The organism is Sphaerisporangium aureirubrum (genome assembly GCF_042658925.1).
GTDB classification, from domain to species: domain Bacteria; phylum Actinomycetota; class Actinomycetes; order Streptosporangiales; family Streptosporangiaceae; genus Sphaerisporangium; species Sphaerisporangium aureirubrum.
The window spans coordinates 1-92,080 of the sequence record NZ_JBHSRF010000030.1 but is presented as its reverse complement, the minus strand read 5'-3'; the positions used below and the strand labels follow the sequence as shown (position 1 = coordinate 92,080).

73 protein-coding genes and 2 pseudogenes are annotated in these 92,080 nt (G+C 71.0%); 44 read left to right on the top strand and 31 right to left on the bottom strand.

All coding sequences use genetic code 11. The features are described from left to right. Positions 1–447, bottom strand: a pseudogene (locus tag ACFP1K_RS20825) (IS5 family transposase); the annotation flags it as partial. A 762-nt stretch (positions 448–1,209) separates the two neighbouring features. After that, on the bottom strand, positions 1,210–1,731 hold the full coding sequence (locus ACFP1K_RS20820) for a hypothetical protein (RefSeq protein ID WP_380755785.1): 522 nt from the start codon (positions 1,729–1,731) through the stop codon (positions 1,210–1,212). A gap of 276 nt (positions 1,732–2,007) precedes the next feature. On the opposite strand from ACFP1K_RS20820, the gene ACFP1K_RS20815 reads away from it, so the two are divergent. Continuing rightward, on the top strand, positions 2,008–6,099 hold the full coding sequence (locus tag ACFP1K_RS20815; RefSeq protein ID WP_380755798.1) for an nSTAND1 domain-containing NTPase: 4,092 nt from the start codon (positions 2,008–2,010) through the stop codon (positions 6,097–6,099). A gap of 445 nt (positions 6,100–6,544) precedes the next feature. On the opposite strand, the gene ACFP1K_RS20810 is transcribed toward ACFP1K_RS20815, so the two are convergent. Next, positions 6,545–6,889: a hypothetical protein gene (locus ACFP1K_RS20810; protein WP_380755783.1), complete on the bottom strand. Its 345-nt coding sequence runs from the start codon at positions 6,887–6,889 to the stop codon at positions 6,545–6,547. 347 nt (positions 6,890–7,236) lie between these two features. On the opposite strand from ACFP1K_RS20810, the gene ACFP1K_RS20805 reads away from it, so the two are divergent. The 9 genes from ACFP1K_RS20805 (at position 7,237) to ACFP1K_RS20765 (ending at position 17,764) form a co-directional block, all read left to right on the top strand. After that, positions 7,237–10,527, top strand: coding sequence for an AAA family ATPase (locus ACFP1K_RS20805; protein WP_380755781.1), 3,291 nt, complete (start codon positions 7,237–7,239; stop codon positions 10,525–10,527). 121 nt (positions 10,528–10,648) lie between these two features. Next, positions 10,649–11,143 carry a SigE family RNA polymerase sigma factor gene (locus tag ACFP1K_RS20800; protein ID WP_380755779.1) on the top strand — a complete coding sequence of 165 codons (495 nt, stop codon included), beginning with the start codon at positions 10,649–10,651 and terminating at the stop codon, positions 11,141–11,143. Further along, entirely contained in the window at positions 11,140–12,231 is a 1,092-nt protein-coding gene (locus ACFP1K_RS20795; protein ID WP_380755777.1) for a hypothetical protein, read from the top strand. Before ACFP1K_RS20800 ends, ACFP1K_RS20795 begins: the two co-directional genes overlap by 4 nt. Positions 12,232–12,690: 459 nt before the next feature. After that, complete coding sequence (locus ACFP1K_RS20790; protein ID WP_380755775.1) at positions 12,691–13,800, top strand: glycosyltransferase; 1,110 nt, start codon at positions 12,691–12,693, stop codon at positions 13,798–13,800. Next, positions 13,797–15,116: an aromatic ring-hydroxylating oxygenase subunit alpha gene (locus ACFP1K_RS20785; RefSeq protein ID WP_380755773.1), complete on the top strand. Its 1,320-nt coding sequence runs from the start codon at positions 13,797–13,799 to the stop codon at positions 15,114–15,116. Before ACFP1K_RS20790 ends, ACFP1K_RS20785 begins: the two co-directional genes overlap by 4 nt. Then, positions 15,113–15,625, top strand: a complete 513-nt coding sequence (locus tag ACFP1K_RS20780; RefSeq protein ID WP_380755771.1) for an aromatic-ring-hydroxylating dioxygenase subunit beta — start codon at positions 15,113–15,115, stop codon at positions 15,623–15,625. Before ACFP1K_RS20785 ends, ACFP1K_RS20780 begins: the two co-directional genes overlap by 4 nt. Positions 15,626–15,632: 7 nt before the next feature. Next, on the top strand, positions 15,633–16,841 hold the full coding sequence (locus ACFP1K_RS20775; protein ID WP_380755769.1) for an MFS transporter: 1,209 nt from the start codon (positions 15,633–15,635) through the stop codon (positions 16,839–16,841). A gap of 4 nt (positions 16,842–16,845) precedes the next feature. Beyond that, the gene (locus tag ACFP1K_RS20770; protein ID WP_380755767.1) at positions 16,846–17,238 is read left to right on the top strand and encodes a carboxymuconolactone decarboxylase family protein; all 393 of its coding nucleotides are present in this window, start codon (positions 16,846–16,848) and stop codon (positions 17,236–17,238) included. Further along, on the top strand, positions 17,228–17,764 hold the full coding sequence (locus ACFP1K_RS20765; protein ID WP_380755765.1) for a hypothetical protein: 537 nt from the start codon (positions 17,228–17,230) through the stop codon (positions 17,762–17,764). The genes ACFP1K_RS20770 and ACFP1K_RS20765 overlap by 11 nt, the downstream gene beginning before the upstream one ends. Here ACFP1K_RS20765 and ACFP1K_RS20760 read toward each other — a convergent pair. From ACFP1K_RS20760 to ACFP1K_RS20750, 3 genes are all read right to left on the bottom strand, one after another. Next, positions 17,707–18,363 (bottom strand): flavodoxin family protein, encoded by a 657-nt coding sequence (locus tag ACFP1K_RS20760; protein ID WP_380755763.1) that lies wholly within the window; start codon positions 18,361–18,363, stop codon positions 17,707–17,709. The two genes, ACFP1K_RS20765 and ACFP1K_RS20760, sit on opposite strands and share 58 nt — an antisense overlap. A 153-nt stretch (positions 18,364–18,516) precedes the next feature. Next, on the bottom strand, positions 18,517–19,182 hold the full coding sequence (locus tag ACFP1K_RS20755) for a response regulator (protein WP_380755761.1): 666 nt from the start codon (positions 19,180–19,182) through the stop codon (positions 18,517–18,519). Further along, on the bottom strand, positions 19,179–19,985 hold the full coding sequence (locus tag ACFP1K_RS20750) for a sensor histidine kinase (protein WP_380755759.1): 807 nt from the start codon (positions 19,983–19,985) through the stop codon (positions 19,179–19,181). Before ACFP1K_RS20750 ends, ACFP1K_RS20755 begins: the two co-directional genes overlap by 4 nt. Positions 19,986–20,098: 113 nt before the next feature. Between ACFP1K_RS20750 and ACFP1K_RS20745 the strand changes: the two genes are divergently transcribed. Both ACFP1K_RS20745 and ACFP1K_RS20740 read left to right on the top strand, forming a co-directional pair. Continuing rightward, positions 20,099–20,794, top strand: a complete 696-nt coding sequence (locus ACFP1K_RS20745) for an ABC transporter ATP-binding protein (RefSeq protein ID WP_380755757.1) — start codon at positions 20,099–20,101, stop codon at positions 20,792–20,794. Then, entirely contained in the window at positions 20,791–23,073 is a 2,283-nt protein-coding gene (locus ACFP1K_RS20740; protein ID WP_380755755.1) for an FtsX-like permease family protein, read from the top strand. Before ACFP1K_RS20745 ends, ACFP1K_RS20740 begins: the two co-directional genes overlap by 4 nt. A 103-nt stretch (positions 23,074–23,176) precedes the next feature. On the opposite strand, the gene ACFP1K_RS20735 is transcribed toward ACFP1K_RS20740, so the two are convergent. The 4 genes from ACFP1K_RS20735 to ACFP1K_RS20720 form a co-directional block, all read right to left on the bottom strand. After that, positions 23,177–24,559, bottom strand: a complete 1,383-nt coding sequence (locus ACFP1K_RS20735) for a ricin-type beta-trefoil lectin domain protein (protein ID WP_380755753.1) — start codon at positions 24,557–24,559, stop codon at positions 23,177–23,179. A gap of 512 nt (positions 24,560–25,071) precedes the next feature. Then, entirely contained in the window at positions 25,072–27,096 is a 2,025-nt protein-coding gene (locus ACFP1K_RS20730) for an acyltransferase family protein (RefSeq protein WP_380755751.1), read from the bottom strand. Between the two features lie 235 nt (positions 27,097–27,331). After that, the gene (locus ACFP1K_RS20725; protein ID WP_380755749.1) at positions 27,332–28,315 is read right to left on the bottom strand and encodes an endonuclease/exonuclease/phosphatase family protein; all 984 of its coding nucleotides are present in this window, start codon (positions 28,313–28,315) and stop codon (positions 27,332–27,334) included. Beyond that, entirely contained in the window at positions 28,312–29,007 is a 696-nt protein-coding gene (locus ACFP1K_RS20720; protein WP_380755747.1) for a M15 family metallopeptidase, read from the bottom strand. The genes ACFP1K_RS20725 and ACFP1K_RS20720 overlap by 4 nt, the downstream gene beginning before the upstream one ends. A gap of 87 nt (positions 29,008–29,094) precedes the next feature. On the opposite strand from ACFP1K_RS20720, the gene ACFP1K_RS20715 reads away from it, so the two are divergent. The 4 genes from ACFP1K_RS20715 to ACFP1K_RS20700 all read left to right on the top strand — a co-directional run bounded on the left by ACFP1K_RS20715 (position 29,095) and on the right by ACFP1K_RS20700 (position 39,739). Beyond that, a complete protein-coding gene (locus ACFP1K_RS20715) occupies positions 29,095–29,790 on the top strand; it encodes a response regulator transcription factor (protein ID WP_380755745.1) in 696 nt (231 codons plus the stop codon). Beyond that, on the top strand, positions 29,783–30,871 hold the full coding sequence (locus tag ACFP1K_RS20710; protein WP_380755743.1) for a sensor histidine kinase: 1,089 nt from the start codon (positions 29,783–29,785) through the stop codon (positions 30,869–30,871). Before ACFP1K_RS20715 ends, ACFP1K_RS20710 begins: the two co-directional genes overlap by 8 nt. Positions 30,872–31,218: 347 nt before the next feature. Continuing rightward, a complete protein-coding gene (locus tag ACFP1K_RS20705; RefSeq protein WP_380755741.1) occupies positions 31,219–38,562 on the top strand; it encodes a LamG-like jellyroll fold domain-containing protein in 7,344 nt (2,447 codons plus the stop codon). Positions 38,563–38,614: 52 nt separating this feature from the next. Then, entirely contained in the window at positions 38,615–39,739 is a 1,125-nt protein-coding gene (locus tag ACFP1K_RS20700) for a serine hydrolase domain-containing protein (protein WP_380755739.1), read from the top strand. A gap of 92 nt (positions 39,740–39,831) precedes the next feature. Here ACFP1K_RS20700 and ACFP1K_RS20695 read toward each other — a convergent pair whose 3' ends face one another. Beyond that, a complete protein-coding gene (locus ACFP1K_RS20695; protein WP_380755737.1) occupies positions 39,832–40,476 on the bottom strand; it encodes a TetR/AcrR family transcriptional regulator in 645 nt (214 codons plus the stop codon). A 121-nt stretch (positions 40,477–40,597) separates the two neighbouring features. Between ACFP1K_RS20695 and ACFP1K_RS20690 the strand changes: the two genes are divergently transcribed. After that, positions 40,598–41,614 (top strand): hypothetical protein, encoded by a 1,017-nt coding sequence (locus ACFP1K_RS20690; RefSeq protein WP_380755795.1) that lies wholly within the window; start codon positions 40,598–40,600, stop codon positions 41,612–41,614. A 38-nt stretch (positions 41,615–41,652) separates the two neighbouring features. Here ACFP1K_RS20690 and ACFP1K_RS20685 read toward each other — a convergent pair whose 3' ends face one another. Together ACFP1K_RS20685 and ACFP1K_RS20680 are read right to left on the bottom strand one after the other, a co-directional pair. Then, positions 41,653–44,328 carry an HAD-IC family P-type ATPase gene (locus ACFP1K_RS20685; RefSeq protein WP_380755735.1) on the bottom strand — a complete coding sequence of 892 codons (2,676 nt, stop codon included), beginning with the start codon at positions 44,326–44,328 and terminating at the stop codon, positions 41,653–41,655. 36 nt (positions 44,329–44,364) lie between these two features. Continuing rightward, the gene (locus tag ACFP1K_RS20680; RefSeq protein ID WP_380755733.1) at positions 44,365–44,781 is read right to left on the bottom strand and encodes an STAS domain-containing protein; all 417 of its coding nucleotides are present in this window, start codon (positions 44,779–44,781) and stop codon (positions 44,365–44,367) included. 413 nt (positions 44,782–45,194) lie between these two features. Here ACFP1K_RS20680 and ACFP1K_RS20675 point away from each other — a divergent pair, with 413 nt between their 5' ends. Next, positions 45,195–45,968: a SigB/SigF/SigG family RNA polymerase sigma factor gene (locus ACFP1K_RS20675; RefSeq protein ID WP_380755731.1), complete on the top strand. Its 774-nt coding sequence runs from the start codon at positions 45,195–45,197 to the stop codon at positions 45,966–45,968. Positions 45,969–45,994: 26 nt separating this feature from the next. Here ACFP1K_RS20675 and ACFP1K_RS20670 read toward each other — a convergent pair whose 3' ends face one another. Together ACFP1K_RS20670 and ACFP1K_RS20665 are read right to left on the bottom strand one after the other, a co-directional pair. Then, the gene (locus tag ACFP1K_RS20670) at positions 45,995–46,354 is read right to left on the bottom strand and encodes a MerR family transcriptional regulator (RefSeq protein ID WP_380755729.1); all 360 of its coding nucleotides are present in this window, start codon (positions 46,352–46,354) and stop codon (positions 45,995–45,997) included. An 11-nt stretch (positions 46,355–46,365) separates the two neighbouring features. Then, complete coding sequence (locus tag ACFP1K_RS20665) at positions 46,366–47,304, bottom strand: zinc-binding dehydrogenase (RefSeq protein WP_380755727.1); 939 nt, start codon at positions 47,302–47,304, stop codon at positions 46,366–46,368. 159 nt (positions 47,305–47,463) lie between these two features. Here ACFP1K_RS20665 and ACFP1K_RS20660 point away from each other — a divergent pair, with 159 nt between their 5' ends. Then, positions 47,464–48,390, top strand: coding sequence for an NADP-dependent oxidoreductase (locus ACFP1K_RS20660; protein ID WP_380755724.1), 927 nt, complete (start codon positions 47,464–47,466; stop codon positions 48,388–48,390). A gap of 32 nt (positions 48,391–48,422) precedes the next feature. Here ACFP1K_RS20660 and ACFP1K_RS20655 read toward each other — a convergent pair whose 3' ends face one another. Genes ACFP1K_RS20655 through ACFP1K_RS20635 form a run of 5 tightly spaced genes read right to left on the bottom strand, consistent with a single transcriptional unit; the run spans position 48,423 to position 54,648 of the window. Then, positions 48,423–49,343 (bottom strand): glutathione S-transferase C-terminal domain-containing protein, encoded by a 921-nt coding sequence (locus ACFP1K_RS20655; RefSeq protein ID WP_380755720.1) that lies wholly within the window; start codon positions 49,341–49,343, stop codon positions 48,423–48,425. 26 nt (positions 49,344–49,369) lie between these two features. Further along, the gene (locus ACFP1K_RS20650) at positions 49,370–51,118 is read right to left on the bottom strand and encodes a dipeptide ABC transporter ATP-binding protein (protein ID WP_380755716.1); all 1,749 of its coding nucleotides are present in this window, start codon (positions 51,116–51,118) and stop codon (positions 49,370–49,372) included. After that, positions 51,115–52,035: an ABC transporter permease gene (locus tag ACFP1K_RS20645; protein WP_380755712.1), complete on the bottom strand. Its 921-nt coding sequence runs from the start codon at positions 52,033–52,035 to the stop codon at positions 51,115–51,117. Before ACFP1K_RS20645 ends, ACFP1K_RS20650 begins: the two co-directional genes overlap by 4 nt. After that, entirely contained in the window at positions 52,032–52,985 is a 954-nt protein-coding gene (locus tag ACFP1K_RS20640) for an ABC transporter permease (RefSeq protein WP_380755710.1), read from the bottom strand. The genes ACFP1K_RS20645 and ACFP1K_RS20640 overlap by 4 nt, the downstream gene beginning before the upstream one ends. A gap of 28 nt (positions 52,986–53,013) precedes the next feature. Continuing rightward, entirely contained in the window at positions 53,014–54,648 is a 1,635-nt protein-coding gene (locus tag ACFP1K_RS20635) for an ABC transporter substrate-binding protein (RefSeq protein ID WP_380755708.1), read from the bottom strand. A gap of 500 nt (positions 54,649–55,148) precedes the next feature. Here ACFP1K_RS20635 and ACFP1K_RS20630 point away from each other — a divergent pair, with 500 nt between their 5' ends. Next, positions 55,149–55,382 carry a glycosyltransferase gene (locus ACFP1K_RS20630; RefSeq protein ID WP_380755706.1) on the top strand — a complete coding sequence of 78 codons (234 nt, stop codon included), beginning with the start codon at positions 55,149–55,151 and terminating at the stop codon, positions 55,380–55,382. Positions 55,383–55,429: 47 nt separating this feature from the next. Continuing rightward, positions 55,430–57,574 carry an RNA polymerase recycling motor ATPase HelR gene (gene helR, locus ACFP1K_RS20625; RefSeq protein ID WP_380755793.1) on the top strand — a complete coding sequence of 715 codons (2,145 nt, stop codon included), beginning with the start codon at positions 55,430–55,432 and terminating at the stop codon, positions 57,572–57,574. 34 nt (positions 57,575–57,608) lie between these two features. Here the strand turns inward: helR and ACFP1K_RS20620 are convergent, their stop codons facing one another. After that, positions 57,609–58,622: a hypothetical protein gene (locus ACFP1K_RS20620; RefSeq protein ID WP_380755704.1), complete on the bottom strand. Its 1,014-nt coding sequence runs from the start codon at positions 58,620–58,622 to the stop codon at positions 57,609–57,611. 99 nt (positions 58,623–58,721) lie between these two features. Here ACFP1K_RS20620 and ACFP1K_RS20615 point away from each other — a divergent pair, with 99 nt between their 5' ends. Further along, positions 58,722–59,339 (top strand): bifunctional 4-hydroxy-2-oxoglutarate aldolase/2-dehydro-3-deoxy-phosphogluconate aldolase, encoded by a 618-nt coding sequence (locus ACFP1K_RS20615; RefSeq protein ID WP_380755702.1) that lies wholly within the window; start codon positions 58,722–58,724, stop codon positions 59,337–59,339. 73 nt (positions 59,340–59,412) lie between these two features. On the opposite strand, the gene ACFP1K_RS20610 is transcribed toward ACFP1K_RS20615, so the two are convergent. After that, positions 59,413–60,432, bottom strand: a complete 1,020-nt coding sequence (locus ACFP1K_RS20610; protein WP_380755700.1) for an aldo/keto reductase — start codon at positions 60,430–60,432, stop codon at positions 59,413–59,415. Positions 60,433–60,561: 129 nt separating this feature from the next. Here ACFP1K_RS20610 and ACFP1K_RS20605 point away from each other — a divergent pair, with 129 nt between their 5' ends. Continuing rightward, positions 60,562–61,149 carry a TetR/AcrR family transcriptional regulator gene (locus tag ACFP1K_RS20605; RefSeq protein ID WP_380755697.1) on the top strand — a complete coding sequence of 196 codons (588 nt, stop codon included), beginning with the start codon at positions 60,562–60,564 and terminating at the stop codon, positions 61,147–61,149. A gap of 29 nt (positions 61,150–61,178) precedes the next feature. Here ACFP1K_RS20605 and ACFP1K_RS20600 read toward each other — a convergent pair whose 3' ends face one another. Continuing rightward, the gene (locus ACFP1K_RS20600; protein ID WP_380755695.1) at positions 61,179–62,000 is read right to left on the bottom strand and encodes an SDR family NAD(P)-dependent oxidoreductase; all 822 of its coding nucleotides are present in this window, start codon (positions 61,998–62,000) and stop codon (positions 61,179–61,181) included. Positions 62,001–62,183: 183 nt separating this feature from the next. Between ACFP1K_RS20600 and ACFP1K_RS20595 the strand changes: the two genes are divergently transcribed. The 9 genes from ACFP1K_RS20595 to ACFP1K_RS20555 all read left to right on the top strand — a co-directional run bounded on the left by ACFP1K_RS20595 (position 62,184) and on the right by ACFP1K_RS20555 (position 71,857). Further along, entirely contained in the window at positions 62,184–63,671 is a 1,488-nt protein-coding gene (locus ACFP1K_RS20595; protein WP_380755693.1) for a xylulokinase, read from the top strand. Between the two features lie 118 nt (positions 63,672–63,789). Continuing rightward, complete coding sequence (locus ACFP1K_RS20590; protein ID WP_380755691.1) at positions 63,790–65,133, top strand: ABC transporter substrate-binding protein; 1,344 nt, start codon at positions 63,790–63,792, stop codon at positions 65,131–65,133. Then, entirely contained in the window at positions 65,130–66,098 is a 969-nt protein-coding gene (locus tag ACFP1K_RS20585; protein WP_380755689.1) for a carbohydrate ABC transporter permease, read from the top strand. The genes ACFP1K_RS20590 and ACFP1K_RS20585 overlap by 4 nt, the downstream gene beginning before the upstream one ends. After that, positions 66,098–66,985: a carbohydrate ABC transporter permease gene (locus tag ACFP1K_RS20580; protein ID WP_380755687.1), complete on the top strand. Its 888-nt coding sequence runs from the start codon at positions 66,098–66,100 to the stop codon at positions 66,983–66,985. Before ACFP1K_RS20585 ends, ACFP1K_RS20580 begins: the two co-directional genes overlap by 1 nt. Positions 66,986–67,019: 34 nt before the next feature. After that, entirely contained in the window at positions 67,020–67,859 is an 840-nt protein-coding gene (locus ACFP1K_RS20575; RefSeq protein WP_380755684.1) for an MBL fold metallo-hydrolase, read from the top strand. Next, complete coding sequence (locus ACFP1K_RS20570; protein ID WP_380755681.1) at positions 67,849–69,093, top strand: MFS transporter; 1,245 nt, start codon at positions 67,849–67,851, stop codon at positions 69,091–69,093. Before ACFP1K_RS20575 ends, ACFP1K_RS20570 begins: the two co-directional genes overlap by 11 nt. A gap of 93 nt (positions 69,094–69,186) precedes the next feature. After that, positions 69,187–70,173: an NAD(P)-dependent oxidoreductase gene (locus ACFP1K_RS20565; protein WP_380755791.1), complete on the top strand. Its 987-nt coding sequence runs from the start codon at positions 69,187–69,189 to the stop codon at positions 70,171–70,173. 62 nt (positions 70,174–70,235) lie between these two features. Continuing rightward, on the top strand, positions 70,236–71,057 hold the full coding sequence (locus tag ACFP1K_RS20560; protein ID WP_380755676.1) for an SDR family NAD(P)-dependent oxidoreductase: 822 nt from the start codon (positions 70,236–70,238) through the stop codon (positions 71,055–71,057). Positions 71,058–71,107: 50 nt separating this feature from the next. Beyond that, positions 71,108–71,857: a GntR family transcriptional regulator gene (locus tag ACFP1K_RS20555; protein WP_380755673.1), complete on the top strand. Its 750-nt coding sequence runs from the start codon at positions 71,108–71,110 to the stop codon at positions 71,855–71,857. A gap of 9 nt (positions 71,858–71,866) precedes the next feature. Here the strand turns inward: ACFP1K_RS20555 and ACFP1K_RS20550 are convergent, their stop codons facing one another. Both ACFP1K_RS20550 and ACFP1K_RS20545 read right to left on the bottom strand, forming a co-directional pair. Beyond that, entirely contained in the window at positions 71,867–72,601 is a 735-nt protein-coding gene (locus ACFP1K_RS20550; protein WP_380755671.1) for an SDR family NAD(P)-dependent oxidoreductase, read from the bottom strand. Positions 72,602–72,690: 89 nt separating this feature from the next. Further along, complete coding sequence (locus tag ACFP1K_RS20545) at positions 72,691–73,455, bottom strand: FadR/GntR family transcriptional regulator (RefSeq protein ID WP_380755669.1); 765 nt, start codon at positions 73,453–73,455, stop codon at positions 72,691–72,693. 298 nt (positions 73,456–73,753) lie between these two features. Here ACFP1K_RS20545 and ACFP1K_RS20540 point away from each other — a divergent pair. Then, a pseudogene (locus ACFP1K_RS20540) lies at positions 73,754–73,879 on the top strand (biotin/lipoyl-containing protein); the annotation flags it as partial. A 20-nt stretch (positions 73,880–73,899) separates the two neighbouring features. Here the strand turns inward: ACFP1K_RS20540 and ACFP1K_RS20535 are convergent. After that, positions 73,900–74,382: a hypothetical protein gene (locus tag ACFP1K_RS20535; RefSeq protein WP_380755800.1), complete on the bottom strand. Its 483-nt coding sequence runs from the start codon at positions 74,380–74,382 to the stop codon at positions 73,900–73,902. 304 nt (positions 74,383–74,686) lie between these two features. On the opposite strand from ACFP1K_RS20535, the gene ACFP1K_RS20530 reads away from it, so the two are divergent. From ACFP1K_RS20530 to ACFP1K_RS20505, 6 genes are read left to right on the top strand one after another with little or no spacing between them, the layout of a single operon-like run. Further along, on the top strand, positions 74,687–75,373 hold the full coding sequence (locus ACFP1K_RS20530) for a 2-oxo acid dehydrogenase subunit E2 (RefSeq protein WP_380755789.1): 687 nt from the start codon (positions 74,687–74,689) through the stop codon (positions 75,371–75,373). Continuing rightward, complete coding sequence (locus tag ACFP1K_RS20525; protein ID WP_380755667.1) at positions 75,370–76,380, top strand: thiamine pyrophosphate-dependent dehydrogenase E1 component subunit alpha; 1,011 nt, start codon at positions 75,370–75,372, stop codon at positions 76,378–76,380. The genes ACFP1K_RS20530 and ACFP1K_RS20525 overlap by 4 nt, the downstream gene beginning before the upstream one ends. Further along, positions 76,320–77,366, top strand: coding sequence for an alpha-ketoacid dehydrogenase subunit beta (locus ACFP1K_RS20520; protein ID WP_380755665.1), 1,047 nt, complete (start codon positions 76,320–76,322; stop codon positions 77,364–77,366). Before ACFP1K_RS20525 ends, ACFP1K_RS20520 begins: the two co-directional genes overlap by 61 nt. Next, positions 77,363–78,226: a fumarylacetoacetate hydrolase family protein gene (locus ACFP1K_RS20515; RefSeq protein WP_380755663.1), complete on the top strand. Its 864-nt coding sequence runs from the start codon at positions 77,363–77,365 to the stop codon at positions 78,224–78,226. Before ACFP1K_RS20520 ends, ACFP1K_RS20515 begins: the two co-directional genes overlap by 4 nt. Continuing rightward, positions 78,223–79,083, top strand: coding sequence for an SDR family NAD(P)-dependent oxidoreductase (locus ACFP1K_RS20510; RefSeq protein ID WP_380755661.1), 861 nt, complete (start codon positions 78,223–78,225; stop codon positions 79,081–79,083). Before ACFP1K_RS20515 ends, ACFP1K_RS20510 begins: the two co-directional genes overlap by 4 nt. Next, the gene (locus ACFP1K_RS20505) at positions 79,080–80,159 is read left to right on the top strand and encodes an Ldh family oxidoreductase (protein ID WP_380755659.1); all 1,080 of its coding nucleotides are present in this window, start codon (positions 79,080–79,082) and stop codon (positions 80,157–80,159) included. Before ACFP1K_RS20510 ends, ACFP1K_RS20505 begins: the two co-directional genes overlap by 4 nt. Here the strand turns inward: ACFP1K_RS20505 and ACFP1K_RS20500 are convergent. Next, a complete protein-coding gene (locus ACFP1K_RS20500) occupies positions 80,156–80,863 on the bottom strand; it encodes a DUF4386 family protein (protein ID WP_380755657.1) in 708 nt (235 codons plus the stop codon). The two genes, ACFP1K_RS20505 and ACFP1K_RS20500, sit on opposite strands and share 4 nt — an antisense overlap. Then, positions 80,860–81,201, bottom strand: coding sequence for a hypothetical protein (locus ACFP1K_RS20495; RefSeq protein ID WP_380755655.1), 342 nt, complete (start codon positions 81,199–81,201; stop codon positions 80,860–80,862). The genes ACFP1K_RS20500 and ACFP1K_RS20495 overlap by 4 nt, the downstream gene beginning before the upstream one ends. A gap of 84 nt (positions 81,202–81,285) precedes the next feature. Here ACFP1K_RS20495 and ACFP1K_RS20490 point away from each other — a divergent pair, with 84 nt between their 5' ends. After that, positions 81,286–84,330: a BTAD domain-containing putative transcriptional regulator gene (locus ACFP1K_RS20490; protein WP_380755787.1), complete on the top strand. Its 3,045-nt coding sequence runs from the start codon at positions 81,286–81,288 to the stop codon at positions 84,328–84,330. 45 nt (positions 84,331–84,375) lie between these two features. Here ACFP1K_RS20490 and ACFP1K_RS20485 read toward each other — a convergent pair whose 3' ends face one another. Continuing rightward, the gene (locus ACFP1K_RS20485; RefSeq protein WP_380755653.1) at positions 84,376–85,113 is read right to left on the bottom strand and encodes an SDR family oxidoreductase; all 738 of its coding nucleotides are present in this window, start codon (positions 85,111–85,113) and stop codon (positions 84,376–84,378) included. A 240-nt stretch (positions 85,114–85,353) separates the two neighbouring features. On the opposite strand from ACFP1K_RS20485, the gene ACFP1K_RS20480 reads away from it, so the two are divergent. From ACFP1K_RS20480 to ACFP1K_RS20470, 3 genes are all read left to right on the top strand, one after another. Then, on the top strand, positions 85,354–86,835 hold the full coding sequence (locus ACFP1K_RS20480; protein ID WP_380755651.1) for a S1 family peptidase: 1,482 nt from the start codon (positions 85,354–85,356) through the stop codon (positions 86,833–86,835). Between the two features lie 771 nt (positions 86,836–87,606). Then, positions 87,607–88,752, top strand: coding sequence for a hypothetical protein (locus ACFP1K_RS20475; protein ID WP_380755649.1), 1,146 nt, complete (start codon positions 87,607–87,609; stop codon positions 88,750–88,752). Positions 88,753–89,155: 403 nt separating this feature from the next. Next, positions 89,156–89,719, top strand: coding sequence for a hypothetical protein (locus ACFP1K_RS20470; RefSeq protein WP_380755647.1), 564 nt, complete (start codon positions 89,156–89,158; stop codon positions 89,717–89,719). 147 nt (positions 89,720–89,866) lie between these two features. Here the strand turns inward: ACFP1K_RS20470 and ACFP1K_RS20465 are convergent, their stop codons facing one another. Further along, positions 89,867–90,232 carry a hypothetical protein gene (locus ACFP1K_RS20465; RefSeq protein ID WP_380755645.1) on the bottom strand — a complete coding sequence of 122 codons (366 nt, stop codon included), beginning with the start codon at positions 90,230–90,232 and terminating at the stop codon, positions 89,867–89,869. A 670-nt stretch (positions 90,233–90,902) separates the two neighbouring features. Between ACFP1K_RS20465 and ACFP1K_RS20460 the strand changes: the two genes are divergently transcribed. Next, positions 90,903–91,385, top strand: coding sequence for an RrF2 family transcriptional regulator (locus ACFP1K_RS20460; protein WP_380755643.1), 483 nt, complete (start codon positions 90,903–90,905; stop codon positions 91,383–91,385). A gap of 269 nt (positions 91,386–91,654) precedes the next feature. Here the strand turns inward: ACFP1K_RS20460 and ACFP1K_RS20455 are convergent. Then, positions 91,655–92,080 (bottom strand): hypothetical protein (locus ACFP1K_RS20455; RefSeq protein WP_380755640.1); only part of this gene is annotated, 426 nt, incomplete at its 5' end.

The following is a 92,080-nucleotide window of genomic DNA, read 5'->3' as shown; positions in this document are numbered from 1 at the left end:
TGATCGCGACAGAGATCGGCAGACCGGTCCGTTCGGTGATGAGGTGGATTTTCGACCCGTTCTTGCCGCGATCGACAGGATTCGGGCCTGTCAGGTCCCCCCTTTGACCGCTCGCACGCTGACCGAGTCGATCGCCCATCGCGACCAGTCCAGCTCACCACGGGCACCGAGCTCGTCCAGCAGGATCCGGTACAGCTTGGCCCACACCCGGGCGGCGCTCCACTCGGTGAAGCGACGATGCACCGTCTGCCAGGAGGCACCGAAGACCGGCGGCAACTGCCGCCACACACACCCGGTGGTGGCCACGTACACGATCGCCGCCAGTATCGTCCGGTCGTCCACCCGCCGCCGCCCACCACCTTGCGGCCGCGTCGGTGCCGGTGGGACCACCCCCTGGAACAACTCCCACAACTCATCGGGGACCAGCCGTTGAAGAAACGCATCCACGACCGATCTAACGATCAATCCCCAAATGAGTCACGGTCTTACTAGGGCGAACAGGTGCAAACCAAACGCCCTCTCAGTGAGCCCCTGGCCTTGCAGCAGGCGAGGCCCGGCCAAGTAGGAGGCCCCGGACATGGCCGGGGCCTCACGCGGACGATTCAGATCGTGTTCTCATGGCTTTAACGATCTGCCGCGATCCGGTTGTTCTTCAACCACACGTCGCACAGATATACCAATATACAGAACCTATTTCCCGCGCATTCTCTTTGTGTATCACGCGTGGGCTCGCCATCAGTACTCGCAGTCAGGCGAGTCCATTATGCGGATTCTGTCCACCACCCAGCCGTCACCGTCGGCGTCCGTGACGGAAGAACTCGGCCTCAAGCAGATGGTGGTGCCATGGGTGTAATGCAATCGAGCGCCGTCGTCGTTATTACGGGAGTTGTATACGGCGTAAGCACCCCTGGCTCTGGTACTGAGATTCTGCCAACCGCTAGTGATGTCCTGGTACGCCGCGGTCGGCCTGTTTGCCGCCCAGTCCGCTTTGGTCTTGTAGAAGCAGACCCGCGGCCAGATGCACCCATGGGCGCTCCCAAGCGTCCCCGGGGGCTCGAGACCGATCGTGCGGGCGTCGGCGGGAGGCCCGCCTAGAATGCAAATGGTGAGAGCTGCCAAAACAGCCGCAACACCATTGATCACGAGTTGCTTGAGTCTCATTGATACTCTCTCCTGGATGTAAGGCCGCTACCTCGAGTGGTCAGCCTGTTATGGGCAGGAGCCGTATCTCTGCGCCTTGACTGTGGCCAAGCCCCAGTCTTCGACCTTGACGTAGACCGGAGTGCTCATCCCCGAGCGGTTGTACGTCATGGTCCATGCCTTACCGGGTACTTCGAGGAGTACCCGGTAGCAGTAGCCGGCGTCCACACGGAAGGCATCCCAATCCTGGCCGGCGGGAGTAGTGCGGTTGGTGGCGAGCCACATCGTCTGAGACGTCGAAACGCAGCCGGTTCTCGCTGTACCGGTGGTGCCGTCCTGGCACGTCCAGTTGCGAAAGGCCATTACGCCCAAGCTGCTCTGGTTCGTCGTCGTCGAGCAGAGGACCGAGCAGTTGCCTCCGGCCGCCGGGGACATCGTCACCAAGGCAGCGCCGGCCTGGGCCACAGGTGCGGTGAGGGTGACCAGCGGCAGAGCAGCGCAGACGGTTGCCAGCGTCAAAGAAGTGATTCGTTGGCGAGCGATCATGTCTGTCCCTATCTCGTGTCGATCGGATTTTCCGAGAATCATCATTTGGCCGAAGATTTTGCCGCGTGAGGCTTACAGCAGATCAATCACCTCTAGGAGGACGATCGACATGGGTGTCCCACGGGGATGGCCCGCGGGGGCCAGATGTGGCGCGGGTGTCACTTGATTGATGCATTCGTACTGTGCGGGTGTGTAGGGGGCAGGCCGTTGCTGGAGTATCATCGCTGGTGAGGGGTTCACAATGACTTTTCGGTCCGGTTCGGTCCGAATACTTTGGGCTTGATGCGCAGATGTAAATACTCCAGCCTGATATACGTGAACATGGTGAACGAGAAAGAGTTGTCGGCGCGGCGGTTGTTCGCCGTACGGCTGAACGAGCTGCTGGACCTGACCGCTGATCTGCCGATCAAGAGGGTGGTGGCTGAGGTCAACCGGCGCCGACCTGCCGGGCTGGGGCGCCCGGTGAGCGGGCCACGGGTCAGTGACTGGAGACGCGGCCGGCATCTACCGGAGTCGGAAACGTCGTTCTTGGTGATGGTCCGGGTGCTGCTGGAGCACTGCCGTCGGCGGGGGGTGCTGCCGGAGCAGGTGAGTGACGGGTTGTTGGACGAGGAGCAATGGCGGCGGTGGTTACGCGATGCTCGCGCTTCTCCGCCTGATCCGGTAACCATCGGCCCGGTCCAGATCGGTGAGAACGCGGCGATCGATGGCCGTGCCGATCGGTGGGCCGGGCGGTGTCCCTATCGGGGGTTGGCAGCGTTCGACGAGCGGCAGGCGGAGGTGTTCTATGGTCGGGAGGAGTTGACCGCTCAGTTGGTGGACACCCTGGCCCAGCGGCTGGATCGCCCGGGGATCTTGGTGGTGGCCGGGGCGTCGGGGGCGGGTAAGTCTTCGCTGGTGCGCGCGGGATTATTGCCAGCGCTGGCGAGTGGAGGGTTGAGCGCGGAGTCGGCCACCTGGCCGGTGTCGGTGGTGTATCCGACCGCAGCCCCGCGTGATGAGCTGGCGCGGACGTTGGCTTCATTCGCCGGCGTTGCCCCCGGCCCGATTCGCACTTTGCTGGAGACCGAGCCGCGGCAGGCGCACACCGTGGTTCGTGATGCGGTGGTCGCCAACGCCCGCACCACGGGCGGTGGACCGGTCACCAGTAGCGGCGATCGTCTTGTGCTGGTTGTGGATCAGTTCGAGCGGATCTTCACTCTGCCCGAGGACACCGATCCCGGCGCCGCGGGATCGGCCGAGGCGCAGCGGGCGGACTTCATCGCCGCGCTGCACGCGGCGGCGACTCGGCCCTGCGGCCCAGATGACGAGCCGACAGCGTTGGTGATCGTGGTCATCCGTAGCGATTTCCTAGCCGACTGCGCGAGCTACCCGCAGCTGGCCGGCGCGGTGAAGGACGGGTTGTTCCTGGTCGGGCCAATGAGCGAATTGGAACTGCGGCTGGCCATCACCGGTCCCGCCGGACGAGCTGGTTTGCAGATCTCATCGGCGCTGGTAGAGAGCATCCTCGGTGAAATGCCCTCCACCACTGGTGAGGGTCGCTACGAGGTAGGGGCGCTGCCGTTGCTGTCAGAAGCAATGCGACTCACCTGGGAACATCGCGAAGGTGCTCATCTGACCAGCCGCAGCTACGCGCGGTCCGGTGGAGTCGCCCACGCTATCCAGACCAGCGCCGAAGCGGTTTACATAGCCCTGCCTGCCCACAAGCAGGCCGTCACCCGGCAAGTGTTCCATCGGCTGACCAAGCTCACCGGTGATGGGCGGGCAGTTCGCCGACCCATGCCTTACCAGCGGCAACCGACCCACCAGTCCACGAGCCTGCCACCGCCGGGCACGGCCGACTTGCCGGTCGGGCACTCAGCCGACGTCGGGGAAGTGGTGGAGGCGTTCGCCGAACAACGACTCATCGTGGTGGGCGAACAGACCGCGGAGATCACGCATGACGCCCTGCTGCACGCCTGGCCACGGCTTCGTGGGTGGCTGGAGGAAGATCCTGCCGACCGGGCGCTGTACAGCCGACTACATGACGACGCCGAAGACTGGGCGCGCAATCAGCATCACGGATCGTTTCTCTATCGTGGTGAACGCCTGACCTCGGCCCTGCACGCCCAGCCTCGCTGGCAGACCGACATTGACCGCTATCCTGCCCTGTCAGGCACCGCACGCCGGTTCCTGGAGGCCGGCAGGAACGCTCAGGCACGCGCCACCGTGCTGCGCCGTGCATTGGTCACCGTCTTGACCACTCTGCTGATTGCCGCCATGATCGCGGCAGCCGCGGCCATGAACACTCAGCAGAACAGCGGTCGCCAGCGCGATGTCGCCGTCTCCCGCCGACTGGCCGCGCAAAGCAGGCTACTCACCGGCGACCCCGCCCTGGCCGCGCTGCTGGCAGTAGCGGCCTGGCGGATCAGCCCCACTCCCGAAGCCCGCGCCAGCATGCTCACCGCCCTCAATAACCCGCAACGCGCCGTCCTCACCAATCCCACTCGCTCGATCACCGCAGTGGCCGTCAGCCCGGACGGGCAGACGCTGGCCACAGGCAGCCACGACGGCACGGTACAGCTGTGGGAGATCAATACCGGTAAACCCATCGGTGCCCTACTCACCGGACACGCTCAGGGGCTTATCTCTATGGCTTTCAGTCCTGATGGGCAGATGCTGGCCACCGGCGGCTTCGACGGCAAGTTCCCTGTTTTCGACGGCATGGTGCGGCTGTGGGAGGTCAAAACCCGCAAATTTGTCGGTGACCTGCGCGCCTTCCCCCCTGATGGAATTTCCGCAGTGGCTTTCAGCCCGGACGGGCAGATGCTGGCCACCGGCAGCACCGGCACCGCGCAGCTGTGGAACGTCAAGACCCGCACACTCATCGGCGTCCCGCTCACCGGCCACGCCGGCCAGGTCTCCCTAGTGGCCTTCAGCCCGGACGGGCAGGCGCTGGCCACCGTCGACAACGGCCCCCTTGGCGACGGCATGGTGCGACTGTGGGAGGTCAAGACCCGCACACCCATCGATGCTCCCTTCGTCGGCCGCACCGGGGTTTCCACGGTGGCTTTCAGTCGGGACGGACGGACGCTGGCCACCGGTAGCCGTGACGGCACCGCGCAACTCTGGAACGCAAAAACCCGCGCACCCCTCGGCGCTCCGCTCCTCGGCCGCATCGACGCAGTTGATTCGGTGGCGTTCACACCCGATGACCAGACGCTGGCCGTCGGCAGCCGCGACGGCGCGGTGCAGTTGTGGAACGTCAAAACTGCCACCCCGACCACCACTTTGATCGCCGGCCACACCGGCCCCGTTTCCTCGGTCGCGTTCAGCCCGGACGGCCAAACGCTGGCCACCGGCAGCCGCGACGGCACGGCACGGCTGTGGAAGGTCAAGACCCGCATGCCGATCGCCATCCTGCTTTCAGGCGTCACTCGTAACTCGCCGCTTAGGCCTGCCTCTGTGGCAGTCAGCCCGGATGGCCGGACACTGGCCGCCACCAGCGTCGGCGGCATGGTGCAGTTGTGGGAGGTCAAGACCCGCACAACCATCGGTGCCCCATTCGCCGTCCACCCTGGCGAGGTGAACTCGGTAGCCTTCAGCCCCGACGGACAGACACTAGCCACCAGCGGCTTCGACGGTTTCAACGGCACCGCACGCCTCTGGAACGTCAAGACCCGCACCCCCATTGGCGCCCCGTTCGCAGGCCACACCGGCGGAATCTACTCGGTGGCCTTCAGCCCGGACGGGCAGACACTGGCCACCGGTGGCGGAGACGGCACCGCGCAGCTCTGGAACGTCAAGACCCATACGCCCATTGGTGCCCCGCTGACCGGCCACACCGGCGAACTGTCCCTTGTGGTTTTCAGCCCGGACGGACAGACGCTGGCTACCGGTAGCCTCGACGGCACCGCGCGGTTGTTCAACGTCAAAACCCGCACACCCATCGGCGCCCCGCTCAGCGACCACACCGGGGCGATTTACTCGGTGGCTTTCAGCCCGGACGGACAGACCCTGGCCACCGGCGGCCTCGACGGCACCGCGCGGTTGTGGAACGTACAAACCCGCACACTCATCGGTGCTCCGCTCCTCGGTCACACCGGTACCGTTAGCTCTGCGGCCTTCAGCCCAGACGGACAGACGCTGGCCACCGGCAGCCTCGACGGCACCGCGCAGCGGTGGGACATCGCCTCTCGCACACCCATCGGTGCCCCGCTCAGCAGCCACACCGGCGTCAGGTCGGTGGTCTTCAGCCCAGACGGTCAGACACTGGCCACCGGCAGCCTCTACGACGGCATCGTGCGATTGTGGGAGGTGGGGATCCCCAGGGATCTGCTTGGAGCCGTGTGCGCGATCCCCGCGCGCTCTCTCACTCGTGTCGAGTGGGCACAATATGTCCCCGAAGTTGACTTTCGTACCGTGTGTCCTTGAACCAGATCTGCCACCGGTTCGCGAGCAGGTACGCATGCGACGGATCTCCGACCTTCCCTCGCGTACCCACCGCTGTCGCTGCTCCACCAGCCGGCAATCTTCGTGCTCAGCTGCAAGAGCCTCACGCCCGTGCGCGCATCGCCGCTACTCGCTGCGACATCCGAATGGGTGTGGGCTCGGATTGTGCTGCTCCCTGGCTTTGCCAGCGGTGCGCAGTGGCCACGGCAATACCGGCGACCAGGCCGAGTGGCCGGCCGACCTCGTCCGGCGTGGGATGGTCGTGGGTCGGCAGACCGCGGCGCATCTACGCACCGACCCGGCCTGGGAGCCCTGCGCGCTGTATTGGCAGCTCCAGCGCGTTGTGGCTTAACGGAATCTGGTGGCCAAGGCGTGGTTCGGCATGCACCCGCCGGGCCCCGTAGGTGCTGCGCGAGTACCGGAGGATTCAACCTCTGTCGCACGTTCTCTGGCCGGACCTGAATCCCGCGGTAAAGCCTATGTCGTATGCCTCGTCGTCGGAGATTCTCCCGTGCTGGGGAATCTTGCCGCACTTGGTTCCGGCCTCGAAGCCCTCGGAGTAGCCGTTCGAACAGACTTTTCTCTGCTTCTTCTTGAGGCCGCTGCAAACGGGCGGCGCGGCCTTCGAGATCGCCGTGACGTGACTGCCGCCGGCGCTGGCGGACGTCGGAACGACTGAGGCTTGAGTCCCGATCGGTCCGAACACCAGGGCGGCGATCAGGGGACTGGCGAAGAGCAGACGTTTTTCGTGCATCCTCGTCTCCTTCCTCATGAAGGCACTCGTTCCTCGACGGGCTTCATGAAGACGAACCTTGGAAGTTCCCGCTTCAACACCCTCTCGAATGAGGGTCTCTCGGCTGTGGCCCTGATTTCCTCCGACCGATGGCGATGTCGTCCCGACATCGCAGGCCACCGTGGGCTGCGCGTTCTACCATCGTGCGGTCCGATTTATCGGCGCGTCCAGACGGTTGACTCCAATGTGAGCACGGTTTTGCCTGTTGACGAGCCCGGCGTGTCGCAGGCCATGGGTGCTCAGGGGCCGCGTACCCGCCAGCACGTAGCATTTCCCTCGATACCCACGCATTCTCCTCAAATCTACCCATGCTGAGGAAGGGCTCGATGGCCGACGCCTCCCCCTCCCGACGAAGCGTCGGGACCGAACCGGGGCTCGTCGTACCCGCTGCCGCCGCACCCGTGGGCGGTCCGGGGAGTGGTGCCGCTTCGCTGACCGTTCAGGTTCTCGGTCCCTTGCGGGTGTGGCGTGACGGGGTCGAGGTCGACACCGGGCCTCGACAGCAGGCCTACCTGCTGGGCCTGTTGCTGATGCGTGCGGGTCGACCGGTCAGCACTTCTGAGCTCATCGACCTCGTCTGGGACGACGGCATGCCGACGTCGGCGGTGAACATCGTCCACAAATATGTCGGGACGTTGCGACGGCTGCTCGAACCGAACCTGCCCGCGCGGGCGCCGGGCTCCTACCTCCACCGGCGCAGCAGCGGCTACCAGTTCGACGACAGCCGCGTGGCACTCGACCTGGCTGAATTCCGCCGGCTCCTCGGCCTCGCCCGTGCCGCACTGGGCGCTCACCGGTTCGATGAGGGGGCCAACGCCTACGAAGAGGCTTTGTCGCTGTGGCGAGGGTCCGCGGGCGACGGGCTGGCCCTCAGCGCCGCCGCCGGCCCGCTGTTCGCCTCCGTCAACCGCGAGCTGCTCGACGCCTGCGTCGAGGCCGCTCGCGCCATCGTGCCTCGCGGTCATGGCAAACGCATCCTGCAACCGCTGCGCCTCGCCGCATGGATCGCGCCCATCGACGAGACCATCCAGGCGACGCTCATGACCACCCTGGCGGCGTCGGGACAGCAGGCGGAGGCCCTGTCCGTGTTCGACACGGTGCGAGCGCGGCTGGCCGACGATCTGGGCATCGACCCCGGTCCAGTGCTTCGCGAGGCGCACCGGCAAGTTCTTCAACAAGCCGGGGCTGTCTTCACACCACGCGTCGCCGGCTCTCCCCCGAAAGGCGCACCCAGATCCAAGTCCGGCGCGAACTCCACGAGCGGGGCGCGAAAACCTCCCGGCAGCCGGTCCGATCGTCTCGTGGGCCGGCAAGAAGAACTGGCCCTTCTCCGCAATGCCGTCGACTCGGCCACCTTCGGCCGAGCGCAGATCGTGCTCGTCGAGGGTCCACCAGGAGTGGGCAAGAGCCGGTTGCTTGCCGAGGTCACCGACCAGGCCGCCGCGAACGGTGCCTCTACCTTCTGGGGCCGATGCCACGAGGGAGAAGGCGCCCCGTCGATGTGGCCCTGGGTGCAGATCGTCGAGGCCCTGATCGCGGCACTGCCGGAGGACGAACGGGCGCGTTGGACCACCGAACTCGGCGACTTGCTGCGGCACTCCGCTCACGATGCCGAAGTCATGGCGCGGCCGGATGCCAGAGCGCAGTTCCGTCTGTACGGCAACGTCGTCGCACTGTTCGGCGCGGCCGCCGCGCGCCGGCCCTTGGTCGTGGTCGTGGACGACCTCCACTGGGCAGACCAGGCCTCGCTACAGCTGTTCGCACGCTTGGCCGAGTCGCTCCCGGACAGGAGCGTGTTGCTGGGTACCTTCCGCGGCCACGCGCCGACGCCCAGCCCGCACGTGCGGCGCATGCTGGCGGCGGTCGCGCGCCAGGACCGCCACCGGCGCATCGCTCTTGGTCCCCTCGGCCCGTCTGACGTCGCCGAGTTGGTCCACCGAGAGACCGGGCGGTCTCCGAGTCCCGGCGTCGCGCGAAACATACAGGCCCGCACCGAAGGCAACCCCCTGTTCGTGCGCGAGCTCGCGAGATTCCTGGCCGAAGAGGACCATCTGTCCGACCAAGCGGCAGCCCAGGCCGCCGTCCCGTCCACGGTGCGCGACATCGTCCGCGACCGGATGAGCAAGCTCGACGACGGGGACCGTCGCCTCATCGAGATCGCGGCCCTGATGGGCCGCGACATCGACGCCCGCCTGTTGGCGAAGGCATCCGGCCTCGACGCGTTGCGGTGCCTCACTCGCCTGGAGGCCCTTGAGGCGCTCGGCCTGGTCGAGGTGACCTCCGGCTCCTTGAGTGACTGGCGGTTCGTGCACGACCTCGTCCGCGAGTCGGTGGCCCGCTCGACGCCCCGATCGAACGCGAGCCACTTCCATCTGCACATCGCGGCCGCGCTCGCGCAGACCCAGGAACCGGCCGAGCGCCATGGTGAGGCACTCGCCCACCACCTGTGCTCGGCGGGCCCGCTCGCCGAGCCGGAGCGGACGGCGCGAGCACTCATCGTCGCGGCCCGCATCGCCGCACGGCGATCCGCCTACGAGACCGCGGAGAAGCACCTGGGCACCGCGAGCCGAATCGCCCGCGGCGCCGGACTCCCCGGCCTTGAGCTGACCGCGCTCACCGAGCTGACCGCCGTCGCGGGTATCCACTCCGGCTTCGTCGGAGCCACCATGGACCATCTGGACCGCGCCGAGGAGGTCGCGCGGTCGCTCGGCAAGGAACGGGAGGCCACAGGCTTCCTGTTCTCCCAGTTCCTGGCGCACGCCCAGGGCATCCAGCTTGAGGCCGCCGGGCGTCTCGCGCGCCGGCTGCTCCATCATGGTCAGCGCTCCTCAGACCCTGTCGTTCAGGCATCCGGCCATCATGCGTGGGGGGTCTACCAGTGGAGTTCAGGCAACATCGGTGAGGCCTACCGGAACCTGAGCCACTCCGATTCGCTCATCCGTGCCCAGCCGGAGGCCGAGCCGCTGCGCCACCGGCTGCAGATGATGACGCCGGTCATGCTGGCGCTGAACACCACGCTGTACGGTGATGTGGTCGCCGCGCGCCAGCTTTTCGACGTGGTGGAGTTCGAGGCCGGCGACGACCCTTACGCCATCAGCATCTGGGGCTCGTTCGCGGTGACCGCGGCGGCCGCCGCGGGAGACTTCGCCTGGGCGCTGCGGGCGGCCGAGACGGCGATCAACGCCGATCCGGACTTCTCCTTCACCTTTTCCGGCAGCTATCCGCGGCTCGCGTGGCACTGGGCGAAGGCCATGTCCGGCGGTGACCCGGTCGCCTCGGCCACGGAGATGGAGCGCATCATCGAGAGCGCACTGGTCGACCCACCTCGATCGAACCTGGCCACCTGGTACGCGCTTCTCGCCGAGATCCAGTTGTACGCAGGCGATGTCTCCGCCGCCATGACCGCGCTGGACCTGGCCGACAGGTTCATCGACACCTACGGCGAACGGTACGCGGAGGGCCTGGTGCTCCTCATCCGCGCGAAGGCACTCCGAGCCGGCGGCGACGTCCGGTCCGCCGTGCGCACCACCCATCGAGCGCTCGTCCTTTCCCGGGAGCGCGGAGCCCGCCTCTTCGCGGCGCGCGCCAACGACTTGCTCGCCGAGCTCCCCGTGTAGCGGCACGATGACGTTTCGCGGCTACGGGCGGCGCGATCAGTCGTGGGTCGACGTCGTCGCGTTATGCGACCGATACGCTGACGTTCCAACCTGGAAGCCCTCGGCAGAGTTGTTCTGATACATGGACCGTTTCGAGGGGTTCCATGAGTTCGTACGCGCTCGCCAGCAATCGCTGATGCGGACCGCGTACCTGCTCACCGGGGACGCCCATCTCGCCGAGGATCTGCTGCAGACGGTTCTCACCCGTGTCGCCGCGCACTGGGCCAAGCTCGCCGACGGCGGCAACCCCGAGGCGTACGCCCGCAGAGCCCTCGTGAACCAGACCATCTCGTGGCGCCGGCGCAAGCGGGTCGAGCTGCCTGGAGCCGAACTGCCCGAGCGGGCCGAGTCCGGGCAGTCGCATGACGAGGCGACCGTGCGCCGCATCGCCCTTCATCACGCGCTGGCCCAGCTCACGCCGAAACAGCGAGCCGTGATCGTGCTGCGTTTCTACGAGGACCGCACCGAGCACGAGACCGCGCAGCTCATGGGCGTCTCGATCGGCACCGTCAAGAGCCAGACCCACTACGCGCTGTCGAAACTACGGGCGCTCGCCCCTCAGGAGGTGTATCGATGAAAACGCTGCGTGAGGATCTGCAGGCACTGGCCGAGCAGGCGCCCACCGTCGATCTTGCGGCTCGGGCGGTTCGCGGCGCTCGCAGAAGGCGAGTGAACCGCCTGGTCATGGCCACGGCCGCCGTGCTGTGCGTGGTCTCCGGTGGCGGCTTCACGCTGCTTCAGCAGGCATCCCCTGCACCTCAGATCCTGTTCACGCCACCGGAGACCACGGTGCTCCCACTGCCGGAGAAGGGAGTCGGACCGGCGGAGCAGGCGTACCGGCCCAAGTGCCGGCGCGACGGCAAGCCGTGCGCCGAGGACGCCTGGCGGATCGTGACGCGTGAAGGCGACACCTACGAGCTGGCCGGGGCGGTGACAGGGCCGCTGGCGGTCACGGCGGACGGCCGCCGGATCGCGTACTACAACTCGAAGCAGCGCGGGATCGTGGTACGCGACCTGGCGAGCGGCAGGACGTGGAAGGCGCCGCTGAAGCAGCCCGAGGAGGACTTCGCGGTCGAGTTCACGCTGCGACTGTCGCCCAGCGGGCTGCGGTTCGTCGTGTCGGGGTGGGGCGGGCGCCGAGAACCGAACAAGCTGGTGGACGTGGAGCGCAAGACCGTGACCGACCTCGCCCGCGGGTGGTGGCCGGTGAGCGTGTCGGACAAGTCCGGACCCGTCGTGCTGGCCAAGCCGTTCAACATGACCAGCCAGGTGTGGGTGCTCGGCCACGATCCGATCACCATTCAGGATTTCACGTACGACTACAGCGCCCTCGCACCGGACGGGCGGAGACTCGTCCGGCTGGGGCAGACCGTCGACCCGAATCGAAGGCCGATGGTGCGGCGGGACGGCTCGATCGTCATCTTCGACGCGATCAGTGGCGGCGGGGAGACTCGTGTACCCATATCCGGACTTCCGGAAGGGCTCGCTCCTTCGCGGCTCGGGAGCTGGCTGAACGACACGGAACTGACCGTGCTCGCCGAACCTCAGAAGCCCGACGGGCCGACGTCGGCGGTGTACGCGGTGGACGTGCGAACGGGCGAGAGCAGGGAGCTGTTCGCGCTGCGCGACGACGGCCCGTCCGTCGTACCGGGACTCGTCCGCTGACCGCGGCCGGGTCGGCGCCGTCGGGACCACACGCTGGAACAACTCCCACAGCTCATCAGGTACCGGTCGCTGGAGAAACGCATCCACGGACGATCCGACGATTGACCCCAACTTAGGCCAGGGCATGGGTGGCGGGCTTCCTGTCCCTTGTGTGATCCGTTACTAATTGGAGGAGCCCTATAACGACTATTGGTATCTCGTTGCCGACCGCAATGGCCGCATTCGTTGGCGTTGATTGCACATCTCGGCGGGCTTTGCGAAACTGCCTGGGTGACAAGTGGTGAATCCGGTTGTTTCGGGATTGTTTCGAGTAGCGTCGATCGATCTGTCCCCTCAGCGACGGGGAATGCGTAGAGCCTCGTAGCAGGCTTAGTCGTCTTCTTTCGATGGATCGGAGATCTGATGCGCGTCGCCCTCCTCACCACGACTCAGCATGGCCACCTGAATCCGTATATTCCGGTGGTCAATGCGCTCCAAGCCGCCGAGAGTGAGGTCGCGCTGCTGCTGTTGTCCGCGGACGGTGGCGTGCTCGACGAGCAGCGTCGCCAGGCCTTGGGCAAGGCGGAGGTGCACGCGATCGGGCAGGTCGAGATGGCGCCGTGGAGTGGTGACCCGGCGAAGATCGGCCCGATGCTCCGGTCGTCGCCGGTGGCGGACCAGACGGCTGACGCGCTCAAGGCGACGGCGCCTGACTTCGTGCTCGTCGATTCGCTGCCGGTCACGGCGTCGGCCATGGCCGGCGCACAGGCGTCCGGGGTGCCGTACGGGATGATCTGGGCCAACCTGGGGGGAGTATGCCCGCGCGAGCATCGACGAGGCCGCTGGGCGTACGACGAGCAGGTCGGCGACTATCTGACCAGGCACGGGGTGTTGTGGTCGGCCCGGACTCATTCGGCGCGTTCGCCGATTCTCAATCTGATGCCGACGATTCCTGCTCTCGTCGGGGACGACGCGGTCACCGACGACGGTGTGCGGCTGGTGGGGTTGCCGGGTGCGGCGGGGACCCGCGGCGACGAGGTCGCCTTCTCGGGCCTGGATCGGGTCGACCCCGGCCGCCCGGTGGTGTACGTCTCCTTCGGCACGATCTTCCACCGGCGGCCGGACCTGCTGCGCACGGTGATCACCGGCGCGGCGGCGACCGGTGCGCAGGTGATCGCCTCGGTAGGAGATCTCGCCGAGGAGCTCGCGCTGCCCGGCGACGTGCTCACCGCCCCGTACCTGCCGCAACGTGAGGTGCTCGAACGCGCCGACGTGTTCATCACCCATGGCGGATACAACTCCGTGGCGGAGTCGATCAGGGCGGCGACACCGATGCTGGTGATCCCGCTGGCCGTGGATCAGCCCGTCCAGGCGTACTTCGTGGGCAGGGCGGGCTTCGGGACGGCGTTGGAGCCGGCCGGAGTCACCGAGCAGGCGGTCGCCGGCGCCGTCACCGATCTGCTCGATCCCGCCCGGGACTACCGGGCCCGGCTGCGCGCCGCGCGGCCGCAGTGCGGCGACTCCGCCGTGCGCACGGCCGAGCTGGTCATCGGCACGGTCGAGACGCTACAGCGACAGGGGGAGCGGTGACGATCGAACTGCGGCGGCCGGTGGGCGACCCGATCGTGATCGATGATCTTGAGCGCCTCTCGTTCCGGGTGGATCGCCGCGCCTACACCGACGACGACCTGGCCGCGCGGGAGATGACCAGCATCTTCGATCGCTGCTGGTTGTACGTCGGGCACGAATCGGAGGTCCCCGGCCCGGACTCCTACGTGGCACGCGACGTCGGCGGGCGCCCGGTGGTCATGGCACGCGGGTCCGACGGCGTGATCCGGGTGTTCGCGAACAGCTGCACTCACCGCGGGGCTCTCATCTGCTCGCAGCCGGCCGGGCAGGCCAGGTCGTTCCGGTGCCCGTATCACGACTGGACGTTCTCCAACCAGGGCGACCTGGTCGGCGTCCCGATCCCGGACGGGTACGGGCCGGGCTTCCGGAAGGCGGACTTCGGCCTGGCGCGGCACCGTAGCGACGGTTACCGCGGTTTCGTGTTCGTCACCTTCGATCCGGAGCAGCCGCGCACCCTGACCGAGTACCTGGCGGGTGCGACGGAGTACCTCGATCTGATCGACGACCAGTCGGAGGTCGGGATGGAGGTGATCCAAGGCGCGCAACTCCACGGGGCGCGGGCCAACTGGAAGCTCATGATGGAGAACAGTGTCGACATCTACCACTTCCGGGCCCTGCACAAGCGTTACGTCGGCTACATGGAGTCGCTGGGGTCGGTGCCACCCCGACGACGAGGCGGCTTCGGCCGCGCCCTCGGACTGGGGCACGGAGCCAACGAGCTGCCCCCGGCGGCGGCCCGCCCGCTCGCCTACTGGACGCCGATGTTCGGCGCCGAGGTCCGGCCGCGGATCGAGGCGACGGCCGCACGGTTCGTCGACCGGTTCGGCGCCGAGCGCGCCGAGCGGATCACCGGCACCAATCGCGCGGTGCTGATCTTCCCCAACTTGATGATCATCGACGCGATCGCGATCACGATCCGCAAGATCGACCCGATCGGCGCCGGCCAGATGGCCATCACCTCGGTCGCCCTGGCCCCCAAGGACGAGGATCCGGACATCCGGGAACTCCGCAAGAGTCACTACCTGACGTTCCTCGGCCCCGCCGGCTTCGCCACTCCCGACGACGTCGAGATCGTCGAGTCGTGCCAGCGGGGCTATCTCAACCGCGCGGTCCGCTACTCGGATCTGTCGCGCGGCATGAACAAGGAGGTCCCGGAGACGACCGACGAGCTTCCCGCCCGCGAGTTCTGGCGGCAGTGGGACCGGCTGATGCACGGCGACGACGGTCACGTCGAGGTCGCTCACCGGGCCGGGACGCGAGGGGCGGAGTTACGATGACCACCGAGCTGACGGTCGGCGAAGCGGCCCAGGTGCGGTTGTGGCACCGGGTGAGCCAGTTCCTATTCCGTGAGGCACGGCTGCTCGACGAGTGGCGCCTGCTCGAGTGGTACGACGAGATGCTGACCGGCGACATCCGCTACACGGTGCCGGCCACCGACGTCCGCGGCGAGACGGCCGACGCGCTCGGGCTCATCGACGACGACGCCGCCCGGCTACGCCAGCGGATCGAGCAACTCCTCAACGGTGAGGTGTGGTGCGAGAACCCTCGGTCGCGGACGAATCGGATGATCGGCAACGTGGAGATCCTGGCCGATCGGGGCACGCACCTCGACGTGGCGGCGAATGTCGTCGTGTACCGGTTCGGGCACGGCCGCTCTGACGCCTACGTCGGAAAATGCCGGTTCGAGCTCGTCGTCGAGGGCGAGTCGTTCCGGGTCCGGAGACGGGTCGTGGTGCTCGACCACGAGACGTTGTACGAGCACGGAAAGCTCAGCATCATCCTGTGACCGGACAGTGACGGCGGCCGGCCCCGGCAGCGTCCCGCCCGTTGCCGCCGCCCACCCGAGCCTCCCTCGCGAGGTCTACGTCCTCAGTGTCGTCGGTGGCTGCGTCATGCTGGGCCTCGGACTGGTGCTCCCGGTGCTCCCGGTGTACGCGGCGGCGTTCGGGGCCGGGCCCACCCAGATCGGAGCGCTCGTCGCCCTGTTCGCCTTCCTGCGGCTGGCCACCAGTCCTTTCTGCGGCCGGCTCGGAGTTCGTTTCGGGGAGCGGCGCGTCCTGGTCGCCGGCCTGTTGTTATGCGCGGTCTCCTCGGCCCTGACGGCGTTCGCCGGGTCCTACGGGCAGCTGCTCGTGTTCCGCGGCCTCGGCGGCGTCGGCTCGGTGCTGTTCTCGGTGTCCGCGCTGGCGGCACTCCTGGCGATCGCGCCGGCCGGGCAGCGGGGCCGGGCCAGTGCCGTGTTCGAGGCGGGCTTCCTGCTCGGCGGGATCTGCGGACCGGCACTGGGCGGGCTGCTCGCTCTCATCGCCCTGTCCGCGCCGTTCGTGGCGTACGCCGTGCTGTTGCTGGCCGCCGCGGTACTGACACTGGCGGTGCTCCGCACCGGCCGGACCGCCGGCGCGGAGCCCGGCCGTGACGTGGTCCGGCTACCGGTCCTGCTGCGGGATCGACGCTATTTGGTGGCCTGCCTCGCGGCGCTGGCGCAGGGATGGGTCCTGTTCGGGCTGCGCAGCGCGCTGGTCCCCATGGTGGTCGTGGCGTGGCGGCATGACGTGACGTGGGTCGGGTGGGCGTTCACGATATCCGCCGTCGTCCAGACGCTGCTGATCATGCCGGCGGGCCGGGTCGTCGATCGGGCCGGCCGCCGGCCCGCCATGATCGCCGGCACCGGCGTGGCCGCGGCGGCGATCACAGCGTTGGTGTTCGTGGACGGGTACGCCTGGCTCGTCGTCCTGCTCAGTGTGTACGCGGCGGGATCGGCGCTGCTCAACGCCGCACCGGCCGCGCTGATCGGTGACGTCGTCGCCGGCCGGGCCGGCAGCGGCGTCGCCGTCTTCTCCATGTGCACCGATGCCGGCGCCGTGGTCGGTCCGGTCGTCGTCGGGCTGATCGCCGAGCGGGTGAGTGTGCCGGCCGCATTCGGCAGCGGCGCCGCGCTGCTGGTCGCCGCCTTCATGGCGTCGTGGACGTTGACAACTGTTCGGCCAACACGAAGGAGTTGATCCGATGAATCAGCCGTCTGCCCGGCATGAGCGGGGCGAGGCCATGTTCCAGCAGGTCTTCGGCCGCGAACCGCGCCCGGGTTCCTACCCGGAGTTCCTGCGGATCACCGTCGACCACTTGTTCGGTGAGATCTGGACCCGCCCGCACCTGAGCGTCGAGGAGCGCGAACTGGTCGCGCTGACCGCGGTCACGCTGGCGCGGACCGATTGGGAGTTACGCGGCCACATCGGCGCCGCCCTGCACCTCGGGATGTCGCGAGAGAAGATCGTCGAAGTCATCATCCAGCTCGCGTACTACGGTGGCTGGCCGGTCGCCAACAACGGGCTGCGCGTGGCCCAGGAGGTCTTCGCCGAGTTGGACGGCGCCGCAGGGAGGGACGCGGACCATGACCGGTGAACCGTCTCCCCTCGACCCGGCCGAGAAGGTCGACCTGTGGCGCCAGCGGTTCTTCGAGGCCCAGGCGGCCGCGGAGGAGTTCATCCTGGGACAGCACGGCGAAGAAGGCCTGGCCGCGTGGATCCAGGCGAACTCCCGCATCACCGCGAAGCTGCTGCGAGCGCAACGGCCCGCCGGGGTCTCCGCCACCGATCACTTCATGACCCGGCTCCAGCGTCAGCTGTTGCTGTACGACTCGGCGGTGACCAGTGAGCCCCAGCCGTCGGGCACCGTCCTGCGCAACGCCGACTGCGGGATCCTCCGGTACCGCAAACGGGCCGCCCGTGCCGGCGTCGTGCTGACGTTCTCGTCACCGTGCCCGTACTGCCAGGAACTCAACACCGCCATCGCCGCCCGCTACGTGGAACCGGACGTCACGGTGTCGTGCGAACAGGCGGGTGACGGGTGCACCTGGCGCGCGGAGTCTCCTCACGCGGAAGGAGGGGACGCGGCCGGGTCACCGCACCGCGGACGAGCCGGTGATTGAACCAGCGGCAGTGCCACGCGGTCTCTGGCCGGCGACCGGCTGCCGTCGAGCGTCATGCCGAGTTGCCGGCCCACGGCCACACACATGTCGGGCGCCGCGGTGCGGGTCAGGTCCTGATGATCGTTCTGGGTGAAGCACGCCGACGCCACGTTCTTGTTCTTCAGGCGTAGGTACCACGGGAACAACGATCCCAGGGCCGGCTCGGTCAGCATCGTGCGCGAATGCACGATCGTCCCCACCAGCAGGTTGCCGAACGGACGTTGCCCGGCGTTCATGAAGCTCTTCAGGCGTTCCTGGAAGATCTTCAGCACCGCGGGGACGTTCCCCGCGTACACCGGCATGGCGAGCAGCATCGCCTGCGCGCCCTCGGCCAGCTCGACGACATGCTCGAAGTCGTCGTCGAGCGTGCACCGGCCCACCTCAGGATCAAGGCAGGTGTCCTCGCCCTCGCACATCGCGATGCGATGGTCGATCAGCCGGATCCGCTGGATCTCCGCGTCACCGACCTCCCGGACGACGCCGGTGATCGCCGCTTCGAGCAGCGCGTCGGTCAGCGACGGGAGACGTTTCTGCGTGCAGGACAACGCGACGATCTTCATCCGAAGGGTCTCCCCTTTGTCCGCTCGGCGCCACCCGACACAGCTCCGTGGCCGCACACCGGGGCAGCCTCAACCTACCCACAATCGAATACCACCGAACGGGTGTCGGAAACCACGAGCAGGCACCCTCACCGCGGCGGCCGGGGAGACGAGTCACGGGCCCGGGGAGATCAGCCCTGTCTCGTACGCCACCACGACCGCCTGGGCGCGGTCCCGCAGGTTCAGCTTCATGAAGATGCGGGCGGCGTGGGTCTTCACGGTGGCTTCGCTGAGGGTGAGTTCCCGGGCGAGTTCCGCGTTGGAGAGGCCGCGGCCCATCAGGGTGAGGACCTCCAGCTCGCGGGGCGTCAGCGCGGAGAGTTCCGGGTGTGCCGACGGCGGCACCGGGGAGCCGGGGGCGAAGCGTTCGACCAGCCGCCGGGTGATGGACGGGGCCAGGAGGGCGTCACCCGTGTTGACCAGGCGCACGGCGGCGGCGAGGTGTTCCGGGGTGACGTCCTTGAGGAGGAAGCCACTCGCGCCGAGGCGCAGCGCCGTGTAGACGTACCGATCGAGGTCGAAGGTGGTCAGCATGATGACGCGGCAGCCGGGGACGTGCTCGAGAGTCAGCCGCGCCGCCTCCAGGCCGTCCATGGTGGGCATGCGGATGTCCATGAGGACCACGTCGGGCTCCAGGCGGCGGGCCGCCGCCACCGCCTCGGCGCCGTCGGCGGCCTCGCCGGCGACCTCGATGCCGCGCACGGTCAGGATCAGGCGGAAGCCCGCGCGGACCAGGGCCTGGTCGTCGGCGATGAGGACGCGCGGTTCGGCGGCGGTCATGACGGCTGGAGGGGGATGCGGGCGCGTACCCGGTAGCCCCCGCCGAGGCGCCGGCGGGCGTCCAGGTGGCCGCCGTACACGGCGACGCGTTCGCGGAGCCCGAGCAGGCCTCGGCCCGTGCCGTCGCCCTGTCCGGTGGAGGGCGGCGGCGGGTCGCCGGAGAGGACGCTCGGGCCGCCGTTGAGCACCTCCACCCGCAGCGAGCGCTCCGCGTACCGGATGGAGACCTCGGCCCGGTCGCGGTCGCCGTGCTTGAGGGCGTTGGTGAGGGCCTCCTGCACGATGCGGTACGCGGTGGCGTCGATGCCGGGTGGCAGCGGGCGCTGCTCACCCGAGATGCGTACCTCGACGGGCAGGCCGGCGAAGGAGATCCGGTCGATCAGCGTGCTGAGCCTGCTCAGGCCGGGCTGCGGATCGAGCTCGTCACCGCCGGCCGACGGGGCGAGCAGGCCGAGCAGGTGCCGCAGCTCGGTCATCGTGTCCCGGCCCGCGTTCTCGATGGCCAGCAGCGCCTTGGCGGACTCGTCGGGCATCGTGGCGAGCACGTCGCGGGCGGCGCCGGCCTGCACCACCATGAGGCTGACGTTGTGGCTGACGATGTCGTGCAGCTCGTGCGCGATGCGCGCCCGTTCTACGTGCACGGCGCTGCGGGCGGCGCTCTGGCGTTCCCGTTCGAGCAGCCAGCTGCGCTCCTCGATGGCCGCGCGGTGCAGCCGCCGCGACCGGGACAACGCCACGCCGAGCCCTCCGGCGGCGACGCAGGCCACGGCCAGGCTCAGCACCAGCCAGGCGGTACCGGACATCCACACCATGTCAGCTTCGCAGAATTCGGTACGGCGAGCGTCATCCCGCGGGTCCATCGACTTACATCTGTGGGCCGATGTACGGCGGCCGCGGTCCCTGCAGACTCTCCGGCATGACCGAGGACAAGAACGTCGTGCGCCTTGTGGACGTGCGCAAGGAATACGGCGACACGACCGCGCTGGACGGCGTGAACCTGGAGATCCGCGCCGGGGAGGCGGTCGCCGTGATGGGCCCGTCCGGGTGCGGGAAGTCGACCCTGCTCAACATGGTCGCGGGGCTGGACCGCCCCACGTCCGGAACCGTCGTCGTGCAGGGCGAGGACCTGGGGAAGCTGAACGAGACGCGGCGCGCGCTGTTCCGCCGCCACCGCATCGGCATGGTGTTCCAGTTCTTCAACCTGCTCGACGACCTGCCCGCGCTCGACAACATCGCACTCGCCGCGCAGCTGGTCGGCACCCCGGCCAAGCAGGCGCGTGCCCGGGCGCTGGAGCTGCTCGACGAGCTCGGCGTGGCCGATCGCCGCGACCTCTACCCGGCCGCGCTCAGCGGCGGTGAACGGCAACGGGTCGCGGTGGCCCGCGCGCTGATGAACCGGCCGGCCCTGCTGCTCGCCGACGAGCCGACCGGTGCGCTCGACAGCCGCTCCGGCGAGCAGGTCATGGATCTGCTGCTCGACCTCAACCAGATCGGTCAGACCCTGCTGATCGTGACGCATGATCAGCGGCTCGCGACCCGCTGCGCGAGCCGCGTCGTCGAGCTCGCGGACGGCCGGGTGACCCGCGAACGCGACCTGGAGCGTACGGCGTGAGCGCGGTGTGGCGCGCGGCGCGCGCGGCGGTACGGCGACGACGGCTGCAGACCACCGTCATCGGGATCGTCGTCGGCCTGTCCTCCGTGCTGATCGTGGTGGGGCTCGCGCTGATGGCTGCCACCTTCGGCCCGTTCGACCAGGCGTACACCCAGCAGCAGGGTGCCCACCTCGTCGCCTCCTTCGACAGCGGCAAGGCCACGGACGCCGCGCTCGCCGGCTCGGCCCACCGGTCAGGGGTGTCGGCCGCCGCCGGTCCGTTCGGTCAAGCCGCCGTCGAGGTGACGATGGACCCCGATCAGCCCCCGATCGTCATGACCGTCGTGGGCCGCGACAAGCCCGACACCGCGGTGGACAAGCTTTATGTCTGGCGGGGCCGCTGGGTCACCGGACCCGGCGAGATCGTCATCAACGCGGAGCCCGACGCTGACGTGCCTTCGAGGCTCGACACGGTGACGCTCGACAACGGCCGTACGGTGAAGGTCGTCGGTTTCGCCTACTCGGTGAGCCGGTCGGCGCAGGCCTGGGTCGCTTCCGAGGAGATGGAGGCCCTGCACCCGACCGCCGAACAGATGCTCTACCGGTTCACCGCCGCGGCCACCGGCGCGGAGATCGGTGCCGGCCAGGCGGCCGTGACGGCCGGGATGCCGGCGGGGGCTCTGCTCGGCACCCAGTCGTATCTCACACTTCGGGCGAACGCCGAACTGAGCGCGGGAATCTTCGTCCCGTTCCTGATGATCTTCGGCTGTTTCGGGCTCGTCGTCGCCGTCCTCATCGTCGCGAACGTGATCAGCGGGGCGGTCGTGGCCGGGCTGCGGCACATCGGCGTGCTGAAGGCCCTCGGTTTCACGCCGAACCAGGTGATGGCCGTCTACCTGACCATGGTGCTGCTGCCCACGGTCGCCGCCGCCGTCCTCGGCACGTTCCTCGGCAACCTTCTGGCCATGACCGTGCTGTCCAGCGCCTTCTTCGAAAGCTACGGCGCCGGCGCGTTCCACGTGGCGCCCTGGATCACCATCACGGCCCTGCTCGGGGTGCCGGTCCTCGTCGGTCTGACCGCTCTGCTCTCCAGCGTCCGCGCGAGGCGCCTGTCGGCGGTCGAGGCGATCAGCGCGGGAAGCGCACCGCGGCGCGGCCGGGGGCTCCGCGTCCAGCGCCGGCTCGGCGGTACCCGCCTGCCCCGGGCGGTCAGCCTCGGCGCCGGCCTTCCGCTGGCCCGGCCGGCCCGCAGCGCGCTCACCGCGGCCGCCGTCCTGCTCGGCGTGGCCGGTGTGACCGTCGCGATCGGGCTGTCCGGCTCGGTGACCGCCTACGTCGACGCGGACTCCCGCGCGGACGCCGTACAGGTCGAGGTGCGCCCGGCAAGAGGAGGGCCGGCACTGGGCGACCAGGCCGATGAATCGATGCTTCGCGCCCTCCCCGGTGCCGAGCGCGTGGTGGCGAGGAAAGAGCTGATCATGCGGCGGATCGGCGGTACGGAGCCGACCCGGGTACGGTTCTACCGCGGTTCCGACGCCGGCTTCGAGATGCTGAGAGGGCGCTGGCCGGCCGCTGCGGGCGAGGTGGCGGTCTCCCGGCGCTTCCTCACGCAGAGCGGGCTCGCACTCGGCGACACCTTCACGCTCGATAGGGATGGCAAGCGGCTGTCCGCGCGCGTCGTCGGCGAGGTCCTGATGGGCGCCGTCGACCCGGTGCTGTCCAACTGGGCCACGCTGACCCAGATGGCCCCTGGCAGCCGAGCCGACGGGTACGAGGTGAAGCTCGCCACCGGAGCCGACGACGCCGCGTACGCGGCCGCTGTGAAGGCCGCGGACCCCGGTCTCGACGCCAGGCCGAAGCGCGTACCGGGCTCGGTCCTCGTCGCCATCTATTCCACCATCACGCTGCTCACCCTGCTGCTGGGTGCGGTCGCGGCCCTCGGCGTGTTCAACACGGTCGTCCTCAACGTCCGGGAACGCCGGAGGGAGCTGGGAACGCTCAAGTCGATCGGCATGACACCCCGCCAGGTGGTCCTCATGATGGTCACCTCGATGGCCGCACTGGGCTTGGCGGGTGGCCTCGCCGGCGTCCCGATCGGCGTCGTGTTCCAGCGGTACGCGATGTACGCCATAGCGCGCGCAGCTCAGATCGTCATCCCGGAGCACATGCTCGACCTCTACTCCGTGCCGGTCGTGGTCCTGCTCGTCCTGGCGGGCGCCGTGATCGCGGCGGCGGGTGCCTTCCTTCCGTCCCGCTCGGCGGCCCGTCTCACCATCGCGGACGCCCTCCGCACCGAGTGATCGACCAGGCGATCCGACCCTGGTTTCGAGCGGCACACGAAGAAGCGCGCCGGGCCCAGGCGAAGTCGCCTGGACCCGGCGTCTGCCGTCGGCTAGTGGGTGGTCAGGCCCTGGTCCATCTCTGGGTGGCCTGGCCGTTGCACGTGGCGACGGTCACGGTGGAGCTGTTGCCTGTGCCGGTGGCGTTGAGGCAGAGGTTGCCGGCGCCGCTGGTCACGGTGCCGTTGGAGTTGAAGGTCCACTGCTGGTTGCTGTTGGTGTGGCAGTCCCACAGCTGCACGCGGGTGCCGGAGCCGGCGTTCGTGGGGGAGTCCAGGCACTTGCCGAGGGTCTGGAGTCTGCCGGAGGCGTAGCTGAAGAGCTGGTTGGGGTTGGTGTGGCAGTCGTAGATCTGCAACAGGGTGCCGTTGGCGCTGGCGCTGTTGGGGGAGTCGACGCAGCGCCCGGCGCCCTCGTTGCGCAGGCGGAAGCTGGTCGTGGAGGTCGGCGTGACCGTCGGGGTCACGGTCGGGGTGACCGTGGGGGTCACCGTGGGGGTGACCGTGGGGCTGGGGGTCGTGGTGCTCCCGAACTGGGAGATGAACTTCCACACCTCGGCCTTGGTCCAGGTGTTGGCGCCGTTCTCGGTGTAGGTGCCGTCCACCGGGGCGGGGGTGTGGCCGTTGTCGAACGCGGCCCAGACGACGGGGTAGCCGGCGCGGCATCCGGAGTAGGCGGTGACGATGTGGGCCCGGCTGCCGGAGCCCGGCTCGGGCGGGTTCTGCGCGGTGCAGCCGTTGTTACGCACGAACGTGTCCCGCAGTGTGCGTCCTTGCGAGATGTTGAGGACGCTGTCGGTGATGCCGTGCAGTCCCATGTAGGCGATGGGCTGGGTGCCGCCGCTGCATCCGCTGAGCTGCGCGCCGGAGAAGACGGCGACCGCGCGGAAGACGGTGGCGCGGCTGCACGCCAGGGAGAAGCTCATGCCGCCGCCGTAGCTGAATCCCATGGCGAAGCGCAGTGAGGTGTCGACGCAGAGGTCGGCCTCGACCTGGCGCATGATGTCGTCGATGAAGACGACGTCCTCGCCGCCGGAGTTGGCCCAGCCGTTGTTGAAGCCCTGCGGCGAGACGAAGATCGCGGTGTTGTTGGACAGCTGCCGCTGGCCGTAGTAGGCCCAGGAGGCGCCGCTGCTCCCGCCTGTGTCGACGTCGTTCATGTTGCCGTTCAGCCAGTGGAGGCCGAAGATGAGGCGGTAGGGGTTGTTGTTGTTGTAGTTGGCGGGAATCCGCAGGATGTAGGTGCGGTTCTTGCCGCTGGTGGTGATGTTCCGCGTTCCGCTGGTCAGCGTCGGGGTCTTTCCGCATCCCGCGGTTCCCGCGAGCATGGCGGCGGAGCCTGAGGTTCCCGCGCTGCTGCTGCCGCTGCTCATCGCCGCGTGGCCTGTCACCAGGACGACGGCCGCCGCGAGCGCCACGGCCGCGAAAACGGACCTATGCTTCAACATTTGTGATTCCCTTTGGCCGTGCGGACCGGGCCGGTGATAAAGACATGTTCTGCGTCCTCTCCATCGGCGGCATCGAATGCCCGGGCTGGGAAACCGGAATTGATGTGTGAGCGCTAACAGTCACCAGGGCTTATCGGTATGCCACTTGCGCGCTGTATGGGGGGTGGTGCAAGGGAGCAAATACGACCCCCCTGGGAATGTCAAGCAGCTTGATAAATGCCCCCGGGCGCGGGGCCCGCGGGGCGTGCCCGTCGGCGTGCTGGCCAGGGAAGGTAGGTGCCCGGTCCCGATGCACAGCGATGAAACTTTCGTTGTGAACAGGTCGGCCGCGTGCCGGGTGGCGGGCGGCGGCCTCCCGGTTATGATCATGGAACGCGGCTGTGACGTGCTATCGCGTCCCGTCCTAAATTTTTTGCGGAATTCCGATAATTTTCAGCCGGGCCCGGTCATTCCGGGGTCGCGTGGGTGGGGGATCGCCGGGCTCACACCCTGGACCGCGGGCAGCCCTGCGGTCACCGCGGCAGAGGTGCTCGGAGGGGCGGGAGGAGGGTGGCCAGGATGGGGGCGAGGATTTCGGCGTACTGCTCGGTCATGTGGCTGTCGTCGCGGTAGATGAGGGTGTCCCTGACGACCGGCGGGCAGAGTCCCGTCGCGGAGCACAGCCAGTGCGTCGGGTCGATCGGTGTCGCGCCCGTGTCCCCGGCGGCCTCGGCGACCGCGTCCCGGCGGCTCTGGTCTTCGATGGCGCCGGGCAGGTGGTTGGCGCAGCGAGCGAGCCGCGACGGGTTGGCGGCCACGCACTCCGGCGCGTCCCCCTTGGGCCAGGGCGTGTCCATCACCACGACCGGCCTCGCCCCGCTGGCGGCGACCGCGCGGAAGGTCTCACGGAAGCCCGTGACCCACGCCTTGTGCGGGTCCTTGGTCTTCACCGCGAGCGTTCCGTCGTCCGACGACGACATGACCACCATCGCCGGACGCAGCTCGGCGATCCGCGTGAGCGCCTTCTTCCGCCACCGGTCGCACGAGGTGTAGGGGCGGCTGCTCCTGATGGTCGTGACCGCGGCGACCTTGCACCAGGCCTTGGTCAGTGAGACGAGCCTCCAGTGCCTCTGCAGGGCGAGCTTCTCCAGGGCCGGGAACCACTGAGCGGCGTGGGAGTCGCCGAACAGCACCACGGAGGTGCGTGAGCGGAGATCTCCGTACACGCAGGGAGGACTCCAGTCGCTGTCGTAGCCCAGGTGGCACCCGTCCCGGTACACCGGGGACTCGGTGGACCGCACCTCGGCGAGCGCCGGTTTCAGGTTGGCGGGCAGCTCCGACGGGGGCTCGGCCAGAGCGGCCTGGAGGTCGGCCGCCGGGTCGGTGGAGACGGACAGGCGGGCGCCGAGGTCGGGTGCGGGCCGTCCGGCGGCGATCTGCTGGGGGACGGCGATCGCGAGCAGGCAGAGCACGACCGTCCCCCCGGACAGCGCGGCGCCCAGGCCGACCCCCCGGCCGGGACGGCCACGCAACCCTCGGTGGAACCGCAGCGGATTCTCGACGGCGAGCAGAGTGGCCGCCGCGACCACCAGGCTGAGGCCGCTCAGCGCGAGGTGGAGCGGCACGGACGGCGCGAGGCCCAGGGCCTTCGGGCCGATCACGATGAAGGGCCAGTGCCACAGGTACCAGGCGTAGGAGAGGCCACCGGCCCAGACCAGCGGCGCGCGGCCCAGCACCAGCCCGGCGTTCCACCGGCTCGCCACGGCCCCGCCCGCGATGACCGTCATGGAGCCCAGCACCGGCAGCAGCGCGAGGTGGCCGGGGTAGGCCGTGGTCGTGTCGAACAGCAGGGCCGGCAGCACGACGCCGGCGAGACCCGTCCAGCTCATCGGCACGGCGAGCCGGGCCGGGATCCGGCGTATCGGGACCAGCGCGAGGAGCGCTCCGCAGCCCAGCTCCCAGGCCCGCGTGTGGGAGCCGAAGTAGGCCCAGGGCGCGGACCTCCCGGTTTCGGTGACGCTCAGGGCGAACGACGCTCCGCACAGCACCAGCGACAGGCCCACCAGGTACGCGCGGCTCCGGGCCGCCCGCCACGTGATCAGGATCAGCAGGGGCCACAGCAGGTAGAACTGCTCCTCCACCGCCAGCGACCAGAAATGCTGGAACGGCGACGGCGGGCCGGCCTGCGCCAGATAGTCGGTGCCGGTGATCGCCAGCCGGAGGTTGACCGCGTAGAACGCGCTGCTCAGCCCGTCCCAGGCGTACTCGGGGAACCGCACGGGCGACAGCCACACCCGGGACGCGAGGAGGGTGGTGAGAAGTACGAGGGTGGACGCCGGCAGCAGCCGCAGCGCGCGCCGGGCGTAGAACCCGCCGATCGAGATCCGGCCGGTCCTCGTCAGCTCCCTGGACAGCAGGGAAGTGATCAGGAACCCGGAGATCACGAAGAAGACGTCGACACCGACGTATCCACCCGCCAGCAGCGGGACACCGCAGTGACTCAGCACCACCAGGCCGACCGCGACGGCCCGCAGGCCCTCGATGTCGGCACGCTTCACGTTCACCTCCGCCGCGGAGGCCTCATCGACTCGTACCAAGGCGTGGCGGGGGGGCATCTGGGAGGTACCTCTCCAGGTCGGTCAGCGGCGCGAGCCTTCCACGGACCCGATCCGTGTCGTTGCCAGGAGTAGGGGGACTGCCCGTGCCGAACGTCCGGCCAGGTGCGCGCAGGTGAACGTTGGCTGAACGCACTCCAGCAAGCCGGCCCGGACCCCGCGGGACAGAGGCCGGTGTTCACCAGCTGATTCCGGCCGCCACCGGAAGGTGGTCGCTGCCGGTGGCCGGCAGTACCCACGAGCTCTCCAGCTTCACGCCGCGGACCAGGATCTCGTCGGCCCGCACCACGGGGAAGGACGCCGGCCAGGTGAAGCCGAAACCGTTTCCGGCCGTCTCCTGGGCCGGGCGCATCCGCGAGGTGATGCCGGCGAACGCGCGGTCGTTCATGGTGCCGTTCAGGTCGCCGAGCAACACCACCCGCTTGTTCTTCTCGGCGGCGATGGCCGTGCCGAGCGCCTGCACGCCTATGTTCCGCGAGGCCGTCCAGAAGCCCGCCGCGGGATTCACCCGTACCGACCCCAGGTGGGCCACATAGGCCGCCAGTGGCCCGTGGTCCGTGGCCACCGTGGTGCGCAGCGCCCGGTTCGGGGCCAGCTTCTTGTCCGCCGGTATGGTCTCCGCCAGTGACCCGGCGTTCATGATGTCGATCGGCCGGGTGTCCGCCAGCGGCAGCTTGCTCCACAGCCCGACCGTGCCCACCTTCGTGTGGTACGGGTAGGTCTTCGCCAGTTCCCTCTCGTACGTGCCCGTGCTCTGCGGGGTCAGCTCCTCCAGCGCCAGCACGTCCGCCCCGGAGGCGGCCAGGTCGCGGGCGGTGCCGGCGGGGTCGGCGTTGGCGGCGCCGACGTTGTGGCCGGCCACGGTGAGGTCGGCACCCGGGTGGGACTTGTCGATGAGCTGCCCGCCGAAGAGGTACACCCATGCCACGACCGGCAGCAGCAGCGCGGCCACCGCGGAGGCGGAGCGGCGCCACAGCGCCCCGGCCAGCAGCACCGGAACGCCCAGGCCGGTCCACGGCAGGAAGGTCTCCACCAGGCTGCCGAGGTTCCCGGGCCGGTTCGGGATCTTCGAGTGCAGCAGCATGAGCAGGCTTAGCAGCAGGGCCTGCACCGCGAGCACCAGGCCACGCCTTGGCGCATGTCCCCGCGTACCGCCCGTCACTTCCGCATCCTAGGGTCCTCGGTGGGGTCGGCGTACATGCGCGGGCAGCCGTGATCGATCGCTTCGGGGCGCAGTTCGTAGTGCCAGGTTTCGTTCAGGTAGATCTGGCACAGCCCGTACTCGGCCCCGTGTCCCGACAGCCACACCGTGGCAGCGGAATGCCCGATGTCGACCGCCTCTCCTTTCACGTGAAGCGAGGTCGCCGCGGTCGCCACCCATCGGGCGGCCTCTTTCTCGGAGCCGTACTTGGAGACCGCTTCGCGAAGAAGCTGATTCTGGTACGCCGGGGAACGCCAGCCGCTGTTGACGTAGAAATCGATGCCTTCATTCGCGGCGTCCGTCGCGGCCCGGCGGAGCGCTTCGCGGAGGTCGGGATCGAGGTTGGCCACGGCCGGAATCGCGTCGTCGAAAACCGTGACACCGCCGGGGACGACACCGTCGGCCTCGCCGGGCGGACCACGGTGTTCACGGCGAGGGATTTTCGCACCGGGCGAACCACGTCGCGCGATGCGAGGAACATCCGAGGGCGATACGCTGGGGAAAGACCACGACGGGGCCGATGAGGGCGAGGAATTCCGCGACCGGCAGCAAATGACCACGCTGATCATCGCGATGACGAATATCAGGCCGACGCCGAGAATCCAGTAAATCTTGTGGGACGCTTTTCGCGTCGCGGCCGGTATGTGCGACATACCGCAAGTGAAGGCGGCGTGAGGTTGCCGGCCCGTATGGAATTTTCAATACGCCGACGATACGCGCCGCCCCGTAGCATCGTTCGTATGCGTGTGTTGATCGTCGAGGACGAACCCTTTCTCGCGGATGCCATCCGCTCCGGCCTGCGCCTGGAGGCGATCGCGTCCGACATCGCGGGCGACGGTGACACCGCTCTGGAATTACTGAGCGTCAACGCCTACGACATCGCCGTCCTCGACCGCGACATCCCCGGGCCGTCCGGTGACGAGATCGCCGAACGCGTCGTCGCCTCCGGCAGTGGCATGCCGATCCTCATGCTCACCGCTGCCGACCGGCTCGACGACAAGGCCTCCGGGTTCGAGCTCGGCGCCGACGACTACCTCACCAAGCCTTTCGAGCTCCGGGAGCTCGTCCTCAGGCTCCGAGCACTCGACCGCAGACGTGCCCACAACAGGCCGCCCGTGCGAGAGATCGCCGGTCTGCGGCTGGACCCGTTCCGCAGAGAGGTCTACCGGGACGGCCGCTATGTCGCGCTGACCAGGAAGCAGTTCGCCGTGCTCGAAGTCCTCGTCGCCGCCGAAGGCGGTGTCGTCAGCGCCGAAGAACTCCTGGAGCGGGCGTGGGACGAGAACGCCGACCCGTTCACCAACGCCGTGCGCATCACGGTCTCGGCACTGCGCAAGCGTCTCGGCGAGCCCTGGATCATCGCCACCGTCCCCGGCGCCGGCTACCGCATCGACACGCGACCAGAGGCCGGGCACGAGGGAGGAGACCGTGAATAGGGCGCCCGGGCCGAGCGTCCGCCTCAGGCTCACCGCCAGCTACGCCGGGTTCCTCATGCTCGCCGGTGCCCTGCTGCTCGCGGCGGTGTGGATCTTCATCCTGCGCCACCTGCCCCCCTACACGAGTGTCAGCGGGGGAGTGCTGGTCCGCTCGACCCTCCTGCACGACTTCGCGTCGGCCGCCGGCGCGGTGCTGTTCTTCCTGCTGATGTTCGGCCTCGTCGGAGGGTGGATCCTCGCCGGCCGGATGCTCGCCCCGCTGACCCGCATCACCGACGCCACCCGCATGGCCACCAACGGGTCGTTCTCCCACCGGATCCGGCTACCGGGCCGCAGGGACGAGTTCCGCGACCTCGCCGACGACTTCGACGGCATGCTGGAACGGCTCGAAGCGCACGTCGCCGAACAGCGGAGATTCGCGGCCAACGCCTCGCACGAGCTGCGCACCCCGCTGGCGATCTCCAAGGCACTGCTCGACGTGGCCCGCACCGATCCGGACCGCGACACCGGAGAAGTCATCGACCGCCTCCACGCCGTCAACACCCGGGCGATCGACCTCACCGAAGCACTGCTCCTGCTCAGCCGCGCCGACCAGCGGTCCTTCACCCGGGAACACGTCGACCTGTCCCTCCTGGCGGAAGAGGCCGCAGAAACCCTCCTCCCGCTGGCGGAGAAGCGCGGCGTCACCATCGAGACCTCCGGTGACATCACCCCCGCCATCGGATCGCCACCGCTCCTGCTGCAGCTCACCATGAACCTCGTGCAGAACGCGATCGTCCACAACCTGCCTGAACGGGGCACCGTGTGGGTGAACACCGGCGTCTGCCCCAAGACCGTCGTGCTCACCGTCGAGAACACCGGCGACAAGCTCACCCCACAGCTGATGTCGACGCTCACCGAACCATTCCAGCGCGGCACCGAGCGCATACACACCGACCACGCAGGCGTCGGCCTCGGCCTGGCGATCGTCAAAACCATCACCCAGGCACACCACGGCACACTCACCCTCACCCCGCGCTCCGCCGGCGGGATCCGCGTCACCGTGGAACTACCCGCACCGGTCCCGCGCACCGGCAGGTGAGGAATCAGGTCAGCTCGATGTGCCCCGGATCCCGTGCGGCACCTCGGTTCACTCCTCCCACCGCGACTCGCCACACGTGCGCGCATCATCAAACGCCAGGCGCGCACAGGCAAAGACATAATCCCGAAATCTCCTGATGCTGGAGGCAACGCTCGCGAGGACTGGCTCGGGGGAGCGGTCGTAGCGGGCGACCCACCGCGCCGGACATGACTTCGAATCATCGAGGCTCACGCGGTAGACCAGACGGGGGAGTTTCGATGCCAAGGCTTCTGTTTCGCGTGTTCCCCATCCGCCTCGGCCGACGATCGCGGTGGACTCGCGTCGTCTGTTCGGCCATGGCGGTGGTCATGGCCCTCACTCTGGCCGCGGTCCCGTGGCCCCCGGCGCAGGCGGCGGCCGCCGCGTCGCCGCGGGCGGCCCAGGGGCGGGACGCGCAGGGACAGGCGGCCCGGAAGCCGGGCGAGTGCCCATCCGAGCGGGCCGACGCGGTTTCGGCCGCCGTGGCGGCGCGGCTGTGCGGCGGCCGGGTGGAGATCGCCGACCGGCGCACCGAGACCACCCAGGTGTTCGCCAACCCGGACGGCACCGTGACCCAGGAGCAGTCGCTGGCGCCGGTGCGGGTGAAGCGCGGTGACGCGTGGGTTCCCGTCGACCTCACCTTGCAGCGCCAGGCCGACGGGACGGTGGCACCGAAGGCGCACCCGCGGGGCCTGCGCCTCTCCGGGGGGACGATCGGCCCCGGCGAGCACGAGGTGGTCTGGCTCGGCGAGGGCGACACGCGTACCAGCGTCTCGTGGACCGGCCCGCTTCCCGACCCGGTGCTGTCGGGGCGGGTCGCCACCTACCCCGACGTGATGCCCGGCGTGGACCTGGTGCTGGAGGCCCATGCCACTGGTTACCAGCAGTACTTCGTGGCGAAAGACAGGGCCGCCCTGTCCCGGGTGCGCGAGCTCTCGCTGCCGATCCGGACCGGCCGGCTGACCGCGGCCCCGGACGGCATGGGCGGAATGGTCTTCAAGGACAAGTCGGGGGAGACGGTGTCCCGCGCGCAGACACCGGCGATGTGGGACGCCGAGGTCTCACCGCAGACGCTGGAACACCGCAACCGGGGCCAGGTCGGCCTGACCACCGTGCCGCGGGGAGCCGGGCGGGCGACGATGACGCTGACCCCGGACGCCGCCTTCCTGGACCGTGCGGACCTGCGGTACCCCGTCACCATCGACCCGCCGTCGTCGGTTCCGGTGGCGTTCGACACCTTCGTGCAGACCGGATACACCTCCGACCAGTCGGGGACGGGCGACCTGAAGCTCGGCTACTCCGATGACGGCGGGACGTTCGTGGCGCGGTCCTACCTGCGGTTCGACACCACAGGCGTCTGGAACACGCAGATCATCGGAGCCCAGTTACGCCTGTGGAACTACCACTCGTGGTCCTGCGTCGCCACGAGCTGGGAGGCGTGGCGCACGGATCGGGTCGACGCCTCGGTCCGGATCGGCAGCCAGCCGGTGGCCAGGGAGAAGATCGGTACGTCGACGCAGACGAAGGGGTACAGCTCCACCTGCAACGACGGCTGGGTGCTCATCGACGTGGGCAAGGCGCTGCAAAGCGCGGCGAGCTCGCGCTGGAACGACGTGAGCGTGATGCTGCGTGGCACCAGCGAGACGAACCACCTGTCCTGGAAGCGGTTCCACTCCGCCGAAGGCGCCAACCCGCCGTCGGTGTCCATCACCTACAACGCCGCGCCCGCCGCGCCGTCGGCGATCTCGGTGGCGCCGTGCTACGCCGCCTGCGAGGCGGACGCGTTGACCTCGGCGACCCGGCCGACGCTGTCGGCCAAGCTGATCGACGGCAACGCGGGCCAGGCCCTGCAGGCCGAGTTCGAGGTGCGCGACAAGGCCACCGGCACCGCGGTCGCCGCTTCCGGCCTGCGGTCCGGCAGCCCGGCATGGTCCAACGGTGCGACCGCGTCGTGGCAGCTGACCACCGATCTGAGCAACGCGGCCACGTACCAGTGGCGGGTCAGGGCGAAGGACCCGCACAGCTACGGCCCGTGGACCGGGTGGGCGGACCTGACCGTCGACACCGGGCAGCCAGGCGTGCCGTTCGTGTCCGCGCCCATCTACAAGGACGACGGCCAGCCGCATGGCGGCGCCGGCCAAGCGGACACGTTCACCTTCACCGCCGCCTCGGGCACGACCGACCTGGCCGGGTTCATCTACAAGCTCGACACCGACAGCGACACGACGACGGTGGCCGCGACCGGAACCGCCGCCGTGACGCTCCGGCCTCGGGACGGGCAGCGCACCCTGACCGTGCAGGCGAAGGACCGCGCGGGCAACCTGTCGGAGCCGAACCTCTACATCTTCTCGGCGGGCAACGCGGCGCTCGCCCAGCCACTGCCGGGCGCGAACGTGGTCAAACGCGCCAAGCTGCAGATCACCACGCCGGTGACCGGCTACACCCGGGCGTACTTCGAATATCGTCGCGGCCCGGGTGCCCCCGCACGGCCGGTTCCCTCCGCGAACCTCACCTCGGCCGGTGGCGCGCCGATCACCGCCACGGCCGCGAGCCCGGTGCCGTTCACCACGCTCGGCGGGCACGCCGTCTGGAACGCCGCCGACACCCTCGGGCAGGTCGGCGGTGTGGTCGAGGTGCGCGCGCGGATCTACACCGCGTCCTCGGCCACGCCGGTCTACGACACGCCGTGGGTGCGGATCACCGTGGACACCGGCGGTGACCGCGGCGCCGACGAGGAGATCGGCCCCGGGATGGTCAACCTGCTCACCGGCGATCACGGCCTGTCCGCGACCGATGTGGACGAGATGGGGTTGTCGGTGACCCGGACGGCCTCCTCCCGCGGCACGTCCGCCGGCTACCTGCCGATGCCGGAGCGGCTGACCGCCAACCAGCAGCAGGTCTCCACCGACCTCACCGGGTTCACCGTGGCGTCGTCGTCCTCGGCCGCGCGCTCCACGGCGTACGGCCAGGGCGAGGAGACCCCGGTCGACTCGCTGGAGATCACGCCGGTGACCACGACCAGCAACGACACCTACGTCGCGGTGGGTGGCGACAGCGGCGCGCTGCGGCTCGGCATGCAGGCCGGCCGCACGTACCGGATGACCGGCTGGATCTACGTGCCGGCGGGCACCGGGCTGGCGCCGGCGTATGCCGCGCGCGGTCTGCGCGTCGTCGGCTTCTACCGGGTGGGCGGCACCTACCACGAGGTGGCGTCGCCGATGGCCGGGTTCACCGAGGGCTGGCAGGAGTTGTCGGCCGACATGACCGTGCCGGCGGGCGCGACCGAGGCCTTCTTCCGCCTCTACAACGGCGCGCAGGGCGGCTCGGGGAAGAAGGTCTACTGGGACAACCTGTCGTTCACCGAGATGGTCGCGCCCTTCGGCCCGGTCTGGTCCACCGGGATCGCCGGGGGACCGGCCTCGGCCACCTACACGACGCTGACCTTCCCGGAGCCGTCGGTCGCGCAGGTGAACACCATCGACGGCGGCTGGATCACCTTCTCCCGCAACGCGGACGGCTCGACGTTCACCCCGGAACCGGGGGTGGAGGAGCTGACGCTCACGCGGACCGGCACCGGCACGTATCGGCTGACCGACACCGACGGGACGGTGTCGGAGTTCACGCAGCAGGGCGGCGTGTGGGCGGTCGCCTCCACCTGGGCGGCGACCGGGGACTCCACCACGCGCTACGCCTACGACACCTCGGGCGGGCGGATGCTGCTCAAGCGGGTGGTCAACCCGGCCCAGCCGGGTGTGGACGACGCCGGCAGGTGCTCGGGGACCACGCTGCCGCGCGGCTGCCAGGTGCTGGAGTACGTCTACGCGCCGTCCACCGCGCCGGGCCTGAGTGACACCACGTTCGGCGACTACGCGGACCGGGTCGTCGCGGTGAAGTTGTGGACCTGGGACCCCGCGGCGTCCGCCACCACCGCCGTGGAGGTGGCCCGGTACGCGTACGACCACCTGGGCAGGCTGCGCGAGGTCTGGGATCCGCGCGTCAGCCCGGTCCTGAAGACGGGCTACGAGTACGACGCCGCCGGACGGGTCGGCAAGCTGACCCCGGCGGGTGAGCTCCCGTGGATGTTCGACCACGGCAACCCGGACGTCGACTCGGCCGCGCTGCGCTGGGACCTGGACGCCGGCTCCGGCACCTCGGCCGCGGACTCGTCCGGCGGCGGCCGGGCCGGCACCATCGCCTCGGGTGTGGGCTGGGGCCAGGGCAACGACCCGGACCGGGCCGACGACCGGGCGCTCACCTTCGGCGCCGCGTCCGGGGCCGAGGTCCGGGTGGCCGGCACGCCGCTGTCCAACACCGCGGCCTACACCGTCTCCGCCTGGGCCCGGTTGACGGACAAGTCGGTCAACCGGACGATCGTCTCCAAGGACGGCTCGTCCACCAGCGGGTTCTTCCTCAACTACGTGGCCGCGACCGACCGGTGGTCGTTCTCCCGGGTCACCGCGGACAGCGAGAGCTCGACCGCGGTGCGGGCCACCTCGAACGTCGCGCCCACGCTCGGCCAGTGGACCCACATCGCCGGCGTCCACGACCCGGCCACCGGCAAGATGACCCTCTACGTCAACGGGGTGGCGCAGTCCACCACCGCGGCCACCGGCGGCTGGAACGCGTCCGGCAATTACGTCATCGGCCGGGCGAAGTGGGCGGGTGCCGCCGCGAACCTCTGGCACGGCGGCATCGACGACGTCCGGATCTACGGGCGGGCGCTCACCGCGGACCAGATCGCCGACCTGGCAGGCGACGAGCACCCCGGCAAGCTCCTGCGGATCCGCCGCGCCGCGCTGCAGCCCGGCTCGAAGACCGTCACCAGCGGGGAGGTCGCCACCAATCTGGTCTACAACACGCCTCTGACCAGGGCGGCGGGCGGGCCGTACGACCTGAACGCCACCGCCGCGGCCGCCTGGGGCCAGTCCGACGTGCCGACCGAAGCCGTCGCCGTCTTCGGGCCGGAGGACACCCCCGGACGCAACAGCGCGACCGGCTCGGTACCCGGCACCGCCGGGTACCGGTACGCGACCGTCTACTACCTGAACCCGCACGGTCAGGCGGTCAACGTGGCAAGCCCGGGCGGATACATCGACACCCAGGAGTACGACAGGTTCGGCAACGTGGTCCGGACCCTGGAGGCCACCGACCGGTCACTGGCGCTCGGCCTGCTGCCCTCCGCGAGCACCTACCTCGCCGAGCTCGGCCTGCTGGACTCGGACACCGCCAGCCGCGCGTACGCGCTGTCGACGGCGAACACCTACAGCAGCGACGGCGTGGACCTGCTGGAGGCGGTCGGCCCGACGGTGACGATGGTGATGGAACGCGCGGTCCCGGATCCCGACGGCGCCGGGCGGCTGATTGGCGTCGCGGCCGGATCCACCGTGATCGGACGGCCGAGCATGGCCATGACCTACGACGAGGACAAACCCGATGGAGCCCGGTACCACCTGGTCACGAAACAGACCCAGGGGGCCCGGATCGACGGCTACCCGGCGGTGGACCTGCGGGTCGTCGCGACGGGGTACGCCGCCGAGCACGGCGGGGTGTCGGGCTGGGTGCTGCGGAGACCGACCAAGACCGTCAACGACGCCGGCGGAGAGAACCACACCTCCTACCGGGTCTACGACGACGCCGGCCGGGTGGTGAGGACTCTGGGCATCGGCGCCGACGGCGCGGACGCCCGTACCCTCGTGGTCGCCTACTACACGGCCGGATCCAACTCCGCGGACACCGCCTGCGGCAACCGGCCCGAGTGGGCCGGGCAGGTCTGCTCGACCAGGGCCGCGGGAGAGGTCACCGGCCACGATCCGGCACGGATGACCGATGACCTCCCGGTGCGCCGGGTCACCGCCTACAACCGCTACCTGGACGAGGCGGAGGTCACCGAGACCGCCGCCGGCAAGACCAGGACCACGACAACGACGTACGACGCGGCCGCGCGGGTCACCGGCAGGGCCGTCACCTCGGATCTCGGGACGGCCGTCCCCGCGACGACCGCGACCTACGACGCCGCCAACGGCCGGGTCGCCCGCAGCGCCGCGGACGGCGCCGCCGTCATCCGGGAGTACGACTCCCTGGGCCGGCTGGTGAGCTACACCGACGCCGACGGCGCCGCCACGGTGACCGAGTTCGACCGGTTCGGCAAGAAGATCAAGGTGACCGACCCGACCGGTTCCGGCACCTTCGCCTACGACCGTGCGGCCGAGCCGCGCGGGATGGTGACCGGCTACACCGACAGCGTCGCGGGCACGTTCACCGCCGCGTACTCACCGGACGGGCAACTGGTCAAGCTCACCTACCCGGGTGGCCTGACCCGCACCGACCAGCTCGACGCCAACCTCCAGCCGGTGTCGCGCACGTACACCCGGGACAGCGACGGAGCGGTCGTCTTCGCCGAGTCGGTGGTCAAGAACAGCGCCGGCCAGTGGATCTCCCACGAGTACACCGGTGGCAGCAAGCGCTACTCCTACGATCGCGTCGGCAGGCTGACCGCCGTGGCGGCCGACAGCGCCATCACCGCCGGCTGCGTCACCCGGACGTACGCCTATGACGCGCGATCCAACCGGACCGCCAGGTCGCTCTTCCAGCCGGCCGCGGACGGCTCCTGTGACACGGAGGACGCCGACGCGTCGGAAACCTATGCCTACGACTCCGCCGACCGGCTGACCAGGGACGGATACGTCTACAACGCGTTCGGCCGGACGACTCAGACGCCGGACGGCCAGTCCAACGGCTACTTCGCCAACGACCTCGTCCAGAGTCAGGAATCCGGCGACGCGCGGCAGACCTGGACGCTGGACCCGCTGCACCGGCTCCGGTCGTCGCAGGTGCGGACTCAGGTGGACGGCGCCTGGACGGACTCGTCGGTGAAGGTCAACCACTACGGTGACGACACCGACGCGCCGAACTGGATCAGCGAGGACGGCTCCGGCGCCCGCACCCGCATCGTCACCGGACCGGACGACGATCTGGTGGCGGTCGCGTCCGCCGACGGTGGTGTGCGGCTGCAGCTGACGAACCTGCACGGCGACGTGGCCGCGACCATCGACGGTGGACTGAGCGAGCCGGAACTCTACGACTACGAGGAGTTCGGCGAGCCGGCCGGCGGGCAGTCCGGCCAGCGGTACGGCTGGCTCGGCGGCAAGCAGCGATCGGGCGAGGCGATGGGCGGCCACATCCTGATGGGTGTCCGCCTGTACTCGCCGGACCTCGGGCGGTTCCTGCAGTCCGACCCGATGGTGGACGGCAGCTGCAACGCGTACGAGTACACCTGCGCCGACCCGGTCAACAAGATCGACCTCGACGGCAGGGCGATACCGGCGATCATCCTGGCGATCGTGGCCGCGGCCCGGCTGGCCTGGACGGCATGCCGCGTCAGCAAGAAGTGGTGCCTGCGCGCGCTGAAATGGGTCGGGCAGAAGGTCGTCAAGTACATCGGGCGAGCCATCGCGTGGATCATCGGTGTGGTGTCCCGCTTGGCCCGGTACTCCCGGATCAAGAACGGCCTCAACTGTGGCGAGGCTTTCGGCACGATGTTCTCCAACGCCCTGGGGCAATGGTCGAGCGCCAAGGGTTATCCAGGCGGGGCCAGGATCCTCGGCTGGATAGGTGGTTTCATCTACGGCTATGCGCGTAACGTCCGATGCTCCGCCAAGACCAAGTACTCGTGACGCGGAACGTGCGGCCCGGCCGGCCGCGCGGCGGATCACCTGGGTGGTGCTGGTGCTGTCGCTTCTGGCACTGCCCGGGTGCGCCGAGCCGGCATCCCCGAAGCCGCCGGCGACGGCGGCGGCCAGGACGGTGACCGTCGACTGCGATCGGATCGCAGGGAACGGCCGGACGTTCTACGAGAGCAATCCGACGTACACGGATCCCCGGGACCAGGCCGCGGACTGGTCACCGGCCGCGCCGGAGGAGCAGGGGATGGATTCCACCATGGTGCGTACGGGGCTGGCCGAGCTCGGGAGCAACGCGTCGTTGCTCAGCGTGCTGGTCATCCGGCACGACCGCCTCGTGGCCGAGCGGTATTACCACGGTAGTGGCGCACAGCAGAGCAACAACGTCCACTCGGCGTCGAAGAGTATCTTGCAGGCGCTGGTCCACATCGCCGTCGAGAAGGGCTACATCGGAAGCCTGGACGACCCGGTGGCCGACCATCTGCCGGAGTACTTCGGCGCCGCGTCGCCGGACAAGAAAAAGATCACTATCCGACACATGCTGACCATGACGTCGGGCCTCGACTGGGCGGAGGATTCGACCGAAAGACAGGTCGAGAAGTCGTCGAACTGGGTCCAGGCGATCGTCGCCCGTCCACTGGTGTCCGTCCCCGGCACGACGCACAACTACAGCACCGGCAACACCCACGTCGTCTCGGCCGTACTGCAGAAGGCCACCGGCATGAGCACCTGCCGGTTCGCCCACCGGTACCTGTTCGCCCCGATGGGCATCACGGCCGAGCACTGGGGCCGTGACCCGCAAGGCGTCTTCTCCGGCGGCCACAGCCTCTACCTGACCCCACGAGAGATGGCCAAGTTCGGCCTGCTCTACCTGCACGACGGCAACTGGGCCGGCCGCCCGCTGGTGCCCCACAGCGCGGTGCGCGCGGCCCAGGCCAAGACCACACAGGTCGGCAGATTCGCCTACACCGAGGGCTGGTGGGCGCACACCGTCTCCGGCCGCCCGATGTACTTGGCCTGGGGATACGGCGGGCAGTTCGTCTACGTAATCCCCAGCGCGGACATCGTGCTCGTGACCAGCGAGAACACCAGCAACAACCACCTCAACAAGGAGATCGACCCAGGGGCTTTCATTCGCGACCACCTGCTGCCCTCAATAACCGGCCCCTGATCTCGTTGCCTCCGCGCGTGGCCGAGACGGGAAGGGCACCTACTCCGGTGTCGTGTCCCGCAGAGTTCGGATCGCGTCTCGCAGGACGGAGATCAAGTCGCGCGTCGCGAGCGTGTCGCGGCCGCGTCGAGTGCCGGTACGAGCGGCGTCAACGCGGCCCGGAGGAGGTCCGGCAGCGACCCGGACGGTACGACGAAACCGGGTAGCGACGGCATCGCGGTCGTGGATCGCAGCCACTGCCGGAGCGCCACCTTGGCGGCGGCGCCGACGCAGGCGGACAGCACCTGGGCGGTCAGGTGCTCGATGCCCGGGCAGCGGTCGGTGATGGCCTCGGTGAGCGGGGTCTCGATCGTGGTGACGGTGTCGACGTAGCAGGCGCGCAGAGCGGAGCTGGAGGCGATCATCAGTAGCGCGTCGCGCGGGTGGTCGCCCGGATCGGTGTACAGCCCCACGACGGCGTCGATGACGGCGTCGCCGAGGCCGACCTCGGCCGGGCGGGCGGCCACGGCCGCCGCGACGTGCGCCGCACGGTCCGCGGCGATGGCGGCGACGATCGCCTGTTCACGGCTGGAGAAGTAGTTGTTGTAGGTCCTCGGCGAGACTCCGGCCGCCTCGGCGATGTCCTCGACGCGGACGTTCCCGGGGCCGCGCTCCAGCGCGAGACGCAGCGCCGCCGCCTGCAGTGCCTCTCTGGTGGCCTGCTTTTTCCGTTCACGAAGGCTCGATGGGCCGGTCACGGTTCCCACCCTGCCACAGGGATGCGTGGACGCAAAATTGCGTGCACGCAATATTCTGGCTACTGTCGCCGCGTACCCGCTCGATCACGTGACCGGAAGGACTGACATGCGAGCCAAGGGCATGGCCTACGACACCGGCTTCGTCAGTGATGGCGTCAACTCGCTGGAACACTTCGACCACGCGGTGGTCCGGCGCGAGCTGACCATCATCCGAGACGACCTGCACTGCAACGCCGTCCACGTCGTCGGTGGCGACCCGCGGCGCCTGGAGTTCGCCGCCCGCGCCGCCACCGAGCTCGGACTGGAGGTGTGGTTCTCGCCGTACCCGCTGGACCTGGAGCCCGGCCAGATCCTCGCCCTGCTCCTGGACTGCGCCGAACGGGCCGAGCGGCTGCGTGCGGCGGGAGCCGAGGTCGTGTTCGTCGCCGGCGTCGAAATGAGCGTCATGAACCGGGGATTCGTCGACGGCGACCGTATAGACGAACGCCTCGGCCGCCTGCTGGCCGGCCCGGACGGCCGCGCCGGGCGAATCGCCGAGGTCCGCTCCCGCCTCGACCGATTCCTGCGCACCGCCGTGGCGGCGATCCGCGAACGCTTCCACGGAAAGGTCACCTACGCCGCGATCCCGTTCGAAGGCGTCGACTGGGACCTGTTCGACTTCGTCACCCTCGAACTCATCCGATCCGCCGAGGTCGCCGAGCAGTTCCGCGACGGCGTACGCACTCTCGTCGCTCAACCAAAGCCGGTCGCCGTCACCGGCTTCGGCACCGCGACCTGGCGCGGTGCCGGCGACGTCGCACCGCGCAGCATGGAGATCCTCGAATACGATCCCGCCACCCGCGCACCGCTGCGCCTTAACGGACTGTACGAGCGCGACGAGGCAGGCCAGGCGGCGTACCTCCGCGAGCTGCTCGACATCTTCGACAGCGAAGGCGTGGACAGCGCCTTCGTGTACCTCTTCGCGCTCTACGGCTTCCCCCACCGCCCCGACGGCGACCCCCGCGACGACCTCGACCTCGCCAGCCTCGGAATCGTCAAGGTCCTCGACGGCCGCACCGGCGACACCTACCCCGACATGCCCTGGGAGCCGAAGGCCGCCTTCACCACGATCGCCGAGCACTACGCCCGCCAGGCATAGCCCAGCACCGGCAGGTCCCGGCGAGCCGGTCGGCCGGATCACTCCTTGTCGCCGCCGCGGGCGGCCCTGCTCCTGGTGAGGTGTGCCCACTTGGTGAACTCGACGATCGCATACGAGATCACGGCCACCGCGCAGACGCGGATCCAGGCGGTGGCGTCCAGGGGAGCGGATCGGAACAGGGCGTTCATGAAGGGGGCGTAGGTGTACAGGAGCTGGAGGGCGATCATCGCGACGGCGCCGGCGGCCACCCACGGGTTGCGGCGGATGCCGGTCCACAGCAGGGGGCGGTCCAGTGACAGGCAGTTGAACAGGTAGGTCAGCAGGGTCAGCGCGAAGACGTTGACGACGACGGTGCGGGCGACGGCCACGGAGGCGCCGTTCGCCTGTTCCCAGTGGAAGAGGCCGAACGCGGCACCGAGCAGGACGGCCGACACCAGCAGCACGCGTCCGGTGAGGGCGCGTGACAGCAGGGGAGCGGAAGGCGCGCGCGGCGGGCGGCGCATGATGCCCGGTTCCGCGGGCTCGACCGCGAACGGCAGGCCGAGGACCAGGACGGCGGTCATGTTCAGCCAGAGCACCTGGACGGGCAGGATCGGCAGTTCCCCGCCACCGGCGATGGCCGCCATGAGCAGCAGGCCGAGGCCGAGGTTGGCCGGCAGGGCCCAGAGGATGAACTTCACCAGGTTGTCGAAGACGCCTCGCCCCTCCCTGACGGCGGCCTCGATGGAGGTGAAGCGGTCGTCGGTGAGGACCATGTCGGAGGATTCCTTGGCCACCTCGGTGCCCTTTCCCATGGCCACACCGATGTCGGCCTGTTTGAGCGCGGGCGCGTCGTTGACGCCGTCGCCGGTCATGGCGATGACGTGGTCCCGGCTCTGCAGGGCCCGGATCAGGCGCAGCTTCTGCTCGGGGGAGACGCGGGCGAACACGGTGGTGCGCTCGGCGACGTCGGGGAGCTCCTCGTCGGGGCGCTCGTCCAGCTCGGCACCGGTCATGGCCGGCCCGTCCAGGCCGAGCCGCGCGCCGATGGCCCGCGCGGTCGTGGCGTGGTCACCGGTGATCATTTTGACCTGGATGCCGGCGGTGTGGCAGGCGGCGACCGCGCGGGCGGCGTCGCCACGCGGAGGGTCGTGCATCGCCTGCAGGCCGAGGAAGGTCATCCGGGGAAGCTCGGTGATCGTCTGGAGGCCGGGGCCGACCTCCGCGCGGGCGAACGCCAGGACACGCAACGCCCGCGAGCCGAGGTCCAGCGCCGCGGCGGTCGCCTCCCGGCGGTCGAGCGGTTCGACGGCGCCGCCGGGTCCCACCTGCTCGTCGCACATGCCGAGGACCTGTTCGATCGAGCCTTTGACGTAGAGGACGCCTCCCGGGTGCAGGGTGGCCATGTATCGCAGCTCGGAGGAGAACGGAACCGTGTCGATCCGGGCGGGGACGTCCAGCCCGGCCTTGCCGCCGGCGGCCAGCAGCGCGCCTTCGGTGGGGTCGCCCGCCACGTCCCACCGCCCGCCGGCCGAGGTCAGGCGCGCGTCGTTGCAGGCGATCCCGCAGAGCAGGCACTCACGCAGCGCCGGATGCTCCGACGGACGGACGGGGACGCCGCCCGCCAGGAACTCGCCGGTCGGCGCGTAGCCGGTGCCGCGCACCTCGTACTCCCGGCCGCCCGCGGTGACGGCGGTGACGGTCATCTGGTTCTCGGTGAGTGTGCCGGTCTTGTCGGTGCAGATGATGGTGGTGCTGCCGAGGGTCTCCACCGCGGGAAGGCGCCGGACGATGGCACCGCGGCGGGCCATCCGGCTCACGCCGAACGCCAGCGTGATCGTGACGACGGCGGGCAGCCCCTCGGGGATGGCGCCGACGGCCAGTGCCACGGCGGCGGTCACCATGGCGGCCACGGGCTGGCCGCGCAGCACACCGATGAGGAAGGTGAGCGCCGCCAGGACGAGGACGATCACGGTGATCAGGTGGCTGAAGCGCGTCATCTTGCGGGTCAGCGGGGTCGCCACCGCCGTGGTCCGGCCGACCAGCCGGTGGATCAGCCCGATCTCGGTGGCCGCGCCGGTGGCGGTGACCACGGTCCGTCCGGTCCCGTACGTCACCAGTGTGCCGGAGTAGGCCATGCCAGTGCGGTCGGCGAGCGCGGCGTCGGGGCGGGCGCCGGTCTCCTTGGACACCGCCAGGGACTCGCCGGTGAGCGCGGACTCGTCGACCCGCAGGTCCGCGGTCTCGATCAGGCGCAGGTCGGCCGGGATCTTGTCTCCGGCCTCCAGCAGCACCAGGTCGCCGGGTACCAGTTCGGTGGAGGGGACCCGGCGGCGTGAGCCGTCGCGCACCATGGTGGCGAAGGTACGGGTCATCGCGGCCAGCGCGGCGAGGGCGTTCTCGGCCCGGGACTCCTGAGCGAAGCCCACGACGGCGTTGACGACGACCACGCCGAGGATGACCGCGGCGTCCACGTGCCCGCCGAGCAGCGCCGTGATCAGCGCCGCGGCCAGCAGCACGTAGATCAGCGGGTTGTGGAACTGGAGCAGGAACCGGACGATCGGCCCTTGTCCCTTGCCCACGGGGAGCGTGTTGGGGCCGTGCCGGGCCAGCCGTCCGGCCGCTTCGGCCGAGGTCAGTCCCGTTTCGGCGTCGCCGCCCAGGCCGTCGACGACCTCGGCGGCGGGCCGGGCGTGCGGGGCGTCCAGGCCCGGCGTACCGGTGTCCGTTTCCATGGTCACTCTTCCTTCGCCGGTCACCGCCGTACGCGGCTAGAAGTGGTCCCAGGGCGGATCAGGCCAGGGGGACGGCGGTGCGTGCAGGCGAAGCCCGGGCGTCCTGTGCCAGCCGGTGAAGTAGAGCAGGCGTCGTACGTGCCAGGGCGCCGACCGCAACGTCAGGACGCGGCCGTCGGGCAGGCCGGCGGTGGTGACCAGGGCACGCAGGCCGCCGACGTCGGTGAACGTCAGGCCGCTCAGGTCGACGCTGAAATCGCCGCCGCCGATCGAGGCCAGCGCCCGGGTCAGGACGGGCAGGGTGGCACAGTCGAGCTCACCCTCGATCCGCAGGCCCGCACGATCAGGGAGCGGTGTGACAAGCAGGGGGCAGCGGGCTGCTGTGCGGGGGATCAGCGCGATGACAGGTGCGAGGACGGGACCAGGGATCCCAGGTGTGCCGGTGGTGTTCATGCCTGCTCCTCCGGGGGTGCGGGACACGATGGCCGCAGGGCCGGCGGCGGGAACGCGGTGGGATGGTGGCCGGCGTGAGTGGTGCGGTGCGGTGACCCGATCATCCAGCGGATCCGGCGGAGTGGAAAGCGCCAATCCCGACCGGGCTTATCACCGCAGGTGATCACCGGATGGATCAGTCCGCCGCCCGCGTCCCGTGATGCGGACGCGGCGCGCTGATCGGTTCTACAGATGGATCCTTCCTCGATCGCTTCTTTCCGCCTCCGTACGCACGAGTGTTCACTTGGTGGCGAAAGAGTTCGAGCGCCGGCGCCGGCGATCGTTTCGACCGGTCCGGAAGACCGGTCCCGCGCAGACATCGATGCTCGGCGGCTTCGTGGCCACCGAGGTGCCCACGTCTCGCTAGGAAACAGATGGCCGTCCTGGACACTTCCCTGGAACAGATGACCGCCGAAGAGCTCCTGATCGAAATGGCCCGGCCGCAGACCTCGCAACCGCACAAGGTCCTGCTGCGCGAGCGGCTGGTGGAGATCCACGCCTGGATGGCCGACTCCCTCGCGCGCCGGTACCGCAACCGGGGCGAACCGATTGAAGACCTTATGCAGGCCGCCTATGTCGGCATGGTCAAGGCCATCAATGGCTTCGACGCCGGCCGCGGGCACGAGTTCCGCCGCTACGCGTCCGTCACCATGGTGGGCGAGATCAAACGGCATTTCCGGGACCGCACGTGGGCCATCAAGGTTCCCCGCGTGCACCAGGAACGCCGGTCGCAGCTGTCCCTGGTGTCCGCCGACCTCAGCCAGAGCCTTGGCCGCTCGCCGACCGTCGCCGAACTGGCGGCCGAGATGGGCCTGTCGCAGGAAGATGTCCTGCTGACGATGGACGCGTCGGCCGCCTACAGCGCCTTGTCGCTGGACGCCCCCATCGACATCCGCGACGGCCACCGCGCCAGCCTGGCCGACGTCCTGCCCTGCGACGACGAGTCAATGGAGACCGTCCTCGGCAGGCAGTCCGTCAAGCCGCTCATCGAGGCCCTGCCGGCGCGCGACAAGCAGATCCTGCTGCTGCGCTTCTACGGCAACCAGACCCAGGCGGAGATCGCCGCCGAGATCGGACTCTCCCAGACGCAGGTCTCCCGCATCCTGCGCAACGTCCTCGGGCAGCTACGCAGGGCACTGGAGGACTGACCGCGCCGTCCCGGACCATCCGGGCCCTATCGCGCCAGGCGTTCCGCGAGCCGGGCACGGATCTTCGTGGCGGCGGCGATGCGTTCGTCGAGGGCGGCCAGCCGCGCGCGGGCCTTCTCCAGCGCGAGGTGGCACATCGGGCCGCCGGGCCGGGTGAAGTCGGCGGGCACCTCACTGTCCAGCAGGTCGACGAAGGCTTGCACGTCGGTGAGGGTGAAGCCGAGGTCGAGCAGCTCCCGGATGTGGCGCACGCGCCGCACGGCGCGCTCGTCGTAGTCGCGGTATCCGGCCGGGGAGCGCCGGGGCTCCAGCAGGCCGTGCTGTTGGTACCAGCGCAGCGCCCGCGGGGTGGTGCCCGCGGCACGCGCGGCTTCTGCGATCCGCATGTCCACCATGGTCACACGCGGACGACCAGGCCGCCGACGTAGCGTCCGGCCAGCAGGTCGATCAGTGCCCGGGGCGCGTCGTCCAGGCCGTCGATCTCCGTGTACGGCTCGCGCAGCCCCAGCTTGTACCACTCCTCGTGCAGGTCGGGATGGTCGGCGGCGGTGAAGCCGCGCAGGGTGACGCGCTTGCCGATCAGTGTCATCAGGTCGAGTTCCACGGCGGCCGGGTCACCGCCGAGCTGGTGGGCCAGCGCTCCGCACAGCGCGATCCGGGCCCCCGGCCTGGCCAGCTCGACGGCCTCGCGCAGCTGGTGGCCGCCGACGGTGTCGAGCACCGCGTCCACTCCGTCCGGCGCCACGTCGGCCGGGCCGCCGGTGTGCCGATCGTAGAGGGCGTCGTAGCCGAGGTGGCCGGCGCGGCCGGGGGAGCCGGTACCACCCACCACCCGGGCCGCGCCGAGCAGCCGCGCGATGGGGGCGGCGATGCCACCCACCGCGCCTGCCGCGCCCGTCACCAGGACCGTGTCGCCGTGCCGTACCTCCGCCGCGGCACGCAGGCCGACATACGTGGTCAGGCCCTGCCCCAGGTGGCGCATCGCCTCCTCGGCGCAGGAGACCGGATCGATCCTGCGGTAGGCGTCGACGGCGGCGTGTTCCCGCCAGCCCAGGCCGTGCCGCACCCAGTCGCCGGGGGCCAGATCGGGATCGGTCGAGGCGACCACCTCGCCCACCGCGGGCCCGTACATGACCTCGCCCACCTGGTAAGGCGGCATGGGCCCGGCGGAACCGCTGATGAGCGTGCGCATGGCGGCGGTGACGGCCATCCACCGGTTGCGCACCACCACCGGGCCGCTGACCGGGGACCGGGTCAGCCGGAACACGCCGGGCGTGACCGGCAGGCCGGTGGGAACGTGAGCGGCGAGGCGGACCTCGCGCGAGTCGAAAGCCATGCGCCGATCGTCGACCTTGACGCGGACGTCAAGGTCAAGCCCAGTGTGACCCCGATGCCGCTTCAGGTTAGCGGGACGGCCTGACGTCCACTCCGTGACCGGCTCTCAATACAGTGATCGAGAATGTGAAATGCCTTTTCGAGCTGATTGAGGACGACGATGCCGAAGGCGTATGTGTTCGGGGCCAACGGCGGCCCTGAGGTGGAGGAGTTCGTCGAGTTGCCGCGGCCGGTGGCCTTGGCCGGGCAGGTGCTGATCGCGGTGCGGGCGGCGGGGGTGAACCCGGTCGACTGGAAACGGCGGGTGGGGCATCGTCCGCCGGGGACGCCGCCGCCCCCGTTGCCCGCGGTCTTCGGCAACGAGGCGGCCGGGGTGGTCGTCGAGGTGGGTCCCGGAGTGACGGAGTTCCAGGCCGGGGACGAGGTCTTCGGCAACCCTCTGACCGGCGGGTACGCCGAGTACACGCTCCTGCCGGAGGAGGTCACCGCGCACAAGCCGCCGCGGTTGTCGTTCGTGGACGCGGCGACCCTGCCGGTGGCGGCGGCCACCGCGTACGACGGCGTGCACCAGCTCGCGCTCCCGGCGGGGGCGACGTTGCTCATCACGGGCGCGGGCGGCGGCGTGGGGGTCGCCGCCGCCCAGATCGCCCGGCACGCGGGCCTGAACGTCATCGGCACGGCGTCCCCCGCCAAACGCGAGTTCGTCGAGTCGCTCGGGGTCGTCCACGTTCCGTACGGGCCGGGGGCTCGGGAGCGGATCAGGGAGATCGCGCCGGACGGCGTGGACGCGGTGTTCGACCTGGTCGGCGGCGACGCGCTGACGCAGGCCGCCGAGGTGGTCAAGGACCGGCGCAAGCTGATCACCGCCGCCGACCGTGCCGCGGTGGCGCTCCTCGGCGGGGAGCCCGTGGCGCGCAAACGCGACCGCGACGTGCTGGACGCCGTCGCGTCGCTGACCGTGCGGGGTGTCCTGCGGCCGTTCGTGACCGCCACCTACCCGCTGGAGGAGGCGCCCGCCGCGCTCCGCGCCGTCGAGGAAGGGCACGCCCGCGGCAAGATCGTGATCGAGGTGACCCCCGGCGGGTGACCGCGGCCGGCGCGCCTCCGGGCCGCGGCGGGTCAGGCCGGCGGCCGGGTGGACGGCGCGTGCCAGTCGGGTACTTCGGCACCGGGCACCGTGAAGGACGCGAAGTCGGTGGTGTCCCGGAAGGCCGGCACGGTGTAGAGGTCCCGGGCGTACGCCCACAGGTGCGGGTACTCGTGCAGGCCCGGGTTGAGGGTGCGGTGGGCGTTGGGTCCGGCGTCGTAGCGGACCAGGGTCACCCAGAGCCGGATGTCGGCCTCGGTCAGGGTGGAGCCGACCAGGTACCGGCGGGTGGCCAGCCGCTCGTCGAGCTTGGCGAACGCGTCCAGCAGCGCGACGCGGGCGAGCGGGCCGTCCGGGCCGGACCGGGCGGCCCTGGCGGCGCCGTGGCCGACCGCGGGGCCGAGCCAGGCGTCGAGCTCCTCGATCTCGTCGCGGTGCCGCTCGGGGTAGGTGTCCACGAGCGGCTCGGCGAGGGGCCGGAAACGGGTGCCGAGGTCGATCCCGATGCCCTTGTAGTCGTTGCTGACCAGGGTCGCGGTGTCCCGGTCCCACAGCGCCGGCACCGAGACGTGGCCGTCGAAGCCCTCCTCCGTCGCCTCGTAGGCCTCGCGCAGCAGGGTGAAGCCGTTGACCGGGTCCGGCCCGTACCGTTCGCGGAACGCCCAGCCCCGGCCGTCCCGCGCGTTGTCCACGTACGAGACGCCGACGACGTCGCCGAGGCCTGCGAGGGCCCGCGCGATCGTCACCCGCTGCGACCACGGGCAGAACCAGCCCGCGTACAGGTGGTACCGGCCGGCGCGCGGCGTGAAGCCGCTGCTCCCATCCTCGGTGATCCGGCCGGTGAACCGGTAGAGCGGACGGGGGTCGTCGGCCCGGCGGGTGATGCGGTACTCCCCGTGGGTCGCGGTGTCGACGGGGCCGGCCAGCCGGGTGAACTGAGATGATCTTGACATGGGGATACCTCCGGGAAAAGGCGCGGTCAGGCGTACCGCCCGCCGGGGATGGCGGTGAGCAGGTCGCGGGTGTAGGCGTGCTCCGGGCGGTCGAAGAGTTCGCCGGTCGTGCCGGTCTCGACGATCCGGCCGGCCCGCATGACGGCCACCCGATGGGCGATCTGCCGCACCACGGCGAGGTCGTGGGAGATGAAGAGGTACGCGACGCCGAGGGACTCCTGTAGTTCGGCGAGCAAGTCGAGGACCTGGGCCTGCACCGAGACGTCCAGCGCGGAGACCGGCTCGTCGCAGACCACCAGGTCGGGGGAGAGCGCCAGGGCCCGCGCGATGGCGACCCGCTGGCGTTGCCCGCCGGACAGTTCGGCGGGCCTGTGGGAAAGGATCGAGGCGGGCAGCGCGACCCGGTCGGCGAGCTCGCGGGCGCGCGCCCGCCGGGAGGCCCGGTCGCCGACGCGGAACACGCGCAACGGCTCGGTGATCACCTCGCCGATCGAGAAGCGCGGGTCGAGCGACGCGTACGGATTCTGGTAGACGAGCTGGGCGCGCCGGCGCAACCGGCGCAACGCCTCCCCCCGGGCCCGGGTGATCTCCTCGCCGTCGAAGACGATCCGCCCGGCGCTCGGCTCCGCCAGGCGCAGGACGAGGCGGGCTGTCGTCGACTTGCCGGAGCCGGACTCCCCGACGAGCGCGAGGGTCTCGCCCCGGTCGATCGAGAAACTCACGTCGTGCACCGCGCGCACCGACCGCGCGCCGCCGCCGGCCACCCGGGGGAGCGGGAACTCCTTGGCCAGGTTCTCGGCCGTCACCAGGGGCCCGTCGGCCGCCGCCCGCCCCGGCGCGGGCCGCGGCGGCGCGGCCGGGCGGGTGGCCGCCAGGCCGGGGGCGGGCCGCGATGGTGCGGACCGGCGGGTGGCCACCAGGCCCGGGGCGGGCCGCGGCGGCGCGGACCGGCGGGTGGCCACCAGGCTCGGGGCGCTGCGCAGCAGCCGCCGGGTGTACGGGTGGCTCGGCTGATCGAGGATCTGCCGGGTCGGCCCGGCCTCGACCACCCGGCCGCGCGACATCACCACGATCCGGCGCGCCCGGTCGGCGGCGACGCCGAGGTCGTGGGTCACCAGCAGGACGGCCGTGCCGAGCTCCTCGGTCAGGCTCTGGATGTGGTCGAGGATCCGCCGCTGGACGGTGACGTCGAGCGCGCTGGTCGGCTCGTCGGCGATGATCAGTTTCGGCTCGGCGGCGATCGCCACGGCGATCAGGACCCGCTGCCGCATCCCGCCGGAGAGCTCGTGCGGGTACTGCCGGGCCCGGACGGCCGGGTCGGGCAGACCTGCCCGCTCCAGCAGGCCGACGGCGCGCGGCGGCGCGGAGCGGCGGTCCGCCAGGCCGTGCACCCGCAGCACCTCCGCCACCTGGTCGCCGACGCGCTGCACCGGATTGAGCGACACGGTCGGGTCCTGCGGGATGAGCCCGATCTGCGCCCCCCGGACCAGCCGGAGCTCCCGCTCCGACAGTCCGGTGAGTTCGCGCCCGCCGAACCGGACGCGGCCGGCGTCGATCCGGCCGGTGCCGGGCAGCAGGCCGACGACCGCGTGTGCCGTCGTGCTCTTGCCGGAGCCCGACTCGCCGACGACCGCGACGATCTCACCGGCGCGGACCGTCAGGTCCACGCCGTCGACGGCGCGCACCACCCCCGACCGCGAACGGTAGGAGACCGCGAGGTCGCTGACCTCAAGGAGGTTCTCCGGCACGGCGGCCGGACCGATCGGCGTGCTCATCGCTGGGTCGTCAACTCTCCGTCGAGGGCGCGGGCGATCCGGTTGGTGGCGAGGACGGTCGCCGCGACCGTCAGGCCGGGCAGCGTCGAGAGCCACCACGCGTTCGCCAGGTAGTTGCGGCCGCTGGAGATCAGTGTCCCCCACTCCGGCGCGGGCGGCGGGGCGCCGTACCCGAGGAAGCTCAGCGACGAGACGGCAAGGACCGCGATGCCGAACTCAAGGGTGGCCAGGACGAGCACCGGCCCCATCGCGTTCGGCAGCACGTGCCGGAACAGGACCGAGTACCAGCGGGCCCCGGTGGCGCGGGCGGCCTCGACGTAGACGGCCTGGCGTACCCGTAGCACCTCCGCGCGCATCACCCGGGCGAAGCTCGCGACGCCGGCGAGCCCGACCGCGACGGCGACCTTGACGGTGCCGAAGCCGAACGCGGTGACGAGGGCGAGGGAGAGGAACAACGCGGGTATGGCCAGCAGCACGTCGACGACCCGCATCAGCACGTCCTCCCCCCACCGGCCGGCGAAGCCGGCGACCAGGCCGATCGTGCCGCCGGCGACGAAGGCGACCCCGACCGCGATCAGCGTGGCCCTGAGGGAGAGCGCCGCGCCGTGCACGACGCGCGCGTAGAGGTCCCGGCCGAGTTCGTCGGTGCCGAACCAATGCCCGGCGCCGGGGCCCTGGAACCGGTCGGCGGGTACCCCGAGCAGGGGGTCGCGCGAGGTGAACAGGGCCGGCCAGAAGGCCGCGAGCACGACGAGGACCACTACCAGGACGGAGAGCACCAGCCCGGGACGCCGCAGCAGGAACCGGACCATCCGCCGCGCCTCGGCGCCGCGGACGACGCGCGGCCCGGCCGCCTCCAGGCGGTCCGGGTCCGGTCCGGTCCCCGGCACCACCTCGCCGATCAGCGATTGACTCATCCGGTACTCCTTGGCCGGGCGACGACGATCCGCGGATCGAGGAGCGGGTAGATCAGGTCGACGGCGAGGTTGGCGAGCACGAAGGTCAGCGCGCCGAAGACCACGACGCCCTGGACCACCGGGATGTCCTGCACCGTCACGGCGGCGACGGTCTCCCGGCCGACGCCGTTGCGGGCGAAGACCGTCTCGACGACGACCGCGCCCGCCATCAGATTGCCGACCAGGATGCCGGCCATGGTGAGCGCCGGAAGGGCGGCGTTCCGCGACGCGTGCCGCAGGTGCACCCGGATCCGGCCGGCGCCCTTGGCCCGGGCGGTCTGCACGTACGGATCGGCCAGCGTGGTCAGCAGGCTCTTGGCGAGCACCTGCGCGAACATCGCGCCGGTCGGCACGGCGAGGGTGACCGCCGGCAGGATCAGGCTGGCCGCGCCCTCGTCGCCGAACGCGGGCAGCAGGTGGAGCCGGAACGACACGAGCTGGACGAGCATCAGGCCGGTCCAGAAGGTGGGCAGCGACACGCCGAGCGCCGGCAGCGACAGCAGCAGCTGACGGAGCCAGCGGCGGCCGGTGTAGGTCGCGTACAGGGCCAGCGCGCCGCCGAGGAGGACGGCCAGCGCCAGCGCGGCGGCCGTCAGTTGCAGCGTGTACGGCAGCGCGTCCGCCAGCGTCGAGGTCACCGGCCGCCCGGTCGCCACCGAGTTGCCGAAGTCGCCGCGTACCGCCCGGCCAAGGTAGTTCAGGTACTGGACGAGGATCGGCTGGTCGAAGCCGTACTCCCGGCGCAGCGCCTCCAGCTGCGCCGGGTCGGCGGCGGCCTGGTCGAGCCCGCCGGCGGCCATCGCCGAGACCGGGTCACCGGGCAGGAAGTCGAGCACCAGGAAGGAGACCGTGTAGGCGGCCCACAGCACCACCACCGCCTGCCCGAGGCGACCGGCTAGGTAGCGGCGCATGTTCGCGTGTTCCTCCCGCCCGGCATTCCTAGCTCTTCCAGGTGTCGTGCAGCTGGATCCGGCTGGACGCCTCGAAGTCCAGGTCGTGGACCCGCTTGGCGACCCCGAGCTCGGTGGTCAGCTCCACCACCGGGACGACGTACGCGTTCTCGACGATCAGCCGCTGGGCCTCGGCGACCAGGGCCTGGCGCTTGGTGGCGTCGGTGGTGGCCGCCTGCTCGTTCAGCACTGTTTCCAGCTTGCCGGGCTTGATGCGGTACGCATTGGCCAGCGCCGTCGAGTAGCTGCTGCGCAGGATGTCCGGGTCGGCCCGCGTGATATTCCCCCACAGCGCGTCGAAGTCGCCGGACTGCTGCACACCGACGATCTGGGTGACCGGTATCTCCCGCAGCTGGATCTCGACGCCGGCCGCCTTGAGCTGCTGCTGGATCAGCTCCAGGGTCGGCTGGATGGTGGCGGCGACGGGGAACCAGACGACGGTCAGGCTCAGCCGGGTGCCGTCCTTGGCCCGGATGCCGTCGGCGCCGGGCCGCCAGCCGGCCGCGTCGAGCAGCGACGTGGCCTTGCCGGGATCGAACGCGAGCCGCGCGCCGAGGTCGGTGTAGAACGGCGTGGTGTGGGCCAGTACGCTGGTCGCGGGCTTGCTGCCGGTCGGGTAGATCGCCTTGACGATCTCCTGCCGGTTGATCGCCGCCTGGATCGCCTGGCGCACCGCCGGCTCGCGCAACAGCGGCCGGGAGTTGTTGAGCCCCAGGTTGAACACCACGCCAGGGTTGGCCCGCGCCCGCAGGTCGACCGCGCCTCCGCTCCGCAACGCGCTCTCGTCGGCGAGGCCGACGCTGCCGATGGCGTCGACCTGTCCCGACTGGAGGCTGCCGGTGCGGACCCCGGCCTCCGGGACGATGGTGAACACCACCTTGTCCAGGTAGGCCTCGCCGGGCTTGCGCCACAGGGACGACCCCCAGTTGTAGCCGCCGCGCCTGGCCAGGGTGATCGATTGGTTCGCCTTGTATCCCTCCAGCGTGAACGGGCCCGATCCGGCGATCCCCTCGGTGCAGCGCTGATCCGCCGTCTTCCTGGCGCTCGCCGGCGAGACCAGGCCGAGCGAGAAGGTCGACGTCGCCTGCAGGAACTGGGCGTTGGGCTGTTTGAACGAGACCGCCGCGGTGAGCTTGTCGACGACCTTGGTGCCGGTGTACCCGCTGAGGTAGCCGATGGCGAGGCTGGCCTTGGCGCCGAGCTTGGGCGCGGCGTCGAAGGTGTCCTTGACGGCCTGCGCGTCGACGGGTGTCCCGTCGCTGAACGTGGCTCCCGGACGGAGGTGGAAGGTGAAGGTCCGCGCGTCCTGGCTCACCTCCCAGCGCTCCGCGAGCCAGGGAACGATCTTGCCGGTGGCCGGGTCCTGGTCGGTCAGCGAGTCGACGATCTGGCGCAGGGCGTAGATGGTGTCGTTGCTCCCGACCTGCTGCGGGTCGACGCACCCGGCGTACGACCCGACCGCGAAGGTCAGCGTCCCGCCCGCCTTGGGAGTGCTTCCGCCGGAGCTGCCGGCGGTTCCGACGCCGCCGGGCCCGCAGGCGGCGGTCAGCAGGATCGACCCGGTCACGGCGAGCGTCGTGACCAGCCGCCGGCGGACCACGGTGGACTGGGGGTTTTGGTGCACGCGTACTCCACTTGAATCGAGAGCGCTGAGGGTCGTCCCCGTGCCGCGCGGGAGGGGAGTGGACCGGTCGGGGGAGGTCGATGCCGGAAGGTGGTGGGGGCCGTCGGCTGGCGTCGGCGCACCAGATCAGGCCGCCGGTGCGGGCCCGGCCGGACCCGGACGTCTCGCCGCGCTCATGGTAGGCAGCCGGTGAAATTCAAGTCAATACCTACAGGGATAGTAGGGAATTGCTGACGGGCCGCCCGCGCCGTCACAGGAAGTACGGTTGCAGGAAAGAGGGTGGAGAACTTCTCGTATCGCGTTGGCCTATGGGGATTCACCTGGGGCCGCGGCGTCACTACGCGAGGGGGTCGTCCGGCCACGGCGGGCGATCGTGAAAGGGGAGCACCCACCCTTTCCACTCTCAACGTATAGCGCACCGGGGGGCTTGCGGCAAGACCCGGGTCATGCCGCAGAATCAGCGGCCGAGGCCAGTAGCCTGCGGAAACGGGGACAGCGAAGTGCGTGTGTTGTTGGCGACGTATGGGTCGCGGGGGGACGTCGAGCCGCTGGTGGGGCTGGCGGTGCGGCTGCGGGAGCTCGGGGCGGAGGTGCGGGTGTGCGCGCCGCCGGATCGGGAGTTCGCGGAGCTGCTGAGCGGGGCCGGCGTGCCGATGGCGCCGGTCGGGGCGGCGGTGGCCGCGACGCTGCTGCTCGACGTGATCAGCCGGGAGAGGCAGAAGGTGCGCGCATGAACCACGGAACGCCGAGCCGCGAAAATGTCCCCCTCAGATCGGAGCTGATGACCCTGACCACCAGTGCGTTCGACCTTCCCGGCCACCTCGCCCCGAAGGCCGACCCGGCGCTGATCGCCGGCGACGAGCACCACTTCGCGGCCATCGCGGAGAGCCTCGAGCAGTCGATCGCCGACCTGTCCGCCCGCCTCGACGCCGCGCGCAGGTCGCCCGGCGGCCTCGGCCGGCAGGCGCTGGACCGGGACCTGGAGGTCCACCGGCTGAGCACCCGCCTGCGCGCGCTGCGCCGCTTCGGCCTGGACCTGTGCCTCGGGCACATCGTCGGCGCGGACGACCCCGAGCCCGTGTACGTCGGACGGCTCGGCCTCACGGACCGCGCGGGGCGCCGGCTGCTGCTCGACTGGCGCTCCCCGGCGGCCGAGCCGTTCTTCGGCGCCACCCACGCCAACCCCATGGGCTTGGCGAGCCGCCGCAGGTACCGCTGGACCCGCGGCCGGATCAGCGACTACTGGGACGAGGTGTTCACCCCGGACGGGCTCGTCGGGCACGCCGCGCTCGACGACCAGTCCGCCTTCATCGCCAGCCTGGGCGGCAACCGGTCGGCCCGGATGCGGGACGTGCTCGGCACCATCCAGGCCGACCAGGACGCCATCATCCGCGCCGGATCCCGCGGCGCCCTCGTCGTCGACGGCGGCCCCGGTACGGGCAAGACCGTCGTCGCCCTGCACCGCTCCGCCTACCTCCTCTACTCCGACCCCCGCCTTGGGCACCACCGGGGCGGCGTGCTGTTCGTCGGCCCGCACCAGCCCTACCTGGCCTACGTCGCCGACGTCCTCCCGAGCCTCGGCGAGGAGGGCGTGCAGACCTGCACCCTGCGGGACCTCGTCGCCGAGGGCGCCGCGGCGGCGGTCGAGACCGACCCGGACGTGGCCCGGCTGAAGTCGTCCGCGAACCTGGTGAAGGCGATCGAGAAGGCCGTCAGGTTCTACGAGAACCCTCCCACCCAGGGGATGACCGTCCAGACCCACTGGTCCGGCATCTGGCTGGGCGTCGACGACTGGGCCGAGGCGTTCGAGGCGGCGGAACCCGGTATCCCGCACAACGACGCGCGCGACCTGATCTGGGAGGAACTCCTCAGGATCCTGATGGAGAAGCACGAGGGCGAGGCCTCGGCCGACCTGCTGCGCAAGTCGCTGCTCCAGAACAGGGAGCTGCTCACGACCTTCAACCGCGCCTGGCCGCTGCTCGAGGCCGCCGACCTCGTCGGAGACCTGTGGACGGTACCCGCCTACCTGCGGCTGTGCGCCCCCTGGCTCAGCCCCGGCGAGATCCGCCGGTTGCAGCGCGCCGACCCCCAGGCCTGGACGGTCTCCGACCTGCCCCTCCTGGACGCGGCACGGCAGCGGCTCGGCGACCCGGAGGCGTCCCGGCGCAAGCGCCGGGAGAAGGCCGCCGTCGCCGCCGAACGCGAGCACAGGGCCAAGGTCACCGCCGCCATGCTGGAGGCCGACGACGACGGCGAGGGCGCGGTGACGATGCTGCACGGACAGGACCTGCAGGAGGCCCTGGTCGACGAGACCGTACTGGAGAGCGCCGACCCGGACGTGCTCGCCGGCCCGTTCGCGCACGTCGTCGTGGACGAGGCCCAGGAACTGACCGACGCCGAATGGCAGATGCTGCTCCTGCGCTGCCCGTCCCGGAGCTTCACCGTCGTCGGCGACCGCGCCCAGGCCAGGCACGGCTTCACCGAGTCCTGGCAGGAACGACTCGGACGCATCGGCCTCGACCGCGTCACCCTGGCCACCCTGAGCGTCAACTACCGGACCCCGGAACAGGTGATGGCCGAAGCCGAGCCGGTGATCCGCGCCGCCCTCCCCGACGCCAACGTCCCGACCTCCATCCGCACCGGCGGCGCCCCCGTCCTGCACGCGTCCACTTCGGACCTGGACTCGATCCTCGCCACCTGGCTCGGCACGCACCCCGAAGGCATCGCCTGCGTGATCGGCGACCCCACCTTCAAGGCGACCCCCCGCGTCCGATCCCTGCCCCCGGAACTGTCGAAGGGCCTCGAATTCGACCTGGTCATCTTGATCGACCCGGAAACCTTCGGCGACGGCATCGAAGGAGCGGTGGACCGCTATGTCGCGATGACCCGGGCCACCCAGCAACTCGTCATCCTCACAAGCTCCTGAGCCTGAATCACATGGAGGATGCCCGGAGGTTTTCTCACAGCCGGAGGCGGCCGGCGGCGTGGAGTACCGCGAGGGCGTCCGCGGTGACCCAGGGGTTGGTGCGGCGGGTGCTCGTGCCGCCCCAGTCGACGGAGTCGTGGTGCAGGGCGATGCTGTCGGACACCTTGTAGTAGCGGGCGTGGGCGGGCCAGCCGTCGGGGAGGCGGAGGGACTCCAGGAGGTCCAGGGCGCCGGTGCAGCGGTCGTCCCCCAGGAGGCCCAGGGCGGCCATGGCTTTCAGGCCGCCGAGGATGTCGTAGTGCCAGTACAGCGGGTAGTGGAGCTTGGCGAACTCGGGGTGGATCAGGGTGCCTGTGCTGACGCGGTAGGCGAGGCGGCGGGTCAGGAGGACCTCGGCGGCTCGGCGGGCGGCCGAGGCGGCGGGGGCGGAGTCCGTCGCCGCGTATGCCGCCAGGCCTCTCATGGGGGGCAGTGTCTCGTAGAACGACGAGGTGTCGGCGGCTGGGTTCTTGTCGCAGTTCCAGCCGCCGTCCGGCCACTGCCAGTGCAGCAGGCGCTCCACCAGTGCGTCGCAGCGGTCGTCGGCCAGGCCGAGGGTGGTCAGGGACCAGAGGGCGTTTCCCTGCTGGGAGGCGCAGCGGCGGTGGCGGGCCCGCATCACCGGGACGCCGCGCCCTCGGTAGGCGGCGGACTTCGTGGCCGCCTCGAACTCCAGGTAGTACGACTCGTCGAGCCATGTGGTGAGGATCTGGTCGCGTAGCGGGTGGAGTGTCTTGTCGCCGGGTGGATGGCCCAGGTCCGCGAGGGCCGTCAGGGTCCAGTGCGGGCCCTGCCACTTGGCGTAGACGGGTGGGGGGTCCGCCGAGAGGCACGGGGCCAGTAGTCGCCGTACCCGGACGGAGTTCTGGATCTCGGTGCGGAGCTCGGTGATCTCGGGGGAGCCGGGGGCTTCGCCCAGTACCTGGGTGCGGACCTTCCAGCGGATGGAGGGCTCGGCGGATGCCAGGAGCGTGTCGACGATCGATCCGTGCCGGTCGCTGGCCGTCATCCGCTGATCGTACCGAGGCGTGCGGGGGGTGCCGGTGGAGCTGGTCGATAGTTTATTGTTGACAATCACTCCTTCTTAGATAGGTGAACGCTCATGCCCATGTCCCTGCCTCGTGGTGTCGTCGCGGTCGTGCGTACCGGTAGTGCCGAGCACGCGCTCACCATCGGGCGTGCGCTCTCGGGTACGCGGGTGGCCGCCGTCGAGGTGACGTTCACGGTTCCGGACGCGGTGGGGGTCATCGCGCGGCTGGTGGGGGAGGGGGCCGGGAACGTGGGGGCGGGGACGGTGCGGACGGTGGGACAGGTGCGGGAATGCGCGCAGGCGGGGGGTGGGTTCGTGGTGTCGCCGCACACCGATGCCGCGGTCGTGCGGGAGGCGGTGGACCTCGGGCTGGTGGCGGTGCCGGGGGCGCTGACGCCGAGCGAGATGGTCGCGGCGATCGGGCTCGGGGCCCACGCGGCCAAGGTGTTCCCGGTGGGGGCCGTGGGCGGGGTCGAGTACGTGCGGTCGGTGCGGGAGCCGTTGCCCGACGTGCCGCTGGTCGTGTCCGGGGGGATCACGCCCGAGCAGGTGCCGGCGTACCTGGCGGCGGGGGCGGTGGCGGTCTGCCTCGGCAAGGTGCTCTGGCGGGAGGAGGACGTGGCGGCGGGCGACGTCGAAGCCGTCCGGCGGTACGCGTCCGCGGTACTCGACGTCGCCGACCCCGCGGGGCGGTGACCGGCCGCCGCGGCCGGGCCGGGCGGTCGGCGGCGGCGTGGCGACGGACCGGTCGCCGTGGCGGGCCGGGCGGTCAGCGGCGGCGTAGCGACGGGTCGAGCAGTGCGGGCGGGGTGTCGAACTTCTCGTGCGCGGCGAGGTCGACGCCCGGGGCGACGATCGAGTCGACGGCGTCGAGGACGTCGGCGGAGAGCACCGTGTCGGCGGCGGCGAGCTGCGAGCGCAGGTGGTCCGGTGTGCGGGGGCCGATGATCGCGCTGGTCACGGCCGGGTGCGCGGTGACGAAGCCGAGCGCGAGCTGGATCAGCGTCAGACCGGCCTCGTCGGCGACCTTCGCCAGCTGCTCGACCGCGTCGAGCCTGGCGCGGTTGGACGGGACGGAGGTGTCGAAGCGCTCCGGCAGGACCGCCGAGCGGTGGGTGGCGATCTCCCGGCCCTCGCGGACCGCACCCGACAGCCAGCCCGAGGCCAGCGGGCTCCACACCAGCACGCCGAGCCCGTACTGCTCGGTCACGGGCAGTACGTGGGTCTCGGCCCCGCGCTGGAGGATCGAGTAGCTGGGCTGCTCGGTGACGTAACGGCTCAGGTGATGGTCCCGGGCCGCCCACTGGGCCTGCACGATGCGGTACGCCGGGAAGGTCGAGGAGCCGAAGTAGCGGATCTTCCCGGCGCGCTGCAGGTCGGTCAGGGCCGACAGCGTCTCCTCGTCGCCGGTCGCCGGGTCCCACCGGTGGATCTGGTAGAGATCGACGTGGTCGACGCCGAGGCGGCGCAGGCTGTCGTCCAGCGCGGTGACCAGCCAGCGGCGCGAGCTGCCCCGGTGGTTGCGCTCGTCGTCCATCGGCATGTTCGCCTTGGTGGCCAGCACGATGTCGTCGCGGCGGCCGGCGATGGCCTTGCCGACCATCTCCTCCGACTCCCCGCCGCTGTACCTGTCGGCGGTGTCGATGAGGTTGATCCCGGCCTCCAGGGCGGCGTCGACGATTGCGGTGGCCTCGTCCTGGGTGGTGCGTCCGATGGCGCCGAAGTTCATCGCGCCGAGCACGAGGGAGCTGACCTGCACGCCGGTGCGGCCCAAGGTGCGGTACTGCATGATCTCCTCCACTGAGGGTTGGCAGGGAAGGCCCGTGCTCTGGCATCATGAGCAAACGGAACCGTGTTCCGAAAACAATACGGAACACGGTTCCGTTTGGCAAGCCCGGCAGCGGAGGGAACGCGCGTGGTGAACGACGGCAAGGGGGACGCGGCCCCGCGCAAGCGGGCCGACGCCCGGCGCAACGAGAGGACGCTGCTCGACGCCGCCGCGGCGGTCTTCGTGACCTCGGGCGTCGAGGCGCCGGTGCGCGACATCGCGGCCAGGGCGGGAGTCGGGGTGGCCACGATCTACCGCCACTTCCCGACGCGGGCCGATCTCATCATCGCCGTCTACCGGCACCAGGTGGAGGCCTGCGCGGAGGCCGGCCCGGTCCTGCTGGCGAGCGCCGCGACCCCGCACGCCGCGCTGGCGCGGTGGATCAACCTGTTCGTCGACTTCCTGGTCACCAAGCACGGGCTCGCCGCCGTGCTGCGGTCCGGCGACGCCGGTTTCGACGCGCTGCACGCCTACTTCCTCGACCGGCTCGTGCCCGTGTGCGCCGGGCTGCTCGACGCCGCGGCCGCCGCAGGGGAGATCCGTTCCGACATCGAAGCCCACGAACTCATGCACGGCGTCGGGAACCTCTGCATCGGCGCGGAGAACGACCCCCGCTACGACGCGCGCCGGCTGGTCGAGCTCCTCATCGCGGGACTGCGCCTACCGCACCAGCCGTAAACGGAACACCGTTCCGGGTAGGGTGCGCCTCAGCTCGCCGGGAGCGGGCGGGCGTCGGCGAAGCCGGTGGGCGGGCCGACGGAGGCGGTCCAGCCGCCGTCGGCCACGAGGCAGTCGCCGTTGACGAAGCTCGCGGTGTCCGACAGCAGGAACAGCACGGGGCCCGTCATCTCCTCGGGCTCGGCCCGGCGGGCCAGGGGCGTGCGCCGTTCGATGTCGTCGAGGTTCAGCACGCCGCGGCTGATCGCGCGGTCGGTCATGGGGGTCCGGACGAAGCCGGGGGCGACCGCGTTGACCCGCACGCCGGTGGCGCCCCACTCGGCGGCGAGCGTGCGGGTGAGCCCGATGACGCCGTGCTTGGAGACCCCGTACGCGGTGCGGCCGGCGAAGCCGCCGAGGCTGGTCAGCGAGCCGATGTGCACGATGCTGCCGCGCCCGGCGGGGAGCATGACCCGGCCCGCGGCCCGGGAGACCCGGAACGCGCCCACCAGGTTGACGTCGATCACGTGCAGGAAGTCCTCGTCCGTCACGTCCTCGCTGGGGCCGAACCGCGCCACCCCCGCGGCGTTCACCACGCCGTCCAGCCCGCCCTGACGGGCGGCCACCGACGCGACCAGGTCGTCCACCGACGCCGAGTCGGTGACGTCGGCGACCTCGGCGTGGACGTCGAGCCCGTCGGCCGCCGCGCACCGGGCGGTGTCGTCCAGCACGTCGCGGCGCCGGCCGCTGATCGTGACCCGCGCGCCGTGCCGGGCCGCGGCCAGGGCGACGGCGCGGCCGATGCCGGTGCCGCCGCCGGTGACGAGCAGCGACGAACCGGTGATCCCGGCGACCACGGCTGAGGAGTCCATGAGTGAGCCTTTCGTACGCCGCCGGAGGAGTTCCGTAGATTGTTGACAATAGGCTGCTAACTGGTGACCATGCTGTCAAGGGGGGCGCGGCGGAAGCCGTGTCCCCGGCGCGTGGGCCGGGCTGGGGAACCAGGCCGCCCCTGATCAGGCTCGACCGGCCGTGACATGGCACGGAGTGTGGGTGTGTGGCTTGGACTGGACGTCGGCACCTCGTCGGTGAAGGCGGTCCTCCTCGACGACGGCGGCGCGGTGGCCGGCCGCGGCAGCGGACCGGTGCGCACCGTGCGGGCCGGCCCGGACCACGCCGAGCAGGCGCCTGAGGACTACGTCCGCGCCGCCGCCGCGGCGACCGCGGACGCCTGCCGGGCGGTCCCCGGCGTCCGCCTGCGCGGCATCGGGCTGTCCGGCCAGACCCCGACGCTGGTCGTCGTCGACGACGAGGGTGAGCCCGTACGGCCCGCCCTCGGCTGGCAGGACACCCGTGCCCGGCGGCAGGCCAGGGAACTGGAACGCGAACTCGGCGACCCGTACCCGCTGATCGGCACGTCGCTGCCGTGGTCGGCGTCGGCCTGCCCCGCCAAGCTGCGCTGGCTCGCCGAGCACGAGCCGCACACCGTCCGCAGGGCGCGCTGGCTGCTCCAGCCCAAGGACTACCTCGGCCTGGTGCTCACCGGCTCGCCGCTGTCGGACCCCTGGTCGAGCAAGGGACTGTGCCACGTGCTGACCTCGGCACCCGCCGCGGCCGTCGTCGAGGCGGCCGGCTGGCCGGTGTCCGCCGTGCCGCCGCTGGCGCCGGGCTGGACGGCCAGGGGCACGCTCACCGCGGCGGGCGCGAAGGCGCTCGGGCTCCGGGCGGCGCCGGTGCCGGTCAGTGTGGGCTGTTCCGACGCCATGTCCGGCATGCTGGCGCTCGGGGCCCTGACCGCGCCGACGTCGTTCGTGCTGACCGGCACCTCCTCGATGAGCGGGACGAGCGTGCGCGCGGGCCCCGAACAGGCGCACCCCTTGTACGTCATCCCGCCCGCCTGCTCGCCGATGACCGTGGTCTACGGGCCGACCCAGTCCAGCGGCGCCTCGGTCGAGTGGGCCGGGCGGATGCTCGGCCGCACCCCGGACGAGATCGTCGATCTCGCCGCGACGGCGCGCGCCGGCCCCCGTCCGGCGTTCGTGCCGTACCTGTCGGGGGAGCGGGCGCCGATCTGGCGCGACGACGTGCGGGCCGTGCTCGCCGGGCTCGGCGCGGACGACGGCCCGGCCGAGTTCGCCGCGGCCGTGCTCGCCGGCGTCTCCCTCGCCGACCGCCACGTGCTGGAGACCGCCGCCGGGCTGATCGGCGCCGGGGAAGGCCTGGGGGGCGTGGTGCGCCTCGGCGGCCACGCCGGACGCGATCGCCGCTGGTGGGAGATACGCGGCCGGACGCTCGGCGTGGACCTGGAGGCCGTGGACGACGCGGATCCGCCCTCGCGCGGCGCGGCGATGCTGGCGATGGCCGCGAGCGGGGCCGCCCTCACGACGGCGGTGGAGCGGCTCGCCGCGCCCGTGCACCGGGTGGCGGCGACGGCGGAGTCCCGGCGGGAGGCGGCGCACGCGTACGCCGTCTACCTGCGCTGGGCCGCCAAAGTTCTGGACTTGATGGCTGAAACAGGGGCAAGTCAGGCAACATTGCCGTAACGCACAGGACTCGGACTATTGACATGCGACAGGCCACCCCCGACCCTGATGGAACCCGCTGATTGTCAACAATCAGCAAGTTCCCGGTCGGTCTCGGACCGTTCCCAGGAGGTACTTAATGGACGACACCCCCAGGTCGGAGACTGTTCAGATATCACCGGACGCGGGACGGCGCGGTTTCCTCAAAGGGCTCGGTCTCCTCGGCGTCGCCGCCGCGGGTGCGCCGCTGCTCGCCGCGTGCGGCGGCTCGTCGTCGCCGTCCGCCAAGACCAGTGGAGGCAAGACACCACTCAAGATCGTCTCCTGGATGGGGTTCGAGCCCGGTCGCAAGGAGGCGTGGAAGGCGGTCTGCGACGCCTTCAACGCGCAGAGCAAGACCATCGAGGTCAGCATGACCGGCTGGCCGTTCGCCCAGTACTCCAACAACGTCCTCACCCAGATCCAGTCCGGCGCGCTGGCGGGTGACCTGATCACTGCCCCGCCGGACCTCGCCGCGCGGCTGCTCTCGCTCGGCCAGTTCCTGCCGGCGACCGAGGCCATCAGCGCCGCCAAGGTCACCCCCGACGCCAAGCTGCACGCGTTCATGCAGAAGGACGGCGCGCTGTACGGCGTCAGCACGGTGACCGTCGGCTTCGGCCTGCTCTACAACGAGGCGATGCTCACCGAGGCGGGCCTGCAGCCGGCGACGACCCCCGAGGAGTGGATCGAGCAGGGCAAGAAGCTGACCCACCGCCCCGACAAGTTCGGCATCATCCAGGCGAACACCCTCGCCGAAGAGGGCAGCTTCTGGTTCAACCTGCAGAACACCGTCAACGCCTACGACGGCGTCTGGGCCCAGGGCCGCCAACCGCTCGTCACGAGCGAGCCGGTGGTGAAGTCCCTTGAGCTCTTCAAGTCCATCTACGACACCAGCGTGCCCAAGGGCCTCAACGACGCGCAGATGATGAGCCTCATGGGCGACGGCCGCGCCGCCATGGGCGTCGTCGTCTCCGCCACCGTGAACGTCCTCAAGTCGAACAGCCCCAAGATCTACGGCCAGCTGCGCAGCGCCGCGTCGCCGTGGCAGGGCAAGCGGGGCACCTCCCGGGTGCACCCGATCGGGATCTTCAAGGGCACCGAGCACAAGGCGGAGGCCACCGAGTTCCTCACCTGGCTGCTCAAACCGGAGAACATGGCGCTGCTCACGATGAAGTCGCTCGACGCGATCCCGCCCTACCCGGAGCTCGACAGCGTTCCGGAGTTCGCCACCTACCTCAAGGATCTGCCGTGGCTGAGCGGGTACCAGGACGTCAACCCGGTGACCCCGATGGACCTCATGGGCGACTTCATCACGGCCAACGATGAGTTCGGCAACATCGTCCTGAAGAACTTCCAGGAGTCGCTCACCAAGGGCGTACCGGTCGCCGAGAGCATGGGCAAGGCGCAGGCCCAGCTGGAAGCCCTGGCGTCCCGGCTCAAATGACGACCTCGACAGCGCCGACAGGCGCCGATGTGGCGGAGGCCGGCCCCGCGGGCCCGGCCTCCGCGCCGCGCCGCGCACGCAGGCGCGGCAGCAGGACACACGTCCTCGCGTACATGCTCGCCGGGCCGATCCTCCTCTACGAGGCAGTGTTCGTGCTCTACCCGATCTTCCAGAGCGTGCGGCTGAGCCTGACCGACACCTCGCTCGGGGCCACCGACTCGTCCTTCGTCGGGCTGCGCAACTACGACCGCCTGTTCCACGACCCCGACTTCTACGGCAGCCTGTGGAACACGCTGACGTACGCGCTCCTGGTCGTCGTGATCGCGGTGGGGTCCGGGCTGGCGACGGCGCTGCTGGTGAACCGCCGGATGCGCGGGCGCAGCCTGATCCGCGGCGTGATGATGACGCCGTGGGCGTTCCCCGAGATCGCCACGGTCCTGATCTTCATCTGGATCATGAACCCGACGTTCGGCGTGATCAACCTCGTCTCCGACCACATCCCCGGGCTCGACGCGTCAGGAGGGTGGCTGACCTCCAGCCCGCTGGCCCTGGTGTCGATCGTGCTCATCTCGACGTGGAAGACGTTCCCCTTCTACAGCATCGTCATCCTCGCCTCGCTGCAGACCGTGCCCGAATCGCTGGAGGAGGCCGCCCGGGTGGACGGCGCCAACGTGTGGCAGCGGTTCCGGCACGTGACGCTCCCCTCGATCCGGCCGACCCTCATCCTGCTCTCGCTGCTCGCGTTCATCTTCGCGTTCCGGCAGTTCAGCCTCATCTGGCTGACCACCGGCGGCGGCCCGGGGCGGGACACCGAGACGCTGGTCCTCGGGATCTACAACAGCGCCTTCAAGTTCTACGACTATTCGTACGGCACCACCATCGGCGTCGCGAGCCTCGTGGTCACGCTCCTGGTGACCGTCGTGATCGTGGGCATCCAGCGCCGGTACGGGGAGGACTCAGACTGATGGCCACGACGACCCCCGTACCGGCCCCGGTCGCGCCGAGGACGGACTCCTCCTGGCAGCGCGTGCGGCGGCTGCGCGTCGCGGGACGGTACCTGTTCATCGGCACGGTGTGCCTGATCGTGCTGTTCCCGATCTACTGGATGGTGCTGACCGCGATCCAGCCGACGGCGAACACGCTGCACTACCCGCCGAGCCTGTGGCCGAGCACGCTGGACCTGTCCGGGTTCGCGAAGGTCTTCCAGGACCTGCCGATCGGCGGCTGGCTGGTCAACTCGACGCTGCTGGCGACCGCGGCGACGATCGTCACCACCTTCCTCGCGACCATCGGCGCGTACGCGCTGGCGACGCTGCGCTGGCACGGCCGCATGCTGTTCGGGCTGCTGCTCATGACCACGCAGATGATGCCGGAAGCGATCGTCATCATCCCCATCTACCAGCTGTACAGCCGGGCCGACATCGTGAACAACCTGTTCGCGCTGGCCCTGCTGCACGCGGCGTTCGTGCTGCCCATCGGCGTGTGGATCCTGCGCTCGGCGATGGCCGGCGTGCCCCGCGAGATCCGCGAGGCGGCGCTCATCGACGGGTGCAGCCACCTCGGCGTGCTGCGCCGCATCATGGTGCCGCTCACCTCGCCGGCCATTGTCGCCGTCGCGGTGGTGGCCTTCTTCGCCAGCTGGGGCGAGTACCTCTTCGCCACCACCATGATCACGAGTCCGGAGCAGTACCCGGCCGCGGTCGGCCTGGCCACCCTGATCGGCCAGCTCGACACACAGGTCGACGTGCTGCTCGCCGGCGGCCTGGTCTACGCCATCCCGCCGGTCGTGCTCTACATGCTGATCCAGCGCTACATCATCTCCGGCCTCACCGCGGGTGGGGTCAAGGGCTGACCGACCGCCCGCACCCCCCGACGAAGGAGTAACTGTGACAGGCCAGGAACCCGTGCTCACCGCACCCCCGCCCGGGGAGTCCCTGTGGCCCGGCATCCGGGACGCGGCGGTGCCGGAGGGCAGCGTCGGCATCTGGTGGCTCTACCAGGCCGGTTTCGTCATCAAGAGTCCCGGCGGGACGATGATCGCCATCGACCCCTACCTGTCGGAGTCGGTGGTGGCGTCGTACGGCATCTCCCGCGGCGTCCCCGCGCCGCTCACGGCGGAGGAGTCCGAGTTCGACGCGGTGCTCGCCACCCACCCGCACGACGACCACCTCGATCCCGACTGCGTCACGGCGTTCGCGGCGCACCCCGGGACCGCGTTCGTCGGCCCGCCGTCCGCCGCGAAGATCGCCCGTGGCGGCGGCTTCCCGCACGACAGGACGCACGGGCTGCGGCGCGGCGACATCGTGGAGATCGGCGACGTGACCATCGAGGCGGTCACGGCCAGGCACATGTTCGAGCAGGAGCCCACACCGGACGCCGTCGGTTACATCGTGACCGCCGGCGGGTGGCGGATCTACCACTCCGGCGACACCGAGTACGACGCGCGGATCGTCGACGACACCGAGGACCGGGTCGACATCTCGCTCATCTGCATGAACGGCACCGCCGGCAACATGGACGTCGACGAGGCCGCGATGCTCGCCTGGCGGCAGCGCCCCCGGCTCGCGGTGCCGATGCACTTCGGGTTGTGGCACGACGAGGACTACGGGCCGGGCGCGACCCTGGACCCGGAGCGGTTCGTCGAGATCTACCACCGGCTGGCTCCCGGTGCCGACGTGGTCGTCCCGCGTATCGGCGAACCCATCCTCTTCCCCCGTGGCCAGTGACCGAGGGCGTTTCACCGCGTACCTGGCCACGGCCGCGCTCGGCCGCACCGGCGTCGAGGCGGTGACCCCAGCGCTGCTGCTCGCGGCGCTCACCCTTGGCCGTCCGCCCCTGGACGGCGTGATGCTCGTGGCGGGGGCCACCGCCTCGGCGGCCCTCGGCGGGCCGTTCGCGGGGGCCGTCCTCGACCAGGTGCGGCGACCGGCGCTGGCGTACGCGGGGGTGCTCTGCCTGACGTGCTGCGGCCTCGCCGTCCTCGGCCACCTGCTGGCGTGGGCGCCGCTGGTGCCGCTCATGGCGGTCGCGGCCCTCATCGGCATCGGGCACCCCATGCTCAGCGGCGCGCTCACCGCGCAGCTCGCCCGCATCCTCCCCCCGGAGCGCCTGCCGCGTGCGCTCTCCCTCGACGTGGCCGTGTTCAGCGTCGCGGGCATGGCGGGGCCCGCGCTCGCCGGCCTCGGCGTCGCCTTCACCGCGGAGGGGCAGCTGCTCCTCGCCGGCGCGCCGTTCGCCCTCGCGCTGCTGCCCCTCGGCGGCATCCGGCTGCCGCGGCGGCCCAAGGGAAGCGTCGCCGGGTGGCCCGCGATCGGCTCCGGCCTGCGCGCCATGGTCGCGGACGGCGTGCTGCGCGAGGTGACGCTGGTGACGTCGTTCACCGCGGTGGCCCAGGCCGGGGTCATCGTCGCGGCGCCGCTGATCTCCGCAGGGCTCACCGGCGGGCTCGGCTGGGTGGGCGTGCTGCTGACGACGCTCGCCGCGGGCAACCTGCTGGTGTCGGTCGTGTGCGCGCGCTGGCCGCTGCGGGGACGGCCGGAGGTCGTGGTGCGCGTGTCGGCGGTGGCCTACGCCGTGCTGCTGTGCCTGCTCGCCCTCGTGTCCGGCCCGCCGCTGACGCTGGCGGTGACGTTCCTCGCGGGCGCGGTCACCGCGCCGCTGTTCATGGGACTGTTCCGCACCCGGTTCGAACGGTCGCCGCCGCGGGTGCAGTCCGGGGTGTTCGGCACCGGCGCCGGTCTGCGCAGCTTCTCCTTCGCCTGCGGGGCCGCGGCGCTGGGGGTGGTCGCGCAGTACGGCGTGCGCTGGTGCCTGCTCGCGGCCGGGACGGCACAGCTGATCGGCCTGGCGTTAGGCATCCTGGCCCGTGCCCCGTGGCGGCCCGCCCCCGGCGATCCCGGCCCTCCTCGCGTGGTCCCCGAAGGAAAGGTGCCCGTCTCCGGCCCCGCCGGGTGCGGGTGACGGAGTCGCGGGCGGAACCGCGGGGGACACCCCGGTGTGATCTTTGTTAACAATAAATCATCTACAAGAAACATTGGAGGACCGAGCGTGACAATGAAGATCTCGGTGGCGCAGGGAGCGATCGCCGTACTCGACCAGTTCGCGGTCCGGTTGCGGGGCGAGGCCGACTTCGTCACCGGGCCCGTCGACACCCCGGCGCAGGTCGCGGAGCTGACGGCCGGGGCGGACGCGCTGGTGGTCACCCTGCACCGGCTCGACGAGCCGCACTTCGCCGCGATGGCGGACTCGGTGCGGGTCATCGGCCGGGCCGGGGTCGGCCTGGACACGATCGACCTCGACGCCGCCGCCCGGCACGGCGTGGCCGTCGTGCACCAGCCGGCCTACGCGACCGGCGAGGTGGCCACCCACGCGATGGCGATGCTGCTGTCGCTGCAGCGCAGGCTGAGCCAGTCGGACGCCCTCGTGCGGCGGGACGGTTGGGGCGGCGCCGCCGACATCGGCCCCATCTTCTCGCTGGACGACGCCGCCGTCGCGGTGCTCGGCTGCGGCAGGATCGGCCGCGCCGTCGTGGACCGGCTGGTGCCGTTCGTCCGCGAGGTCCGGGTCTTCGATCCGCTGGTGACCGAGCCGGTGCCCGGCGCCCGCATGGTGGCGGACCTCGGCGAGCTGCTCGACGACGCCGAGGCGCTCTCCCTGCACGTCCCGCTCACCCCGGAGACCCGGCACGTGATCGGCCGGCGGGAGATCCGGCGGATGCGTCCCGGGGCACTGATCGTCAACGTGTCGCGCGGCGGCCTCGTCGACGAGGAGGAGCTGGCGCTCGCCCTCGCCGACGGCCACCTCGCCGGCGCCGGGCTGGACGTGTTCGAGACCGAGCCGCTGCCCGGCTCGTCCCCGTTGCGTACCGCGCCCAACCTGCTGTTCTCCCCGCACAACGCGTGGAACTCCGGCACCGCCGCGCGACGGCTGGCCGAGTGGACCATCGCCGACGTCATCTCCTACGCGACCCGCCGGGAGGCGGCCCACGGGCGGATGGCCGTCGAGCCCGCCGTGCCGAGGCTCACGGTCGTCCCCGACTGATCCGTACCGGGCCCGCAGACAGGGGCCGATCACCACACCACTGCACAGGAAAGAGGTGCCCAATGGCCGGTGGCAACGACGTTTTCGACCTGACGGGAAGGGTCGCCCTGGTGACCGGCGGCGCCGGGGGCATCGCCCGCGCGGTCGCCGAGGTCCTCGGCGCGCGTGGCGCGGCGATCGCGCTGGTGGACGTGCGCGAGGCCGAACTCGGCGAGGCCGTCGCGGACCTCACCGCGCGGGGCGTGCGCGCCTTCGGCACGGTCGCCGACATCACCGACGAGGACGCCGTCGAGAACCTGGTGGAACAGGCGGCCGCGCGGCGCGGCACGGTCGACCTGCTGGTCAACAACGCGGCGATCGGCGTGCACACCGCGCCGGAGGAACTGGCGGCGGACGACTGGCGCAGAGTGCTCGACGTCGACCTCACCGGCGGTTTCCTCGTCGCCCGCGCGGTCGCCCGACGGCTGATCGCGGCGGGGAAGGGCGGGGCCGTCGTCAACCTCAGCTCGATCGCCGGCAGCTCGGCGCTCGGACGGGGCAACTTCGCCTACAGCGTCGCCAAGGGCGGGGTGAACCAGCTCACCCGGGAGCTGGCCGTCGAGTGGGCGTCCCTCGGCATCCGGGTGAACGCGATCCAGCCCTGCCAGGTCAACACCGCGCTCTTCCGCACCCTCGTCGAGACGCCGGGGTCCGAGGGCGGCGAACTGCTCGCCCGCATGCTGCGCGGCATCCCGCTCGGGCGGCTCGCCGAGCCCGCCGACATCGCCAACGCGGTGCTGTTCCTTCTCTCCGACGCCGCGGCCATGGTGACCGGCGCGATCCTCCCGGTGGACGGCGGCAACCTCAGTCTGAACGCGGGAGGCAGCCTGAGGGGCGTTTCATAAGGGTCTTGTATAGTTGTTTGTCAACAATCTGAAATCAACAGGAGACCCTCATGGCCCAGCCCCTCGCCGTGCTCGGCCCCGCGCGACGGCGCCTTCTCACCGACGAGGTCACCGACGACGTGCGCCGGGCCATCGTCTCCGGCGAGCTCAAAGCGGGCGAGCGGCTGCGCGAGGACGAGCTGGCGAGCCGCAAGAAGGTCAGCCGCGGCCCCGTGCGCGAGGCGCTGCTCCGGCTGGAGCAGGAGGGCCTCGTCGTCATCGAGCGCCACCGGGGCGCGCGTGTGCTCACCCTCTCCCGTGAGGACCACGAACACATCTACAGCACCCGCCGCGCGCTCGAACAGGTCGCCATCGAGTACGCCTGCCGCAACGCCACCGAAGAGGACTTCGAGCGGATGGAGGACGTCCTGCAGGACTTCCTCCGGACGAGCCCGTCCGCGCGCACCCCGGCCGCCGCCGCCGACTGGGACATCCGGTTCCACGACGCCATCTACCTCGCCGCGCACAACGCCCCGCTGTACCGCGCCTGGGAGGGCCTGCGGTCGCAGATCCACTGGGTCCTGATGATCCGCATGACCCTGCGCCCCGACTACAACGTCGACTGGGAGACCGATCACCACCACCTGCTCGACCTGCTGCGCCGCCGCAGGAAGGGCGACGCCCAGAAGATGATCCGCGCCCACGTCCAGGGCGGCTACGAACGCCTGGTCGCCGCCCTCGGCGAGACCGGCGATCCCTCATCGGTCACCCCGATGCCGGCGCCCCTTCGCCAGGACGCCGTCGCGGGCGAGCCTGTCTGAGACGGGGCGTCAGCGGGCGAGCAGGCCGCCGTCGATGACCAGTTCCGTGCCGGTGACGAAGTCCGCGTCGTCCGAGGCCAGGTAGAGCGCGGCCTCGGCGATCTCGGCGGGGACTCCCAGCCTGCCCACCGGCTGCCGCGCGATGAGCCTCTCGCGGGCCTCGGCCGGGTCGCCGGCCTCGTCGAGCAGGCGCCCGACCCACGGTGAGTCCACGGTGCCGGGGACCAGGCAGTTGCAGCGCACACCGGTTCCGGCGTACTGCACGGCGACCTGCTTGGTGAACGCGATCACCGCGCCCTTGCTCGCGCCGTACGCCGCGCGGTCGATCAGCCCCACGGAACCGGCCGCCGAGGCGGTGTTCACGATCGCGCCCTTGCCCTGGCGGAGCATGGCGGGCAGGGCGTACTTCGTGCCGAGGAAGACGCCGCGGACGTTCACCGCGAAGACGTGGTCCCACTCCTCGGCGGTGCAGTCGATCGGGTTCTTGGTCGAACCGATGCCCGCGTTGTTGCACAGCACGTCCAGCCGGCCGGTGTCGGCCAGCACCCGCTCGACCGTCTCCCGGATCTGCCGCTCCTCGGTGACGTCGAGACTCAGGGCGACGGTCCCGCCGGGACAGCCGCCGGGGGTGATGTCCGCCGCGTAGACCACTGCTCCCTCGTCGCGGAACCGGGAGGCCATGTGGAATCCGATGCCGGATCCGGCACCGGTGACGAGTACGGTGCGTCCTTCGAATCGGCCCACGCTGATCTCCTTGAGGCGCGAATACCGCAGAGACTTCGGATATCGGACGTCTGATGTCTGCGTACGCTATAGACCGCCGGTGAGCGCGGTCAAGCCCCCTCGGCCGGCGCCGTGGCGGGGTTCAGCCAGGCGTGGGTGCCCGCGAAGTGCTCCCGCATCGCGAGCTCGGCGCCCATGGGGTCGCGGAAGCGCAGCCGTTCCAGGATCAGCCGGTGGTGGTGGGCGTCCTGCGCGGGGGAGGACCTGCGCCCGCCCGGAAGCTCGGGGCGCACCACCTCCAGCACCTCCCAGAACGCGCGGAGCAGCTGGATGACCAGGCGGTTTCCCAGCGGGGCGTAGAGCTCCTCGTGGAAGCGGCGGTCCTCCGGGACGATCGGCTCGCCCTGCCGGCCGAGCTCCTCCATCCGCTCGACGATCTGCTCCAGGCGCGCGATGCCGTCCTCGTCGATCGTGGTGGCGACCCGCCTGACCAGCGCGCACTCCAGGATGTCGCGGACGTCGACCAGCTCGGCGGCCGCGGTGACGTCCTGCCGCTGGCTGAGCAGGCCGTGGAAGACCAGGCCGTGGACCAGCGCGTCCAGGGACATGCTGCCGACGAACATGCCGTGGCCGTGCCGGACCTCGACGATCTCCAGGGCCTCCAGGGTCTTGAGCGCCTCCCGCAGCGAGGCGCGGGAGACGTCCAGCTCCTGCATGAGGTCGTTCTCCGTCGGCAGCGCCTCGCCGGGGCGCAGGCCGCGGTCGAAGATGAGCTGCTTGACGCGCTCCTGGATGAGCCGTTGCTGCCGCGTGCCGGTGCGAGGCCTTGGCTCCACCATCTTGACCTGCTCTCCTGGGATCCCTACGGTAGACATCAGACGTCCGATATCTTATGTCTAGTTCCCTCGCGTGGTCAGTGTGACCCGCATTTCCGCCGCGGCCGGTAGCCCGCCCTCCGACACACCCCGCCGATCCAGACCCCCGTCACGGAGGTTCATCCATGTCGCCGCCATGCTGTCCCGTTCCGGATGGTGTCCTCGACCTCGCCGGTGAGCCGGCCCGGCAGGGCCGCCGGTCCCGTCCCGCCGCCACGCACTCCGGCACCGCCGCGGTCCGGGACGGCACCATCCTAGGGAGCGCACGGTGACCGAGATCTACATACCGGTCCTCGGTATGGCCCCCGACGAGGTCCTCCTGGTGAGCTGGCTGAAGAACCCGGGCGACGAGGTCGCCGCCGGCGAGCCGGTAGCCCTGGTCGAGACGGCGAAGGCCGAACTGGAGGTCGAGAGCCCCGACACAGGCATCCTCGGCCCCCACCTCTACCCGGCCTCCACCCACATCCAGCCCGGCACCACGATCAGCCACGTCTTCGCCCCCGGCGCCCCCGCCCCGGAGTCCACCGCCTCCGGCCCCCCGGCCGAGTCCCCTGCCACGGCAGAACCCGCCGCCGCCGAGACAGGCCCGACCGCCGCAGGACCGGCCACTCCCGGCACACCGTCCGGCGCGGCACCGTCCGGCGCGGCGGTGAACGGCCCGGCGGTGAACGGCGACGCCACCGGCCGCCGCCCGCACGAACTGAGCCCCCGGCGCCGCCGTCTCGCCTGGGAGGCCGCCGCGTCCGGCCAGGCCACCACAGCACCCGCCGCGACGCCTCCCGCCCCCGCACCCGCTACGGCTTCCACCCGCGCCGACTTGCCCGCATCGGTTTCACCCCCCACCGGGTTGCCCGCGTCCGCCGCGGCCTCGGCCGGGCCGTCGGCGTCCGCTGGGGCTTTCACCCGTGCCGACTTGCCCGCATCCATTTCACCCCCCACGGGGCCGCTCGCCCCCGCGTCCGCCACGGCTTCTGCCGGGTCGCCCGCCCCCGCGTCCGCTGCGGCTTACCCCCGTGCCGACTTGCCCGCGTCCAGTTCAACCCCCACAGGGTTGCCCGCTCCCGCCCCCGCCCCCGCGTCCGCGTCCGCTGCGGTTTCCACCCGTGCCGACTTGCCCGCGTCTGGTTCACCCCTCACGGGGTTGCCCGCTCCCACCCCCGCGTCGGCTGCGGCTTCTGCCGGGTCGGTTGTGCGTGGAGGCGGTGTGGTTTCCGCTGGGCGAGAGGTGCCTGTGGCTGAGGCGTATGTCGTGCCGGAGGGGATGGATCGGCACAGGGCCGCGATCGCGAAGTCGGTGTCGTTGTCGTGGCAGAGCATTCCGCACTTCACGGTGTCCCGGGAGATCGGGATGGAGGCGGCGCTGGAGACGCTCGCCGGGTGGAAGGTGGTGTTGTCGCGGCTGACGCTCACGGACTTCCTGTTGCGGGCCTTCGCGCTGGCGCTGGTCGAGCGGGAGGGGAGCATCGATGTGGCGATCGGGCTCGCGGTGGCGACGCCGCGCGGTGTCGTGATCCCGGTGCTGCCGTCGGTGCCCCGGCAGGACCTGCCCGCGCTGTCCGCGGCACGGCAGGCGGCGGCCGGTCGCGCCAGGGACGGCCGGATGACGGCGCAGGACGGGCAGACGCCTGCGGGGACGTTGTCCAACCTCGGCAGCCACGGTGTGGACAGTTTCACCGGCGTCGTCCCTTACGGGCAGAGCGTCCTGCTGACCGTCGGGCGTGCGGCGCAGCGGCCCGTCGTGCGTGACGGGCGGCTGGCGGTCGGCACGACGATGCACGCCACGCTCAACGCCGACCACAGGTACTGGGACGGACATCACGCGGCCGAGGTGCTCGAACGGCTCGCCGCGATCCTCGCCACACCCACGCTACTGGCCGGATCCGGTGCCGTTCCCGGCCCAGAAGGAAGGCAATCATGACCATCGCCGCGTCCGGCGCCGATCTCGCCGGAACACCCCAGGCGGAACTGCTCGACTGGCTCTCCGACATGCTGCTCATCCGCCGCTTCGAGGAGGTCGCCGACGAGCTGACCCTGCGCGGCAAGGTGCCGGGCGGCATGCACCCCGCGATCGGCCAGGAGGCCGTGGCCGTCGGCGCGGTCCGCGCCCTGCGGCCGGACGACGTCGTGTCCGGCACGCACCGCTCCCATCACCACGCCCTCGCCAAGGGCCTCCCCGCCCGGAACGTGCTGGCCGAGCTGTACGGCAAGGCCACCGGCGTGGTGGGCGGCCGCGGCGGCTCGATGCACCTGGCCGACTTCGAGCGCGGCATGTGGGGCAGCAACGGCATCGTCGGCGCCGGGCTCGGCATCGCCATGGGCGCGGCCCTCGGCCAGGTCGTCAACGGCAGCGACCGTGTCGCGCTCGGCTTCTTCGGCGACGGGGGAGCCAACACCGGCCGGGTGTGGGAGTTCGTGAACCTCGCCGCGGTCTGGCGGCTGCCGCTCATCGCGGTCTGCGAGAACAACGTGTACGCCGTGGAGACCATGTCCAGCCAGGTGACCGGCGGCGAATCGGTCGCCGCGAGGGCCGCCGGGTTCGGCCTGCCGTCCCACCAGGTGGACGGGCAGGACGTGATCGCCGTCTATCAGGCCGTGCACGAGGCCGCCGAGCGCGGCAGGTCCGGCGGCGGCCCCACCTTCCTGGAGCTGCTCACCTACCGCTACAAGGGTCACAACAGCGGCGAGGTGATCAGGTACCGCACCGAGGACGAGGTCGCCGGATGGCGCACCTCGAAGGACCCCATCGAGCAGTTCTGCGCCCGGCTGAGCGAGCAGGGTCTGCTCGACCCGGACGAGCTCGACCGTCGTACATCCGCCGCGCGCGAGCAGGTCGAGGACGCCGTGCGCTTCGCCGAGGAGTCACCATGGCCGGACCCCTCCACCGCCGCCGAGAACGTCTCCGCCTGGAACAGGAGCGCGCGATGAGCGCCGACATCAGCTACTCCGTCGCGTTCCAGCAGGGCGTGCGCGAGGAGATGGACCGGGACAAGTCCGTCTTCGTGCTCGGCACCGACATCTTCGACAGAGGCGGCCACTTCGCTCAGGTGAAGGGGCTCGGCGACCTGTTCGGCCGCACCCGGGTCCGGGACGCGCCGATCTCCGAGGCGGCCATGGTGGCGGCCGGCGTGGGAGCGGCGCTCGCCGGCACCCGCCCGCTGGTCGACCTCAACTTCATGGACTTCGCCTACGGAGCCATGGACGAGATCGCCAACCAGGCCGCCAAGCTCCGCTACATGTGGGGCGCGCCGGTCCCGCTGGTCATCCGCGCCACCTCCGGCGTGGCGCAGGGCGGCGCGCAGCACAACAACAGCCTGGAGCCCTGGCTGGCCGGGCTGCCCGGGTTGAGCGTGGTGTCGCCGTACCGGCCGTACGACGTCAAGGGCCTGATCAAGTCCGCGCTGCGCGGCAGCGACCCGGTGATCTTCATGATGCACAAGAAGCTCACCGGGGCCCGCGGGCCGGTCGGCGGCGACGAGGACCTCGTGGAGATCGGCCGCGCCCACGTCGCCCGGCCGGGCACCGACGTCACCGTGGTCACCTACAGCTACGGCGTGCGTCTCGCCCTCGGCGCCGCCGAGGCGCTCGCGGGGGACGGCGTCTCCGCCGAGGTCATCGACCTGCGCACCCTCTACCCGCTGGACACCGCGACGATCATCGAGTCGGTCCGGCGCACCGGCCGGGTCGTCGTGCTGGACGAGGCCCCCCGGTACGGCGGCATGGCCGCCGAGATCGTCACCAGCGTCACCGAATCCGCGTTCTGGTACCTGGACCAGCCGGTCCACCGGGTCACCGGCGCGCACACCCCCATCCCGCACAGTCCCGCCCTGCTCGACGCGATCCTGCCCACCGAGGGCGACGTGGTCCGCGCGGTGCGGCAGGTGCTGGCCGACGGCCCCCAGGAGGCCCGATGAAACTCGTCAGTTTCCGCACCGAGCAGGGTGACCGGTACGGCGTGGTCGCGCAGGACGGCACGGTCGCCGACCCGCGCCACGCCGATCCCTCGCTGCCCGCGGCCCTTAACGACCTGCTCGCCGACCGCGACGCCCTCCGCCGCGCCGCCGGCGCGGCGGACGCCGGCGCGCGGGTGGGCAAGCTCGCCGACCTGGAGCTGCTGCCCGCCGTCCCGCACCCCAGCAAGATCATCTGCATCGGGGTCAACTACGCGGACCACGCGGCGGAGACCAACAGCGACCTGCCGCCCTATCCCACGGTGTTCGGGAAGTTCACCAACGCGCTCAGCGCCCACGGCCGCCCGATCGTGCTCCCGGCCGAGTCCGCCGAGATCGACTACGAGGCGGAGCTCGCCGTGGTGATCGGCGCGACGGCCCGGCACGTGTCCGAGGCCGACGCCCTGACGCACGTCGCCGGCTACGCCCCGTTCAACGACGTGAGCGCGCGGGACTGGCAGTCGCGCACCTCGCAGTGGGACCTCGGCAAGAGCTTCGACGGCTTCGGCCCGGTGGGCCCGTACATCACCACCGCCGACGAGATCGACGACCCGCAGGACCTCACGGTGCGGCTGACCATCGACGGCGAGGTGCTCCAGGAGGCGAGCACCGGCGACATGGTCTTCCCGGTCCGCCGGCTGGTGTCGTACCTGAGCAGCGTCATCACGCTGTACCCGGGTGACATCATCGCCACCGGCACCCCGTCCGGCGTCGGCATGGCCCGCGACCCGCGGCGCTGGCTGCGCCCGGGTGACCTCGTCCGGGTCGAGATCAGCGGCCTCGGCGCGCTGGAGAACCCCGTGGTGGACGGCGGGACGGCGTGAGTCTCGGCACAGGTGACCTGACCGGCGGCGGGGACCCGTTCCGGCTGGACGGCCGGGTGCTGGTGGTGACCGGCTCCGCGCAGGGCATCGGCCGGGCCGTCGCCACCCGCGCCGCCGAGCGCGGCGCCACCGTGGCCGGCCTCGACCGGGACGCCGGACCCGGGCGGCGGGCCGCGGACGAGCTCACCGCCACGGGCGCCGACGCGGCCTTCTTCCACTGCGACATGGCCGAGCCGGACCAGATCAGGGCCGCGTTCGACCAGATCGAGGCCCGGTACGGGCGGGTCGACGTCCTGGTGAACAACGCGGCGGCCGGCAGCCACACCCCGCCGGCGGAGCTGACGCTCGGCGAGTGGCACCACGTGGTGAACGTCAACGTCACCGGCTACCTGCTCGCCGCGCAGGCCGCCGGCGCGCTGATGATCGCCGGAGGGCGGGGCGGCGCGATCGTGAACATGAGCTCGATCGGAGGGTCCAGCGCGCTCGGCCGCGGCAACTTCGCCTACAGCATCACCAAGGGCGCGGTGAACCAGCTCACCAAGGAACTCGCCATCGAGTGGGCGCCGTACGGCATCCGGGTGAACGCGATCCAGCCGTGCCAGGTGCGCACCGAGGGCATCGGCTCGCTGCTGGCGGACCGGCGCTTCGACGACGGGCGGGTGTCGGACCGGTTCGTGGCGGGCATCCCGCTCGGGCGGCTCGCCGAACCGGCCGAGATCGCCGCGGTCGCGGTGTTCCTCGGCAGCGACGCGGCGGGCTTCGTCACCGGCGTCACCCTCCCGGTGGACGGCGGCAACCTGGCGCTCAACGCGGGCGGCACGATCGGCGCCCGCGTCGCGGACGGCGTGCCCCGATGACCGGCCAGGACGCGACCCCGGGGGCACGAGCCCCCGGGGGACCCCCGGACGGGACGCCGGTGCTGCCCGCCGACCGCCTGACCGGGATCGCGACGGCCGTCATGGAGGGCCTCGGCACCCCCGGCGACCTCGCCCTTCAGGTCGCGGAATCGCTGGTCGCGGCGAACCTCGCCGGCCACGACTCGCACGGCGTGATCAGGCTGCCCTGGTACGCCGAGTTCGTGGACCGCGGCCTCGCCGTGCCCGCCGCCCGCCCCGAGGTGGTCGCCAGCGAGGGCGCGACCGCGGTGGTCGACGGTCGCGGCGGCTGGGGGCAACCGGCCGCGCTGTTCGCCGTGGAGCGGGTCGCGGAACTCGCGGGCCGCTTCGGCGCCGGCGTGGTCACCGTCAGGAACTGCAACCACGTCGGCCGCATCGGTGAGTACGTCGAGCGGCTCGCCGAGCGCGGCCTGGCCGGCGTCATGTGGTGCAACGCCGACCCGGCCGTGGCGCCGTACGGCGGGGCGCGGCGCATGCTGGGCACTAACCCGTTCGCCGCGGGCATCCCGTCCGGTGACCGGCCGCCCGTCATCGTCGACTTCGCCACCGCCGCCGTCGCCGAGGGCAAGCTCCGCGTCGTCCGCTCCGCGGGCGGCACCGTCGCGCCCGGCCTGATCCAGGACGCCGCGGGCAACCCGTCGACCGACCCGGAGGACTACTACGCGGGCGGCTCGCTGCTGCCGTTCGGCGGCCACAAGGGCTACGGCCTGTCGGTCCTGGTGGAACTGCTCGGCGGCGCCCTGTCCGGCAACCACCCGTCGTGCCTGCCCGGATACGTGTGGGGCAACGGCGTCGTGCTGATCGCCCTGCGCCCCGCCGCCTTCGTCCCGCAGGACGCCTACCTGGGCGACGTGCGCGACGCGGCCGACGCCCTGCGGAGCTCCCCGCCGTCCCCCGGTGCCGACGCCGTGCGCCTCCCCGGCGATCCGGAACGCGCCACCCGGGAGCACCGCGAGAAGGCCGGCATCCCCGTACCCGCCGGGGTCTGGCAGGACCTTCTCGCGCTTGGCACCCGCCTCGGTGTCGCGTTGACCTAGTTCACGGTCACGGCCGGCGACACCGGCGGCGGGCTCGCGGGGGTGCGGGTACGGCGGACGAGCAGGACGGCGAAGGCCACCAGCCAGACGCTCCACAGGACGTATCCGGCGAAGTTCGCCATGTCGATCGCGGGAAGGTCCAGCGGCGACAGGACACCGGCCAGGATGAGCAGCGCGGACACGGCGCCTAGCGCGGTGAACCAGCGGCCGGCGATCACCCGTCCGAGGGCGGCGAGGACCAGCAGGGTCCACGCGGACGTGAGGAGGTAGCCGAGGGTCTCCCCGACGACGTTGCCGAGGATCAGGTGCGCGGTGGCGAACGAGTCGCGCGCCGCGGCGGCGACGGCCGGATCGGCGCTCGCCGCGCCGGCGGCGTACCCGGGAACCAGCAGAGGCCAGCGCAGCAGGCCGGCGACCTGCGCCACCGCGGCGGCGACACCCACCGGGACCGCGAGGCGCATCACCCGGCGGGTGGAGAGCCGGCCGACGCCGACGGCGATGGGGGCGAACAGCGCGGCCGAGAAGGCCATCACCGCGAACCACGCGGCCACCGCGGTCCGCGAGGCGCGGAACGCGGCGAGCACGTCGCCGACCGGCTCCTTGAGGACGTCCGGGTAGTTGAAGATGGTGCCGAGCGCCGTGAAGGCCACGTTGGTCAGCACCGCGGCGGCCACGAGCAGGACTGCGGTGAGTCTGCGGTTCATGTCTTCTCCTGGGGGTCGTGCAGGGGTGTCGCGGCACGCCCGGCGATCCACGCGACGAGGATGTCGCCGGGGTGGTCGGCGAGGTGGTCCCGGGCGAGGGCGTCCACGCGGTCGCCGTCCCCGTCGAGGTGGGCGGTGGCGATGGCGACGAGCTGACGGTCGCGGGTGGTGGCCGCCAGCCGCGCCGCCCGTGCCAGCAGGTCTCGCTTGGCGGGGTCGGCGAGCGCCGCGGCGACCAGCAGGATCGGCTCGTCGCTGGTCCGGGCCCGGTCGAGGACGCCGGCCGCGTCACCGCCGATGAGCCGGCGGATCAGCGTGTCGGTGTCGGCCTGTGTCATGCGAGGAGCGTCGCGGACCGGGCTGTCGCCCGGCTGACCCGTGGCTGATGCGCGCCACGGACCTATGCTCTAGACGTGCTGACCATGGCGGTACTGGGCCCGGTCGAGGTGCGCCGCGACGGCGCCCGGCTGGTCGTACCGTCAGGGAAGACGACCGAGGTGCTGGTCCGGCTGGCCCTCGACGCCGGTGTGCTCGTGCGGGCCGAACGCCTCATCGAGGATCTGTGGTCGGACCAGGCGGGCGGCGTCGCCCGGAACACGTTGCAGTCGAAGGTGTCGAAGCTGCGGCGCGTGCTCGGGGACCCGGGCCTCGTCACCGGCGGTGGCGCCGGCTACACCCTCGCCGTCGACCCGGGCCGTGTCGACGCGCTCGAAGTGCTCCGGCTCGCCGAGTCGGCCGCGTCCCTGCGCCACGCCGGCGACCCCGCCGCCGCGGTGCGCGCCTGCGCGACGGCCCTGGCGATGTTCCGCGGCGAACTCCTGCCCGGCGCGGGCGACGGCGCGTGGCTCGCCCCGCACCGCGCGCGCCTGGAGGAGGCCCGGTTACGCCTGACCGAGGACCACCTCGCCGCCCGATGCGACCTCGGGGCCGCCGGTGAGCTGATCGGCGAGCTGGAGGGCCTGGTCGAGGCTCACCCGCTGCGCGAGGGCCTGTGGAAGCTGCTCATCACCGCGCTGTACCGGGCCGGCCGGCAGGCGGACGCCCTCGCCGCCTACCGCCGGGTCCAGCGCCGGCTGTCCGACGAGCTCGGGCTCGACCCCGGCGCCGAGTTGCGGGCGCTGGAGCAGCGGATCCTCCGGCACGATGTGAGCGCGGCCGGACCGGCACGGGGAGATGTGAGCGCGGCCGGACCGGTACGAGGCAATCTGCCCGGCTTGTCGGCGTCGCTGATCGGCCGCGACGCGGACCTCGCGGCGGTCGGCCGGTTGCTCGGGGACCAACGGCTGGTGACCGTCGCCGGCCCGGCCGGGGTCGGCAAGACCAGGCTGGCGATCGAGGTGGCCCGGGGCTGCGGGGCCCCCGGCGGCGCGTGGCTGGTCCGTCTGGAGAGCACGCGGCCCGGGGCGTCGTTGTGGCAGAGCGTCGGCGAGGCGTTCGGGGTGAGTGCGGCCACCGAGGCGATGGTCCTGGACCGGCTTCGCGGATCCGGCCTGCTCCTCGTGCTCGACAACTGCGAGCACCTCGTCGAGACGCTCCCCGAGGCGGTCGGCCGCATGGTGAGCGCGGCACCGGGGTTACGGGTGCTCGCGACGAGCCAGGTGCCCCTGGGGATGGACGGCGAGGCCGTGTACCCGCTGGAACCGCTGACGATCGCCGATTCCGTCGAGCTGTTCACGCGGCGCGCGGCACGGCAACGCCGGTCGTTCCGCCTGGACGCCGGTACCGGGCCGGTGGTCGAGGCCGTGTGCCGCTCGCTCGACGGTCTCCCGCTGGCCATCGAACTGGCCGCCGCACGGGCCAAGGTGCTCTCCGTGCAGGAGATCGCCCGGCGCCTGGACGACCGGTTCACCTTGCTGACCGACCCGACCAGCCACCGCCCGCCCCGCCGCCGCACCCTCTGGGCGGCCATCGCCTGGAGCTACGACCTGCTGTTCCCCGACGACCAGCGCGGTCTGTGGGCCTTCGCGTGCTTCTCGGACGGGGCGCCGCTGCCCGCCGTCGAGGACGTGCTCGCCGCCCTCGGCGTCCCGCCCGCGTCGGCCGTCGACGTCGTCACCCGTCTCGCCGACCGTTCCCTCGTCGGTGTGGACGCCGGCCCCGGCGGCACGGTGCGCTATCGCCTGCTCGACAGCGTCCGCGCGTTCTGCCTGGACAAGCTGAACGAGGCGGGCATGGCCGATGCCGCCCTCGGCGCGCACGCCGCGTGGTTCGCCGCCGCGGCCGACCGCGCCGGGCGCGGCGCGCGGGGATCGGAACAGGCCGGGCACCTGGCGCTGGTCAGGACCGAGCGGGCGAACATCGACGCCGCCCTGACGTGGGCCGGTACCCACGACCCGCCGCTGGGACTGCGCATCGCCGGCGGTCTCGGCTGGTCCTGGGCCATCCTGGGCGCCGGCCCCGACGCCGCGCGCCGCGTCCGCGCCGCGCTCACCTCCGCGGGCACCGCGGCCCCGGCCCGCGACCGCGCGAACGCGCTGCTCCTGGCCGGATTCCTGGAGGCGTCCGGCGGTGACCTCGACCTCGCCACCGCCGACATCGAGCAGGCGGCGCGCGTCGCCGGCGACGAGCAGCGCGCCGTGGGAAGGCTGTACCTGTCGTTCGTCCGCAGCCAGCAGGGCCGGGCCGAGGACGCCCTGGTCCTGCTCGCCGGCTGCCGGGCCGATTTCCGCCGCCTCGGCCGGGTGTGGGAGGAGGGCGCGAGCTGGCTGCTCTCCGCCTGGGCCGAGATCGCCCTCGGCGCGACGGATCGGGGCAAGGCCGCCTGCGACGAGGCCCTGCGCCTGCTCGGCCCGCTCGGCGACCAGTGGGCGCTGAACCACCTCGAAGCCATGCTGGGCGGTCTGGCCCAGGCCGAGCACCGCTTCGCGGACGCGACCGCCCACCTGCGGCGGGCCGCCGACGCGACGCACAAGCTCGGGTTCGCCGCCGCCGAGGCGCACCACCTGGCCGGCCTGGGCCGTGCCCAGCACCAGAGCGGCGACCATCGGGCCGCGATCGCCACCCTGGAGCGGGCCATCGAGACCGCCCACGCCACCGGCGACCTCCGCACGGTCGCCGCCGCCGGGCTCCGCCTCGGCCGCGTCCTGCGCTCGGCCGGCGAACGGCGGCCGGCGCGGGAGGTCGTGCGATCGGCGCGGAGCTGGTACGCCGCGGCGGGCGGTGGGGACGCCGCCGTGCCCGCCGAGTACGTGCTGGCGGCGCTCGACGCCGACGACGGCGCGCCGCACGCCGTCGAGCGGCTCTCGGCGGTCGTCGCGGCCGCGCGCCACGTCCACGACGCCGAGACCGAGGTGCTCGCCCTGGACGCGCTGGCCCACCTCCACGCCGAACAGGGAAGGACGGGCGACGCACGGGCGGCGCTCGACGCCGCGGACCTCGTCATGCCCGCGGCCCGTCACCTCGTCACCGACGGCGAGCGGATCGACCGCGACCGCGCGCGGTCCCTGCTCGGCGCCGCCGGGCCCTGAGGACGAACAGGCTCAGGCGCGGCCGGGCCCTGAGGACGAACAGGCTCAGGCGCGTGCGAGCCAGTCGGCGTACCGGGTGGAGGCGATCACGGCGCCGGCCGGAGCGGTGAGGACGTCACCCTTGACCGCGGCGAACATGCCCGCGGTGCCGTCGACGACGACGGACCGGCCGTCACCCTTGGCCCGCAGCGTGATCCGGCCGAGCTCGTCGAGGGTGAAGACCTCGGGGCCCGCGATGTCGCGAACGCCGTTCAGTGGCGCCCCCTCGGCGACCTCCGACACCCCGGCGGCGACGTCCGCGGCGGCGATCGGCTGGATCGGCGTGCGCGGCAGGCGCACGGTCTCGCCGTCGGCGGTCCAGGACAGGACGGCGTCCACGAACTCCATGAACTGGGTGGCGCGCACGATCGAGAACGGGACCGCACCGGCCCGCAGCAGGTTCTCCTGCAGCACCTTCGCATGGTAGTAGACGAGGTCGGGCACCTGGTCGACGCCGACGATGGAGAGGACGACGAAGTGCCCGACGCCGGCCTTCGCGCTCTCGGCGAGCAGGTTGTCCATCGAGGTCTGGAAGAAGGCGGGGGAGGCGTCGTCGAAGGTCGGGGAGTTGGTGAGGTTGACGACGACGTCCGCCCCCGCCACCGCGGCGGCCACGCCCTCACCGGTGATGACGTCCACGCCCGTGGACAACGAGTGCGGCACGGCTTCGTGCCCGGCGGCGGCGAGGTTCGCCACGACCTGCGAGCCGATCAGGCCGGTCCCGCCGATGACTGCGATCTTCATGATGGTCCTCTCGGTCGGATTCAGACGTTCGCCCCACCATACCCGGACACTTTATGTCCGGGTATCGGGGGTGCGGGCGAACGCCAGGACCAGGTCGTCCGCCGTGGAGGTGCGGGTCGTCAGATCATCACGGCGTGGCGCGGGTCGCGGACCTGCGGTGATGACGTTACGCTGCTGTCCGTCGCATGATCGACAAGCCATGACGCCGTCCCCTCGCGGCGAGATTTCGAGGGGAGATCCATGTCTCGCAGGCATGTCGTCACCACGGGATGCGTGCTGGCGCTCGCCGCTCTACCCCTGACCGTCCCCACCGCCGCGACTGCGGAGAGGGTTTCCGGCACCCGCAAGCCGCCGCCCGGCTTGCTTGAGGCGCTCCAGCGCGATCTCCGCATCACCAGGAGCCAGGCCGAGGCCCGCCTTCTCAACGAGACCCGCCTGACACCGACCGCGACGTGGCTCCGCCAGAGAATCGGTCCGCGCTACGGCGGCTCCTGGTTCTCGGGATCCACCTCGGCGGTCCTCACCGTGGCCACCGTCAGCGCCGCCGACGTTCCCGAGATCGTCGCCGCGGGCGCTCAGGCCAAGGTCGTCGGCAAATCGCTGATCGAGCTCACGAAGGTCCTGCGGCAACTCGACACGAAGCTACCCGCGGTCCCGGACGTGCTGACGGCGCGCTTCATCGAGGTGCGGACCAACAAGATCGTCGTCCTCTCCCCGAAGCCCAGCCAGGCGCAGAACCACATCGCGGGTACCGGGGTGGAACGGGCCGTGGTGGAGGTCCAGCCCTCCACCGAACGTCCCCGGCCCCTGTACGACGTGAAAGGCGGCGACGCCTACTACATCGGTACCGCCAGCCGTTGCTCCGTCGGCTTCTCGGTGCTCCGCGGAACCCAGGGCGCGTTCGTCAGCGCCGGGCACTGCGGCAGGCCCGGCGACACCACCACGGGATTCAACCGGGTCGCTCAGGGCGTCTTCCAGGCCTCCACCTTCCCGGGGAGCGACTACTCGTGGGTCGCGGTGAACGCCAACTGGACGCCCAGGCCGTGGGTGGCCGGACCAGGCGGCACCGTGCCCGTCGCCGGTGCCCGGGAGGCCGTCGTCGGCGCGTCGGTGTGCCGGTCGGGTTCCACCACCGGCTGGCATTGCGGCACCATCCAGCAGCGCGACGCCAGCGTGACCTATCCCCAGGGGAACGTCCTTCACCTGGTGCGTACCAACGTCTGCGCCGAACCCGGTGACTCCGGCGGATCCTTCCTCGCCGTCGACCAGGCCCAAGGCGTCACCTCCGGAGGCTCGGGGGACTGCAGCCTGGGCGGGACCACCTACTTCCAGCCGCTCCTCCCGATCCTCGGCGCCCTCGGCCTGACTCTGGTGACCACCGCGGGCATCTCGCCACCGCCGGTCACGGGCACCTGCACCGGTTACCCGCGGACCGCCACCGGGTCCCTGCGCGCCGACCAGTCCGCCTACCAGCCCGACGGCCTGTACTACCGGTCGACGGTCCGGGGAGTGCACACCGGCTGCCTGCACGCTCCTGCCGGTACCGACTTCGACCTCTACCTGCAGAAGTGGAACGGTGACGGATGGACGACCGTGGCCACCGCGAACGGCCTGTCCAACCACGAGACCATCTCCTACACGGGTACGCCCGGCTACTACCGCTACCTGGTGCTCGCCTCGAGCGGCTCCGGCAGCTACGTCCTGGGTTTCCGGACACCGTGACCGCGCCGCCGCCGCCCGGGCCCATGGGACCGACGCCCCTCGCTTGATTCGGAATGGCTTTCTGTATTCGGTGGTAGAAGGTGTTTTTCGTCCGATGGGTGCGATGTTCCCGCACCAGGCTCCACGACTTTCCTGGACGAATGCCGATCTATCTGAGAAAGCCGGCCGACCTGAAACCGCCGACGATCAGTGTCCCTTTCAAAAGGGATTCCACAAGGATATCCGGGAGAGAATGAAGAGTGGCTAAATCGATGAAACGCGCACTGTTCGGCTGCGCGCTGACGGGGGTCGTTCTCGCCTCCGCGCCCGCCGTCGCGGGCGCCGAGGCGAGCAACGCCTGGTTGCCCGACCTGGGAGCCGTCAAGCCCGCGGCCGCCTGGTCCGGCCACGGGGTGACGGCCGCGACCCCGGGTAATCTCGCAGCCCCCGGGAACTGTCTCCCCGCCATCGTCTGGTGCCCGCCACCGGCGGTCGCACTGGCGCCGGTGGCGGCTCCGGTCGTCCGGTGGTACACGACACCCAGGCCCGAAGCGGCCCTGCCCGACACCATCCCGCTGTGCAGATACCTCTATCTGCCTCAATACCTCTGCAGGGTCCCGCCCGGCCCTCCCGGCCCTCCCGGCCCCGCCGGCCCACGCGGCCCGCGCGGACCCGCCGGCCTGGACGGCGCCCCTGGTCCCGCCGGCCTGGACGGCGCACCCGGCCCTGCCGGTCCTGCCGGTCCGCCCGGTCTGGACGGACTCCCCGGCCCCGCCGGTCCTCCCGGGCCCGGTGGTCCTCCTGGTGCCGACGGCCTGCCCGGCCCTGCCGGTCCTCCCGGCCTGGACGGCCTCCCCGGTCCTGCCGGACCTCCCGGTCTGGACGGTCCTCCTGGACCTGCTGGTCCTGCCGGTCTGGATGGCCTCCCCGGTCCCGCTGGTCCTGCCGGTCCTGCCGGTCCTGCCGGTTTGGATGGCCTCCCCGGTCCCGCTGGTCCTGCCGGGCCTGCCGGTCCTGCCGGTTTGGACGGCCTTCCGGGTCCTGCCGGTCCCGCTGGTCCTGCCGGTTTGGATGGCCTCCCCGGTCCCGCTGGTCCTGCCGGGCCTGCCGGTCCTGCCGGTTTGGACGGCCTTCCGGGTCCTGCCGGTCCCGCTGGTCCTGCCGGTTTGGACGGTCCTCCTGGACCTGCTGGTCCTGCCGGTCTGGATGGCCTCCCCGGTCCTGCCGGTCCCGCCGGACCTGCCGGTCCTGCCGGTCTGGATGGCCTCCCCGGTCCCGCTGGTCCTGCCGGTCCTGCCGGTCTGGATGGCCTCCCCGGTCCCGCTGGTCCTGCCGGTCCTGCCGGTTTGGACGGTCCTCCTGGACCTGCTGGTCCTGCCGGTTTGGACGGCCTCCCCGGTCCCGCCGGGCCGCCCGGTGCGGACGGTCTGCCCGGTCCTGCCGGCCCGCCCGGACCTGAGGGTCCCGCCGGTCCTCCTGGCCTGGACGGTCCTGCCGGTCCTGTTGGGCCCGCTGGTCCTCCCGGGCTGGACGGCACCGCCGGTCCTGCCGGTCCTCCTGGACTGGATGGTCCTCCCGGTCTGGACGGTCCTGCCGGTCCGCCCGGTGCGGACGGTCTGCCCGGTCCTGCCGGCCCGCCTGGTCCTGAGGGTCCCGCCGGTCCTCCCGGACTGGGTGGCTCTCCTGGGCCCGCCGGTCCTGAGGGTCCCGCCGGTCCTGAGGGTCCTGAAGGGCCTGCCGGTCCTCCCGGGCCAGAAGGCCCTCCTGGGCCTGCCGGTCCGCCCGGGACCACCTCGAACCCGACCGTTGTCAGGCCGCGTCCGAGGCCGTACCCGTACCCGTATCCGCACGTCGTGGTCAACCCACGGCCGTATCCGTACCCCTACCAGTGCGTGGGGGTCACCGCGTACCCCGTGTGCGTCATCTGATCGTCTCTGACGGTCAGCGGGGAGGGTGACTGAAAGGGGTGCGAGTCGTTCCCGACTCGCACCCCTTTTCCATGTCGCGAAACAGGGCCGCGGTACGGCGGGGATAAGAGAGGATTTTCCGGGGATTTCAAGATGCCCGGCCTGTTCCCTTTTCTGGAGGCCGCCGCGTGGAAACGGGGCGTGCCGAGCTGCCGGACTTTTCTGTGCGCGGCGGCGTTTTTACCGTTTTCTGGCCGTGGCGACGGCACACCCTCCGCTGGATGGCGGTCGCTTAATGGGATGATCAGAGTGAATCGAGAGGCCTATGCGTGAGATGCCATAAATCCGATGGATATCCAATGGATTTGATGTCGTCGACCGGGGAATCGAGAAGGGATTTGGGATTTATCATGGTCCGAGCAACATTTATCATTGTGGCGGCTTTGGCGGGTGTGCCGTTCTCGGCGATGACCGCCTCCGCCGACTCGGCACGTCTCACACCGGAAGGATCGGCGGCCTCGTCCGTCTCCCGGGCCATCACGGCGTCGGATCCGCGGCCGGGCTGCGACGGGTGCGCCACCGTGCGGTGCCCGCCCGGCTACATGTGCGTGTACGCGCCCAAGCAGTGTTTCACCACCCCGTGCCCGCAGTACGAGTGCGTCCGCACCACCGGCTACCCCACGTATCCGGGCTACCCGGCGTACCCCGTCTACCCGCCGCGTCCTCCGTACGTCCGGCCGGGTCCCCCCGTGTATCCCCATCCCGTCCGGCCGCCCTACCAGGTCCGGCCGCCCTACCAGGTCCGGCCGCCCTACCAGGTCCGGCCGCCGTACCAGGTCCGGCCGCCCTACGGGGTTCGGCCGCCCTACGGGGTTCGGCAGCCCTACCAGGTCCAGCCGCCGTACCAGGGGCGGGGGAACATCCAGCTCGCGCCTGACCGATCGGCGCCGGGCCCCTCGGCATACGGCAGGAGCGTCGTCATCAGGCACTCGCGGTAGGCCCACGCGCCGCCTCTCGGAATCCGGTCCGGGCGGAGCCGTGGCTCCGCCCGGACCGCCCGGCCACCAGGAAGCCGGAACACGAGAAAGGCGGCGCCATCGCGGGCCGGGGCCCACGATGGCGCCGCCATCGCCTTACGGCACAGGTCAGAGGCCGAGGCCGACGCCGAGGCCGAGGCCCACGCCCAGCAGGCCACCCCGGCCGTAGCCGACGCCGTACCCGACGCCGCCACCCCCGCCGCTGCCGTAGCCGACGCCGTAGCCGACGCCGTAACCCCCGCCGCTACCGTAGCCGGCGCCGTAACCCACGCCGTAGCCCGCGCCGTAGCCGGTGCCGTAGGCCCCGCCGTAGCCGTAGCAGCCGCCGACGACGGTCGGGATGACCGCGGGGGTGAGGAGCGGGGGGGCGACGACCGGGGGGCAGCCGCAGCAGCCGGCCTTAGTGGAGGCCTTGGTGGTGGACTTGCCCGCCGTGTCGGCGGACGCCACCGCCGCGGGAGCGATGACGGCCATTCCGATACAGGCCGAAGTAACCAGAAGGCGGCGAATCATGTATGAATTCTCCCTTGAGTCAATCACCGGGACGGGCCCAATTGCTACGAACCCTGTCGATCGGTGATTAGCGAGTGTGCTCGACTAGACATTACCCAGTGGTTGAACAGGGGTAAGGGTGAGGAATGGTCGGCCGTAGGTAATGATTGTGGTGCCATCTTGTAGCGGAAACATATCGCGGGTAACGCGTGCCTGTAGCTCGCGGAATGGACATACCGGGTCATTTTTGTGAATGGCGAGGTAGGCGGTCCTTTTTTGCGGTCCCGGCAGGATGGTGCCCTGTCAGGCGGCCCCGGAAGGGTCGGCACCGCGTTCCAGGGCGGTAGTCCGAGACGAATGCCGATCGCTTTTCCCCACGTGCGGCAGGACGCTTTTCAGGTGGATGCCCGGCATGCCGCGGACGCTCCCCATATATAGGCGAGTATCGTCGAACCGGCGACAGCGGAGACGACGATGTGTTTTGTGCGGGAAAAGCGGACGGCGTCCTGATGCAGGGGACAACAGAGCCGTTTCCGGTGTTTCCCGAATATCTTGGTGTGGCGGAGCCGGAGGCCGGGCGAGGCGGTGACGCGGGGGGCCGAGGCGTTCTCGTGTTGTGTCCGTGTTTGGTGCGTGCGGATAAAATGCCAGGATGAGGCTGTCCGGGGGCGTGGAGTGGGCGCTGCACTGCTGCGTCGTGCTCACGTCCGTGGTGGAGCCGGTACCCGCCGCCCGGCTGGCGGAGCTGCACGACGTGTCACCCACCTACCTGGCCAAACAGCTCCAGGCCCTCGCCCGAGCCGGCCTCGTGCACTCGGTGCAGGGAAAGTCCGGCGGCTACGTCCTGACCCGCTCCCCGTCGTCGATCACCCTGCTCGACGTCGTCGACGCCATCGACGGCCCCGCCCCGTCCTTCATCTGCACGGAGATCCGCAGACGCGGCCCCCTCGCGACCCCCGCCGAAGCCTGCACCGAGCCCTGCCCCATCGCCCGCGCGATGTCCACCGCCGAGTCGGCCCGCCGCGACGCCCTACGCGCCGTGACCATCGCCGACCTCGCCGTCCAGGTCGACATCAGCAGCGGCGAGGGCACGCTTGACGGCGTCGGCACCTGGCTCCGCACCGGCAACGCGTAGCACCGCTACCAAACGCCCAGAGCCTGTCACTCGACAGTGAAGTGTGATGCCATGTCCGATCCGTGGGATCTGGTGTAGACGACCTTCCACTGTGGTCGTTGCCTGCGCGACGGTGAGTCGTGAGTGTGGCGCGGGTCGCAGGAAATAAGGGTGCGCCGTAGGCACGATTTTCGGGGGTACGGCGAGTCTGTCCGCGCCGCCGAATGATGGTGGGCATCAAGTGGCGGGCGTCGGCCATGGCCGGGGGGCGTTTGGATGGGGCGTCGGGCTCATTCCGCCTGGGATGCCTGCGTTCTGGCGGCGTCGGCGATCTTGGGGAGGTCTTTTGTTGTGTTCGGGCCGCTGATGACGATGAGGTGGTTCGCGGTGAAGGTGGCGATTTCGATCTTGCTGTTGTGGTGGGCGACGTGGTTGGGGCCTGGCTTGCTTTCGACGGGGCCTACCGTGGTGCATTCGGCGTAGAAGCGTTTGAAGGTCTGGGTGGGGTCTGTGTCGGCTATCACCAGTTCGGAGATCGAGGTGCCGGTGGGGGACTCGAATACTCGGAGACGGACTTGGGACTTGTCCGGGGCTATTACGCGTTGGCCGCAGGGGACCAGTGCTTCTTCCAGGCCGGCCCAGGTCGTGGTGGCGGTTCTGGTGGCTGTCCATGGGCCGCCGGGTAGGCGGGCGGCGTCCAACAGCAGCGGTGAGGG

Excerpts from the sequence above, each read along its gene's own strand:
- ACFP1K_RS20490 (WP_380755787.1), top strand. The coding sequence starts at position 81,286 with ATGGCGGTACTGGGCCCGGTCGAGGTGCGCCGCGACGGCGCCCGGCTG.
- ACFP1K_RS20535 (WP_380755800.1), bottom strand. The coding sequence starts at position 74,382 with ATGGATGCGGGCAAGTCGGCACGGGTGAAAGCCCCAGCGGACGCCGAC.
- ACFP1K_RS20745 (WP_380755757.1), top strand. The coding sequence starts at position 20,099 with ATGACCGAGGACAAGAACGTCGTGCGCCTTGTGGACGTGCGCAAGGAA.
- ACFP1K_RS20645 (WP_380755712.1), bottom strand. The coding sequence starts at position 52,035 with ATGAGTCAATCGCTGATCGGCGAGGTGGTGCCGGGGACCGGACCGGAC.
- ACFP1K_RS20685 (WP_380755735.1), bottom strand. The coding sequence starts at position 44,328 with ATGGAAACGGACACCGGTACGCCGGGCCTGGACGCCCCGCACGCCCGG.
- ACFP1K_RS20520 (WP_380755665.1), top strand. The coding sequence starts at position 76,320 with ATGGCCGGACCCCTCCACCGCCGCCGAGAACGTCTCCGCCTGGAACAG.
- ACFP1K_RS20815 (WP_380755798.1), top strand. The coding sequence starts at position 2,008 with ATGGTGAACGAGAAAGAGTTGTCGGCGCGGCGGTTGTTCGCCGTACGG.
- ACFP1K_RS20525 (WP_380755667.1), top strand. The coding sequence starts at position 75,370 with ATGACCATCGCCGCGTCCGGCGCCGATCTCGCCGGAACACCCCAGGCG.
- ACFP1K_RS20565 (WP_380755791.1), top strand. The coding sequence starts at position 69,187 with ATGAAGATCTCGGTGGCGCAGGGAGCGATCGCCGTACTCGACCAGTTC.
- ACFP1K_RS20715 (WP_380755745.1), top strand. The coding sequence starts at position 29,095 with ATGCGTGTGTTGATCGTCGAGGACGAACCCTTTCTCGCGGATGCCATC.
- ACFP1K_RS20590 (WP_380755691.1), top strand. The coding sequence starts at position 63,790 with ATGGACGACACCCCCAGGTCGGAGACTGTTCAGATATCACCGGACGCG.
- ACFP1K_RS20580 (WP_380755687.1), top strand. The coding sequence starts at position 66,098 with ATGGCCACGACGACCCCCGTACCGGCCCCGGTCGCGCCGAGGACGGAC.
- ACFP1K_RS20585 (WP_380755689.1), top strand. The coding sequence starts at position 65,130 with ATGACGACCTCGACAGCGCCGACAGGCGCCGATGTGGCGGAGGCCGGC.
- ACFP1K_RS20755 (WP_380755761.1), bottom strand. The coding sequence starts at position 19,182 with ATGACCGCCGCCGAACCGCGCGTCCTCATCGCCGACGACCAGGCCCTG.
- ACFP1K_RS20765 (WP_380755765.1), top strand. The coding sequence starts at position 17,228 with ATGACCGGTGAACCGTCTCCCCTCGACCCGGCCGAGAAGGTCGACCTG.
- ACFP1K_RS20665 (WP_380755727.1), bottom strand. The coding sequence starts at position 47,304 with ATGGCTTTCGACTCGCGCGAGGTCCGCCTCGCCGCTCACGTTCCCACC.
- ACFP1K_RS20735 (WP_380755753.1), bottom strand. The coding sequence starts at position 24,559 with ATGTTGAAGCATAGGTCCGTTTTCGCGGCCGTGGCGCTCGCGGCGGCC.
- ACFP1K_RS20640 (WP_380755710.1), bottom strand. The coding sequence starts at position 52,985 with ATGCGCCGCTACCTAGCCGGTCGCCTCGGGCAGGCGGTGGTGGTGCTG.
- ACFP1K_RS20670 (WP_380755729.1), bottom strand. The coding sequence starts at position 46,354 with ATGCGGATCGCAGAAGCCGCGCGTGCCGCGGGCACCACCCCGCGGGCG.
- ACFP1K_RS20480 (WP_380755651.1), top strand. The coding sequence starts at position 85,354 with ATGTCTCGCAGGCATGTCGTCACCACGGGATGCGTGCTGGCGCTCGCC.
- ACFP1K_RS20610 (WP_380755700.1), bottom strand. The coding sequence starts at position 60,432 with ATGCAGTACCGCACCTTGGGCCGCACCGGCGTGCAGGTCAGCTCCCTC.
- ACFP1K_RS20820 (WP_380755785.1), bottom strand. The coding sequence starts at position 1,731 with ATGATGATTCTCGGAAAATCCGATCGACACGAGATAGGGACAGACATG.
- ACFP1K_RS20705 (WP_380755741.1), top strand. The coding sequence starts at position 31,219 with ATGGCCCTCACTCTGGCCGCGGTCCCGTGGCCCCCGGCGCAGGCGGCG.
- ACFP1K_RS20760 (WP_380755763.1), bottom strand. The coding sequence starts at position 18,363 with ATGAAGATCGTCGCGTTGTCCTGCACGCAGAAACGTCTCCCGTCGCTG.
- ACFP1K_RS20675 (WP_380755731.1), top strand. The coding sequence starts at position 45,195 with ATGGCCGTCCTGGACACTTCCCTGGAACAGATGACCGCCGAAGAGCTC.
- ACFP1K_RS20485 (WP_380755653.1), bottom strand. The coding sequence starts at position 85,113 with ATGAAGATCGCAGTCATCGGCGGGACCGGCCTGATCGGCTCGCAGGTC.
- ACFP1K_RS20690 (WP_380755795.1), top strand. The coding sequence starts at position 40,598 with ATGGCCTACGACACCGGCTTCGTCAGTGATGGCGTCAACTCGCTGGAA.
- ACFP1K_RS20500 (WP_380755657.1), bottom strand. The coding sequence starts at position 80,863 with ATGAACCGCAGACTCACCGCAGTCCTGCTCGTGGCCGCCGCGGTGCTG.
- ACFP1K_RS20560 (WP_380755676.1), top strand. The coding sequence starts at position 70,236 with ATGGCCGGTGGCAACGACGTTTTCGACCTGACGGGAAGGGTCGCCCTG.
- ACFP1K_RS20770 (WP_380755767.1), top strand. The coding sequence starts at position 16,846 with ATGAATCAGCCGTCTGCCCGGCATGAGCGGGGCGAGGCCATGTTCCAG.
- ACFP1K_RS20460 (WP_380755643.1), top strand. The coding sequence starts at position 90,903 with ATGAGGCTGTCCGGGGGCGTGGAGTGGGCGCTGCACTGCTGCGTCGTG.
- ACFP1K_RS20720 (WP_380755747.1), bottom strand. The coding sequence starts at position 29,007 with ATGTCGCACATACCGGCCGCGACGCGAAAAGCGTCCCACAAGATTTAC.
- ACFP1K_RS20600 (WP_380755695.1), bottom strand. The coding sequence starts at position 62,000 with ATGGACTCCTCAGCCGTGGTCGCCGGGATCACCGGTTCGTCGCTGCTC.
- helR (WP_380755793.1), top strand. The coding sequence starts at position 55,430 with ATGACCCTGACCACCAGTGCGTTCGACCTTCCCGGCCACCTCGCCCCG.
- ACFP1K_RS20650 (WP_380755716.1), bottom strand. The coding sequence starts at position 51,118 with ATGAGCACGCCGATCGGTCCGGCCGCCGTGCCGGAGAACCTCCTTGAG.
- ACFP1K_RS20615 (WP_380755702.1), top strand. The coding sequence starts at position 58,722 with ATGTCCCTGCCTCGTGGTGTCGTCGCGGTCGTGCGTACCGGTAGTGCC.
- ACFP1K_RS20780 (WP_380755771.1), top strand. The coding sequence starts at position 15,113 with ATGACCACCGAGCTGACGGTCGGCGAAGCGGCCCAGGTGCGGTTGTGG.
- ACFP1K_RS20800 (WP_380755779.1), top strand. The coding sequence starts at position 10,649 with ATGGACCGTTTCGAGGGGTTCCATGAGTTCGTACGCGCTCGCCAGCAA.
- ACFP1K_RS20655 (WP_380755720.1), bottom strand. The coding sequence starts at position 49,343 with ATGTCAAGATCATCTCAGTTCACCCGGCTGGCCGGCCCCGTCGACACC.
- ACFP1K_RS20495 (WP_380755655.1), bottom strand. The coding sequence starts at position 81,201 with ATGACACAGGCCGACACCGACACGCTGATCCGCCGGCTCATCGGCGGT.
- ACFP1K_RS20660 (WP_380755724.1), top strand. The coding sequence starts at position 47,464 with ATGCCGAAGGCGTATGTGTTCGGGGCCAACGGCGGCCCTGAGGTGGAG.
- ACFP1K_RS20795 (WP_380755777.1), top strand. The coding sequence starts at position 11,140 with ATGAAAACGCTGCGTGAGGATCTGCAGGCACTGGCCGAGCAGGCGCCC.
- ACFP1K_RS20465 (WP_380755645.1), bottom strand. The coding sequence starts at position 90,232 with ATGGCCGTCATCGCTCCCGCGGCGGTGGCGTCCGCCGACACGGCGGGC.
- ACFP1K_RS20505 (WP_380755659.1), top strand. The coding sequence starts at position 79,080 with ATGACCGGCCAGGACGCGACCCCGGGGGCACGAGCCCCCGGGGGACCC.
- ACFP1K_RS20680 (WP_380755733.1), bottom strand. The coding sequence starts at position 44,781 with ATGAACACCACCGGCACACCTGGGATCCCTGGTCCCGTCCTCGCACCT.
- ACFP1K_RS20805 (WP_380755781.1), top strand. The coding sequence starts at position 7,237 with ATGGCCGACGCCTCCCCCTCCCGACGAAGCGTCGGGACCGAACCGGGG.
- ACFP1K_RS20555 (WP_380755673.1), top strand. The coding sequence starts at position 71,108 with ATGGCCCAGCCCCTCGCCGTGCTCGGCCCCGCGCGACGGCGCCTTCTC.
- ACFP1K_RS20620 (WP_380755704.1), bottom strand. The coding sequence starts at position 58,622 with ATGACGGCCAGCGACCGGCACGGATCGATCGTCGACACGCTCCTGGCA.
- ACFP1K_RS20750 (WP_380755759.1), bottom strand. The coding sequence starts at position 19,985 with ATGTCCGGTACCGCCTGGCTGGTGCTGAGCCTGGCCGTGGCCTGCGTC.
- ACFP1K_RS20545 (WP_380755669.1), bottom strand. The coding sequence starts at position 73,455 with ATGTCTACCGTAGGGATCCCAGGAGAGCAGGTCAAGATGGTGGAGCCA.
- ACFP1K_RS20810 (WP_380755783.1), bottom strand. The coding sequence starts at position 6,889 with ATGAGGAAGGAGACGAGGATGCACGAAAAACGTCTGCTCTTCGCCAGT.
- ACFP1K_RS20515 (WP_380755663.1), top strand. The coding sequence starts at position 77,363 with ATGAAACTCGTCAGTTTCCGCACCGAGCAGGGTGACCGGTACGGCGTG.